The organism is Streptomyces sp. NPDC051218, assembly GCF_044455475.1.
Classification (GTDB): domain Bacteria; phylum Actinomycetota; class Actinomycetes; order Streptomycetales; family Streptomycetaceae; genus Streptomyces.
In genome coordinates this window covers 1-113,248 of record NZ_JBITEU010000017.1, presented here as the reverse complement: position 1 = coordinate 113,248, position 113,248 = coordinate 1, and the positions used below count along the sequence as shown (strand labels likewise).

The 113,248-nt window shown below is 67.6% G+C and carries 99 protein-coding genes and 17 pseudogenes (1 of these 116 cut by a window edge); 67 read left to right on the top strand and 49 right to left on the bottom strand.

Annotated features, from left to right (window positions below; translation table 11 throughout):
- Positions 1-928 carry the 3' portion of a CaiB/BaiF CoA transferase family protein gene (locus ACIBCK_RS37625; RefSeq protein WP_399397689.1) on the top strand. 188 nt of this gene lie to the left of the window's left edge, so the window shows 928 of its 1,116 coding nt (coding positions 189-1,116); its start codon lies beyond the left edge, outside the window; its stop codon occupies positions 926-928.
- A 6-nt stretch (positions 929-934) separates the two neighbouring features.
- Here the strand turns inward: ACIBCK_RS37625 and ACIBCK_RS37620 are convergent, their stop codons facing one another.
- From ACIBCK_RS37620 to ACIBCK_RS37610, 3 genes are all read right to left on the bottom strand, one after another.
- Positions 935-1,780: a lysophospholipase gene (locus ACIBCK_RS37620; protein WP_399397687.1), complete on the bottom strand. Its 846-nt coding sequence runs from the start codon at positions 1,778-1,780 to the stop codon at positions 935-937.
- A gap of 223 nt (positions 1,781-2,003) precedes the next feature.
- A complete protein-coding gene (locus ACIBCK_RS37615; protein ID WP_399397685.1) occupies positions 2,004-2,774 on the bottom strand; it encodes an enoyl-CoA hydratase-related protein in 771 nt (256 codons plus the stop codon).
- Between the two features lie 34 nt (positions 2,775-2,808).
- Positions 2,809-4,383, bottom strand: coding sequence for a class I adenylate-forming enzyme family protein (locus ACIBCK_RS37610; RefSeq protein ID WP_399397683.1), 1,575 nt, complete (start codon positions 4,381-4,383; stop codon positions 2,809-2,811).
- A gap of 81 nt (positions 4,384-4,464) precedes the next feature.
- Between ACIBCK_RS37610 and ACIBCK_RS37605 the strand changes: the two genes are divergently transcribed.
- The 5 genes and pseudogenes from ACIBCK_RS37605 to ACIBCK_RS37585 form a co-directional block, all read left to right on the top strand.
- Positions 4,465-5,658 (top strand): MaoC family dehydratase N-terminal domain-containing protein, encoded by a 1,194-nt coding sequence (locus ACIBCK_RS37605; protein WP_399397682.1) that lies wholly within the window; start codon positions 4,465-4,467, stop codon positions 5,656-5,658.
- Positions 5,655-6,863 (top strand): acyl-CoA dehydrogenase family protein, encoded by a 1,209-nt coding sequence (locus tag ACIBCK_RS37600; RefSeq protein WP_399397680.1) that lies wholly within the window; start codon positions 5,655-5,657, stop codon positions 6,861-6,863. The genes ACIBCK_RS37605 and ACIBCK_RS37600 overlap by 4 nt, the downstream gene beginning before the upstream one ends.
- A gap of 9 nt (positions 6,864-6,872) precedes the next feature.
- Positions 6,873-7,997 (top strand): acyl-CoA dehydrogenase family protein, encoded by a 1,125-nt coding sequence (locus ACIBCK_RS37595; RefSeq protein WP_399397678.1) that lies wholly within the window; start codon positions 6,873-6,875, stop codon positions 7,995-7,997.
- A gap of 5 nt (positions 7,998-8,002) precedes the next feature.
- A complete protein-coding gene (locus tag ACIBCK_RS37590) occupies positions 8,003-8,770 on the top strand; it encodes a PaaI family thioesterase (RefSeq protein WP_399397676.1) in 768 nt (255 codons plus the stop codon).
- A pseudogene (locus ACIBCK_RS37585) lies at positions 8,682-9,197 on the top strand (methylmalonyl-CoA mutase family protein); the annotation flags it as partial. The gene ACIBCK_RS37590 and the pseudogene ACIBCK_RS37585, both read left to right, overlap by 89 nt.
- A 69-nt stretch (positions 9,198-9,266) precedes the next feature.
- Here ACIBCK_RS37585 and ACIBCK_RS37580 read toward each other — a convergent pair.
- From ACIBCK_RS37580 to ACIBCK_RS37555, 6 genes are all read right to left on the bottom strand, one after another.
- The gene (locus ACIBCK_RS37580) at positions 9,267-10,883 is read right to left on the bottom strand and encodes a glycoside hydrolase family 13 protein (protein ID WP_399397675.1); all 1,617 of its coding nucleotides are present in this window, start codon (positions 10,881-10,883) and stop codon (positions 9,267-9,269) included.
- Positions 10,884-11,000: 117 nt separating this feature from the next.
- A complete protein-coding gene (locus ACIBCK_RS37575; protein ID WP_399397673.1) occupies positions 11,001-12,725 on the bottom strand; it encodes a right-handed parallel beta-helix repeat-containing protein in 1,725 nt (574 codons plus the stop codon).
- A gap of 53 nt (positions 12,726-12,778) precedes the next feature.
- Positions 12,779-13,648 (bottom strand): carbohydrate ABC transporter permease, encoded by an 870-nt coding sequence (locus ACIBCK_RS37570; protein WP_399397672.1) that lies wholly within the window; start codon positions 13,646-13,648, stop codon positions 12,779-12,781.
- A gap of 16 nt (positions 13,649-13,664) precedes the next feature.
- Complete coding sequence (locus ACIBCK_RS37565; RefSeq protein WP_399397670.1) at positions 13,665-14,624, bottom strand: carbohydrate ABC transporter permease; 960 nt, start codon at positions 14,622-14,624, stop codon at positions 13,665-13,667.
- Positions 14,625-14,644: 20 nt separating this feature from the next.
- Positions 14,645-16,003 carry an ABC transporter substrate-binding protein gene (locus ACIBCK_RS37560; protein WP_399397668.1) on the bottom strand — a complete coding sequence of 453 codons (1,359 nt, stop codon included), beginning with the start codon at positions 16,001-16,003 and terminating at the stop codon, positions 14,645-14,647.
- Positions 16,004-16,122: 119 nt separating this feature from the next.
- Positions 16,123-17,127, bottom strand: a complete 1,005-nt coding sequence (locus ACIBCK_RS37555; RefSeq protein WP_399397666.1) for a LacI family DNA-binding transcriptional regulator — start codon at positions 17,125-17,127, stop codon at positions 16,123-16,125.
- 238 nt (positions 17,128-17,365) lie between these two features.
- Between ACIBCK_RS37555 and ACIBCK_RS37550 the strand changes: the two are divergent.
- A pseudogene (locus ACIBCK_RS37550) lies at positions 17,366-17,485 on the top strand (alpha/beta hydrolase); the annotation flags it as partial.
- A 122-nt stretch (positions 17,486-17,607) separates the two neighbouring features.
- On the opposite strand, the pseudogene ACIBCK_RS37545 reads toward ACIBCK_RS37550, so the two are convergent.
- A pseudogene (locus ACIBCK_RS37545) lies at positions 17,608-18,356 on the bottom strand (NAD-dependent epimerase/dehydratase family protein); the annotation flags it as partial.
- Positions 18,357-18,635: 279 nt separating this feature from the next.
- Here ACIBCK_RS37545 and ACIBCK_RS37540 point away from each other — a divergent pair.
- Positions 18,636-18,815 (top strand): annotated as a pseudogene (locus ACIBCK_RS37540) (IS5/IS1182 family transposase); the annotation flags it as partial.
- Positions 18,816-18,933: 118 nt separating this feature from the next.
- Entirely contained in the window at positions 18,934-19,722 is a 789-nt protein-coding gene (locus tag ACIBCK_RS37535) for a HEAT repeat domain-containing protein (protein WP_399397664.1), read from the top strand.
- Here the strand turns inward: ACIBCK_RS37535 and ACIBCK_RS37530 are convergent.
- Together ACIBCK_RS37530 and ACIBCK_RS37525 are read right to left on the bottom strand one after the other, a co-directional pair.
- Complete coding sequence (locus tag ACIBCK_RS37530; protein WP_399397662.1) at positions 19,641-20,027, bottom strand: hypothetical protein; 387 nt, start codon at positions 20,025-20,027, stop codon at positions 19,641-19,643. The genes ACIBCK_RS37535 and ACIBCK_RS37530 overlap by 82 nt on opposite strands.
- Positions 19,987-20,451, bottom strand: coding sequence for an alpha/beta fold hydrolase (locus ACIBCK_RS37525; protein WP_399397758.1), 465 nt, complete (start codon positions 20,449-20,451; stop codon positions 19,987-19,989). Before ACIBCK_RS37525 ends, ACIBCK_RS37530 begins: the two co-directional genes overlap by 41 nt.
- On the opposite strand from ACIBCK_RS37525, the gene ACIBCK_RS37520 reads away from it, so the two are divergent.
- Entirely contained in the window at positions 20,397-21,146 is a 750-nt protein-coding gene (locus tag ACIBCK_RS37520; RefSeq protein ID WP_399397661.1) for an NADP-dependent oxidoreductase, read from the top strand. The two genes, ACIBCK_RS37525 and ACIBCK_RS37520, sit on opposite strands and share 55 nt — an antisense overlap.
- A 142-nt stretch (positions 21,147-21,288) precedes the next feature.
- Here the strand turns inward: ACIBCK_RS37520 and ACIBCK_RS37515 are convergent, their stop codons facing one another.
- Positions 21,289-21,753 (bottom strand): hypothetical protein, encoded by a 465-nt coding sequence (locus tag ACIBCK_RS37515; RefSeq protein ID WP_399397660.1) that lies wholly within the window; start codon positions 21,751-21,753, stop codon positions 21,289-21,291.
- A 585-nt stretch (positions 21,754-22,338) separates the two neighbouring features.
- Between ACIBCK_RS37515 and ACIBCK_RS37510 the strand changes: the two genes are divergently transcribed.
- Entirely contained in the window at positions 22,339-22,953 is a 615-nt protein-coding gene (locus tag ACIBCK_RS37510; RefSeq protein WP_399397658.1) for a dihydrofolate reductase family protein, read from the top strand.
- Between the two features lie 109 nt (positions 22,954-23,062).
- On the opposite strand, the gene ACIBCK_RS37505 is transcribed toward ACIBCK_RS37510, so the two are convergent.
- Positions 23,063-23,674 carry a TetR/AcrR family transcriptional regulator gene (locus tag ACIBCK_RS37505; protein ID WP_399397656.1) on the bottom strand — a complete coding sequence of 204 codons (612 nt, stop codon included), beginning with the start codon at positions 23,672-23,674 and terminating at the stop codon, positions 23,063-23,065.
- Positions 23,675-23,770: 96 nt separating this feature from the next.
- Here ACIBCK_RS37505 and ACIBCK_RS37500 point away from each other — a divergent pair, with 96 nt between their 5' ends.
- Positions 23,771-25,276 carry a carboxylesterase/lipase family protein gene (locus ACIBCK_RS37500; protein ID WP_399397654.1) on the top strand — a complete coding sequence of 502 codons (1,506 nt, stop codon included), beginning with the start codon at positions 23,771-23,773 and terminating at the stop codon, positions 25,274-25,276.
- 328 nt (positions 25,277-25,604) lie between these two features.
- On the top strand, positions 25,605-25,790 hold the full coding sequence (locus ACIBCK_RS37495) for a hypothetical protein (protein ID WP_399397652.1): 186 nt from the start codon (positions 25,605-25,607) through the stop codon (positions 25,788-25,790).
- A 55-nt stretch (positions 25,791-25,845) separates the two neighbouring features.
- Here ACIBCK_RS37495 and ACIBCK_RS37490 read toward each other — a convergent pair whose 3' ends face one another.
- Both ACIBCK_RS37490 and ACIBCK_RS37485 read right to left on the bottom strand, forming a co-directional pair.
- Complete coding sequence (locus ACIBCK_RS37490) at positions 25,846-26,706, bottom strand: SigB/SigF/SigG family RNA polymerase sigma factor (RefSeq protein ID WP_399397651.1); 861 nt, start codon at positions 26,704-26,706, stop codon at positions 25,846-25,848.
- An 886-nt stretch (positions 26,707-27,592) separates the two neighbouring features.
- Positions 27,593-28,489 carry a LysR family transcriptional regulator gene (locus ACIBCK_RS37485; protein WP_399397649.1) on the bottom strand — a complete coding sequence of 299 codons (897 nt, stop codon included), beginning with the start codon at positions 28,487-28,489 and terminating at the stop codon, positions 27,593-27,595.
- A 113-nt stretch (positions 28,490-28,602) separates the two neighbouring features.
- Between ACIBCK_RS37485 and ACIBCK_RS37480 the strand changes: the two genes are divergently transcribed.
- The 7 genes and pseudogenes from ACIBCK_RS37480 to ACIBCK_RS37450 all read left to right on the top strand — a co-directional run bounded on the left by ACIBCK_RS37480 (position 28,603) and on the right by ACIBCK_RS37450 (position 37,488).
- On the top strand, positions 28,603-29,478 hold the full coding sequence (locus ACIBCK_RS37480) for a polysaccharide deacetylase family protein (protein WP_399397647.1): 876 nt from the start codon (positions 28,603-28,605) through the stop codon (positions 29,476-29,478).
- On the top strand, positions 29,475-30,959 hold the full coding sequence (locus ACIBCK_RS37475; protein ID WP_399397646.1) for an MFS transporter: 1,485 nt from the start codon (positions 29,475-29,477) through the stop codon (positions 30,957-30,959). The genes ACIBCK_RS37480 and ACIBCK_RS37475 overlap by 4 nt, the downstream gene beginning before the upstream one ends.
- Positions 30,956-32,011: an NADP-dependent oxidoreductase gene (locus ACIBCK_RS37470; protein ID WP_399397644.1), complete on the top strand. Its 1,056-nt coding sequence runs from the start codon at positions 30,956-30,958 to the stop codon at positions 32,009-32,011. Before ACIBCK_RS37475 ends, ACIBCK_RS37470 begins: the two co-directional genes overlap by 4 nt.
- Positions 32,012-32,214: 203 nt before the next feature.
- A pseudogene (locus ACIBCK_RS37465) lies at positions 32,215-32,429 on the top strand (IS630 family transposase); the annotation flags it as partial.
- 548 nt (positions 32,430-32,977) lie between these two features.
- A complete protein-coding gene (locus ACIBCK_RS37460) occupies positions 32,978-34,141 on the top strand; it encodes a pentapeptide repeat-containing protein (RefSeq protein WP_399397642.1) in 1,164 nt (387 codons plus the stop codon).
- Positions 34,142-34,263: 122 nt separating this feature from the next.
- Positions 34,264-36,805, top strand: a pseudogene (locus tag ACIBCK_RS37455) (RHS repeat-associated core domain-containing protein); the annotation flags it as partial.
- 416 nt (positions 36,806-37,221) lie between these two features.
- Complete coding sequence (locus tag ACIBCK_RS37450) at positions 37,222-37,488, top strand: RHS repeat-associated core domain-containing protein (protein ID WP_399397640.1); 267 nt, start codon at positions 37,222-37,224, stop codon at positions 37,486-37,488.
- A gap of 526 nt (positions 37,489-38,014) precedes the next feature.
- Here the strand turns inward: ACIBCK_RS37450 and ACIBCK_RS37445 are convergent.
- From ACIBCK_RS37445 to ACIBCK_RS37435, 3 genes and pseudogenes are all read right to left on the bottom strand, one after another.
- On the bottom strand, positions 38,015-38,227 hold the full coding sequence (locus ACIBCK_RS37445; protein WP_399397638.1) for a hypothetical protein: 213 nt from the start codon (positions 38,225-38,227) through the stop codon (positions 38,015-38,017).
- Positions 38,228-38,388: 161 nt separating this feature from the next.
- A complete protein-coding gene (locus ACIBCK_RS37440) occupies positions 38,389-38,961 on the bottom strand; it encodes a GNAT family N-acetyltransferase (protein ID WP_399397635.1) in 573 nt (190 codons plus the stop codon).
- Between the two features lie 109 nt (positions 38,962-39,070).
- A pseudogene (locus ACIBCK_RS37435) lies at positions 39,071-39,896 on the bottom strand (IS5 family transposase).
- A gap of 126 nt (positions 39,897-40,022) precedes the next feature.
- Between ACIBCK_RS37435 and ACIBCK_RS37430 the strand changes: the two are divergent.
- Together ACIBCK_RS37430 and ACIBCK_RS37425 are read left to right on the top strand one after the other, a co-directional pair.
- Positions 40,023-40,826, top strand: coding sequence for a hypothetical protein (locus ACIBCK_RS37430; protein ID WP_399397633.1), 804 nt, complete (start codon positions 40,023-40,025; stop codon positions 40,824-40,826).
- 38 nt (positions 40,827-40,864) lie between these two features.
- Positions 40,865-41,242 (top strand): hypothetical protein, encoded by a 378-nt coding sequence (locus ACIBCK_RS37425; protein ID WP_399397631.1) that lies wholly within the window; start codon positions 40,865-40,867, stop codon positions 41,240-41,242.
- 20 nt (positions 41,243-41,262) lie between these two features.
- Here the strand turns inward: ACIBCK_RS37425 and ACIBCK_RS37420 are convergent, their stop codons facing one another.
- Entirely contained in the window at positions 41,263-42,228 is a 966-nt protein-coding gene (locus tag ACIBCK_RS37420) for an NAD(P)-dependent alcohol dehydrogenase (RefSeq protein WP_399397630.1), read from the bottom strand.
- A gap of 101 nt (positions 42,229-42,329) precedes the next feature.
- Between ACIBCK_RS37420 and ACIBCK_RS37415 the strand changes: the two genes are divergently transcribed.
- Positions 42,330-43,004, top strand: coding sequence for a TetR/AcrR family transcriptional regulator (locus tag ACIBCK_RS37415; protein ID WP_399397629.1), 675 nt, complete (start codon positions 42,330-42,332; stop codon positions 43,002-43,004).
- Positions 43,005-43,572: 568 nt separating this feature from the next.
- On the opposite strand, the gene ACIBCK_RS37410 is transcribed toward ACIBCK_RS37415, so the two are convergent.
- Positions 43,573-44,247, bottom strand: coding sequence for an O-methyltransferase (locus ACIBCK_RS37410; RefSeq protein WP_399397627.1), 675 nt, complete (start codon positions 44,245-44,247; stop codon positions 43,573-43,575).
- 70 nt (positions 44,248-44,317) lie between these two features.
- Between ACIBCK_RS37410 and ACIBCK_RS37405 the strand changes: the two genes are divergently transcribed.
- The 4 genes from ACIBCK_RS37405 to ACIBCK_RS37390 all read left to right on the top strand — a co-directional run bounded on the left by ACIBCK_RS37405 (position 44,318) and on the right by ACIBCK_RS37390 (position 47,959).
- The gene (locus ACIBCK_RS37405; RefSeq protein WP_399397625.1) at positions 44,318-44,983 is read left to right on the top strand and encodes a TetR/AcrR family transcriptional regulator; all 666 of its coding nucleotides are present in this window, start codon (positions 44,318-44,320) and stop codon (positions 44,981-44,983) included.
- Positions 44,980-45,351, top strand: coding sequence for a hypothetical protein (locus ACIBCK_RS37400; protein WP_399397624.1), 372 nt, complete (start codon positions 44,980-44,982; stop codon positions 45,349-45,351). Before ACIBCK_RS37405 ends, ACIBCK_RS37400 begins: the two co-directional genes overlap by 4 nt.
- 1,337 nt (positions 45,352-46,688) lie before the next feature.
- Positions 46,689-47,372, top strand: coding sequence for a hypothetical protein (locus tag ACIBCK_RS37395; RefSeq protein ID WP_399397622.1), 684 nt, complete (start codon positions 46,689-46,691; stop codon positions 47,370-47,372).
- Positions 47,369-47,959: a hypothetical protein gene (locus ACIBCK_RS37390; protein WP_399397620.1), complete on the top strand. Its 591-nt coding sequence runs from the start codon at positions 47,369-47,371 to the stop codon at positions 47,957-47,959. Before ACIBCK_RS37395 ends, ACIBCK_RS37390 begins: the two co-directional genes overlap by 4 nt.
- 1,018 nt (positions 47,960-48,977) lie before the next feature.
- Here the strand turns inward: ACIBCK_RS37390 and ACIBCK_RS37385 are convergent.
- Positions 48,978-49,776: pseudogene (locus tag ACIBCK_RS37385) on the bottom strand (FAD-dependent oxidoreductase); the annotation flags it as partial.
- A gap of 238 nt (positions 49,777-50,014) precedes the next feature.
- Between ACIBCK_RS37385 and ACIBCK_RS37380 the strand changes: the two are divergent.
- Together ACIBCK_RS37380 and ACIBCK_RS37375 are read left to right on the top strand one after the other, a co-directional pair.
- Entirely contained in the window at positions 50,015-50,587 is a 573-nt protein-coding gene (locus tag ACIBCK_RS37380) for an MFS transporter (protein WP_399397619.1), read from the top strand.
- A gap of 43 nt (positions 50,588-50,630) precedes the next feature.
- Positions 50,631-51,167 (top strand): hypothetical protein, encoded by a 537-nt coding sequence (locus ACIBCK_RS37375; RefSeq protein ID WP_399397617.1) that lies wholly within the window; start codon positions 50,631-50,633, stop codon positions 51,165-51,167.
- A gap of 290 nt (positions 51,168-51,457) precedes the next feature.
- Here ACIBCK_RS37375 and ACIBCK_RS37370 read toward each other — a convergent pair whose 3' ends face one another.
- Positions 51,458-51,847: a GNAT family N-acetyltransferase gene (locus ACIBCK_RS37370; RefSeq protein WP_399397615.1), complete on the bottom strand. Its 390-nt coding sequence runs from the start codon at positions 51,845-51,847 to the stop codon at positions 51,458-51,460.
- A 418-nt stretch (positions 51,848-52,265) separates the two neighbouring features.
- On the opposite strand from ACIBCK_RS37370, the pseudogene ACIBCK_RS37365 reads away from it, so the two are divergent.
- A pseudogene (locus ACIBCK_RS37365) lies at positions 52,266-52,667 on the top strand (erythromycin esterase family protein); the annotation flags it as partial.
- A 235-nt stretch (positions 52,668-52,902) separates the two neighbouring features.
- On the opposite strand, the gene ACIBCK_RS37360 reads toward ACIBCK_RS37365, so the two are convergent.
- Positions 52,903-53,457, bottom strand: a complete 555-nt coding sequence (locus ACIBCK_RS37360) for a CGNR zinc finger domain-containing protein (RefSeq protein WP_399397613.1) — start codon at positions 53,455-53,457, stop codon at positions 52,903-52,905.
- Positions 53,458-53,581: 124 nt separating this feature from the next.
- On the opposite strand from ACIBCK_RS37360, the gene ACIBCK_RS37355 reads away from it, so the two are divergent.
- Positions 53,582-54,220 (top strand): LysE family translocator, encoded by a 639-nt coding sequence (locus tag ACIBCK_RS37355; protein ID WP_399397611.1) that lies wholly within the window; start codon positions 53,582-53,584, stop codon positions 54,218-54,220.
- 120 nt (positions 54,221-54,340) lie between these two features.
- Here ACIBCK_RS37355 and ACIBCK_RS37350 read toward each other — a convergent pair whose 3' ends face one another.
- Positions 54,341-55,801, bottom strand: a complete 1,461-nt coding sequence (locus ACIBCK_RS37350) for an MFS transporter (protein ID WP_399397609.1) — start codon at positions 55,799-55,801, stop codon at positions 54,341-54,343.
- 124 nt (positions 55,802-55,925) lie between these two features.
- On the opposite strand from ACIBCK_RS37350, the gene ACIBCK_RS37345 reads away from it, so the two are divergent.
- A complete protein-coding gene (locus ACIBCK_RS37345) occupies positions 55,926-56,516 on the top strand; it encodes a TetR/AcrR family transcriptional regulator (protein WP_399397607.1) in 591 nt (196 codons plus the stop codon).
- Positions 56,517-56,804: 288 nt separating this feature from the next.
- Complete coding sequence (locus tag ACIBCK_RS37340) at positions 56,805-58,625, top strand: protein kinase (RefSeq protein WP_399397605.1); 1,821 nt, start codon at positions 56,805-56,807, stop codon at positions 58,623-58,625.
- A 124-nt stretch (positions 58,626-58,749) separates the two neighbouring features.
- On the opposite strand, the gene ACIBCK_RS37335 is transcribed toward ACIBCK_RS37340, so the two are convergent.
- The 6 genes from ACIBCK_RS37335 to ACIBCK_RS37310 form a co-directional block, all read right to left on the bottom strand.
- Positions 58,750-59,073, bottom strand: coding sequence for a hypothetical protein (locus ACIBCK_RS37335; protein ID WP_399397603.1), 324 nt, complete (start codon positions 59,071-59,073; stop codon positions 58,750-58,752).
- A 5-nt stretch (positions 59,074-59,078) separates the two neighbouring features.
- Positions 59,079-59,732: a transposase family protein gene (locus ACIBCK_RS37330; protein ID WP_399397601.1), complete on the bottom strand. Its 654-nt coding sequence runs from the start codon at positions 59,730-59,732 to the stop codon at positions 59,079-59,081.
- Positions 59,733-60,278: 546 nt separating this feature from the next.
- Positions 60,279-60,542 carry a hypothetical protein gene (locus tag ACIBCK_RS37325; RefSeq protein WP_399397600.1) on the bottom strand — a complete coding sequence of 88 codons (264 nt, stop codon included), beginning with the start codon at positions 60,540-60,542 and terminating at the stop codon, positions 60,279-60,281.
- Between the two features lie 10 nt (positions 60,543-60,552).
- Entirely contained in the window at positions 60,553-60,945 is a 393-nt protein-coding gene (locus ACIBCK_RS37320) for a hypothetical protein (RefSeq protein WP_399397599.1), read from the bottom strand.
- A 141-nt stretch (positions 60,946-61,086) separates the two neighbouring features.
- Positions 61,087-62,019, bottom strand: coding sequence for a GNAT family N-acetyltransferase (locus ACIBCK_RS37315; protein ID WP_399397597.1), 933 nt, complete (start codon positions 62,017-62,019; stop codon positions 61,087-61,089).
- A gap of 232 nt (positions 62,020-62,251) precedes the next feature.
- Positions 62,252-62,410, bottom strand: coding sequence for a hypothetical protein (locus tag ACIBCK_RS37310; protein ID WP_399397595.1), 159 nt, complete (start codon positions 62,408-62,410; stop codon positions 62,252-62,254).
- A 73-nt stretch (positions 62,411-62,483) separates the two neighbouring features.
- Here ACIBCK_RS37310 and ACIBCK_RS37305 point away from each other — a divergent pair.
- The 4 genes and pseudogenes from ACIBCK_RS37305 to ACIBCK_RS37290 all read left to right on the top strand — a co-directional run.
- Positions 62,484-63,277 (top strand): annotated as a pseudogene (locus ACIBCK_RS37305) (RHS repeat-associated core domain-containing protein); the annotation flags it as partial.
- A 957-nt stretch (positions 63,278-64,234) separates the two neighbouring features.
- Positions 64,235-64,363 carry a hypothetical protein gene (locus ACIBCK_RS37300; RefSeq protein ID WP_399397593.1) on the top strand — a complete coding sequence of 43 codons (129 nt, stop codon included), beginning with the start codon at positions 64,235-64,237 and terminating at the stop codon, positions 64,361-64,363.
- Between the two features lie 286 nt (positions 64,364-64,649).
- The gene (locus tag ACIBCK_RS37295) at positions 64,650-64,844 is read left to right on the top strand and encodes a hypothetical protein (protein WP_399397591.1); all 195 of its coding nucleotides are present in this window, start codon (positions 64,650-64,652) and stop codon (positions 64,842-64,844) included.
- A 46-nt stretch (positions 64,845-64,890) separates the two neighbouring features.
- Positions 64,891-66,405: a glutamate synthase-related protein gene (locus ACIBCK_RS37290; protein WP_399397589.1), complete on the top strand. Its 1,515-nt coding sequence runs from the start codon at positions 64,891-64,893 to the stop codon at positions 66,403-66,405.
- A gap of 182 nt (positions 66,406-66,587) precedes the next feature.
- On the opposite strand, the gene ACIBCK_RS37285 is transcribed toward ACIBCK_RS37290, so the two are convergent.
- Together ACIBCK_RS37285 and ACIBCK_RS37280 are read right to left on the bottom strand one after the other, a co-directional pair.
- Positions 66,588-68,273, bottom strand: a complete 1,686-nt coding sequence (locus ACIBCK_RS37285) for an acetolactate synthase large subunit (RefSeq protein WP_399397587.1) — start codon at positions 68,271-68,273, stop codon at positions 66,588-66,590.
- A gap of 271 nt (positions 68,274-68,544) precedes the next feature.
- On the bottom strand, positions 68,545-68,724 hold the full coding sequence (locus tag ACIBCK_RS37280; RefSeq protein ID WP_399397585.1) for a hypothetical protein: 180 nt from the start codon (positions 68,722-68,724) through the stop codon (positions 68,545-68,547).
- Positions 68,725-69,172: 448 nt separating this feature from the next.
- Between ACIBCK_RS37280 and ACIBCK_RS37275 the strand changes: the two genes are divergently transcribed.
- Positions 69,173-69,772 (top strand): GPP34 family phosphoprotein, encoded by a 600-nt coding sequence (locus ACIBCK_RS37275; RefSeq protein WP_399397584.1) that lies wholly within the window; start codon positions 69,173-69,175, stop codon positions 69,770-69,772.
- A 36-nt stretch (positions 69,773-69,808) separates the two neighbouring features.
- Here ACIBCK_RS37275 and ACIBCK_RS37270 read toward each other — a convergent pair whose 3' ends face one another.
- Together ACIBCK_RS37270 and ACIBCK_RS37265 are read right to left on the bottom strand one after the other, a co-directional pair.
- Positions 69,809-72,274 (bottom strand): caspase domain-containing protein, encoded by a 2,466-nt coding sequence (locus ACIBCK_RS37270; protein ID WP_399397582.1) that lies wholly within the window; start codon positions 72,272-72,274, stop codon positions 69,809-69,811.
- Positions 72,271-72,630 carry a hypothetical protein gene (locus tag ACIBCK_RS37265; protein WP_399397579.1) on the bottom strand — a complete coding sequence of 120 codons (360 nt, stop codon included), beginning with the start codon at positions 72,628-72,630 and terminating at the stop codon, positions 72,271-72,273. The genes ACIBCK_RS37270 and ACIBCK_RS37265 overlap by 4 nt, the downstream gene beginning before the upstream one ends.
- Positions 72,631-72,886: 256 nt before the next feature.
- On the opposite strand from ACIBCK_RS37265, the gene ACIBCK_RS37260 reads away from it, so the two are divergent.
- Positions 72,887-73,840, top strand: a complete 954-nt coding sequence (locus ACIBCK_RS37260; RefSeq protein WP_399397577.1) for a threonine/serine dehydratase — start codon at positions 72,887-72,889, stop codon at positions 73,838-73,840.
- A 93-nt stretch (positions 73,841-73,933) separates the two neighbouring features.
- Here ACIBCK_RS37260 and ACIBCK_RS37255 read toward each other — a convergent pair whose 3' ends face one another.
- Positions 73,934-74,125 carry a DUF4236 domain-containing protein gene (locus ACIBCK_RS37255; RefSeq protein ID WP_358713159.1) on the bottom strand — a complete coding sequence of 64 codons (192 nt, stop codon included), beginning with the start codon at positions 74,123-74,125 and terminating at the stop codon, positions 73,934-73,936.
- A gap of 81 nt (positions 74,126-74,206) precedes the next feature.
- Between ACIBCK_RS37255 and ACIBCK_RS37250 the strand changes: the two genes are divergently transcribed.
- Positions 74,207-74,455: a DUF6228 family protein gene (locus ACIBCK_RS37250; RefSeq protein ID WP_399397575.1), complete on the top strand. Its 249-nt coding sequence runs from the start codon at positions 74,207-74,209 to the stop codon at positions 74,453-74,455.
- Between the two features lie 81 nt (positions 74,456-74,536).
- Here ACIBCK_RS37250 and ACIBCK_RS37245 read toward each other — a convergent pair whose 3' ends face one another.
- A complete protein-coding gene (locus tag ACIBCK_RS37245) occupies positions 74,537-75,112 on the bottom strand; it encodes a helicase associated domain-containing protein (RefSeq protein ID WP_399397757.1) in 576 nt (191 codons plus the stop codon).
- A 350-nt stretch (positions 75,113-75,462) separates the two neighbouring features.
- On the opposite strand from ACIBCK_RS37245, the gene ACIBCK_RS37240 reads away from it, so the two are divergent.
- The gene (locus ACIBCK_RS37240) at positions 75,463-77,211 is read left to right on the top strand and encodes a hypothetical protein (protein ID WP_399397573.1); all 1,749 of its coding nucleotides are present in this window, start codon (positions 75,463-75,465) and stop codon (positions 77,209-77,211) included.
- A 30-nt stretch (positions 77,212-77,241) separates the two neighbouring features.
- On the opposite strand, the gene ACIBCK_RS37235 is transcribed toward ACIBCK_RS37240, so the two are convergent.
- Both ACIBCK_RS37235 and ACIBCK_RS37230 read right to left on the bottom strand, forming a co-directional pair.
- Positions 77,242-78,183, bottom strand: coding sequence for a carbohydrate kinase family protein (locus ACIBCK_RS37235; RefSeq protein WP_399397572.1), 942 nt, complete (start codon positions 78,181-78,183; stop codon positions 77,242-77,244).
- A 131-nt stretch (positions 78,184-78,314) separates the two neighbouring features.
- A pseudogene (locus ACIBCK_RS37230) lies at positions 78,315-79,112 on the bottom strand (pyridoxal-phosphate dependent enzyme); the annotation flags it as partial.
- A gap of 145 nt (positions 79,113-79,257) precedes the next feature.
- Between ACIBCK_RS37230 and ACIBCK_RS37225 the strand changes: the two are divergent.
- The 4 genes from ACIBCK_RS37225 (at position 79,258) to ACIBCK_RS37210 (ending at position 82,341) form a co-directional block, all read left to right on the top strand.
- Positions 79,258-80,085 carry an AzlC family ABC transporter permease gene (locus ACIBCK_RS37225; RefSeq protein ID WP_399397570.1) on the top strand — a complete coding sequence of 276 codons (828 nt, stop codon included), beginning with the start codon at positions 79,258-79,260 and terminating at the stop codon, positions 80,083-80,085.
- Positions 80,082-80,393, top strand: coding sequence for an AzlD domain-containing protein (locus ACIBCK_RS37220; RefSeq protein WP_399397568.1), 312 nt, complete (start codon positions 80,082-80,084; stop codon positions 80,391-80,393). Before ACIBCK_RS37225 ends, ACIBCK_RS37220 begins: the two co-directional genes overlap by 4 nt.
- Before the next feature lie 86 nt (positions 80,394-80,479).
- The gene (locus ACIBCK_RS37215) at positions 80,480-81,418 is read left to right on the top strand and encodes an ATP-grasp domain-containing protein (RefSeq protein WP_399397566.1); all 939 of its coding nucleotides are present in this window, start codon (positions 80,480-80,482) and stop codon (positions 81,416-81,418) included.
- Between the two features lie 2 nt (positions 81,419-81,420).
- Positions 81,421-82,341: a hypothetical protein gene (locus ACIBCK_RS37210; RefSeq protein ID WP_399397565.1), complete on the top strand. Its 921-nt coding sequence runs from the start codon at positions 81,421-81,423 to the stop codon at positions 82,339-82,341.
- Positions 82,342-82,530: 189 nt separating this feature from the next.
- Here the strand turns inward: ACIBCK_RS37210 and ACIBCK_RS37205 are convergent.
- Positions 82,531-83,267, bottom strand: a pseudogene (locus ACIBCK_RS37205) (IS5 family transposase); the annotation flags it as partial.
- 63 nt (positions 83,268-83,330) lie between these two features.
- Entirely contained in the window at positions 83,331-83,930 is a 600-nt protein-coding gene (locus ACIBCK_RS37200) for a hypothetical protein (protein ID WP_399397563.1), read from the bottom strand.
- A 942-nt stretch (positions 83,931-84,872) separates the two neighbouring features.
- Here ACIBCK_RS37200 and ACIBCK_RS37195 point away from each other — a divergent pair.
- The 6 genes and pseudogenes from ACIBCK_RS37195 (at position 84,873) to ACIBCK_RS37170 (ending at position 91,868) form a co-directional block, all read left to right on the top strand.
- A complete protein-coding gene (locus tag ACIBCK_RS37195) occupies positions 84,873-88,220 on the top strand; it encodes an RHS repeat-associated core domain-containing protein (RefSeq protein WP_399397561.1) in 3,348 nt (1,115 codons plus the stop codon).
- 770 nt (positions 88,221-88,990) lie between these two features.
- A complete protein-coding gene (locus ACIBCK_RS37190) occupies positions 88,991-89,551 on the top strand; it encodes a lantibiotic dehydratase (protein WP_399397559.1) in 561 nt (186 codons plus the stop codon).
- Positions 89,451-90,082: pseudogene (locus ACIBCK_RS37185) on the top strand (IS5 family transposase); the annotation flags it as partial. The gene ACIBCK_RS37190 and the pseudogene ACIBCK_RS37185, both read left to right, overlap by 101 nt.
- Positions 90,083-90,172: 90 nt before the next feature.
- A pseudogene (locus ACIBCK_RS37180) lies at positions 90,173-90,421 on the top strand (NAD(P)H-binding protein); the annotation flags it as partial.
- 201 nt (positions 90,422-90,622) lie between these two features.
- On the top strand, positions 90,623-91,066 hold the full coding sequence (locus tag ACIBCK_RS37175) for a hypothetical protein (RefSeq protein ID WP_399397557.1): 444 nt from the start codon (positions 90,623-90,625) through the stop codon (positions 91,064-91,066).
- A gap of 261 nt (positions 91,067-91,327) precedes the next feature.
- Positions 91,328-91,868, top strand: a pseudogene (locus ACIBCK_RS37170) (winged helix-turn-helix domain-containing protein).
- Positions 91,869-91,913: 45 nt separating this feature from the next.
- Here the strand turns inward: ACIBCK_RS37170 and ACIBCK_RS37165 are convergent.
- Positions 91,914-92,333 carry an Lrp/AsnC ligand binding domain-containing protein gene (locus ACIBCK_RS37165; RefSeq protein WP_399397556.1) on the bottom strand — a complete coding sequence of 140 codons (420 nt, stop codon included), beginning with the start codon at positions 92,331-92,333 and terminating at the stop codon, positions 91,914-91,916.
- A gap of 142 nt (positions 92,334-92,475) precedes the next feature.
- Between ACIBCK_RS37165 and ACIBCK_RS37160 the strand changes: the two genes are divergently transcribed.
- The 6 genes from ACIBCK_RS37160 (at position 92,476) to ACIBCK_RS37135 (ending at position 96,590) form a co-directional block, all read left to right on the top strand.
- A complete protein-coding gene (locus ACIBCK_RS37160) occupies positions 92,476-93,717 on the top strand; it encodes a serine hydrolase domain-containing protein (protein WP_399397554.1) in 1,242 nt (413 codons plus the stop codon).
- A gap of 133 nt (positions 93,718-93,850) precedes the next feature.
- Complete coding sequence (locus ACIBCK_RS37155) at positions 93,851-94,156, top strand: hypothetical protein (RefSeq protein WP_399397552.1); 306 nt, start codon at positions 93,851-93,853, stop codon at positions 94,154-94,156.
- A gap of 46 nt (positions 94,157-94,202) precedes the next feature.
- Positions 94,203-94,436 carry a hypothetical protein gene (locus tag ACIBCK_RS37150; RefSeq protein WP_399397551.1) on the top strand — a complete coding sequence of 78 codons (234 nt, stop codon included), beginning with the start codon at positions 94,203-94,205 and terminating at the stop codon, positions 94,434-94,436.
- A 749-nt stretch (positions 94,437-95,185) separates the two neighbouring features.
- Entirely contained in the window at positions 95,186-95,491 is a 306-nt protein-coding gene (locus tag ACIBCK_RS37145) for a DUF6247 family protein (RefSeq protein WP_399397756.1), read from the top strand.
- Positions 95,488-95,751, top strand: a complete 264-nt coding sequence (locus ACIBCK_RS37140; RefSeq protein ID WP_399397549.1) for a hypothetical protein — start codon at positions 95,488-95,490, stop codon at positions 95,749-95,751. Before ACIBCK_RS37145 ends, ACIBCK_RS37140 begins: the two co-directional genes overlap by 4 nt.
- Positions 95,752-95,918: 167 nt before the next feature.
- The gene (locus ACIBCK_RS37135) at positions 95,919-96,590 is read left to right on the top strand and encodes a hypothetical protein (protein WP_399397547.1); all 672 of its coding nucleotides are present in this window, start codon (positions 95,919-95,921) and stop codon (positions 96,588-96,590) included.
- Between the two features lie 44 nt (positions 96,591-96,634).
- On the opposite strand, the gene ACIBCK_RS37130 is transcribed toward ACIBCK_RS37135, so the two are convergent.
- Together ACIBCK_RS37130 and ACIBCK_RS37125 are read right to left on the bottom strand one after the other, a co-directional pair.
- Entirely contained in the window at positions 96,635-96,913 is a 279-nt protein-coding gene (locus ACIBCK_RS37130) for a hypothetical protein (RefSeq protein ID WP_399397545.1), read from the bottom strand.
- A 1,065-nt stretch (positions 96,914-97,978) separates the two neighbouring features.
- Entirely contained in the window at positions 97,979-98,224 is a 246-nt protein-coding gene (locus ACIBCK_RS37125; RefSeq protein ID WP_399397754.1) for a DUF6300 family protein, read from the bottom strand.
- A gap of 183 nt (positions 98,225-98,407) precedes the next feature.
- On the opposite strand from ACIBCK_RS37125, the gene ACIBCK_RS37120 reads away from it, so the two are divergent.
- The gene (locus ACIBCK_RS37120; protein ID WP_399397543.1) at positions 98,408-98,803 is read left to right on the top strand and encodes a hypothetical protein; all 396 of its coding nucleotides are present in this window, start codon (positions 98,408-98,410) and stop codon (positions 98,801-98,803) included.
- Positions 98,804-98,926: 123 nt separating this feature from the next.
- Here the strand turns inward: ACIBCK_RS37120 and ACIBCK_RS37115 are convergent, their stop codons facing one another.
- The gene (locus tag ACIBCK_RS37115) at positions 98,927-99,385 is read right to left on the bottom strand and encodes a hypothetical protein (RefSeq protein ID WP_399397542.1); all 459 of its coding nucleotides are present in this window, start codon (positions 99,383-99,385) and stop codon (positions 98,927-98,929) included.
- 92 nt (positions 99,386-99,477) lie between these two features.
- Here ACIBCK_RS37115 and ACIBCK_RS37110 point away from each other — a divergent pair, with 92 nt between their 5' ends.
- The 6 genes from ACIBCK_RS37110 to ACIBCK_RS37085 all read left to right on the top strand — a co-directional run bounded on the left by ACIBCK_RS37110 (position 99,478) and on the right by ACIBCK_RS37085 (position 106,024).
- On the top strand, positions 99,478-100,941 hold the full coding sequence (locus ACIBCK_RS37110; protein WP_399397540.1) for a tyrosine-type recombinase/integrase: 1,464 nt from the start codon (positions 99,478-99,480) through the stop codon (positions 100,939-100,941).
- A gap of 32 nt (positions 100,942-100,973) precedes the next feature.
- Complete coding sequence (locus ACIBCK_RS37105; protein WP_399397539.1) at positions 100,974-102,770, top strand: hypothetical protein; 1,797 nt, start codon at positions 100,974-100,976, stop codon at positions 102,768-102,770.
- Positions 102,771-102,856: 86 nt separating this feature from the next.
- The gene (locus tag ACIBCK_RS37100) at positions 102,857-103,672 is read left to right on the top strand and encodes a hypothetical protein (RefSeq protein WP_399397538.1); all 816 of its coding nucleotides are present in this window, start codon (positions 102,857-102,859) and stop codon (positions 103,670-103,672) included.
- Positions 103,669-104,958 carry a hypothetical protein gene (locus tag ACIBCK_RS37095; protein ID WP_399397536.1) on the top strand — a complete coding sequence of 430 codons (1,290 nt, stop codon included), beginning with the start codon at positions 103,669-103,671 and terminating at the stop codon, positions 104,956-104,958. Before ACIBCK_RS37100 ends, ACIBCK_RS37095 begins: the two co-directional genes overlap by 4 nt.
- On the top strand, positions 104,951-105,430 hold the full coding sequence (locus ACIBCK_RS37090; RefSeq protein ID WP_399397534.1) for a hypothetical protein: 480 nt from the start codon (positions 104,951-104,953) through the stop codon (positions 105,428-105,430). Before ACIBCK_RS37095 ends, ACIBCK_RS37090 begins: the two co-directional genes overlap by 8 nt.
- Before the next feature lie 108 nt (positions 105,431-105,538).
- On the top strand, positions 105,539-106,024 hold the full coding sequence (locus tag ACIBCK_RS37085; RefSeq protein WP_399397532.1) for a hypothetical protein: 486 nt from the start codon (positions 105,539-105,541) through the stop codon (positions 106,022-106,024).
- Between the two features lie 52 nt (positions 106,025-106,076).
- Here the strand turns inward: ACIBCK_RS37085 and ACIBCK_RS37080 are convergent, their stop codons facing one another.
- Positions 106,077-107,006 carry an ADP-ribosylglycohydrolase family protein gene (locus ACIBCK_RS37080; protein ID WP_399397530.1) on the bottom strand — a complete coding sequence of 310 codons (930 nt, stop codon included), beginning with the start codon at positions 107,004-107,006 and terminating at the stop codon, positions 106,077-106,079.
- Between the two features lie 139 nt (positions 107,007-107,145).
- The gene (locus tag ACIBCK_RS37075; RefSeq protein ID WP_399397753.1) at positions 107,146-107,370 is read right to left on the bottom strand and encodes a hypothetical protein; all 225 of its coding nucleotides are present in this window, start codon (positions 107,368-107,370) and stop codon (positions 107,146-107,148) included.
- Between the two features lie 520 nt (positions 107,371-107,890).
- Here ACIBCK_RS37075 and ACIBCK_RS37070 point away from each other — a divergent pair.
- On the top strand, positions 107,891-108,646 hold the full coding sequence (locus tag ACIBCK_RS37070; RefSeq protein ID WP_399397529.1) for a hypothetical protein: 756 nt from the start codon (positions 107,891-107,893) through the stop codon (positions 108,644-108,646).
- A gap of 573 nt (positions 108,647-109,219) precedes the next feature.
- Positions 109,220-110,037: pseudogene (locus ACIBCK_RS37065) on the top strand (IS5 family transposase).
- Positions 110,038-110,043: 6 nt separating this feature from the next.
- Here ACIBCK_RS37065 and ACIBCK_RS37060 read toward each other — a convergent pair.
- On the bottom strand, positions 110,044-110,631 hold the full coding sequence (locus ACIBCK_RS37060; protein WP_399397528.1) for an SMI1/KNR4 family protein: 588 nt from the start codon (positions 110,629-110,631) through the stop codon (positions 110,044-110,046).
- A 289-nt stretch (positions 110,632-110,920) separates the two neighbouring features.
- On the opposite strand from ACIBCK_RS37060, the gene ACIBCK_RS37055 reads away from it, so the two are divergent.
- The gene (locus ACIBCK_RS37055) at positions 110,921-111,820 is read left to right on the top strand and encodes a hypothetical protein (protein WP_399397527.1); all 900 of its coding nucleotides are present in this window, start codon (positions 110,921-110,923) and stop codon (positions 111,818-111,820) included.
- 858 nt (positions 111,821-112,678) lie between these two features.
- Here ACIBCK_RS37055 and ACIBCK_RS37050 read toward each other — a convergent pair.
- Positions 112,679-112,859 (bottom strand): annotated as a pseudogene (locus tag ACIBCK_RS37050) (transposase); the annotation flags it as partial.
- Positions 112,860-113,248: the final 389 nt, after the last annotated feature.

The window sequence follows — 113,248 nt, the reverse complement described above, 5'->3', positions numbered from 1 at the left end:
CCAACTCAACGCGGGCAAACGGTCGATCACGCTGGACCTGCGCACACAGGAGGGGGCCGACCGACTGCTCGACCTGTCCGCGGCCTGTGACGTCGTGGTCGAGAACTTCCGCCCCGGCGTGCTCGACCGGCTCGGCCTGGGCTGGGTGTCGCTGTCGGCCGTCAACCCCGCTCTCGTCCTGCTGTCCATCTCCGGCTTCGGGCAGAGCGGGCCGGATTCCGGGCGGCAGGCCTACGCGCCGATCATCCATGCCGAGTCCGGACTCATCGGCCGCCGGAGTGACCTCAGCGGCGACGCACCCGAAGACATCGCGCTCGCCCTGGCTGATTCACTCGCAGGCCTGCACGGGGTCATAGCCGTCCTGTCCGCCCTACGGCTGCGCGACACCACCGGCACCGGGCAGCACATCGACATCAGCATGCTCGACGCGATGCTCGCCACGGACGACTACACCCACTACGCCATCGACCGCCATCCCGTCGCCTCCGCTCGCGGCGAGAGCTGGCCGGCGCCCGGCGGGCCGATCCTCATCTCCTCGGACCGCCGTCATATCTGGCGTCGACTCACCGTCAGCTTCGGGCTCAGCGACCCGGACTCGTACGTATCTCTGCAGGACAAGCTGGCCACGCGGGCGAAGCTGATCGCCGAGTGGATTGCCCTGCACGCTGACCGGGAGTCGCTCAAGCGGGACCTGGAGTCGGCCAAGATCGCCTGGGCCGAGATCCGGTCCACGCAGGAGGTGCTGCGCTCTCCCGCGGTCGTCGACCGGGGGGTGGTGGCCACGGTCACCGACAGCGACGGCTGCGACCGGCAAGTGGTGCGGATGCCTTACCGGTTCAGCGCCGCGACGTCCGGCCCCGCGCGAGGTGTCCCTGCGTCGGGCGAGCACACGCAGGAGGTACTGGCCGAGTGGCCGGACGGCCCTTGAGCCGAGTCACCGTACGACGCGCTCGAGCCACTCGATGAGCTCGGCGACCACTTCGTCGCGGTTGATCTCGTTGAACAGCTCATGCCTCGCCCCGGGGTAGGTGCGGTAGGTGACATCGGTCAGACCGGCGTTGCGGTACCGCTCCACCAAGGTGTCGCTGAAGGCCAGCCCGCCGTTGACCGGGTCCCTGTCGCCGACCATGACGTAGAGCGGCAGTTCGGTCCGGATGCCCTGCGGATCGGCGAGGCGTCCGAACGCGGCGGCCCCCATCAGGCCCATCGACTCGGGTGCGAGCCCGAAGCCGGACAGCGGGTCAGCCATGTAGGCGTCGACCTGCGCGGTGTCCCGGCTGATCCAGTCGGCGGGAGTGCGGGCCGGCTCGAAGGGCTTGTTCAAGGTCACGAGCGCGTCCGGGCCACCCTCGGCGAGCTGAGTGAAGAGCTGGTCCAGCGCGGTCGTGCCGCAGAGCACGGCGGCGTCGATCAGCTCGGCGTGATCGAGGAGATAGCTCTGGGTGGCGAAGGAGCCCATGCTGTGGCCGAGCAGAATCAAGGGCAGCCCCGGGTGCCGCTCGCGGATGATCGTGGACAGCGCCACCAAGTCCTTGACCAGCAGGTTCCAACCGTCTTCGCCGAGGTTGCCGGGGCGGTCGTGGATGCTCAGGCCGTGGCCTCGGTGGTCGTCGGCATATACGGCGTACCCGCGTGCGGTGAGGGCCTCGGCGAGCGGTGCGTAGCGCAGGGCGTGTTCCCCCATGCCGTGGGCGAGCTGCACCACGGCCCGCGGGGCGGCCGCGGGCTGCCACTCATGGACGTGGATCTTGACGTTGTCTTCGCTCGCGAAGGTGAACATGGAGGGCTCCAGTACGGGTGAGGGAGGAACGCAGATCACGTTAAGTCGTTCGGCATTGCCGAACAATGGTCGACAGTCGTGAAGCCTTGTGGTGCTGGTCACCGCTGGCCGGGCATTTCGGAGGGCTGGACTGCCTGGAGATCACTCTTCCTGAACAGCGCTTCCGGCCGCGGTCCGGGCGGGCGCCCTGCCACCGCGCTTGTGCCCAGCCGCCAGGGACGGGTCAGGCGAAGCGTGGCGTCCGCTTCTCCACGAACGCCCTGATGCCCTCCTGCCCGTCATGCCGGTCGAAGAGTTCGTTCTCCCGGGCGGCCTCCCGCGCCAGCCCCTTGCGCATCGGGAGTTCGTCCGCGTCGTCCACACAGCGCAGTACCGCGGTGAGGGCCGCCGGTGAGCGGCTCGCGATGACTGTGGCCAAGTCCATCGCCGCCGCGACGGCCCGTTCGGCGAGCCTGTTCACCAGGCCGAAGTCCAGCGCTTCCTGGGCCCCGATCTCTCGCGCGGTGAGCATCAGATCAAGCGCGCGCCCGGCCCCGATCAGGCGCGGCAGGCGCTGCGTGCCGCCGGCCGCCGCGATCAGGCCGAGCTTCGGCTCGGGCAGTCCGAAGCGGGCCTCGGGGGATGCGACCCGGAGGGTGGCGGCCAAGGCGAGTTCGAGGCCGCCGCCAAGGGCCAGTCCCTCGACGACGGCGATGGAGGGGCGAGGCAGTGCGGCGAGCCGCTCAATGGGGGCGCGCAGCGCGGTCCCGTACGCCTCGAAGCCCGCTGTGTCGAGTTCGCGCATGTGCTTGATGTCGGCCCCGGCGGCGAAGAAGCCGGGCAGTGTCGAACGCAGCACCAGCACCCGTGCGTCGGACGCCTCGAAGGCGTCCAGAGCGGCGTGCAGCCCGTCGATGAGCGGCATCCCGAGGGCGTTGGCCGGGGGGCGGTTCAAGGTGACGACAGAGATCCGGTCGTGCTGGTCGTGGCGGACCAGGGAAGGGGCGTCGGTCATGGGCGGAGGCACTCCTCGGAAGGGCTGAACGGACTCAGTCGGTGGGCCAGATCGCGTCGATCGTGCGCTTGTCGGTCTTGCCCGCGTCGGTCATGGGGAGGGGCTCGGCACAGATCCACCAGTCGGCCGGCACCTCGAACTTCGCGAGCATCGGCGCGGCATGGGCCGCCAGCTCGGACGGGGCGAGTGACTCACCCTCCGCGAGCTGGACCATGGCGGCCACTCGCTCGCCGAGGTCCTCGTCGGGGCGGCCGATCACCGCGGCGTTGACCACGGCGGGGTGCTTGAGCAGGGCGGCCTCGACATGAGCGGGCGCGATGTTCTCGCCGCCGCGGATGATCAGGTCCTTGATGCGGCCGGTGACATACAGCAGCCCGTCCGCCAGGCGCCCCAGGTCGCCGGTGTGCACGAAGCCGTCGTCGTCGAGGATCTCCGGCCGGCCCTGGTCCCAGTAGCCGAGCAGCTGGCCGGGGGTGCGGACCACGATCTCGCCGTTGCCCTCGGCGTCCGGCTGGTCGATGCGCAGCTCGACGACGGGCAGCGGTTTGCCGGCGGTGGTGGGGTGGGCGGCCATGAGGGTGCCGGAGGCGGAGGCGAGGGTTCCGCCGGTCTCGGTCATGCCGTAGACGGTGGAAAGCCCGCGCTTGGCGTTGGGGAAGAACTGACGCAGCCGCGCGAGGAGTTGGGGCTGGACCGGGGTGCCGCCCATCGAGATCGAGCGGACGGTGGACAGGTCACGCCGGGGGAGGGAAGGATGATCCAGTACGCGGGCGGCCATCGTCGGGATGGCCCCCCAGACCGTGACTCCCTCACCTTCGATGAGGTCGAGCACTTCCCCGGGGTCGTACCGGCCCTTGAGGAAGACGACGGTGTTGCCGCCGAGCAGGGACAGCATGAGCGACTGGAGTCCGCCGATGTGGAACAGCGGACCGCTTTGCAGGCTGACCGCCGGTGATCGGTCGGCGTCGATCTGGTGCGGGAGGCGCCGCGAGACCGCCAGAAGGTTGTGCAGGTTGGCCAGGATCGAGCGATGGGCGAGGACCACGGCCTTGGGGTGACCGGTGGTGCCCGCCGTAAAGATGATCACCGCCGGGTCGTCTTCGTGGCCTGCCGGAGGTGCGGGCGGAGCCGGGGCGAGTGCGGGGGGTCCGGCCTCGCCCGGGGCGAGGCTCGCCACGTCGATGCCCCGAGCCCCGGCGGGGAGCAGGGCGAGCCGGTCTCGGTCGGCCACGATGACCGCCGGGCGCACGAGGTCCACGGCGTACGCGATGTCGGTGCTGCTCCACCAGCTGTTGCCGAGGGTGACCACGGCGCCCAGGCGGAAGCCGGCCCACAGGGCGACGACCCATTCGACCGAGTTCGGCGCGAGCAGCAGCAGCCGGTCGCCGGGGCGTAGGCCATGCGCGTGCAGGATGCCCGCCACCCGGTCCACCTCCCGGAACATCTCGGCGAACGTCAGCCTGCGCCCGCCTTGCACCAAGTGGGTGCGGCCGCCCCACTGCTCGGCGTCCTGGAGTAGCTGGGCGACCTGGGTCCGGCGCGGTGTGTAGACGAGGTACGGCACGCCGGACGTGCGGCGCTCAATCGTCTGTCCCCATTGGAATGCCATGGCCGCATCCTCTCGCGAGGCCCAGAAATAGTCTAGAGCTAAATACTCGACATCACGATTATTGCGTCCTAGGGTACTGACATGACGATCCAGGAACGCGAAGCCGCGATGCCGCAAGCGGTCATCGACGACGAGATGATCGCCGCGATGGAGGCCAAGGCCGGCGCTCAACTGCGTATCGACCACTCGGTCAACAACGAGTACGCCTCACGCATCGCGGTCACGAAGTTCGCCGGTGGCATCGGCGACATCAACCCGCTGTGGACCGACCAGGACCACGCCCGTGCGTCGCCGTACGGGGCCCCTGTGGCGCCGCCGTCGTTCGTCATCGGATGCTTCTCCGGCATCCAGTTCGGCTGGCCGGGGCTGGGCTCGTTCCACTCGCGGTCCCACCTCACCTTCCAACGCCCCGTCTACTGGGGCGACATGGTGAACGCCGGATGCGTGTACGAAGGCTTCGACGGCCCGTCCCCGAGCAGCTTCGCGGGCCGCACGGTCACGGACCGGTTCCGCAACACCTACACCAACCAGGACGGCACCCTGATCGCCACCATCGACTGGGAGGTCATCAACTTCGAGCGCGGATCCGCCTCTTCGCGCCGCAAGCAGGCCAAGGCCGAGCCCGTCCTCCCGCACCCATGGAGCGAGGACGAGCTGAAGGAGATAGAAGCCGGCATCCTCGCCGAGACGCCCCGCGGTGCGCAGCCGCGGTTCTGGGAAGACGTCACCGTGGGCGCGAGCCTGGACGTCGTCACCAAGGGCCCGATCGGGATGACCGACGAGATCGCCTTCGTCGCCGGCGGCGGCACCCCCATCCCGCGACTCAAGGCACACGCCGCCGCCCTGCACGACTACGCCGCCCACCCCGCCTGGTCCTTCCGCGACCCGGTCACCGCCGCCCAGGAGCCGATCTACTCGGTGCACTACAACCTGCAGGCGGCCCGCGCGATGAGCGTGGCCTTCCAATACGACGTCGGCTTCCAGCGCCAGTGCTGGCAGCTCCACCACCTCACCCACTGGGCCGGCGACCATGCCTGGATCAAGGAAGCCCGCGCTGAATACCGCAAGTTCGTCTACCTCTCCGACGTCGTGCGGCTGGGCGGCACCATCACGGGCAAGCGGGTGGACGAGGACGGCGAGCACGTCATCGACATCGCCACCGAGGCCGTCAACCAGCGGGACGAAGTCGTCATGCCCGGATCCGCCGTGATCGCCCTGCCCTCCCGCCATACCGAGGGCTCACCGGCCGCCCGCCGTGCCCGGGAGCGGACATGACAGCCCTGGCAGAGTTCCTCGCCCAGGCCGACGGCTGGCTCGCCGCCCGCTACCCCAAGGCCGCCGAGACCGGCAAGAGCCGGTTCGCCTGGGGAGAGGGCAGCGACGAGGTCCGCGTCTTCCAAGAGCCCGACCCGGTGGAGGAGGCCGACGCCCTTCCGGCCATCCGCAAGTGGCGCCAGGAGCTGTGGGACCACGGCTACGGATGGATCGCCGGGCCGGTGCAGTACGGGGGAGCCGGCCTGCCATCCGCGTACGAGCGCGCCTTCGAACAGCTCACCCGCCGCTATGAGGTGCCGGGCGACTCGGCCCTCACCGTCAGCCTCGGCATGATCGCGCCCACCCTCCTGCGGCACGGCAGCGAGAAGCAGAAACAACACTGGCTGCCCCGCCTGTACAACGGGGAGCAGATCGCCTGCCAGCTGTTCAGCGAGCCCGGCGCGGGCTCCGACCTGGCCTCCCTCAGCACCCGCGCCGTACGCGAGGGGGACACCTGGCGGATCAGCGGACAGAAGGTATGGACCTCCGGCGCGCACCTCGCCGACATCGGCGAGATCATCTGCCGGACCGCCGACGAACCTCGGCACCACAACCTGACCGCGTTTCTGATCGACATGCACGCCCCCGGCGTCGAGGTACGCCCCCTGCGGCAGATGACCGGAGGCGCCGCGTTCAACGAGGTCTTCCTCGACGACGTCGTCGTCCACGACTCGCGCCGACTGGACTCCGAGGGCAACGGCTGGCAAGTGGGCCTGACCACTCTTGGCTACGAACGCCGGGCCATGGGCCACAGCGCGTTCGGCGGCGCCGGAATCCTGTCGACCGAGCGGCTGATCAGCCTGGTGCGCGCCGCCGGACAGGACCAAGACCCAGTGATCTGCCAGGAGTTCGGCGAGCTCATCTCGCACCTGCGAGCCGCCAAATACACCCAGGCCGTCATGGCCGCCCAGGCCAAGGCCGGCCGCCCGCCCGGGCCGGAGATCGCCCTCAACAAGATCGCCCTGTCCGCGAACATGAAGCGGCTCGGTGAGTTCGTCGCCGAAGTCCTTGGGCCGGCCCTGGTGGCCGACACGGGGGAGTGGGGCACGTACGCCTGGACCTCGGTCGTTCTGGGCGCACCCGGCTACCGGCTCGGCGGCGGCACCGACGAGGTCCTGAAGAACACCATCGCGCAGCGGGTCCTCGGCCTGCCCCGCGCCACCTGAGGAGCACGCATGGCGATCCATGAGGGCCTGGCGCTCACCGACGAGCAACTCGACCTGCGCACCACCCTGCGCGACTTCCTCACGGACAAACTCACCTCGCAGGCACTGCGCGCACAGATCGACACCGAGGACGGCTTCGACCGCCCCCTGTGGTTCGGCCTCGCCAGTGAACTGGGCCTGGTCGGCCTGAGCGTCGCCGAGCGGCACGGCGGCCTCGGACTCGGTCCGGCCGAGGCGGCGATCGCCCACCAGGAACTCGGACGGTCGCTGTACCCGGGCCCCTTCCTTGCCACCAGCCTGGCCGCCACGGCTCTGGCGGCGGCGGACGACGCCGATGCCGCCGCCCGGTGGCTGCCGCCGATCGCGAGCGGAGAGCTGGTCGCCACCTGTGCCCTGTCGGACAGCCGCGGCTCCTGGCACGCCCCGCAGACGGTCGTACGGGCGTCGGGGGCAGGCGGAAGGTGGCAGTTGACCGGGAGCCGTACCTTCGTGCTCGCCGGGCACGTCGCCGACGTACTGCTGGTACCCGCCGCATCGGCGGCCGGCCTTTCACTCTTCCTGGTGGAGGCGGACGCCCAAGGTCTCACCACGGCAGCCGTGCCCGGACTCGACCTGACCCGCAAACTGGCCACCGTGAGCCTGGAGAACACTCCGGCCACGCTGGTGGGCGTGCAAGGCCAGGCCGACGATGTGCTGCGGTCTGTCGCCCACGCATTGCAGCTCGCGGCGTCAGCGGAGGCGGCGGGCGGCATCGACTGGTGCCTTGAGGCGGGGGTCGGCCATGCCAAGACCCGGGAGCAGTTCGGCCGGCCGATCGGCTCCTTCCAGGCCGTCGCGCACGCGGCCGTGGACATCCTCACCCACCGCGAGTTCACCTCGGCAGGAGTCCGCTACGCCGCGGTCGCCACTGCCCAGGGCGACCCCGAAGCCGAACTGGCCACCCGCGTGACCGTCCTGCGCGCGGGTGAGGCCTACCGCCAGGTCGCCGAGGCCACCATCCACCTCTTCGGAGGCACCGGCTTCACCTGGGAGCACGACGCCCACCTGTACTACCGCCGAGCCTGGTCGGACCGGCAACTGAGCGGCGGGGCACAGGACCACCGCGCGGCCGTCGCCGCCCTGGCGGGGCTGTGACCGGGATGGCGGACACCACAGCCCCACGGGCCGAGGCGGCAGACATCGCGGCCAGGCGGGCGCTCACCGCCGAACTCGGCGCCACACTGCGGCACTTGACCGACGAGGCGGTCTGCACCGAGGCGCCCGAACCCGCACTCGCTTCGGCGCTTGAGGCGGCGCGCCAGGTGGCGCGCGTGCTCCAGGGACACCGGCGCCCGCCCGACCGGCTCGCCTCGCTGGACAACGCCGTCCATGGCGCCCGGATCCACAATCCGGCCGCAGGTCCGGGCAACCCCATCGCCCCACCCCTGCGGGTCGATCGCGTGGACGGCGACGCGGTCGAAGCCGTCGTCGAACTCGGACGGGCCTACGAGGGACCGCCCGGCTTCGCGCACGGCGGAGTCACCGCACTCCTCCTGGACGAGGTCCTGGGACGTGCCGTGGTGGAGGCCGACCGGTTCGGCATGACGGCAGGCCTGACCGTGCACTACCGACGGCCCGTACCGCTGCGCACCCCGATCCTGCTGCGCGCCAGTGTCTCCGAGACCCGGGGCAGGACCACCACGGTGACGGGAACGGTGCGCACGCAGGATGCGCCCGGCACCGTCCTGGTGGAGGCCACCGGCCTGTTCGTCCAGCCGCCACCGGACAAGCGCGAGGCCTACTTCGGCGGCCTCGTGCACGCCGACGGCTCCTCCGCGGCCGACTACCGCATCCAGCCGTCGCCACAACCGCGAGTGGGGCCTGGCGATGAACGAGAATCCGCTGCAGGGCTCGTACATCATCGATGAACTCACCGAGCTCGTCGAGGAGGCGGTCCTGGCCGAATTCGAGCGGATCAGTGAACGCGGTGGCGTGCTCGGCGCTATGGAGACCGGCTATCAACGCGGCCGTATCCAGGACGAGTCCATGCTGTACGAGCAACGCAAGCACGACGGGAGTCTGCCGCTGATCGGCGTCAACACCTTCCGCAACCCCCGTGCCGATGCGCAGGAACCCATGGCGGTGGAGCTCGCCCGGGCCACTGAACGCGAGAAGCAGTCGCAACCCACCAGAGTCGAGGATTTCAAGGCCAGGCATCGTGAGGACGCCGAGGCGGCACTCTCCGGGCTCAAACGTGCCGCCACCAGCGGAAGCAATGTCTTCGCCGTCCTGATGGACGCTGCCCGGGTCTGCACTTTGGAGCAGATCACCGACGCCTTCTTCGAAGTCGCCGGTGCGGACCTCCGGCGGCCAATTTGTCCAGCGAGCAAGCCGAGGAACATGGCTTGCCGACCGTTCCCCGTCTCAGGGGGTGCGGAGCCAGACAGCCGTATCGGGCGGGAGTAGCTGCTCAGGCTCCAGTGGGAGGGAGGAGAGGATGAGCTCTCGATGCGGGGGCAGTTCTACCGGCGTGTCAGAGAGGTTGATCATGCAGTGGAAGGTGTCGCTGCGGCTGAAGCGGAGTACGCCGGTGGGGGCCTTGTGCCAGTGCAGGGTGCCGTCGCCGAGTGCGGGTTCGGTAGCGCGTAGGGAGAGGGCGGTTCGGTAGAGGTTGAGCATGGAGTGAGGGCTGCTCTCTTGTGCTGCGACACTCAGCTCGGCCCAAGCAGCGGGCTGGGGCAGCCACGGTGGTGCTGAGTCTTCGGGGCTGAAGCCGTAGGGCTCTTGCTGTCCCGACCAGGGGATGGGGACGCGGCACCCGTCGCGGCCGGGGTCGGCGCCACGGCTGCGGTGGTAGATGGGGTCGTCCCGCCGCTGGGCGGGTATGTTCTCGACCTCACTCAGACCGAGTTCTTCGCCTTGGTAGATGTAGACGGCTCCGGGCAGGGACAGGGTCAGCAGGGCCGCGGCGCGAGCGCGTCGGCGGCCGAGGTCGGTGTCGACGACGGGGTTGTACTGGCGGATGCCCGCTGCGGTGCTGGTGTCGGGGCGGCCGTAGCGGGTGACATGCCGGGTGACGTCGTGGTTGGAGAGGACCCAGGTGCTGGGGGCGCCGACGCCGGCATGGGCGGCGAGGGTTTCGTCGATGGTGGTGCGCAAGGCTGCGGCGTCCCAGGGACAGCCGAGGAAGTCGAAGTTGAAGGCAGCATGCAGCTCTTGTGGCCGCAGGTACTGTGCGAACCGGGCGGGGTCGGCGAGCCAGACCTCACCGATCAGCGCGCGCTTTCCGGGGTAGGAGTCGGCCACGGCGCGCCAGCCGCGGTAGATGTCGTGGTTGTCGTCGCGGTCGATGTACGGATGCGGGTCGGGCGGGGCCGAGGCGTCGAAGTCCGGCAGCGAGGGGTCCTTGCTGCACATGGCGGCGGAGTCGACGCGGATGCCGTCGACGCCGCGATCGAACCAGAACCGCAGAACGTCTTCGTACTCAGCCCGTACAGCGGGGTGCTGCCAGTTGAGGTCGGGCTGTTCGGGGGCGAAGAGGTGGAGATACCATTCTCCGTCGTCGACTCGGGTCCAGGCGGGGCCGCCGAATATCGACTCCCAGTCGTTGGGGGGCAGTTGACCGTTGTCACCGCGGCCGGTCCGGAACCAGAACAGTTCGCGGGCCGCAGAGCCGGGCCCTGTCCTCAGTGCTTCGCGGAACCACTGGTGCGCGTGGGAGACATGGTTGGGGACGACATCGACGATGACGCGGATGTCGTGCTGGTGGGCTTCCTCGATAAGTTTTTCTGCTTCGGCCAGGGTGCCGAAGCGTGGGTCGATCTCGCGGAAGTCGGTGACGTCGTAACCGGCATCCGCCATGGTGGAGAGGTACCAGGGGCTGAGCCAGACTGCCTCGATGCCCAGTTTCCGCAGGTAGTCGAGGCGTGAGCGGATGCCTGCGAGATCGCCGATGCCGTCGCCGTTGCCGTCGGCGAAGCTGCGCGGGTAGAGCTGGTAGATGGCGGCGCTGCGCCACCAGTCCGAGGTGCGGAGAGGCATGAAGCCTGCTTTCGACGATTCGGGGCTGCGGTGGTGGGCTGGGTGTTCGCGCCCGCCCCCGGTTACCGGGGGCGGGCACGCGCTTCTATCGCTTGGAGAGAGGGCGCAGGGTGCTGGTCACCAACCGGAGTTGCCTTCGCCCCTGGTGATCTCGAAGCCGCCTGCCTGACTGAGGCCGCCGTCGGCGGCGCCGGAGACGGTGACGCCGGAGAAGGCGCCCTTGCCGGCCGAGTTGATTTCGATGCCGTAGGCGCCGTTCGTGTCGAACTGCGTGTTCTTGACGGTGAGGTCGCTGACGGTCTTCTGGTAGGAGACCAGCAGACCGCTGTAGGTGGAGTCGCGGACGTCGTTGTTCTCGATGATCACCGGGGTGGTGATGTCGGAGCGCTCGGCGAACACCCAGATGGCGCCGAACTTGGCTTGCCAGTTGGGCTCGTAACCGCCGGTGCGGGTGAGTGTGTTGCCGGAGACGGTTGCGGGTCCGGTGAAGGGCAGCGGGCCGGGGCCGAAGTTGCGGGTGCTGATGGCGATGCCGGCGGAGGCGGTGACGGTGTCGGAGATGTCGTTGTTCTCGATGCTGTTGTCAGCTCCGCCGTAGATGGCGGCGCCGTTGGCGAGCATCGGCAGCTGGATGGTGTTGTCGCGGAACGAACTACCGGTGACGGCCTGCTCTTCGGAGTACATGGCCATGGCGTCGTCACCGGTGCCGCGGAAGGTGCTGTTGGACACGACGGCGTTCTTGGTGCCTTTGTGGAAGTTGACGCCGTCGGCGAAGGTGTTGCGTACGCGCAGGTTGGAGGCGTGCAGTCCGTCGGTCGGTGCGGCTGTCCACAGGCCGACCTTGGTGTGCTGGATCCAGACGTTCTTTATGACCGAGCCGGGGGCGAAGACGCCCTCGATGGCAGCGTCTCCGGCCTGGTCGTCGCGGATGGCGGTGTCGCCGTCGATCATGAGGTCCTGGATGCTGTTGGTGCCCCCGTGCGCGAACAGACCGCCCTTGATGCCGGTCCCGTGCAGGACGGTGTGCCACATCCCGGCGCCCCGCAGGTCGACGCCGTTCATCTGCACGCGGCCGGAAATGGTGTAGTCGCCGGCCGGCAGCCACAGGCCCTTGCCCTGGCTCTTGGCCGTGGCGAGCGCGTCGGTGAGGGAGGTGGTGACGTCACCGGCGCCGGGCGTGACGCCGAGATCGGCGGCGGAGAGATACCCGTCGGGCATGGCGGCCGCGTCCGGTGCCTGCTCGGCTTCCAGCAGGTCGATGGTGTAGGACTCGGCGTCGTTGCCCTGGTCCTTTTGCAGACGCAGTACGGTGCCGGCCGTGAGGGTCCGGTCCAGGAGGGTGCGGGTCTCGTCGAAGAAGCGGTGCGGGGACCCCTGGGAGGGGTCGTTGTTGTAGGGGTACGCCCCGTAGACCCAGGCGTAGCGGGACGTCAGGTTGAGATCTGTCAGCTTGGCGCCGTCGGCGTAGGCGCTGAGCTTGGCGTCCCGTCCTTTGCCGTCGGCGCTGTCGGGCAGGGAGTAGCGCAGGTTGAGGGCGTTGGTGTCCTGCGTGAGCTTGAACTCGACGTAGTCGCCGGTGTTCTTCAGCACCACAGCCTTACGGCCCGATGCTTCCGACGCGGGCTCGCCGAAGGTGCGGGAGGGGCCGATCGAGGAGGCATTGGTGTCGCCGGCCTCCGCCTCGTAGGTCGTGTAAGGCGCGTTTGCGCCACGGGACTCGGCGGCGCTTGCGCTCGTCGGGGTGGCGGCCTGGTGCCAGACGAGCAGGGCGGCCGTCAGGGTCAGGGCGCCCGCTGTCGCGGCGGCGCCCTTCTTCGGTGCTCGGTGCGTGTTGCGGCTCACGTGCATTCCTTCCTTGGTGGGGGGAGTTGGAACGAACGGTCGGCTCGCGGGGATCAGCCTTTGAGGCTGCCTGCGGTCAGTCCGGCGACGATGTGCCGTTGGAAGATCAGGAAAAGGACCAGCAGCGGGATCGAGGCCATGACCATGCCGGCCAGGAGCTGGTTGGCGGACATGAACTCCGACAGGCGCAGCAGCGCCACGGTGATGGGCTGGCGTGCGGAGTCGGGCAGGACGAGCAGCGGCCACAGGAAGTCCTTCCAGACCCCGACCACCGCGAAGATCGACACCACGGCCAGGACCGGCCGCGACAGCGGCAGCACCACCAGGAGGAGGGTGCGCAGCGGGCCGGCGCCGTCGATGCGCGCTGCTTCGATCAGTTCGGTGGGGATCTGGTCGAAGAAGCGTTTGAGGATGAAGACGTTGAAGGCGTTGGCGCTGGCCGGCAGCCAGATCGCCCACGGTGTGTTGATCAGGTTGAGGTGCAGCAGCGGGACGTCGGTGACGGTGAGATAGCTGGGCACCAGGAGCGCGGTGACCGGCAGCATCAAGGTGGCGAGCATCATGGCCAGGACGACGTTGCCAAGGACCGGGCGGAGCGCGGACAGTGCGTAGGCGGCGGATGTGGCGACGATCAGCTGGAGCAGCCAGGCGCCGGCGGCCAGGATGAGGGTGTTCAAAAAGTGGTGGCCGAGGCCGACGTTCGACCAGGCTTCGCTGTACGTCTCCGGGTGCCAGGACTCCGGCCACACAGTGGGGTTGGGGTCGGCCAGCTCGCGGGAGGACTTCAGCGCGCCGGTGGCCATCCAGTACAGCGGGAAGACGAAGGCCAGGGTGAAGCCGACCAGGGTGGAGACGAGGACGAAGCGGTAGATGAACCGGCCGGGCCGGCCGCTCATCTCGGTCGGAGCGATCAAAGTACGCATGGGGGGTGCTCCCTTTTCAGCCCTTGCCTCGGGTCAGCCGCAAGTAGACGGCGGCGAAGAGACCGAGGACGACGAAGAGAAGCGTGCTCATCGCGCTGGCCATGCCGAAGTCGTTGTTGATGAAGGCGTAGCGGTAGAGCAACAGCAGCACGGTGACTGTCGCATCGTCAGGGCCGCCGCCGGTGAGCACGTACGGCTCGATGAAGACCTGCATCGTGCCAAGGACTTGGAGGAGCAGCGTGACCATCAGGATGAAGCGCATCTGCGGCAGGGTCACGTGCCACAACCGCCGCCACACCGACGCCCCGTCCAGCTGGGCCGCCTCGTACAGTTCGCCCGCGATTCCGCCGAGCGCGGCCAGATAGATCAGGGTGGTGGTGCCCATGTTGGCCCACGTGGAGACGATGACCAGCGACACCATGGACAGGTGCTCGGACTCCAGCCATTGCTGCGGCGGGAGTTGGAACAGCTGCAGGGCGTTGTTCAGGAGACCGGAGCCCGGATCGTAGAACCAGCGCCACAGCAGCATCGTGACGATCGGCGGCAGCATCACCGGCAGATAGACGGCCATGCGCAGATACGCTCGCCCGTGCCGCAGCTCGTTGAGCACGACCGCGGTGGCGAAGGGGGCGGCGAAGCCGAAGACGAGTGCGAGCAGCGTGAAGTAGCCGGTGTTCTGCCAGGCCGTGATGAACAGCGGGTCGTCAAAGAGCCGACGGAAGTTGTCCAGGCCGACCCATTGGGCCGGCTGGGCAAAGGTGACTTGCTGAAAACCCAGCAGAACGCCGCGGACGATCGGGTACCAGGAGAAGACGCCGAAGCAGACGATTCCGGCGGCCAGGAATCCATAGGCGATGGCGTTGTCGCGCAGGCGGCGCAGGCCACCGCCACGACGGGCTCGCGGCCCGCCCGCCGGCCCCGCGGTGGCGCCGCGGGGCGTGATGGCGGGCGACGGCTTCGATGAAACCGGTTTCATCGTCCGGGTCGCGGCGCGCGTCACTTCGCGGCAGCCAGAATCGTGTTGATCTTCTTGTCGGCGGTGGCCAGCAGGCTGTCGATGTTCGCGTTCTTCTTGGTGAGGACCGCCTGCATGACCTTGTCGAGCTCGGCGTAGATCTGCTGCGCGTTCGGCGGCTCGACCTTCTGCTCCAGTTGGTCGTTGCCCTTGACGAAGGACGTGTAATTGCCCTGCGGCACGTTCGCGTACTTCTTCTCCGCCGCATCCCACGTGTCCGCTGCGGCGCCGCCGAAGAGGTGATCCAGAGGAAGGCCGATAGGAACATCGCTGTGCGAGGCCCGCTTGCTCTCGAACGCCTTGCGGTCGGGGTTGAGGTACTTCCACTGGACCCACTGGATCCCGGCCTTGATCTTCTGCGGGCTGGCCTTCGGGTTGAACATGAAGCCATTGCCGCCGCCGAGTGTGGCCTTGCCTCCGGGCATCGGCGCGACGCCGAAGTCCGCGTACTTCTGGTCGAATTGCTTGACGATGGTGGGGAGGTTGTCGGGCCCGGCCATGTACATCCCGAGCTTCCCGGCGCCCATCATCTTCTGCGCATCGGCGATCTCCAGGAGTTGCCGCGAGCCCATGGAGTCGTCCGTGAAGCGCATGTCGTGCAGCATCGTGAGCGCCTTGCGGGCCGCGGGCCCGTCGACGGCCGACGTCCACTTGTTTCCGTCCTTGACGGCGACATCGCCGCCCATGGAGTAGATCCAGGACGTCAGATGCCAGCCACCCTGGTTGTTCTTGCTGTAGTCGGCGTAACCGACGGTGCCGTCACCGAGCGCGGTGATCTTCTTGGCCGCCGCCCGGACCTCGCCCCAGGTGGCCGGCGGCTTGTCCGGGTCGAGCCCCGCCTTCTTGAACAGAGCCCGGTTGTAGACCAGTCCGAGGGAGTACTGCCCGTTCGGCAGCCCGTATACCTTCCGATCCGGACCGGTGAAGATCTTCCGGAACTCCGGCTTCACGTCTTTCACGTACGGCACACCTTCGAGGTGCGGGGTGATGTCAGCTGCCTGGCCGCGGGCTATGAGGACGGCTGGGTCGGTGAAGTAGACGTAGTACACGTCCTCGAGCTGGCCGCCGGCGAGCTTCGCGGAAAAGGTCTGAGGGTTCATCTGACCCTCATGGGCCTCGATGTTGATTTTCGGGTGGCTCTTCTCGAAGGCTTTCACGTCTTGCTCGAACCACTTGCGGTCCAGCGCCTGCGTCTTGGGCGGCATGCCGTTGACGGAGATGGTCACCACGCCGTCCTTGCCGACGCCGGAGGAGTCGGAACCGCTGCAGGCGGCAAGGCCGAGGGAGAGCAAGCCGGTAAGACCGCACACGGCGAACCGCCGGGACATCGAGCCATCCATGGTTCTGCGCCTTCCTGAGTGAAGGGTGCGCCGCATGTCTCAGCGCTGACGCAGACCATAGAAGTGAAGTCTGAAAAAGGTCAATCGTGTTACGCAAAAAATCAACAAGAAAGTGTTCGTCACCGGGGAGCTGCCGTAGACCCCCGGACGATCAGCTCCGTTTCGAACCACATCGGCCCCTCCGTCGGCAGATGGCCATCCACCTGGGACAACAGCGCCTCCACCGCGGCCGCGGCCATCAACGGCACCGGTTGCCGGGCCGTGGTCAGCGGCGGGTCGGTGCTCACCATGAACAAGGAATCGTCGAAGCCCGTCACCGACACGTCGCGAGGCACGTCAAGGCCGAGCCTGCGGGTCCCCCGGATCGCCCCCAGCGCCAACGCGTCACTCGCACAAACCACGGCGGTGACACCCGCCTTGATCAGCCGAGGCACCACGCCGGCGCCACCCGCCATGCTGAATATCGCGTGCGCGACCAGTGGCTGCCACACCTCGCGCCCCACTCCGCGTCGCTTCCAAAAGCTCGCGTATCCGGCCAGCTTGCGCGCCGAAGGCAGATGGCCGACGGGGCCGAGAATGAGCCCGATCCGCTCGTGTCCCAGCGCGCACAGATGCCCGAGCGCCTGCTCGGCGGCGTATGCGTCATCGGCACTGATCTGCGTCACACCCGGATTCTCATCAGCAGCGTTGACCAGCACCAACGGCACTCCACGCTCGCGTAGCGCACGCCCTTGCTCGGGCCCGACGTCCGCGTAGCTGGAGCCTACGAAGATGATCCCGCCGATGTTCTGGGCCAACAGCATGTCGACATAGTTCGCCTCGCTGACCCCGTCAGCAGTCCGGGTGCACAGCACCGGGATCAACCCGGCCTTGTTCAACCGCCCCGCGAGGGTCTCGACAAAGGCCGGAAAGACCGGATTCTGCAGGTCCGGCACCACAAGGCCCACCAGCGGGGCGCGTTCGCGCCGCATAGACGGCGGATGAGGGTAGCCGCACACGTCGAGAGCCGTGAGCACGGCGTCCCGGGTCGTGGCCGACACCTCGGAACTGCCGTTGAGGACTCGACGCACGGTCATTTCACTGACGCCTGCGAACGTGGCCACCTGAGTGAGTCTTTTCGTCACGCCCGAAGCCTACGAGAAGATACGCAAGAAATTAACAGTGTTGCGCAAATTGGCGTGCAAGCGCTTAGGGGGTGAGGCGACACGGAATCCTGGGGACCGGACACCGGCGGACGGAGCGCCCGCTCGCTTGCGCTCAGAGGGCTGAGGTGCGCCCGGTCGCCGAGCCGGGTGAGTAGGGCGCGACCTACGGAGTCGTCCAGAAGGCGGCCGCGATGCTGGTGGCGTCCAGGGCGGAAGCCACGAAGCCGCCTACATCGACTGGTTCCTGCGCACCGGCACACTCGGCGACGGAGCGCCCCCTATCGTCCGGGACGCCTTGGTCCGCGCATACACCGGCGGCCACGCGTTGATGGCTGCTCCCCGAGAGCGCGTCCCGCCCCGCGAGGGGGCCTCGACGTGAACGGCACGGGCAGAACGCCTTGTTCGCAGGCGGGTCACGAACTTCTCCAGCGTCGCCACCTCGTCGCTGCCGGGTGAGGTGCCGGCGGGGAAGTAGTGGCCGTTGTCCAGATCGGCGAGCAGGCCGGGTTGAGCAGGTTCCCAGCCGAGGGTCTGGCGGGTGATGAGGCTGGACGCCGGGTAGTTCTGCGTGGCTATGTTCGTGAAGGACCCGAAGTATCCCGGCACCATCAGTTCGTGTGCGGGAATGCTCACCGCGGGCAGGCCCAGGCGGCTGCCAATGGCCTCGGCGATCTCGCGGAAGGGGATCCCCCCGTCCTCAACCGCGTGCCAGTATCTGCCGGCCGGACCCCTCCAGCGCCAAGCGGAACAACGAGGCGACATCGCGGACGTGCACAGCGTTCCACAGGTTCGCGCCGTCTGCGGGGTAGCCGACGAAACCCTTCTCCTTCGCGAGCGCGATCAGCATGGGGAGGAAACCCCGCATCGGTCGTGCTGTGCATGATGTCGGCAATCCGCACAACCGAAGACCGCACTCCCCGTTCGGCGAGACTCGGGAGCTCCGCGGCGGCCACTGCGTCCATCCCGCCGGACGCAAGCATGTCTTGCCGGTGCGCGACGTGGACGACGCCGTCGGAGTTCGCAACCGCCTCCCTGAGCCAGTCGAGATCCTCGAGGTCGCCGCGGCGCACCTTCGCGCCGAGCGCGGACACCGCCGCCGCGGCCGTGTCCGAGCGGGCCAGGCCGGTGACCTCGTGCCCGGCGGCGATGAGCTCGGGGATGATGTACGAACCGGAATGGCCGGTCCCGCCAGTGACGAAAACGCGCATGCTACTGGTTCTTGTGATTGCTGTGGCGCGAGAAGTGGTAGTGCGGGCGAGCTCAGGCTGAAGTGTTGACGCTGAGGTGAAGTTGAAGCTCCCCGCTCCATAGCGGCCCAGGCCGATCATCACCAGGCCCGTTCCCTCCAGCCAGCGCGCCATTCCCAGCGGGCCGGTGTCCATCGACCGAGCAGGGAGCGGTCCAGTGGGCTGCCAGGAGATGAACCCCCAAGCCGGCGATCGTTCAGCCGCCATGGGGCTCCCGCTGCTCCTGGGGTCCCCAGAGGCTGGTCGAATTGCGCGATCGACTCGGTTAGCCTCCGGGCAGTCAAGGGGGGCTTTCGACCGGGCCGCCCGAACCCGACGGATCGCGGCAAGCTCGGGTCGAAGGTTCACGTCATCTGTGACTGCAACGGCCCGCCGATCTCGGTGGGCATTTCGGGTGCGAACCTCTACGACAGTCAGGCTCGCTCACGGACCGAGGTCGGGAGGGCGACGTCAGCTGGCCATGGCGTGCATGCGGGGTCTCACATTGCGGAAGCACACGGCACTTGGACTAGCGCTTGCATCTCGATACCGTCATGCGATGGTCACCGAGCCAGCGAACCTGACATGGCGCGAACGCCGGGCGGCTCGCCGCTGGATCCGTACCCTCCGCCGTCACCGGGACCCCGCCACAAGGCAGCGCGCCTCCTGGCAACTCGGGAAGACCGGCGTCCCCGGCGCGGCGGAGGCGCTCGCCGACGCTGCCGCGCACGATAAGAGCGAATACGTTCGGGCCTCCGCGCTGTCGGATCTGGCCCGACTCGACGGCAGGTCGTTTGCCGACGTGTTCAGCCACGCCCTCAACGACACGAGCAACGCTGTGGTGGTGGCCGCGATCAAAGGTCTGACCGCGGTCGGTGACCCGAGCCATGCCGTGGGCGTGGCGATGTACCTCGACCACGAGCTGCACACCGTGCGCCGCGTTGCAGCCGCTGCCCTGCATGACTGGGGCTGGGACACCGATGACGTCCGCCACGCTCGGGTTGCGATCGCCCGCGAGGCGTGGACCGAGGTTGCGTCGCTGGAAGCGGGTGCGGTCGCCGAAGTGGCCAGGCTGCTCGCCAACGACCACTACTGGTTTTCTTACAATTGGGACAGAGAGCGCCAAATGGGGATCCAAGCGCTTGAGCAGCTCATGGAACGGCACGCCGTGCAACTCTCCGATGCCGACCTGCTAGTCGTGGATCAGCTGGCGTCTCTCGAAGCCCCGGCATACAACTATACGGACGAATACGGGTTCGCCCTCTATTACCGGAACGTCAACCTGACCGGCTTGCGGCGGCTGTGTTCGGTGGAGTTGAAGCGCAGGGCGCCCGATGACCGCTCGTAGAGGCTCTGCTCGGCAATCTTCGCTGCCATCTGTGACGCCCACTCTTCCGGAGAACTGCCGGTCTTGGTCGGCAGGGTCTTGCCGTCAAGGGACTGGTTCAGCTGGGACAAGACGGCTTCTGCCTCTTTGGGGTCATCGCCCAGCGGGCAGGTGTCCGCGCCGCGTTGGACGCAGTCCTTGACGAAAGCGTCCAGCGCCGTGCCGAACGCCGCGGTCGACTGCACGGCCTCTTCCTCTGTGTCCCAGGCGGGGTTGATCACGCCGTCAAGGACCATGCGGCCCGCCTGCCGGGGGTGCTGGTGCATGTAGGTGGCGCCGAGCTGGGGTGCCGTAGGAGTAGCCGAGGTAGTTCAGCTTCTCGTCGCCCAGAGCCTGGCGCATGACGTCGAGGCCGCGTGCGACGTTGTTGGTGCCCACCCAGGGCAGCAGCTTGTCGGCGTTACGGCCGCACCGCTTGCTGCGCATGCTCTCACTGGCGGCGTACTCCTTGGCTTCCTGGGCGGTTTCCGGTGACGCGTCGAGGGAATTGTTGAGCTTGTCCTCACGTCGGTCGGACTCGCCGCAGTCCACGGGCTCGGTCAGGCCCACACCGCGCGGATCGAACGCGACTAGGTCGTAACGGCGGTTGAGCTGCGCCTGGTTCTGCGCGCTGCCCGCGAGCTTGGCGGTGCCCGTTGCCCTACACGCTCGGCTGGGACGTCGCCGGCATCGTGGCCGAGATCGGCGCAGGGGCGGAGAGGTTCGCCGTGGGCGATCGTGTCATCGGACGGCTCGACGGCGGCGGTGCGGCTGCCGAATACGTCCGGGCGCCCGCCGCCGTGCTGACCGCGGCACCGGAATCCATCCCGCTCGCTCACGCCGCAGCGCTTCCTATCGCCGGCCTGACGGCGTGGCAGGCGGTGTTCGAGCACGGGAAGGTGGCCACGGGCCGGCGGGTGCTGGTCAACGGTGCGGGTGGCGGCGTCGGAGGCTTCGTCACGCAGCTTGCCAAGTACGCGGGAGCCGAGGTGATCGCCACGGCCGGTCCTCGCAGTGCCGAGGCGGTCCTGAGGCAGGGGGCGGACCACATCATCGACTACACCGCTCGACCAGTGAGCGCCACCCTCGACGGCCCGGTGGACACCCTGATCAACCTGGTGCCGTTGAGCCCGCAAGACGCCGCGGCCCTGGTGCCCCTGGTGCGGCAGGGTGGGCGGATCGTGTCGATCGCAACCCCGATCGAGCCGCCTCTCGACGCCGGGGTGAGCGCGATGCACATGGTCGCCCGCAATGATGTCGCAGACCTCGGGGCGCTTGTGGATCTCGTCGACGCGGGCACGGTCAGCGTCGACATCAGCTCATCGCGCCCCCTGTCCGACCTCACCGACGTCCACCACCTCAGCCAAGCCGGCCGGACCCGGGGCAAGATCCTCATCATCCCGTGAGCCCAGGTGGCCGGACCCGGAATCCAGACTCGGCGTCTCGCGACCGCTGGGCACGTTCCCCCGTACCCGGCTGAGCACGTTCATGTGTACGCCGACAGCAATTAACGCTTGACCGGTGGAGAGGCAATATTCCAACCCTGCTCTATTCCGGTGGGTGATTGCGCCACACGCCCGGAGCTTGTAACTCTCCGCAGTCGACAATGGTAATCAGCGGGTCACCCACAAAGAAGGAGCCCCAATGCGCCTCCGTACTGCTTTCACTGCCGTCGCACCGGCTGCCACCGCCGTCCTCGGAATGGCGGGCGCCGCCGCCGCAGACGGAGACGACGACAACACTCAACTCAGCAAGCAGGCCTATGGCCCCGGCAATATGGTCGACACCTTTCAGCCGCGCCACCAACAACACCGCCAACATTGACTTCAGCTGAGCAGACACGAGCCGGTCTCTGAGCCGACACGTCGCTCCTGAACGCAGCGGGACGAACGACCTGGGCTCGGGCGCATCGACGATCAAGCCCAGATCCCGCAAGGACAGGTTCGAGGCGTGCGAATGCGGACCAAACGAGATGCGCAACCCATACTCACCGATCCGTTGCATCGGATGCATCAATGGTGAGTTTGGCTGTCACCGTGCAGGTCAGCGCATCGAGCGAATCCCAGGCTCGCCGAGGACGTACCCCCGGCGACCTGGGCAAATGCTGGTCCCGTCACTGTGTGGATGTTGCATCTGATGCAATTAGACCCGCTTGAGGCAGGTCGTCGGAATCTGACCGCCCCTCACGATCCGCTAGTCCTGGCCCCTCTTCCCGCACTTGAAATACGAGCTGCCACCGCGGTTGAACGTCGTCAGACTTCTCTGCACTTCACTCGGACGGTGGCGGATATATCAGGGGCAATGGGTCTCCGGGACTTGGTGGGTCGCAGGTCTGGGTTCAGTGGGTGCGTGGGGGCGTGGCACTCGGGCCCCAACCACCGTGTACGTACGGCCAGCATCGAGTACCTCCGGACTCTTATGTCGCTGCTTGATCTGTCGCTGCTTGATCACCACATTGGCGTTGTCGAGGAGACGAACCGCTAGTCGGCTAGTCGGCTTGGCGGATCTAGGTGACCGGACAGGAGCGCGGTAGCGCGGTGGCACACCGGCCCGGCGCCTCAGCCAATGAATTCGAACGACGACTGCGGTCTACCGGGTATGACTCGAATCATCGCTGACATCTCGGTCTCCCTCGACGGCTTCGTGACCGGCCCCGACGCCGGCCCGGAGAATGGCCTTGGCGCCGGTGGGGAGGCGCTGCACACCTGGGCGTTCTCCGACGACCCCGTGGACCGCCGCTTCCTGCAGGAGGGGACCGCCCGTTCGGGCGCCGTCATCCTCGGGCGCGGGCTCTTCGACGTGGTCGATGGGCCCGGCGGCTGGGACGACTCGGTGGGCTACGGCGCGGGTGAGGTCGGCAAGCCCGCCTTCGTCGTCGTGACGAGTGCGCCGCCGGAGTCGGTGCGCCTCGCCGACCTCGACTGGACCTTCGTCACCACTGGCTTGTCCGACGCCGTCGCTGTCGCTCGGGGACATGCCGAGGCGGCGTCGGCGGCCCGCGGGAGGGACCTTGACGTCGTCCTCATGGGCGGCGGCGCCACGGTCGGCTCGGCCGTCGAAGCCGGGCTGGTCGACGTGTTGTCGCTGCATCTGGCGCCCGTCGTACTCGGCGCCGGTACGCCCTTGTTCACCGGCAAGACCCCGCGCACGTTGACGCAGCGGAGTGTGACGGCGACCTCGACGGCGACGCACTTGCTCTACGACGTTCTCTGAGCGCCCTGGCGCCCTCTTGGGTTCCCCTCAGGCCGGCTCGGACGACGGTGGCCCGGCGGCAGGCTGGACGGCCCGACGAGCCGGTCGCTGGCGGCGGCGGGGGTGCAGGTCATGCACTCCGATCGTTGCCGCTGAACAGTCTGTCCAGGTGGAGATCGATCGCCGTGAGCGCGTCCCCGGGCCTGATCACGTCCAGTTCGATCAGAGGGGTGAAGCCGGTGAGGGCGAGGAGCAGGTTGGTCTCGGTCGCCGGGTCGCGGTCAGGATCGATCTGCCCGTCGGTGACCGCTTGGCGGATCAACTGTTCGACAAGATTCCGTCCTTGGAGGAGGCCGCGGCGGGCCTGCTCGTGAACGTCCTTGTCGTGCAGTGCCTCCAGGACGTAGGCGGCGCTCATCCGGCTGGTCGCGCGGGCGTCGGTGTGCAGGGGGAGCATTTCCGCGAGCGTCAGTCGCAGCACGTCACGGGGGTGCGGACGGTCACCGAGCTTCTTGAGGCCCCGGTCGATGCGCAGCGAGGTCTGCTCGGACGCGAGGTCCATGGCGAAGGAGAGCATGGCGGTCCGGGAGGCGAAGTAGTGCTGGAGTTGCCCGAGGGACATGCCTGCCTCCCGGGCCACCACGCGCGTCGTCAGGTGCGCGACGCCGCGCTGCTCCACCACCCGCCACAGGGCGCGGGCGATCTCTTCACGGCGTTTGTGGTGATCCACCTGTTTCGGCATCGCCGGCCTCTTCTCTCGTACTCGGAGCCGTTTCCATACGCTTGACATAATACAGTTGACCTACAACCCTGGAGCCCGCTCGAGGAAGGAAGTGTCATGCCCGAACGGCTGCCTGAAGAGCCAACAGTGCGGACCACCGAGGGTGTGGTGCAGGGGCGCCGGCGGCAGGGTCACGCGGTGTTCCGCGGGATCCCCTACGCCCGGCCCCCGGTGGGAGCACTTCGCTTCGCCGCGCCCGCCTCGCCGCAGCGCTGGGAGGGGACGCGGCAGGCGGCCCAGTTCGGCCCCGTGGTACCGCTGTCCCTGCCGATCGACGTGGGTCCGCCGCAGGGCACAGACTGGCTGACGCTCAACGTCGGCACTCCGGATCCGGGCGCGGCAGGACTGCCGGTGCTGGTGTGGATCCCCGTAGGCGGCTACATTTCGGCGGCGTCGAGCGACCCGATGTACGACCCGGCGGCGCTGGCCGAGGCGGGACTCGTCGTGGTGAGCATCAACTGCCGGGTGGGCGTGGAGAGTTACGCGTTCTTCGACGACGCGCCGCCCAACCGCGGATTCCTCGACCAGATCGCGGCGCTGGAGTGGGTGCAGCGCAACATCGCCGCCTTCGGAGGCGACCCCGACCAAGTCACCGTGGGCGGAGTGTCCGCCGGGGCAGGGTCGGTCGCCGCTCTCCTGACGATGCAGCCGGCGCGCGGCCTGTTCCGGCGGGCCATCGCCCACTCGGTGCCGGGGCTGCACAGCACCCCCGCGCTGGCACGGCAGGTCACCGCCGCGCTCGCGGACCGGCTCGGCGCGCCGGCCCCCACCGCTGCGGCCATGCGCGACATCGACCCCTGGCACCTGGCCGCGGAACTCACCTCCTTCAACGCCGACCTCCCTGCACACCGGGAGAGCTGGGGACGGCTCACGGAGACCGGCACCGCCCTGTGCCCCGTCGTCGACGGCGAGGTCTTGCCCGAAACGCCCTGGGCCGCGCTGAGCGGGGCGCGCGCGAGCGGGACCGAGCTGCTCGTGGGCCACACCCGCGACGAGTTCCGGCTGTTCAGCGTCATGAGCGGACGGCGGGGCACCTTCACCGAGCAGGACGCCCGTGCAGCCCTGGAGCTGCTTGCCCCGCAGCCGGGCGGCGCCGACGCGTACCGTGCCGGGTTTCCACAGGCCGGCCCGGAGGAGCTGTTGGAGACGGTGTACTCCGACGCCCTCTTCCGCATGCCGTCGCAGAAGCTGGCCGAGGCGAACGCCGCAGCCGGCGGCACCTCGTTCCTGTTCGAGCTGCGCTGGACCGCCCCGGCTCTGGGCGGCGCCCTGGGTGCCTGCCACAGCCTCGACGTCCCGCTGGCGTTCGGCACCCTGGACAGTCCTGTCGGCGCGCAACTCATCGGCGACGAGCCCACACCCGAGGCTCTCGGGCTCTCCCGTGAATTCAGGGAGGCATGGGTCCGCTTCGTCACCACCGGCGACGCGGGATGGGCCGCCTACCGACCCGACCAGCAGCTCACCCGCGTCCTGGACGCCGAGTCAGAGACTGTGCCCTACCCCGAACAGGTCTCCCGCCGGATCTGGGAAGGCCACACCCCCGCCCCCTTCGATCTCTCGTAGGGGGCGACCTCCCCGCGTCAGGAACGCCCTGAGGGACCGGAAAGGCAGCGCTCCGCACCGGTTCATTCTGCCGACGCGCGGCGAGGCGGGTGCGCTGAAGGGTCCGTATCCGCACTTCGACCGTCGGAGCCTACGTGGTGTTGCTCCGCAGGACCTGCATTGCACGCTCCTGTACGCGGTCGGGCTGGGCGGCACCGATACCGATGAGGTGCGCGCCCTGGCCGTCGACGTCGTCGGGTGCGCGGGCGGGGGGCCCTTCACGTTGACGTTCGACCGGCCTTCGCTTGCGCTGCGGCCGTGGAGATTGCCGGTCGGCCGGGGGCAGTTCATGGCGATCATCGACACGCTGACGACGCTAACGGAGAGACGGTTTCCGGGGCAGTTCACTACGGCGCCGATCCGCTACCCTCACGTGTCTCTCGCGTACAGCACGGTCGGTGCCGAGGATGTGTCTGCGGCGGGCCGGGAGCCGACGGTCGGTATGGGCTGGGCCCGGAGGATTTTTGCGGTGTGAGTGCCGAGATGCGTGGGGGAGGGGTGAGTCCCGGGCGCTGGTCTCCTGGGGTGGCCTAGTTGGTGGTCATCAGGCCGGTGCGGAGTTTCGCCACGACGCGGGTGATCAGGCGGGAGACGTGCATCTGGGAGCAGCCGAGGGCTTCGCCGATCTGGGTCTGGGTTTGTTCTTCGACGAAGCGCAGGTGGATCAGGGTGCGTTCGCGCTCGTCGAGACCGGCGATGAGCGGGGCCAGGGAGTTGAAGTTGTCGATGAGGTCGTAGGAGTCCTCTTCGAAGCCGATGAAGTCGGCCAGCGCGGTGTCGGACTCGTCGTTGCTGCTGGTCACGGAGGCGTCCAGGGAGGCGGCGTTGTAGCCGTTGGACGCCATCTGGGCCTGGGCGACCTCCGCCGGTTCCAGCTGCATCAGCTCGGCGAGCTCGGCCGTGGAGGGGATACGTCCGAGGCGGGTGCGCAACTCCTCGGTGGCCTTGGACAGTTCGATGCGGGCTTCCTGTAGGCGGCGCGGCACGTGGACGGCCCAGCTGGTGTCGCGGAAGAAGCGTTTGATCTCGCCGGTGATGTAGGGGACGGCGAAGGAGGTGAACTCGACCTCGCGGGTCAGTTCGAACCGGTCGATGGCCTTGATCAGGCCGATGGTGCCGACCTGGACGATGTCTTCCATCTCCTGCGGGCCGCGGTGCCTGAAGCGGGAGGCGGCGTACTTCACAAGGGAGAGGTTGATCTCGATCAGGCAGTTGCGCACGTACTGGTACTCGCGCGTTCCTTCCTCGAGCTCGGTGAGCTGGTCGAAGAAGCGCTTGGAGATGGTCCGCGCGTCGCGGGGGGTCACCGATGACGGATCCGTGTGCGCGCGCTGGGCGATTTCGTCCTCTGCCTGCGTCCGCGTCTGCTGGCTGTCCGTCACTGTGAGCATGCATCCCGCTTTCTGTCATGAACTGGGCGTGCTGCCCGTACCCGACCACCTGCCCAAGATGGAACAGCACACACGTAGTTGGGCCCAGACGGTATGGCCAGCCTGGTGAGGTGTGTGTCGCATCAACGCCGCGATCACCCACCCCGCCGGGAAACGGCGGCCGCCGCGCCTGGCTGAACCACGCCCGCCGCTGCCGGCCCCGGGGGACGGCAGGTGGACGAGCGAAGGCCCCCGGTCGGTTTCCTCCGGCCGGTGGCCTTCGCCTGGGCGCGGTGAAGACGGTGGTGGACATGGCGGCCACCGAGGACCCTGGCTGACCATGGATCTGGATCTGCCCAACCCGACGTGAGTCGCGCGCCGGTGACCTGGAACCTCTTCACCACATTGTTCTGTGCGTCCACACACGTCAGCACGATGTCTTTGGCATCTTCTTCGGTCCTGGTCGGGTCACGGGAGTCCAGGAGCCACTGAGTGAACTTCTCGCTCTTGTCCGTGCCGCGCGTGAGAGTGAAGTCTCCGGGCCCCCAAGAACTATGTCGGGGACCTTCTCGTCCTGCGAGTTCTGCAGCAGCTCGACATACTCCTGATCGATGTTGAGGCCTGTGACGCTCTTCAGCGTCTCCCCTGACGGTCTCCCAGCTCGACCTGCGGGGGTTGTTGCGGATCTGTTGGACGCGGTCATGGAGGCGGAAGGGGGCGCGCCTTCGCTGTATGTCTCCGGCTTGTCGTCGGCCGGCGGGCTGAGGCGTTCTTGCAGCCGGAGGCTGAGGTCGATCGTTCCGGTGACGTTCTTCTTCGCCGGGCACAGCACATTGCTGGCCCCGGGGGTGACCGGCGTGCTGGATGGCACCTCCCCGTGTCAGCCGACAAGATCCGAAAGGAGGCCCTACGGTCGCCCCGCGCGTATGCGGCACAGCGTGTCCGTGAACGCCTGCACCCGGGACGTGAAGCCGTCGCGGCGCCAGATCAGGCCGTAGTCGAGGGACGGAGCGTCGCAGAACGGGACGTAGGTGAGGCCGGGGCGGCCGTGGTAGCGGGCGGCGCGCAGCGACGCGACGGAGATGCCGCGGCCGGAGGCGACGAGCGGGGGGACTTCCAGCCAGTACACGAAGGTGGGGCCCCGGGGGATCGGCTTGCCCTGCGGCGTCTTGCTGGGCCAGATGTACTCGCGCCAGTACGGCGGGCTGTCGCCCTTGACGCCGATCAGCGGGGCGCGGGCCAAGTCCTCCACGGAGACCGACTCCTGCCGGGCGAACGGGTGGTCTGCGGGCACCATCATCGCCCGGGTATCCGAGAAGATCACCGAGCCGGCCACCAGGTCGGGCTCCTCCACCGGGAACTCGGTGAGCTGCAGATCCACCACGCCGGCGCGCAGCGGGCCGAAGGTGTCGTAAAGCGGGATCTCCTGGATCTCGACCAGGCAGCCGAGGTGGGTGCGGCGAAAGACCTCGGCGGTCCGCAGCACCATGTCACCCGCCCACGCCGAGGAGAAGCCCACGCGCAGCGTGCCGGTGATGCCCTTGCCGGTCGCCAGTGCCTGCGCGACCGCCTCCTGGATCTCCTGGTGGGCCGGGGCCAGGCCGTCGTACAGGCGCTGCCCCGCCGGGGTCAGGGCTACCTTGCGGCTCGTACGGGCGAAGAGCGCGACGCCCAGGCGGCGTTCGAGTCGGCCGACGATCTGGCTCACCCGGCCCTGGGCGAGCCCGAGCCGCTCGGTGGCGCGGCGGAAGTGCAGCTCCTCGGCTACGGCCAGAAAGGCCTCGATCTCATGCCGCTCCAGCATCGCTGATCACCACCCCGTGCCCCGCCCCGTGAAACCAACTGGTGAGCTTCGTGCACCGATCGTAGATCAGGTCGCTCTCGTTCCGGCAGGCGTCAGCAGACAGCATGCAAGCCATGGCTATGGACAACGAGCTCTACGACTACAGTCCGATCACCGAGCGGGAGCGCTTCAGATGGCCCGGCGGTGCCCGGGTGGCGTTCTACGTCGGGCTGAACATCGAACACTTCCAGCTCGGCACCCCCTCGACCAGTCTGAACGAGGCAACCGCCGCGCTCGTCCCGGACCCGCTGAACCACGGCTGGCGCGAATACGGCGTCCGGGTGGGTATCTGGCGCGTCATGCAGGCCCTCGACCGGCACGGCGTACGCGCCAGCGCGCTGCTCAACTCCGCCGTCTGTGAGCACTATCCGCAGATCGTCGAGGCCGGCCTGGCCCGTAACTGGGCGTGGCTCGCGCACGGCCGCGACAACTCCACCCTGCAGGCCGGGATGACGGAGGAGGACGAGCGCGGCTATCTCATCGGCGTCGTCGAGACGATCGAGAAGGCCACCGGGCAGCGGCCGCGCGGCTGGCTCGGCCCGGCGCTCACCGAGACCTTCCGGACGCCGACGCTGCTTGCCGAGCTCGGCCTCGGTTACGTGCTCGACTGGACCAATGACGATCAGCCGTACCCGCTGAACATCCCTGGCATGCTGAGCGTGCCGTACTCGGTCGAGCTCAACGACCTCGGACTCTTCACCATGCACGGCATGACCGGGCCCGATTTCGTGCAGCTGGTCAAGGACCAGGTCGACCAGCTGCACGACGATTCGGCCGCCGGCGGCCGGGTGATGGCGCTGGCACTGCATCCGTTCGTCATCGGTCAGGCGTTCAGGACCAAGTACCTCGACCAGGCGCTGGAATACATCGTGAACCACCCGGGCGTGTGGACGGCCACCAGCGACGAGATCGCCGAGCACTACGTCCGTACCTTCACGGGCAGACCGTGACCGGGCGGGCGGTCACCGCGAAGGCCGCGGCCGAGCGGCCGCGAGCCACATCGCCCTGGCTGACGATCACCGTGCTCTGCATCGGGCAAGTGATGATCGTCATCGACCAGAACATCGTCAATGTCGCCCTCCCGACCGTGCAGCGCGGCCTCGGCTTCTCCGCGGAGAACCTGGTCTGGGTGGTCAACGCCTACGTCGTCCCGTTCGGCGGGCTGCTGATGCTCGCTGGCCGACTCGGTGACCTGATCGGGCGCAAGCGGGTCTTCCTCGTCGGCGTCGCACTCTTCAGCGCGGCCTCGCTGCTGTGCGGATTCGCGACCAGCGAGGCCACGCTGATCGGCTTCCGGTTCCTGCAAGGCGTCGGCGGCGCGATCGCCTCGGCCTGCATTCTCGGCATGGTGGCGACCCAGTTCACCGACGCGCGCCGGCAAGCCCAGGCCATCGGCGCCTACAGCTTCGCCTCCGCGGGCGGCGGCACGGTCGGGCCACTGCTCGGCGGCGTCCTGACCGACCTGCTCAGCTGGCACTGGATCTTCTTCATCAACGCACCGATCGGCGCGGCGGTCATCGCCCTCGGCCATCGTGCGATCCGTAAGGACGAGTCGCAGGGCCTGGACAAGGGCACCGACTTCCTCGGTGCCGCCCTGGCCACGGCCGGCATGATGCTGCTCGTCTACACCATCGTCGACGCCGAGCAGGCCGGCTGGGCCTCCGCCCGGACCCTGCTGCTCGGCGTGCTCGCCCTCGCGCTGCTCGCCGGATTCGTCGTACGGCAGGCCCGCGCCGAGCGGCCGCTGCTGCCGCTGCGGCTGTTCCGCTCGCGGCGGCTGACCGCGGCGAACGCCGTGCAGTTCATGGTGATCGCAGGCATGTTCGGGCTGCTGTTCTTCGGGACGCTGTATCTGCAGCAGGTGCTTGGCTACAGCGCGCTCGCGGCGGGGCTCGGCTTCATGCCGGTCGCCGCTGTCATCGCGGTGATCTCGCTCGGCCTCTCGGCCCGCCTGATCATGAAGTTCGGGCAGCGGCCGCTCCTGTACCTGGGGCTCGTCCTGATCACGACGGCCTTCGTGCTGCTGTCGTTCAGCCGAACGGACGGAACGTACGCGGTGGACTTCCTGCCCGCGTCCCTGCTGATGGGCATCGGTTTCGGCCTGGCCGCGCCCGCCATGATGGGGCTCGGCATGGCCGCCGTCGCCCCCGAGGAGTCCGGCATCGCCTCCGGCCTGTTCAACACCACGCAGCAGATCGGCGGCGCCATCGGCCTCGCCGTGATGAGCGCGGTCGTTACCGCCCGTACGAGCGGCCTCGAAGCGGGCAGCGCGGACAGCTTCGGATCCGGCGGCGAGGCCGCCAGGTCCGCGCTGCTCGAGGGCTATCACGCGGCCTTCCTGACCGCCGCCGGTTTCGTGGCGGCGGCCCTTGTCCTCGCCTTCGTGCTGCTGCGGGGAACTCCCGGAACTACCTCAAGGAGCCACTCATGACCACCCCTACGCGCACCCTCGCCTCCATCCCCCGTACCAGCCGCGAGATCCGCCTGGCCTCGCGCCCCACCGGCGCCCCTAGCGCCGAGAACTTCGACCTGGTCCACGCCGACATACCGGCGGACCTGGCCGACGGCGAGATCCTGGTCCGCAACGACTGGATGTCGGTCGACCCGTACATGCGCGGCCGGATGACCGACGTCCCCTCCTACATCCCGCCGTTCCAGCTCGGCGTCGCACTCGAGGGCAGCGCGGTGGGCGAGGTCGTCGCCTCCCGGGCGCCGGCGGTCCCGGCCGGTGCCACGGTGTCGCACTTCGCCGGGTGGCGGGAGTACGCAACGCTGGACGCCGCCGCGGTCTCCGTGGTCGACACTGCGCTCGCCCCTGCCGAGGCGTACCTGGGCGCGCTGGGAACCACCGGTCTGACGGCGTACGCCGCCGTCACCGAGGTCGCGCCGGTGCAGGAGGGCGACGTGGTGTTCGTCTCCGCCGCGGCCGGCGCCGTCGGCAGCGTGGCCGGGCAGCTGGCCCGCCGCCTCGGCGCCGCGCGGGTGATCGGTTCGGCGGGCGGCCCGGCCAAGACGGCCAAGCTGCTTGACGACTTCGGCTTCGATGCGGCCCTGGACTACAAGGCCGCCCCCATCGCCGAGCAGCTGGCGAAGGCGGCTCCCGAAGGCATCGACATCTACCTCGACCACGTCGGCGGCGACCACCTGGAGGCGGCCATCGACGCCGCCCGCCCCGGCGCCCGATTCGCCTTGATCGGCGCGATCAGCGCGTACAACGCCACCGCCCCGGTGCCGGGCCCGACCAACCTTTTCCAGGCGTACACCAAGGAGCTCAGCCTGCGCGGCCTGCTGGTGAACTCGTACTTCCGCCTCTTCCCCGACTGGATCAAGCAGGGCGCCGCCTGGCTGGCCGATGGCACCCTGAAAACCGAGCAGACCGTGGTGCACGGCCTCGACCACGCCCCGGCCGCGTTCCTGGGCGTCCTCAGCGGCGCGAGCATGGGCAAGATGCTCGTCCGCCTGGACAGCGGCGGCGCCGAGTGAGCGGCCGTGTGTGGGGGTGAGGGAGGGGGAGGGGGAGGGGGAGGGGGAGGGGGAGAGCATGATCGGCATCGACGGCTGTCTAGGGCCTGTTCGAGATGTTGATCAAGGTCGTGAAACGATCTTCGGATGTCTCGTGGTGATCTGACGGATACGCAGTGGGCGCGGCTGGAAGCGGTGTTGCCCCCGCTGCCGAAAATGGGCGCAAGCGTGACGCCAAGCTCGGCCGGATCGAGAAACGCTGGACCGCTTCTCGGACCGGGGCTTCGCGTTCGACGAGTTTGGGCCACTCGGGAACCGGCCCGCCGCCGGGGCGTGTTGGGCCGAGCAGGGTCGGCCCGAGCGACATCCCGCGATCTACCACCGCACCTACGGGCTGCGCTACTTCCGCGGCTGCTATTCAGTCGGCGACGACACTCTGTAGGGCTAGCTCGCGGCAACTCCCGGCGCCGGAAGGTACTGGCGGCCAGGGTCAGCGGGCCGGTCAACAACACGAGCACGGCGACAGCGCCAAGCGCGACCGGCAGGCTGGTCAGCTCGGCGGCGCCGCCCACCATCGGAGCTCCGAGCAGGAACCCGCTGTAGGCAATGGTTGTCGCGAACGCTACCTCGCGTTCGCCGCCGCCCCCATCGGGTCGCCGCCCGGCAGCTCGGCTCAACTCGATGACGACGGGGGAGGCGTAGGCAAGACCGACACCAGCGACAGTAAAGCCGGCGAAGGTCAACGCCGGTGACGGCGCCATGACTGCGCCGGCCGTCCGAGTCCGCCGATCGCGGCACCCCCGATGAGCATTCGAGGTGCGCCCCAGCGACGCTGGATCGCCTCACCGCACAAGCGGGTGCACGCCATGGTGATCGAGAAGCACGAGTAGATCAGGGCGCCGGTGGTTTCGCTGAGACCGCGTTCCTGCCGCTCCGAAGATGGCCGTTCCCGGCGTACAACACCCAGTCCACGGCATCATGACCCGCATGAGCGACGACCAACCCGCCAAGAAGCCGTTCCGCTGGTGGCACTGGGCACTCGCAGCTGCCTGCACCCTTGCCTTCACTGCACTCCTCATCTGGGGCCCGTGGTGGATCGAAGGCCACCACCTCAAGGAAGACGGCAAACTCGTCTCCAGCGCCGGAATCATCGTCACCGGATTCCGCACCATGCTCGTCGCTATCGCCGCGGGCGGATTCACCGCTGCAGGGCTGTACTACACGCGGCAGAAGCACCAACTTGAGCGCGAACAGTTCCAGCACGCCCAGCAGCAGTTCACGGAGAGCCAGAAACAGTTCGAGACCACCCTCCAGGAAGCGCAGAAGCGTGACGCCGAGCAAGCCGAGCTCACTCGCGAGGGCCAAGTCACCGATCGCTACGTTGAGGCGATCAAGCTGCTGGGGTCAGGGAACCTCGCTGAACGGCTGGGTGGTATCTACTCCCTCAAGCGCATCATGCATGACAGCGCGAAGGATCACGACTCAGTAGTAGAGGTGCTGGCCGCATACGTGCGACAACACGCACCAGCTGTTACGGCAGAGTCTGATGGTGCCTCATCGGACAGGCCAACCATGGACGTGCAGGCTGCGCTGACCGCCGTAGCTCTCCGGCCGAATCGGGAGGAGAATCTTACGATCGATCTATCTGGAGTCGACTTGTCAGGTGCGGTACTCAAGGAAGCCGTATTGGACCTTGTCGACTTCCGTAATACTCGTCTCACCAAAGCAGACCTCGAGGGGGCCGTAATGCACGAAGCAGTCCTCGATGGAGCCCACCTGCTTCACGCGAACCTACACGGTGCCGTGTTGTGCGGCGCACGTCTGCGCGACGCCAAGGTTGACTGCGCCAACCTGATGGACGCCGACCTCAGCTTTGCAGTCGCCACCAGGGCCTCCTTCCATCGGGCCAGCCTGAACCTAGCGAAACTCGGCGAAGCCGACTTTGGCATGGTGGACCTGAGCGGGGCGAGCTTCCAGGCAACGGGCGTACAAATGACGAACCTGGGGGGCGCCGACCTTACCGGCGTATACGCCATGACCCAAGGCCAGTTCTACGAAGCGTTCCTGGACGACGAAACGAGATTCGACCCAGCGATCGCCGAGGATCCAGAAATCGTTGCACGCATCGAGGAATGCCGAGACATGTTCTAGATGCCGACAGAGTGCCGAGACCATACGCAGCACGACTCCAGCCGACGCTGAGCAGCAGAGAAGCCCCAGCCCACCTGTGCCGGGCATCCATCTGTAGAGCAATCAGTTCCCACAGCAGCGCGGACAGGAACAAAGGCGCCACCACCGTCGCCCAGCACGACGAGGGTGGGCAGAACAAGGGCTTCAAGCTGACCGAGGCACGCTCGAACCGGTGGGTCGACCTGGTGAAGACCGACGCCTCGCAGTGGCAAGCCAAGGACAACTCCGGCCGCACCGCGGTCTTCGACCTGGACCCCGCCGGCAACCTGCACAAGACCACGGACGCCGAGGGCAAGACCACCACCTTCGACTACGACTCCTCCCGCCGCCTGACAAAAATCACCACGCCCGAGAGCCGGGTCACCATCTTCACCTACGACAGCGCCAACCGCGTCACGTCCATGCTGCGGGCCACGGAGTTCAACGGATCGGGTCACACGGGTCCGACGTGGACGTATACGTACGACACGTCCACTCCGGCGGCCGCAGGGACAACGAAGGTCACCGACCCGGAAGAGCACGCCACCAGCTACAAGCACGACAAGGACGTCAGGTCGAGGAGGTCACCGACGCCCTCAAGCACAAGCGCTCCACGAAGTACGACGCGAACCGCAACATCGACACCGCGACCGATGCGATGGGTTCGGGCAGTACGCCGGGCAACGTATCGGACTACGGCTTAAGCGCTCGCAACAACTTGGAGAGCGTCACATCCCCGACGGGCGGCAAGTCGGTCAACAGCTGGCAGACGATCGCCGGCGGGGACGTGCCAAAGGACTCGACGAACGCTGACGGTGAGAAGACCAGCTTCACCTACGACATGGTGGGCAACACCAAGTCGGTGGCGCAGACCGGCACCGGGGGCGGCAGCGTCTCCTACACCTACAACCCGGCCACCCCCAACTGCGGTGGCTTCGAGGGCCAGCGGTGCGCGGCCGAGACGAAAATGTCGGCGTCCAAGACGGTGAAAACGTCCTTCACCTACGACGACAAGGGCAACCTGACCAAGGTGACCCCGCCGGGGCCGCTGGGCGAGACGACCTACACCTACGACACACTGGGCCGCACGGAGACCCTCACCGACGGCCGCGGCATCAAGAAGGTCTTCGCCTACGACCACCTCGACCGCATCAAGACCGTCTCCACCACCAACGACACGGTCCGCTACTTCTACGACGACGACGGCAACCTCCGACAGCGCGACGACAACACGGGCACGGTGAAGTACCAGCTCGACCCGTTGCAGCGCGAGACGGTGCGCACCCTGCAGAACGGCTCGGAAACCCTGCTGGCCTACACCCCGGCCGGCAACGCGGACTTCTACCAGGACCCGGCGGGGAAGGTCGACTACACCTGGAACGAGGTGAACAAGCTCAAGGAGCTCAAGGACCCGCAGGGCCGGGTGACGTCGTACAAGTACAACAACAGCGACGTCCGCACCGAGACCGCGTATCCCGGCGGCACGGTGCAGAAGGTCGACATCGACAAGTCCAGCCGCCCCCAGAAGATCAAGGCAACGTCCAGCAAGGGCACTCTGGTCGACCTCGCCTACACCTACGGCTACGGGACCGGCGCCACCACAGACGGCGACAAGATCCGCACCAGCACGGACGCCGTGGCGGGCACCAAGACCACCTACAGCTACGACGGGGCGGGCCGCTTCTCCTACGCGGCGGAGAACAAGGGATCCACGCTGAACGAGTCCTGGCAGTACTGCTACGACCTCGTCGGCAACCTCACCAGCCAGGGCACCGAGAAGGGCTGCCCGCGCGGCACCACCTACACGGTCAACGACGCCCAGCAGATCACCGCAAAGAACGGCTCCACCACGAACTGGTCCTACGACCAGGAGGGCCACGAAACCGCGGCGGCTTCGCCCCCCGGGGGGCACGCGCACGGGGGAGAAGTGGTCGGATCACAGCCAGCTCACCTCCCTCACTGTGGGTGGAAAGACCTACGCCGGGCAGTACGGCTCCACCGACCAGGGCGAGCGCATCAAGCTCGGCGACACCTACTTCCACAACGGTCCGGTCGGTCTGTCGGCGACCTCAACTGCGGGTGTGGGCACGGGCTTCAACCGGGAACCGGGGGCGCACTCAACTCCATGACCCGTGACGGAAGGCGTACTACTACCTCACCGACGCCCTCGGCTCGGTCGTAGCCGTCGCCGATGGGTCCGGGACCAAGGTCAACTCGTACTCCTACAGCCCCCACGGTGTCATCCGCTCCGCGAGCAGCGAAAAGGTCGCCCAGCCCTACCGTTTCGCCGGCGGCTACCAGGACCCGACGGGCCTGTACCACTTCGAGGCCCGCTACTACGACCCCAACATCGGCCGGTTCACCCAGCCTGACCCCTCCGGCCAGGAAAAGAACCCCTACCTCTACACCGAAGGCGACCCCGTCAACCGCATCGACCCCAGCGGACTCGCTTCGCAAGGAGTGAACATCGAGGTGTGTGCCTTTGGGGCGTGCCTAGGGGGTGGGGTCAGCGTCAATGATGACGGCGCGATTCACCCCAGCGTTTCCGCGGGGGCGGGCACCCCAGGAGTAAGCGGAGGGTACGAGACGAGCGCCAGTGATGCTTCGGCAGGCTGGGACTGGCGAGGCGGAGTGCTCTGCCGGTAACTACCGTGCGTCGGCGAGCACTCAAGGTGATACCTCGGCTGGTGTCAGCACTTCGTACAGTGCCAAGCCGGGTTGCTCGGCGAAGATATAGAAGACCTGGTAGTCGAGAGGAGCACTGAGCTGCATGCAGTAGGACTGGCTGCACCCGGCGGGGGACCCGACGGACCGCCGTGGCTTGGAATCGTATTCGGTGTGCTGGTGGTTGTCGGAATAGTGTTCTTTGCGGTCAGTCGCATGCGAGGCCGGGGCAAGTGAGAGACGGGTGACGCCGTTCGTGGGTGTCACCCGGACCATAGGCCCTCTTCCTGCGGGCGCCTGAACCCTTTCGGCAGGCCTACCAATTGGCGGTCTGCCGTAAGGGGTTCGGTCCAGATTGAAAGCTGCTCTCGGTAGCGGTCGCAGTCACGCTCTACTCCATGACCCGTGACGGCAAGGCGCACTACTGCCTCACCGACGCCCTGGGCTCGGTCGTCGCCACGGCCGACGAATCCGGCAACAAGGCGAATTCGTACTCCTACAGTCCCCGCGGCGTCACCCGCGCCGCAAGTTCGGAGAAGACGCCACAGCCCTACCAGTTTGCCGGGGGATATCAAGACCCCACTGGCTTGTACCACAATCAGGCTCGCTACTACGACCCCAACATCGGCCGCTTCAACAGTCCGCGTCGGGTCCGGTTCCGTTGAACCCAAATGACGCGGCCAGAGTGTCCGAGCTGCGGTAGCGGGTGCCGCCGCCGTACGGATTGGCACCCCCTACTTCCCTACCGATACATGGCCAGCGGCACGGAGCCGCTCGAGAAGGGCTGGCTGGTTGGCGGTGATGGACTCCTCGTCACTCTGGGGACTGGAGAGCGTGACTTCGACCGCCGCCCGCCTGCGGATCACTGGGGAACTGGTGCAGGTCACGGTGTGGGACTCCGAGCCGTTCCCCCCAAGGCCCGCAGCACGGATGCCGGACGCATCGGCCAGCACGGCTTGGAGATCGTGCAGGCAATCGCCCGGGAACTGTTGGTGGAGCGGCAAGTCTTTGGCAGGCGCATCACCGCGGGCCTCCGCCCTGGCCGACAGCCCCTGAGGGAGGCTCAGCACAGAGCGGAGTCCAGACGGATCCGCGGGCAGCCGGCGCGGATCCCGTTCCGGCGAGTCGAAGGCCGCGAGCAAGACCTCCAGGCGGGACGGGAACCCGTCTCGCAGCGGGGGCGGCGAGCACTCACACAGCGGATCGCGGGATCCGACGAAGGACCAGCCCGAACTGATCGAGCAGTTCACCACCGCCCTCGCCGAAACCGAGGTCCGCCTGGCCGAACTCATCGCCATACGCAAGGTCATCGACGGCCTCGGCCCGCCCGACCACGCACTGACCGTCGTGGATCCCGCCACCGCCACCGTCTACCAGCGCATCGTGACGGCGTTCAACGAGCACCCCAGAAAGGTGTTCCGCGTCCGCGATCTGCACAAGCAACTCGGCCTGCCCACCGACGAGCCGTCGATCAACGTCCGCTCCCGCTTGGGACGACTAGTCCGTCAGGGACTCCTCGCGCAAACTGGACGCGGCCAATACCAAAAACGGATGTAACGCCGCCTTTAGCGGGCTGGTATCGGCATGGTCGACGGCCGCCACTCTCGCCTGAGCAACCCGAATACCCATGAGTCGGATACCTCGCCGTTTACGACGCAATCTTCCTGCAACGTTCCTTCTCGCACGAATCCGACCTTTTCCAGAACCCGGCCAGATGCCGCGTTACGCGTATCCGCCTCGGCCTGAACTCGATTCAGATCCCATGTGTCGAATGCCCACTGCAGCAAGGCGTGCGCGGCTTCCGTCGCGTAGCCATGGCCCCACATCGCAGGGTCCAGGCAATAGCCCAGCGACGCGCTGCGGTTGTCCGGATCCCAATCGATCAGACCACACCAACCGACGAAGGCCCCGTCAGAAGCACGGTCGATGGCCACTCGCGCCCCAGTGCCTTCGTCGGCGATCCTTCCGCACACCGCGATGAAGCGTTCAGCGCGAGCCCGGTCGTTCCACGGCGCGGAGTCCCAGTAACGCATCACCTGGGTGCTGCTGTGCAGCGCGAAGAGAGGGTCCGCGTCGGCCTCGGTGAACGGCCGCAGCCGCAGGCGAGTGGTGCGCAGGATGGGAGTAGTCAAGGTCATGCGAACCATCCTGTGTCCTCATGGGGTGGGCAGGACACCGAATTCCCGTCCCGGACCGCTCCTGGCTCACCTGGACAAGTCCACTACCAGCAACGGACTTGACGCCCTCTTAGAGGTCCGAGCAAAGGCGTTGGACGTGTCGGTGGGTGATCAGGCGGGCGGCGAGGCCGAGGGAAGCCTCGTGGATGTCGTCGCGGCGCTCCCAACGGTTCCGCAGCCGTCGAGCCGTGCAGCCAGGCGATCGTGCGCTCTACCACCCAACGGAAGACGCCCAGGCCGGAGCCGTGTTCGACGCCTCGTTCGGCGATGACCGGGCGGATTCCGCGTTGCCAGAGCAGGCGACGGTACTTGTCGTGGTCGTAGGCGCGGTCGGCGAGCAGGGCATCGGGTCTGCGTCTGGATCGGCCGACGACGCCCGCCACCGGCTGGATCTTGTCCAGCAGAGGCAGCAACTGCGTGACGTCGTTGCGGTTTCCGGCCGGTCAGCGTGACCGCGAGCGGGATGCCCTGGCCGTCGGTGACGACGTGGTGCTTGCTGCCCGGCCGCGCGCGGTCGACCGGACTGGGCCCGCTTTTGGGCCTCGCCGGGCCGCCTTACGTGGGAGGAATCAATCACTGCCCGCGACAAGTCGAGCCTCTTCGCGGCCCGCAGCTTCTTCAGCAGCACCAGGTGCAGTTCGTCCCACACGCCGGGCCTCGTTCCACGCGGCAAGACGCCGCCAGCACGTCATCCCCGAGCCGAAGCCCAGCTCCTGAGGCAGGTACTCCCACTGGATGCCGGTATGCAGCACGAACAGGATCCCGCACAGGGCCTGCCGGTCCGGGACCCGCGGTCTGCCTTCCACCAGCTTCAGTCCTGGCTTGGGCAGCAACGGCTCGATGAGCGACCACAGTTCATCCGAGACGACCCATGGGCGCGAATCCCTCTCTCCCACGACAACAACAACGAGCGATCAAGCGGACAGTCACACAATCTTGGCTTCTGTTAGGACCTCTTAGGCTGGGGGACCTGGCCGGACATCGACCAGCACCGCGACTACATCAAGAGCCTGCTCGGGACGGTGACTGTCTCGACGATCCACCAGCGGCTCCGCGATGAGTACAAGCTGCAGGTGTCGATCTCCTCGTTCCGTCGATGGGTGCACGCGACACTTCCGGACGAGATAGCGAAGTCGCAGGTCACCGTGTTGCGTGACGACATCGAGCCCGGCTCGGAGGCCCAGATCGACTACGGGTTCCTGGGGCCGTGGACCGATCCACGGACCGGGAAGCGCCACCGGGTCTGGGCGTTCGTGATGGTTCTGCCGTGCTCGCGGCACCTATTCGTCCGGCCGGTGCTGCACCTGGACCAGCACGCGTGGACGGAAGCACACTTCGCGGCCTTCCGCTACTTCGGCGGCGTCCCACGTCGGCTCGTCCCGGACAACCTGAAGACGGGCGTATACAAGCCGACCTCTACGACCCGAAGATCAACAAAGCCTATGCCGAACTCGCCACGTACTACGGCGCGTTGGTCGATCCTGCCGGGCTGCGAAGCCGTGAGCGTCCACATGCGGGCTCATAGCAGTAGTGCCAGTCCGCAGCCGGGGGCGGCTGTGCTCCGTGCATGCGGAGCACTCCGCGACCGCTGGCGCGATCGCGATGTGGGTCTGAGACCGACCGCTCTTCGGCCGGCTGAGGACGTCACGCTCGCCTACGGTGCCGACGCGCAGGACATCGCCGACGGGCTGCTGCTCCACCAGGTCGAGGAGCGGGACGCGCGGGAGGGTACCGATAACCTCACCCGCGTGCTGGCCTTTGGGGAGGAGTACGGCTGGACTGGCTGGGCTACCACGACTTCGACCATGCCTTCTCGCGCTCCCTGAACCCGCTACCGGAGCAGCAGATCACGCTCCGCGCGACCATGGCCAAGGCCATCCACGACTTCGGCTACTTCGAGGACAGGGCGTACCAGAACCCCTTCCTGATCCAGGACGGTGCCAAAGACCGGCGGGACGTGTACGAACTCATCTCGTATACCCCGGGGGAGGCGCCGTTCGCCCCGGAAGCGCCGCTGTCCTTCCTCAACCTCCACCTCCGCATCGCGGAGAAGGCCGGCAACTGGACGGACAACATCGCGCTGTTCTTCGAGGCCTGGAAGGACGACTACAAACCACGGCATGCGGTCGAGTGCGGGATCAAACGCCTCAAGAGGCACTGCGCCGTCGCCACGCGATACGACAAGCTGGCGGTGCGCTACGAGGTGACCGTCCTCATCGCTGCCATCAACGAGTGGCTGTGATCAGCACCTCCACAGCCGTCCTACGCGACCCTGACCACGTACTTGCCCTGGACGCCGCCTGCTTCGAGCGCCTGGTGTGCCGCTGCTGTCTCCTCCAGGGGGAAGACCGTGTCCACCGCAGGGCTTAGCTTGCCCTCGACCACATGGCGGGCGAGGTCGTCGAAGTCCGCCCGCGTGGGGTTGCCGCTGAAGAAACGCACCCGGCCGTGTCCATGGATTGCGCTGGCCGCGAGGTAGCCGAGCGACGCCGCAGGCCGTTTCAGGTCGAAGGCGATGGTGACCATGCGACCGCCCGGATTCAGTACGCGCCGGAAGGCCCGCAGGTCGGTCCCCACGGTGTCCAGGACCACGTCGAAGCGGCCCAGTTCCGCCGGCCGCACGGTCCGGTGGTCGACGGCCTTGTGCGCGCCGAGCCCGCGGACGAAGTCGAGGTTGGCTGCACGGGCCAGTGCCGTGACCTCGGCGCCGTACGCCTGTCCGAGCTGGACGGCGGCGTTGCCGACACCGCCCGAAGCGCCCCGGACGAGGAGTCGTTCGCCAGGGCGCAGTCCGGCTTTGTCCCGCAGGGCGGTGATGGCCGTGGTGGCTACCGGCAGTGCGGCGGCGTCCACCAGGTCAAGGCCGTCGGGGAGCCGGCCGATCCGTTCAGCGGGTACGGTCACGTACTCGGCGGCGCTGCCGAACCCGGAGGTGCGGCCCAATACTCCCCATACGCGGTCGCCGGCCGCGAACCGGGTGACTCCGGCGCCCAGTGCGACGATCTCGCCGGTGAAGTCCAAGCCGACGCGCTTGGGGAATTTCCGGCCGGTCAGGAGACGGAGACGGCCGGCACGTGCTGCCAGTTCGCCGCCGTTGACGCTGAACGCGCGCACCTTCACAAGGGCCTCGCCGGGTGCCGGCTCAGGGCGTGGCACGCAGCCCGTGTAGAGCACATCGGGGCCGCCATAGCGGTCGTAGAGCACTGCCTTCATCATGGGGTCGTTCATCGTTCTGCCTTTGCCGCCGGGGGCCGTACACGGATCTGACATCGACCGTAAGCTCTTAAGTGGACGCAATCGTCCGCTTGGACCGGAAGCGAGAGATAGTGATGGCGGAATCCTCTCGGATCACAGCGCGGGACGGGGTACGGGCGGACGCCCGGCGCAACCGAGAGCGCGTCCTCGTCGCCGCCCGTGCGGTCTTTGCGGAGCACGGGATCGACGCCCCGATGGCGACCGTGGCCCGACGGGCAGGGGTCGGCGTGGCGACGCTGTACCGGCACTTCCCGACCCGCGACGCCCTGGTGAGAGGCGCATTCGCGCAGCAGATGGAGACCTGCGCGCGGGCGCTCACCGAGGCTCTGGCCGCCCCTGACCCGTGGCAGGGCTTCCAGCAGCTGGTCGAGACGGTCTGCGCTCTGCAACGGGAGGAACGCGGGTTCCCGGCCGCGTTCGTCGCGGCCTTCCCGGAAACCGCGTCGGAACACGCGCAATCCCGGCAGCGAGCCGAGCGGGACTTCACGACTCTGGTACGCAGGGCCCAGGCGTCGGGCGCGCTACGGTCCGATTTTCACCCTTCCGACCTCGCCGTGGCCCTATTGGCACACGGCGGTCTGGCGACCGCCCTACCGGATGACAGTGCAGCGTCCCGGCGCCTGGTGGCCTATCTGCTCCAGTCGTTCCGCACCGACCCCGCCAACAAACCGCTGCCCCCACCGGCCGCACTGACACTGCGCAGCCTCCCGATGGCAACAGACAGTCCCCAGGGGCAACGACCCTCCTGAGCCTGACAGGAAGCGGTACTTGCCCCAGAGCACATCTAGCCCGATAGCTCCGTTTCGCAACAGGCCCTAGTTGTATTAACCCGTGGCGTCGTTGAGGCGGCTGACCGGTGGGTGGCCGCCGAGCGCGGTGTGGCAGCGGTGGTGGTTGTCGCAAGGCGCCGGTCGAAGACCTCGGCGACGACGACCCGGAGCTCGGGGTTCTCCTGGGCTTAGGCCACCACGTTTCATCCCAGCGCGCGCAGGAGCAGGCTTGTCTGGCGCGCGATGGCCTGCTGGCACTTCGGGTTTTGTTTTTCGTCCGCCACTGTGACCCGCCCGGTCAACTGGGATACCAGGACTGCCTCATTCTTGCTGGTCAGTCCGCCCCGGGAGCTTTGTCGAGCAGGGCTTCACACAGGCGGAGCTCCCTCCGGCACCGGCGCTCGGCCTGTCCGTTCTGATCCTTGTGGCCGCGCTCCTTGTGGGGCTGGTTCCTGCTTCATGGCGCCTTCTTCCAGAGCGTCCATGAGGTGCTTGCTGCCGCTGCCCAGGGGCCGAACTCGGCGGGCATCTCCCGCCACTTACCGGCCTAGAGGCGGCAGCTGATCTCCATTCCGTCCTCCACGGGGAACGTGACGCTCTGGTAGCCGTTCCGGGGGTCACGGACGTAGCCGAGGTAGGGCGCGAGGTCCTCCAGGTCGACGTCGTCGGCGACGACGAGGGTGCCGGGCGCGAGGCGTGGTTCGAGGAGTTGCAGGACGGACAGGCACAGGTCCTTCCAGCCGTCGAGGAGGACGAAGTCCGCGGAGCCGGCGGCTGCGGCGAGGGTCTCGCGGGCATCTCCTTCGAGGACGGTGATCAGGTCGTCCATACCCGTCTCGGCGAACGTCCGGCGGGCGGCAGCGGCCTTGGTGGCACTCAGTTCCGTACTGATCACCCGCCCCGTCCCGTTGTCGCGCACCGCGGCGGCGAGATGGAGCGTGGAGATGCCGAAGGACGTGCCGAACTCGACGACGGTGGCGGGGCGGATGGCCCGAATCAGGTTGTAGAGGAGGCGGCCTCCCTGGGCGGAAATCGGCATGTACACCTCCGCGTTGGCGTCGGCCCGCTCCTGCGGGCCGAGTGGCGCGGAACCCTGGTGCCACTCCGCCTGGACCCGCCTGCTGGTCGCCTCGTCCTGTTCGGCATGCCGGAACATCCGGTCGAGGGCGGAGGCGATGCGGGGGTCTTCGAGGGTGTTGGTGGGGGTGTTGGTGGATGTCATGAACCTAGACTAGACGCACCGTTGCGTAGCGTCTAGAGGTTCTGGCCTACTCTGGCCCCAGGAGGCAGACATGGAACGAGGAAGTACGGCCGCCGCGGCGGCCGGGCCGGAACCGGCGGCACGCCACCACGGCAACAGGCATGGCCGCAGCGAACAGGCCCGGCAGGCAGTGCTGGAGGCAGCCGACGACCTCTTGGTCGAGAAGGGCTTCACGGGCGTCACCATCGAGGGCATCGCCGCCCGGGCGGGCGTCGCCAAGCAGACCGTCTACCGCTGGTGGAAGACCAAGACCGACGTCCTCCTGGACGCCTTTCTTCAGGACGCGGCCGAAGCCCTGATCCCGCCGGATCACGGCGACCTGGCCCCGGACTTGCGCGCCCACCTGCGCCAACTGGCCTTGTTCCTCACCCGGTCCGACGCGGGCGCCGTCTTCAAAGCCCTCATCGGGCATGCCCAGCACGATCCCGCGTTCGCCGCCGCCCTTCGGTCCGGGTACCTCGACGAACAGCGCCGACGCGACCGACTCCCGCTGGAACGCGCGGTGGAACGCGGCCAGCTCTCCGCCGGAATCGACATGGCGGCGGAGATCGACCAACTCGTGGGACCGGTCTACCACCGCGTCCTGGTGACGGCGGAAACCGTCGACCGGGCTTTCACCGACCGCCTCGTCGAGGCGTTCATGCACCGCGTGGACGTGGCGGACGTATCCGATGCGGGGGAGGTGGGGAGCAGATGACTCTGAAGGCAGGCCAGCGGGTGGTGCTGGCGGCGGATACCCGGCTGACCGATTCGGCGGAGGTGTCGGGGGCCGTCGTCGGATTCCTGTCCCTGGCGGCGGGCACCGGCGGGACCGTCGAGCAGGTGGTCGGCCACCAGGACGACAGCGACGATGTGCGCGAGTACGAGCGGCTCAAGTCGCTGCTCGACTCCTTCGGGTGCGAGATGCCCACGGAGAGCAGGAGGCAGCTCGAAGAGAAGGTCTGCTCTCTGGAACCCGCGTGGACCGCCTTCCAGGAACGCGCGCCTCGCGTGAGCGTGCGGGTCCGCTTCGACAACGGGTTCATCCTCGACGGGGCCCATGAGGACGTCTTCGTTCCTGCCTGAGGGCGCGTCCCGGGTCAGACCGACAGCTGCCGGCAGTGTTCGCGCCAGTGGCCCCACCGCTCGGCTGGGGGAATCTCCTTCAGAGGGTCGCCCCCGGCGGTCTTACCGCGAGGCAGACATGATCGAGGGACTCAAGAAGACCGCATCGTCGGGCCTATGAGCCCGCTCTCACCGAGCTGGGGATTTTCCTCGGCGCTGAGGCCAGCAAGCCGGTCGGCACTGGACGCTGCGATTTGACGTGGTGCTGGGGCAACCACCTGTGGGCCGACATCGAGGCCAAATCGGACCAGAAGCCCGAGGGCGTCATCCCGCACAAGGACGTCCGGCAGGTCGGAGACCAACTTCGCATTCTGAACCGTGACCGTTCGTCACCTCCGCCGACCAGGCCGGTCGCTGCACGGCGCCGACCTGGGCGCCGGTGTTGATCGAGTCGAGCGTCGACATTGGGGTACTGCCTTCTCGTGGGTGAGGTGGGTGAGGTGGGTGACGTGGGCGGCAGAGGATGCGGGATCCGTATGCCTTGTGTCCGGCGGTGAGGCTATGAACGTTGCTGTTCCTGGGCCGCCAGCCCGCGTGTGGACGGTGATGAGTGGTTCCGCGGGGTCGATAGGGCTGGGGATTCCCCTGCGACGAGCATCAGGCGGGCCGAACGTTTTGCTCCACTACTCCGTCATCAGGGGGAAGCGAGCGGGCTCCGTACAAGGAGGATCGACCAGTGATCCGGTGGCCATGAAGGGAGGAGATAAGTGAGGACCACCTGCAGCACCCCGCAACTGATCGTTCGAACGAGTTCGGGGAGTTCAAGCAGGCAACGCTGTCAACGAGTTGGAGGAGACCGGTGGGAGGTCTACGCATATTGGAACGGATGCGAATCGCACGACTGGTGAAGCCTATGGAAGATCAGTTGGGTGCGTTCGCACAGCCGTACAGTGAGATCACCAGACACCGGCAGATCTCACTGTCATTCCACCCAACTACTGCTCTCCACAACGATTTAGTCCGGAGTGATCAGCTTCTATGGGTGGAAATGGGCGGAACTGACGCTTCCTGTCGCGATCGGATCACCGAAACGGTTCGGATCGTAGGTTCGCTCCCTGGTCTAGTCGATGCTGTCCTCGTCAGATCAACACCACATCAACACGTAATGATCACAGGGGGGTTCCTTTACGGGAGCAGAAGGTCATACACAGACTGCGACGGGCAGTGGTCGCGTTGCTTACCGTCGTGGCGAGCATCTCCGTTACCTCTGCTGCGGCTGACGACCTGGGGCCACGCGCGACCTACGACAACCTTGTCCTCATATCGGGCGCGGGAGGCAGCTGCGGAAAAGGGGGCCCGTGCTGCGCACCATCGACAGTGGCCAATGCCAGACGGACAACGCCACCGTCACCGTGTACCGCGATGCAAACGGCGCCGACAAGCTCGAAGACGACAACCGCAAATCAGTCAACGACGCAATGAACGGGGAGTACGAACCCACCGACCTGACAATCGATATTGTGGAAACTTACGTGGGTTCCGGCGGCTCTGAGACCGACATCGTGTTCCAGGAGACCACTGTCGGCGGCGGTCCCGGTGGCACCATTGGCTACACCTGGTGCAATGACCCCAGCGATGTATTTGAGTGTGACCAGTTCTTCGTGCAGATGGAAGCACAGTACTTCGGTAAGGGCCTGGCTTGCCATGAGGGCGGACACGCAATCGGCCTTGCGCACGGCGCGGATGCTTCCAGCGGTCCAGGCATCGGCAACTCCGTGTGGGGATGCATGCGCACTCCCTTTAGCTCCTCCTACACGGACCTGGGTGCCAACCAGGTCGCCAACATCAACAGCGAGGACTGGTGGAGGTCATGGACAAGACCAGGAAGTGGATCGTTGGTGGAGCAGCTGCGACGGCTGTGTTGGCAGGAGGCCTCGGTCTCGCGGTCGCGGCGTGGGATGAAGGCAAGGGGGAGGACGCAACTACAGTCTTGGGTGAAGCCTCGGATCGCGCAGCCAGTAGGACGGCAAGTGACTGGGTGACCAACGCTGACCATGTTGTCGTGGTAACGCCCACGTCCATAGTCGAGGTGCCGCCCTCACCCGAAGAGGTCGAACGAGGCGAAGGCAAGATCGGCCGCACGGCCACGTTCACTGTGGATCAAGTCCTTTGGTCAGCTGACACTCCGGAGAAGGGCGCCCCGACGAACTTCAAGATGCCCGTTGCGGGCTGGCAGTTCACTGACGGGGATACCAACAAACGCACCGAGCTGGCCCTCCACGACCAGCCTCGGATCGAATCCGGCCACTCTTACATCGTGACCATTGACTGGGTTGAGCAATACTGCGAGCCGGGGGACAACGACTACATTGCCGCGCATTGGGATGGTCTAGGTTCCGACTCCGTCATTCCGTTCGACGGGGGCGTAATTGGGCAAGGCGAACTCGAGGGCGGCAAGCAGAGCGTGAAGCAGGCCCGTGGTGCGATCGCAGCAGACGATCCCGACTACAGCCTTGAAGACGAAATGGCTGGCAAGGGTAGTGATGCCTTGACGGCCGAACTGCTGGAGGCAAGCCCTGAGCCGGCCCGCGCCGCCCCTGAGTCGATGGAATCCACTGACTGCGGTTGAGGCTCACCATGGCCTGAAATCAGCGTTGCCCAGCGCACTACCTTCGGGCGCTGGGAACCACCGTCGCTCTCAACAGCCGCCATCTGCGGCACAGGTGCTCAAGGCCGCACCGATCCGGGGTCATGCTGGAGCGCAGAGCAGTAGCGGTCGAGCTATCTGTCTGGCGAGGCGAGTGCTCTCTTGTCGATTCGCGTGAGCGAACACGCTCCCACGATGACTCTGCGTCAGCCTCTCTCGGCTTCACGCCCGAGAGCTCGGTAAGCAGCCTCTCGCCTTTCAACATCGGCGACGATCTCGAGGGGCGGCTCCGGAGCAGGGCGGTGCAACGCGTCGCGGACCATGCTGCGCATGCCGTAGATGTATTCGACCGCGGCAGCCTTCCAGCGGCGCAACTGCCGCTGCTCCTCCTGCAGATGCTCGACGGGCGCTCCAGGTCGCTGTACTTCGCCTCCAGAGAAGCCATCCGTTCCTGCGTCTGGGGCGCGGCCGCGTGTTGCTGCTCCAAGAGACTGGTGAATCCATCAGTGACCGTCGTGATAGCTGCTGGTGTCAGCACTTCGTGCAGTGCCAAGCCGGGTTGCTCGGCGAAGATAAAGAAGACCTGGTAGTCGAGAGGAGCACTGAGATGCATGCAGTAGGACTGGCTGCACCCGGCGGGGGACCCGATGGACCGCCGTGGCTTGGAATGGTATTCGGTGTGCTGGTGGTTGTCGGAATTGTGTTCTTTGCGGTCAGTCGTATGCGAGGCCGGGGCAAGTGAGAGACGGGTGACGCCGTTCGTGGGTGTCACCCGGACCATTGGCCCTCTTCCTGCGGGCGCCTGAACCCTTTCGGCAGGCCTACCAATTGGCGGTCTGGCGAAAGGGTTCGGTCCAGATTGAAAGCTGCTGTCGGCAGCGGTCGCAGTCACGCTCTACTCCATGACCCGTGACGGCAAGGCGCACTACTACCTCACCGACGCCCTGGGCTCGGTCGTCGCCACGGCCGACGAATCTGGCAACAAGGCGAATTCGTACTCCTACAGTCCCCGCGGCGTCACGCGCGCCGCAAGTTTGGAGAAGACGCCACAGCCCCTACCAGTTTGCCGGGCCGGTGCGTCGGCGCGATGGGCGCGCAGCAGCTGCCGGCGGTTGGCGACACGTCCTCGCATACGGTGCATGGTGAACGAACCGGGCTTGTGCGCCTCTTCGGCCAGATGCTTGGAAATGCCCTTGCAGACCAACTCCTTGAACCGGGCGCTCAGGCCATTGTCGATGTGCAGCCACACCGCGACGTCGGACCTGTTGGCGAACTGATAGATGCCCGCGCTCCGGCGCAGGCTGATGCACTGGGCGTACATCGACTGGTGCAGGTTCTTCGGCTGCTCCTCGGCGAGGCGGCTGAGCGGTGTCGGCGGCCCGGGCGCCCAGCGGCGTCGCGTTCAAATAGCTCATCCGCAGCGGCAGGCCGGATGGCGCCGCCGCGTCCCCGGCCGCGAGAATCCGCACGTCGTCCACGCTCGTCAGCGTCTCGTCTGTGAGCAGACGGCCTACCGAGTCGGTGCTCAGCCCGCTGCGCCTGGCCAGGTCAGGAACGCCGAAACCCACGGTCCAGACCGTGACCCCGCTGGGCAGCTCACGACCGTCGGCGAGCCGCACGGCGTCGCAGGTCGCCCTCGTCACCTTCGCGTCGGAGCCGTCGATGACCTTCACACCGAGCTCGGTCAGCCGCTGCGCAACCGAGCGCCGGCCCCGGGCGTGCAGGTACGGGCCGAGAACGCCACCGCAGACCAGCGTCACCCGGCGGCCCAGCTTCGCCAACTCAGCGGCGCTCTCTATGCTCGGCGCAGGTGAGGAAGGTCTTCTGAACAGTTCAATGGTGTGGGATGCGGGAAACCCTGCCGCCACGCAGACAGACGGCGGAGCAGTGCCTCCTCCTCGCGTTCGCGGAAATGCCTGCCCGAGAGCGGCGATTCGGTGACACGATCGCCCGGTGACCGACGTTGAGGGAAGGCGCCCTTCTGCCAGGCGTCATCGCGACTTCCTGCTGCTGTGGGGCAGCCAGACGCTTAGCGAGATGGGTTCACAGATCACCGTTCTCGCACTGCCGTTGGTCGCCGTCGTGCTGCTGGACGCCTCCGCGTTCCAGGTTGGCCTGCTGGCGGCTGCGGAGACGAGCGCGTATCTGCTGGTGGCGCTGCCCGCCGGGGCCATCGTGGACCGGGTGGCCAAGCGCCGGCTGATGATCGGATGCGACCTCGCGCTGTTCCTGGTGATCGGCTCGGTGCCGCTGGCCCATGCCTTCGGGGAGCTGACCCTCGTCCAGCTCTTCACCGTCGCGCTTGTCTCCAGCGTGTTCTCGGTGTTCTTCTCGGTGGCCTACCAGAGCTATTTGCCGGTCCTGCTCGACCGTGACCAACTCATGGACGGCAACGGCAAACTCGCGGCTTCCCGGTCGGTCGCGCAGATCGCCGGGCCCAGTCTGGGCGGGGGGCTGGTGACGCTGATCGGCGCTGCGGGGGCGATGACTGCCGACGCGGTCTCCTTCGCGGCGTCGGCGGGCTCGCTGACGGCCCTCCGTAAGCGCGAGCCCCGCCCCGCCCGGCCCGGAACCCGGCCGACGGGCCACCCTGCGGTCACAGATCCGTGAGGGCCTCGCCTACGTCACCCGCGATCCCATACTGCGCAACTCCGTGGCGTTCAACGGCACTGCCAACTTCTTCGTGATCATGGTGGAGAGCCTTGGCCCGGTGTTCCTCATCCGGACGCTCCACCTGGAAGAGGGCCTGGTCGGGCTGCTGCTGGCCATGGGAGCTGTCGGTGGAGTGGCCGGTGGCGTGATGTCCCGGTATCTGGCCCGTAAGGTCGGCTCGGCGCGGATCAGCTGGATCGCCATGACCCTGCTCTCGCTGCCCGGCCTGCTCATTTCGCTGGCCAGGCCCGGCTGGTGGGTGCTGCTGTTCGGCTTCGGCTGGATCTCGTGGACGTTCGCCTCGACCGTCGCGGGCGTCTCGTTGACCCTACCGCCAGGCCGTCTGTCCGCCGGGCATGCTCGGCAGAGTCAGTGCTGTCGCCCGCTGGATCACCTGGGTCCCGCTTCCGCTGGGTGGTGTCGTCGGTGTAGCTCTCGCCTCCGGCCTCGGCGTGCAACGCACACTGTGGATCGCGGTGGCCGGCGGCTGCTGCGCAGGACTGTGGCTGTTCTTCTCACCTTTGCGCGGCCTGCGTGACATCCCGCTCGCAGAGCTCGGCCCCACACCTGTGGGCGCAAAGCCGTGACTGCACACGAGGGGGAGGAGGGTTATGGCCGCGCATCGCGTTGTCTGCGGGGGAGGTGAGCAGTGGCATGGCCCGGGGCTCCGAATGCAGGACGTGCCTTCGACGTCGGGATCTGCCACCGACCTGCCGTTAAGAGAACTATTCCTGCCTGGCCGCGACGGGGGGTGTAACAGGTCCGTGTTGGCGATATGTGAAGTGGTCGGCTCGTGTCGCTCCCAGCCAAGACTTTTTGTGGGCGATCCTATGCGCCCGTGTTCAGGAAGATCCAATGGTCGTCCGGCAGGTTGGCAGGGGCCGGAGGGGGAACTGGGTGGGTCTCCTCGCGCCAGGAGGAGCCCACGGCAGCCGTGGCGACTCCGCGCCAGAATCGTGCGGCCCCAGCGTTGGCCTCCTGGAAAGCGATCGCCCAGGCGCGGGGCCGGGAGTGCAGCAGATGGAGCGCGGCCTGCTGGCCGACTCCGCGCCTGCGCAGCGCCCTGACGACGAAGAACGCGGAGATCGAGGTCTCACCCTCGCGTGTCGGACGGGTCAGGATGAAACCGCCTGGCGCTGTCCCGTATTGGATCGGTAGGGCTTCCCTCTCCGGCTCATCGAAGAACAGCGGGCAGGTTGCTGAACCCGAACCTTCCATCGGCCGCCGGGAGGTGGCCGAGAAACTCCGACATGTCGTGGCGATACAACTGGGCCAACTGCTCGACGGAGGCCCGCAGTTCACCCTCCGCAGGGCACAGGGTGATTGGCGCAGAGTCAATGGTCGGGCTCATCCTGCGATTTTCGCATGCATGCGCTCAGTGGGCGGGGGCTCTGGGCGGTTGCCAGTATGTTCTCGATGAGGTCGGCGGCGCGCGGGTGCTGCCCTCGGCCTGCGCGGCGGTGTGCAACTGCTGGGATCGGGCGGTGCGTTCGGGATCTGTGATCAGGTCGTTCAGCGCCGCGCGGAGGGTCTTGGCGGTGGCGTCAGCGGTCCAGCGTTACAGCTCGCCAGGCTGTGACCGGACTTCGCGAGGCTGCGCTGTACCGGTCCTACAACCGGGGCGAGCCGGCCAGTGATGAGCTCATCTCCCTGTTCCCGGTGGGCGAGCAGTTCGACGTCACACCTGGAGCGGCTCGCTCCCGAGGACCGGGTCGTCCTGGTGGCCCACAACGCCCACTTCCAGAAGACGTCGATCGCCTTCCACGGCCAACTGACCGGACTGCCGATGGGAGAGCACCTGCGCAGGGCGCTCGGCGACGACTACTTCGCCATCGCCCTCGCCCTGACCAGCACCCGCGGCCACACCGCCGAGATGCGCCGGGACGAGAAGGCACTCTTCGGCTTCACGCTCGACGACACCGCGCTGGGCTCGCCCGAGCCCGGAAGCATCGAAGACTCCTTCGCCCGGACCGACCTCGGTGTGGCCCTTGCCGATCTGCGGGGGCCGCGCGACGAGCGCCCCGCCGGCAGCCCCGACCGTATCCTCCTGCAGAGCACCTACGTGCACACCTCGGTCCTCGACGCATTCGACGGCGTCCCCAACACCCCGACCGACCGCCACGCCCCTCGACGCTCTCCAGGCACTCTGAGGCACCCTCGACTCACCACGCCCGCTCCCGGAACCGGAAGCGGTAGCGGAGCCGCTCGTCCGGGGGTGGCTGATCGGGTAACAGTCGCCTCACGCAAGGTTTCCGGCTTCGTGCGAGAGGTGCTCAGTCGGAGGCCGCGGCCGCCCTGCGGCTGCGGAACGCCGCCACACGCGTACGGTTCTGGCAGGTCACCGAACAGAAGCGGCGGCGACCGCCGGGTGACTGGTCGATGTAGACGTCGGCACAGTGGCTCCCCGTACAGACGCCGATGCGTGCGAAGCCGTGGTCGGCGAGGAACGCGCGCAATGTGACGCCCGCCGCCGCGACGAGGGCGTGCTGTTTGGCGTCGACACGCCACGCGGCGCGAAGTGAGCCATCCGCCGCGGCGTCCACGGCAGGGCGGACGCCCGTGTCGGACAACAGGCTCGTCAGGCGGCGTGCGCACCCCTTGCCGTCCGGGGCGGAGAAGACCTCGTGAAGGCGGTCCGCCGTATCGGCCAGGGCCTGGGGGGTCAGCGTGGCGCTCACGCGCGCGGGCAGGCCGAGGCGCGGCGCGATGCCGGCGGCTTTCCAGTGCGGCTCGTCCCCCCTGCCGTCCTCTTGGCGCGGCAACGTTCCCCAGCCGTTGACCAGTTCCGTCAGAGCGGTGAGAGGCATTCCGGTGAGCATGACGGCCATATCCCCACCGTAACGCATTGAGGCGCTGTTATGCGTTGCCATACCTCTCCTGTCAGAGTAACGTGAATAAGCGTTCCTTACCGTTACAGCACACCGTTACAGCGCCGGCGGCGGGGAGGCCGACATGCTGGACTTGACCCTGCTGCCTGCCTATATGGCGGCGGTCGCGATCATCACCGTCGCCCCGGGGCCGGACGCCGCATACATCGTCGCCGTGGCCCTGGAGCGGGGTCCGCGTGCCGGACTGGTGTCCGCCGCCGGGATGGCCATCGGCATGCTCGTACATGTGACGGCCGCCGCGCTCGGGCTTGCCGTCCTGCTGCGTTCCACCCCCGCGGCGCTCATGCTCGTGGAACTGGCCGGCGGGCTCTATCTCGGCTGGCTGGCCGTGACGGCGATCCGGACCGCCGGGAAACCGACAGCATCGGTTGCCGAGGCACCGGCCGGGGGGCAGGTTCTGCGGCAGGCCGTTCTCACCAATCTCCTCAACCCGAAGACCGTGCTGTTCTTCGCCGCCTTCCTGCCTCGCTTCACCGATGCCGAACACGGCCCGCTCTGGCCCCAGTTGCTTGCCCTCGGGATGATCTTTCTGCTGATGGGGCTCATCTGGGACAGCGCGATCGGCCTGTGCGCGGGGCGACTTGGCCAGGGCCTGATGCGGGGCCGGCGTGCGGTCGTGACGGTGAACCTTGTTGCCGGAGCGACCTTTTCCGTCCTCTCGGCGATCCTGCTCAAGGAAGTGGTGACCACGGTCGTCTCATGAGGTCGGGGCGGGCGAACTCCCCTGCCATGGGGCCCGCAGTGGAATGCCTCTGCCCCCGGCACGCTGTGGCGGGGGCAGTGGCATTAGGGGGGCGAGGGGGATCGGTGTGATCGGTCCGCGTCAGTGGCCGTGCTGTCCCTCCGGGGCCCGGTGCGGCAGCAGCCGCAGGACAGGCAGGCAGAGCACGGTCACCGCCAGGACCACTACCAGGGAGACGGTCATGGCGTGGGCGGGAGCGCCCGAGTGGAAGTAGACCGTGGTGACCAGCGCGGACCCGATGCCGTTGGCTAGTTGCTGCATCGCGGTGAGGGAGCCGGACGCGCTGCCCGCCTCCTCGGCGCTGACGTCACCGAGGGCGAACTCGAAGACCGTACCGAAGCAGCAGCCCATGCCGAGCCCGGCCAGGAACACCGCCGGGGCCATCCCCCACAGCGAGACCCCGGTGCCCTGCGCGGTCACCAGAGCGAGCAGCCAGCCACCGCCCGCGAGGGTGAGGAGCAGGCCGAGCAGGACCACACCGCGGCCCAGCTTCTTCGTCAAGCCGCCCATGGTGGCGAACGCGGCGGCGATGATGCCGAGGGTCAGCGGGAGCAATCCGAGTGCTGCGTCGGCGGGGGCGGCACCCAGGCCCTGCTGCATGAAGAGCGAGATCACGTAGATCAGGCCGGAGGTGACCGCGAAGAAGAACAGTCCGAGGATCAGGGCCGAAGTGAAGCCCTTGTTCCGCAGCAGGGACGGCTTGATCAGGGGTTCGGCGGCCGTCCGCTGGCGGCGGGCGAACAGGGCGAGGAAGACGAGGCCTCCCGCGAGCGAGCCGATGGCCAGGGCGTTCCACCCCGCGGTCGATCCTTCGACCAGGCCCAGCATCAGGCCGAACATCGTCGCTGCCAGCAACCCCGCCCCGCGCGCGTCGACGGTGATCGATCGGTCGCCCGTGTCCCGGGGCAGCAGCCGAACGGCGGCGAGCACGCCGACGGTGCCCAGGACCAAGTTGATCAGGAAGATCGGGCGCCACGAGAGGTTCGCGATGTCGACGTCGATGAGGAAGCCGGCGAGGATCGGGCCGCCCACCGAGGAGATTCCCAGCAGCGGTCCGAAGAGACCGAACGCCTTGCCGAGCTGCTCCCGCGAGAAGTTCCGCGTCATGATCGACATGCCCTGCGGGATCAAAAGCGCGCCGAAGGCCCCTTGCAGGACGCGGGCCACGACCAGCAGCGCCGGGTCCGGGGAGAGACCGCAGACGGCGGAGGCGAGCGTGAAGCCCGTCATGCCGATGAGGAAGAGGCGGCGCTGGCCGTACTTGTCGCCGAGCCGTCCGCCGATCACGAGCAGCACGCCCATCGCGAGGGCGTAGGCGGAGCCGAGCCACTTGATCAGGGATTCGCCGCCACCGATGTCGGCGACGATCGTCGGTGCCGCGATGTTGGTGACCGTCGAGTCGATCATGTCCAGCGCGTCGGCCAGCAGGACGAGCGCGAGGATCACCCAGAACGCGGCCTTGGAGAGGGTGACTGCGGGACCTGAGGTGCCGGAGGAGCCGGCCTCCGTCCCGGTGGTGGTGGTTGTCGTCGTGGACGTCATGGCGGGCTCCTTCCGGTGAGTGAGGTGGGGGCTGCTGGGCCCTTCTACAGAAAACCATAGTCACTATGAACTCGCAATCGCTACGATTTCGCAGTGGGTAGGATATCTCCGCTATGCTGAGGGCATGACGCAGACGAAGCCGGAAGCCGGGCGACGCGAACGTAAGAAAGCCGCTACGCGCAAGGCGCTGTCCGAGGCGGCCCTGCGGCTCTTCCTGGAGCGCGGTTACGACAACGTCAAGGTGGCCGAGGTCGCGGCGGCCGCCGACACCGCCCTGACCACGCTGTTCGCGCACTTTCCCGGCGGCAAGGAGGCGCTCATCCTGGGGGACAGCGAGGAGCGCGAGGCCTCTCTGACCACGGCGGTGCGCGAGCGCGGCAGCGAGGTCGCGGTGCTGGACGCGCTGCAGGAGTTCCTCGCCGGGCGCGGCATGTTCTCCGACGACGTCGACAACGAGTTCCGCCGCAGGCTCGACCTGGTCGTCACCACTCCGGCCCTGCGCCGTTACGCCCGCACTCTCTGGGTGAACTGCGAGCATGCTCTCGCCCAGGTCATCGCCGAGGAGACGGACCGCGACGCCGACGAGGTCGCGCTGCGGCTGCTGGCCCGCTACGTCCTGGAGCTGCCGGACCTCGTCGCCACCGACCCCGAACCTCGCGCATCACTCGCCGCCGCGTTCGACCACTTCAGGAAGGGCTGGCCGGAGCTCACGTGACGTCGGCGGGGGGCGTCCGGGGGCCGGGTGCGGGGCTGTATGCCTGTCCTCGCCATCTCGGTGTGGGCGCCTGGCCTTCGTCGGCTCGGGAGTCCGGCGGACCTTGCTCCGGGCAGACATACAGCCCCGCCCCCTCAGGTCTCACTCCCGGGTAACGGGCGGTGTGTGGGAAAGCACTGGACGGGCCGCGGCTCCGACGCGGCGGGCAGAGCAGAAACCACCGGCGCACGGCAGCACGCCCCGTGGCCCGGTTATGGGCGTGCCGGGGGTGATCAGTAGGTTGGTGGGATGAGCAGTACGGGTGGACAGCGTCTGGTGGCCGGTCGATATCTTCTGGTCGAGCCCTTGGGACGGGGCGGCATGGGGACGGTCTGGCGCGCGAACGACCAGCTTTTGGAGCGGGTCGTCGCCGTCAAAGAGATGCACGTCCAGCCGGTCGCAGAGGCGGCCGAGCAGCGCTGGGAGCGGGCCCGCCGCGAGGCGCTCGCCGTGGCGCGGATCACCCACCCGCAGGTGATCGGCATCTACGACCTGGCCCATGAGGACGATCGCGTATGGATGGTCACGGAGTACGTCGACGGGCCCTCGCTCGCGGACCACGTCGCGCAGGCCGGCCCGCTGGACGTCCCCCGCGTGGCCGAGATCGCCGCCCAGCTGCTCGACGCGTTGGACGCGGTGCACGCGGTCGGCGCCCTGCATCGTGACGTGAAGCCGGCGAATGTGCTGCTGCGGCCCGACGGCCGAGTGGTCCTGTGCGACTTCGGGATAGCCACGCTGGCCGGCGCCGAGTCGCTCACCATGCCCGGCGGTGTCGTGGGCTCGGTGGAGTACATCGCACCGGAGCGGCTGACCGGGCAGGACGTCGGGGCGGCGAGTGACCTGTTCTCGTTGGGCTGCACCCTCTCGGCACTGCTCAGCGGCAATTCTCCGTTCGCGCGACCCGTGCCCGCCGCCACTTTGCACGCCGTGGCGAGCGAGGAGCCGGACATCCCAGCCACCGCCGGCCCGCTGCGCGAGCTGCTGGAAGGCCTGCTGCGCAAGGACCCGGCCGAGCGTCTCACCTCGGCGGAGGCCGCGCGGCTGCTGCGGTCGCAGACCGGGCCGGCGGCGTCCCGGCGCGGTGACACCCGGGTGTGGACCGCGCCACCGCCGGAGACGGGGCGCAGGCGTCGTCGGCGCCGGATGCGCCGGCCCGTCCTGATCGTCACCGCGCTGGCCCTGGTGGGAGGCGGTGCGACCACCGCGGCCCTTCTCTCGGGGAAACTTCCGCCGGGCGGTGGCGCCACGGCGGGCAAGGCGGCGGCCGCGCCCGCGCCGAAGAAGCTGCGGGTGATGACCCTGAACACGTGGGACGCCGGGGAGCACGTCGAGCACGGCGCCGAGGCGATGGCCCGGGTGATCAAGCTGTCGGGTGCGGACGTGGTGGCGCTGCAAGAGTCCTCGGGCGAGCTAACGGCGGACATCGCGAAGCGGCTCGGCTGGAAGCACCACACGGACAGCGGCACCGACGTCGATCTCCTCAGCCGCAAGCCCGTCCAGGACCGCGACACCTTCTCCGACGACGACAGCGGCGCCGAGGCTGCCGCGGTGCGGGTCGAGGGAGTGTGGGTGTATTCGGTGCGTCTCGATCCGGAGAACTACGGCCCGTACAACGCCTGTTTCGACGAGGACAGTTACGTGGACATCTACGAGGACGAGGAGAGCCGCAAGGCGCAGGCCGAGGCCGTGGCGCGCTGGACGGGGTCTTCGCCGGCGATCGTGGCCGGCGACTTCAACGGGCCGTCCCACCTTGACTGGACCGAGGACACGAAGGACCACCACTGCAACTCGGTGATCGAGTGGCCAGCGACAAAGGCGTTCGCCGAAGGCGGCTTCGAGGACTCCTTCCGCGAGGTGCACCCGGATCCGGCCGCGGACCGCGGTGACACGTGGTCGACCGTATGGAAGCGCAACACCGACTACGACGACTATCCCGAACCGCAGGACCGGATCGATTTTGTGTTGCACAAGGGGGGCGGGACGAAGGCCGCGGCCTCCCGGACCATCGGCGGGGGGCAGAGCTGGCCGTCGGATCATCGGGCGGTGCTCACGACGTTCCGGCTGAAGTGACGTCGTTGCGGCCGGTGTTGGGCCTGCACGGGCCCTACTGGAGGAAGCACACAGCCTTTGGCCACGGAGCCCTCGAACCAGGCGAACTGCATCACCCGGGTTTAGCAGCCGGCGCCTCGCACCATCAGAAATCCAAGAATCCGAGCGTTTCCTTGGCCTCGCGTTGGAACGCCTTGAACGCCTCCTGCCGTTCTTCTACGTGCATCCGGTAGTCAGCGAGGCGTGGCTCAAGGAGCAGTCCCTCTCCCGAAAGAAGCGCGCTGCGCATGTTGAAGAGGGCGTTGGTGAGTTCGTGGGCAGTCTCCTCGACCAGGCGGGAGCCGGTGATCTCGATGCGATTCAGCGCCCGATGCACGGTCCGTTCGACCTCGGAGGCCTGAACCAATGCGTCGTCGATGCCACGACAATGCTCCACTTCCGCCCCCAGCCTCTCCATCTGCAGCGTCAAGGCATCTACGGATTCCAGAAACGAGACGTAGGCCTCCTGACGCTGGGGCGCGGGAGCCTTGCGGCGGCGTGGTGGTAGCCCTCGCTTGGGTCGGGTGGGGTCCAGCGGAGAATCTTGTAGTTCTTCATCCGGCCGATCACATGCTCCACCCGGGCACGCACCTTGCGATGAGCCACGTTGTCGGCCTCCTCACCTGGCAGCAGCTCGCGTCGGGGGCGTTTGCGGTGTGGCACGGCCATCCCGCAGTTGAGGTAGGCGCCATCGCCCAGGACGGTCGCGCCCTGGCAGTGCTCGGTAAGGCCGGAGGCCCGCCAGGCATGGGCGTCCGCGGTAGTGCCCGGCACCGGCCGGGCGGCGGCGATCACCAGGCGGGTGTCGGCATCCACGATGACCTGCACGTTCGCTGAGAAACGGTAGTTGCGTGAAGACGAGCCGACGCGCCGGTCACGGACCGGGGTCAGAGTGCCGTCCACGATCCACAACCGGTCTTCCCCATCAGCCGGACGGACCACGGGCTCCAGAGCGAGCAGCGGACCCAGCTTCTGAACCACCCGGCACACCGTCGACGAGGAGACACCAAATAGCGGCCCGAGTTGCCGCATCGTCAGGTTCGTCCGGTAGTACACGGCCACGACCAGCACCCGCTCGGCCAGCGCCAACGTCCCCTGCGCTGGCTGAGCGTTTCGCCCTATGCGTGGTGTAGAGCTCGGACCGTGTTCGGCGCCTGGCTACCTTCGCAACGCCGCACGCTGGCACCGAATCACGCCGGAAACCTCGACACAGTGCGCGCCGGTCTCGGCCCGAGGAACGTAGTGTGGGCCGCCACCCGGTCGGGGTGGTGGCCCACACCCACGGTCTGTCCGGTTAGCTGCTCCCGTCGCGCTTCTTCCGCGGCAGCGTCGGGCCATCTGGCCGCTCCTGCTCCTCGGTATCGGGCGAGTCACTCCCAACGCCGCTCTCGGAGCTGCTCGGGGAGCTGCCCCCACCACCGCTGTTGGAGTCGGGGGCTGGGCCTCTCGCGTACGTGACCGGGGTCTTCGCCTTACGCGGCAGCGCCGGGCCGGCCGCATGCCCGGGCGAGGCACCGCCCTGGTCAGGTTCCGGTTTCTCCTCGGCCATGGTGGCCTCCTTTCATAGAGGTGGGTAAAGCGATCAAGTTTTCCCGCGTTCCACGCGTCCTCAACCGCAATACCGCCAGTCCTCACTCACGGGCACGGGCACGGGCGCGGGGACGCGGTGTCGCGGCCCGGATATCGGGCGAGTTGCACTCTGATCGGGGTGTCGGGGCAGCGGGTGGAGTTCTCAGAGAGGGCGGCTTCCTCGCTGGGGTCGATGGCGAGTTTCCAGCGGGTCTTGATGGCGACCCACTGCGCCACGTACTCACAGCGGTTGCCTTCGGTCAGCGGCATCCAGGTCGAGGGGCCCTGGTCGGACTTGCTGCGGTTGGACTTCGCGGTGACGGCGATCAACGCCCGCTCGTCACCGAGGTCGTTGGCGTAGGCCTGGGGTCCAGCCCTTGGCGCCTGAATCCCAGGCCTCGGCGAGGGGGATGCGGTGGTCGATGTCGAGGCCGGAGGGCCCTTCGACGTACTGGTCGTCGTACTCGGAGCACCAACGTCCCCCGGTCAGCTTGCACTTCGCGCCGCCCGCGGGCTCGGTGAGCGCTTCCTCCATCAGGACTTCGTTGCGTGTCGAGCAGCCGTCCTTGTCCTGATCCACCCAGTGCTTGAAGCTCTCACGCTCGTAGCCGGTGCGGTCCTCGTCTGTGATGGTCAGGGCTTTGAGGGCGGCCTGGAGCGGCTGGGAGACGGTTTCCCCGGCCTCGGCGGGGGTGACTGGTGCTTGGCGGGGCGGCGCCGGTGATGAGGTCACCGTGGCACTGTTCGAGGAGCCGCTCGTGGGCTGGGGTGAAGTAGGTGCGCCAGGCCCCCACCGAGAACGTGTCGGGCCCGGCCGGTGATCCTGCGCGTTGCGCCGGAGAGCTACCGGCAGTTCCTTAGCGAGCGTCCCCGCTCACAGTCGGCGGGTGAACTCCTGGCGGTCGGCGAAGTTCTCGTAACCTGCCCGTTCGAAAGCCATGATCATGGCAGTGTTGGCGGCGTCGCAGTCGCCGCGGATCTCCTCGGCGCCCGCTTCGACCAGCAGCCGCGTGCCGCGGGCAACCACCGCCGTCGCGTAGCCGTTGCCGCGACAGGAGGGTGATACGGCCACCAGGCCGATCACCGCGGTCGAGGGGTTTCGGGCGGGGAGGCTGATGGCGGCCGGCGTGCCGTCCGGGGCGTAGCCGACCTCCCACGACTGGTGTTCGTAGGAGAACTCCTCCATGTCCGTGAAGAGGCTCTCCGCGGCGCGCCGGGCGCCGTACCGGGCGACCCGGGCGGTGAGGTGGGCGTCGGCGCTGGTCGGCAGCGCCTCGGCGAGGAGGGCGATGAACGGCTCACGGCCCAGACCGGGCAGGGAACGCCAGTTCAGCCGGTCGTCATGCGACGTGAGTTCTCCCCCGGAGCGGCGGAAGCGGCGGCCGTCCCGGGCGCGCTCGAAGCCCGCCAGACGGAGAAGCTCGGTGCGCCGTTCCGGTTCCGCCTGGAACTCCGGCGGCTGCGTCGGCGAGTCGATGACGTGCTCCAGCTCCCTGGCGCCGAGCGAGCCGGCCAGGGCGACGGCCTCGGCCAGCAGCGCCCGGCCGGTGGCCAGGCCGGGTTCGTCCCACGGTGCCTCAAGGAGCACCAGAGCCCTCGGGACGTCGTTCCCGGGGATGGTCCACAGTGCGGTGGCCGCGGTGAGCCGACCGGCCTCGTCCTCCGCGACCAGGCACCACTCGGGACGGGTGCATTTCTTGGCAAGCAGGTCGGTGAGGTATGCGGTCGTCCCGGCGTTGCGCTCGGGCTGCTCGGAGTGCTGGACGAGGGCGGGCAGTTCGTCTGGGCGCGCGATACGTATCGGCATGTACCGGGATCATCCATCTCTCGATGGCGTAGGTTTCGGCTTCATCCGTGGTCACCGGCGTACTCGCCGACGAGCGGGGAGGTTACGCGAGGTTGCGGCGGGACACGTCCACCCATGGGTGTCGATAGCGGGTAACCCTGGACGTTAGCCGGGTACGGAGTAGACCACTGCGGCAGTGGGCGCCCCGCGCGAGGCGGGACGCCCACCTCTCATGGCTCACACCTTCAGGCTCTCATGCACGTGCGGGTTCCCCGACGAAGTACAGGTAGCCGAAGGAGGCGATCGCGAACTCGGCCGCCGCGATGAGCTTCCGCACCGTGCTGTTCTTCTCCCGCTCCGAGAGTGCATTCAACTCTGCTACGAAGAGCCTGAGTTGAAGCTCGTTGAACATGGTGTCGCCGTGGCGGTTGACGGCGCGCAGGATACTGTCCTCCGGCGCCGACTCGCACAAGGCCAGGAACGTCTCCTGGTCCTACGACAAGGAGGGGCACGAGACGGCGGCAGCCCCGACGCCGGGCGGAACCCGCACGGCAGAGAAGTGGTCGGATCACAGCCAGCTGACCTCGCTGACGGTGGGCGGCAGACGTATGAGGGCCAGTACGGCTCGACCGACCAGAGCGAGCGCATCAAGCTGGGCGACACGTACTTCCACAACGGTCCGATCGGCCTCTCCGGTACCTCAACTGCGGGTGTGGATACGGGCTGCAACCGCGAACCCGAGGGCACACTCAACTCCATGACCCGGGACGGCAAGGCGTACTACTACCTCACCGACGCCCTCGGCTCCGTCGTCGCCACAGCCGACGAAACCGGCACCAAGGTGAACTCCTACTCCTACAGCCCCCGCGGCGTCACCCGCTCTGCCAGCACAGAGAAGGTCATCCAGCCCTACCGGTTCGCCGGCGGCTACCAAGGCCCCACCGAGCTCTACCACTTCGCGGCCCGCTACTACGACCCCAACATCGGCCGCTTCACCCAGCCCGACCCCTCCGGGCAGGAGAAGAACCCCTACCTTTACGCCGAAGGCGACCCCGTCAACCGCATCGACCCCAGCGGGCTCTTCAGCTTCTCCGATGCCCTCGACATAGGCAGCAAGGTCCTCGGAGCAGTGACAGGTTGTATAGCGGGTGCCACCGCGGCATCACAGTCTGGGATTACCACGATCGCCGCTGGATTTGGAGGGCCGGCATCGCTGCTATGTCAGTACAATTTTGCAGGAGATCCGGATGGGCGACAGAGTAAAACTGCAAGTATTTAGCGTCATCGTTGGCGCTATATGCCTACTTTCTGCAATTTACGGTTTTCGTGAGCCGGGGCCCGTTGGGGTCATGTTCGTCATCATTGGCATCCGGGGAATGGCATGCGCCCTCATGTTGACGTTCCTAGTAATTCGTGGAACTAGGCGTGGGGGAAAGTCTTGACCTGAAGGCGGGCGGGCCTCTCACTCCGAGTTGCTAGGGCAGACCCACGAGCCGCCCGCCGCGGCGGGCGGCTCGTGGTCACGTCGCCCCACCCACGCAGCAGCGCGGTGAAGTTCTCGAAGGTGTCGCGGCGACCTCCCCAGCCCTCGCATCGCAATCGGCGACGAACGGCCCGCGCAGCTCCTCGATGTGGCACGTCACGCTCCCCGGAACGCGCCTTGCCAGGGAACTTCTCGGACAGTTGGCGACCGGCGACTACAAAGCAGCCGCTGGAAGGGCAATCAGCTTCGCGGCGGACAAAGCTTTCACCGCGGGCTGTACCTACCTGACCGGCGGAGCAGGAGCCATCCCCTGTGCTTTCGGCGGCAAGGCCGTCGGCGAGGCCACAGACGCGGCGTACGAAGACGCCACCAACTGAACCCCGAGACACTCGAACCGACCAAGGAGAAATTATGCTGTCTTCCGCCAATTCGTCCGAGCTGGCGTATAAGGGGCTGGACGGTATTCCTCTCTGGCTGTTGGTAGGGGGCGCCGTAGCGGCCTTCATCATCTTCGGGATCACGCAGGCTCGCAAGAAAAGGTAAACCCTGACACCAGGGCCAGCGGCCCGACAACGGGCGCTCGGTGCGCAAACGTACCCCAGCGCCCAACGACACCGGTACAACGCTCGCCCGTCAGCAGGCCCTGCGCCGCATCTCCGACCGACACCGAACGGATGCGGCACAGGGTCTGCGCCGCACCCTCAGTCTCATGCAACGCAGGGGCACGGGGCGTTCGTTGAGGCGGTGGCGGGAGTGCCGGAGCAGATGAGGGTGCGGTGGGTGCCCGCCCGCGGGCTGCGTGAACGCGTGGCGGCCGCGGTCCTCGCCGGCACGGTCGGCGACCCCGTCGTGGCGCTCTACGGTCGGGTGCGGCGAGACTAGCGCGAGTCGGCGTCAACGCCACCCCATCCGGCCAAGGACACCAGCCCGGGGCGAGGTTGTCCGCGCGCCGCTCGACCGGTGTGCGAACGGACGCGCTATCCAAGGGCCATGAGCCCTTCAAGCCAGCTACCACGGGGACTCCTTCCGACCGGACTACCGGTACAACGAGGCGCTCCGATTCAAGGGCACCATCTGTACGACGGGTGGTGTCCGGCCCGCCCTCTGCGTGGGGGACTTCAACTCGACCTGGATCAGGGCCCCCTCCCGACACCGTTGGGAAGTCGACTTGAGCGAATCTATCGACAAGCGGAGCTTCTCCGTGATCGCCGGTAAGGACGACTACCAACTGACGGTCAGCTGGGACGCCACCCTCACGAAGGTCTCCGGCCTCGGCCTCAGCCCCTGCGCCCGCTTCCCCGACCGCGCGCGCAAGAGGAGAGCCTTCGCCGCCCTCACGTGGCATTTCGCTGGCGTGGGGTAGCCGGTCGTGGTGAGGTTCGGCCAGTCGAAGAGAGGAACCGTCTTTCATGCGTGCTCGGAACATAGGCGCGTCAGCCGCCACGGCGTTGGCGCTGGTGGCCGCCCGCGACCTCGTGCAGAAGAAGCACGCACTACTGAGGAACTTCCCCGTGCTGGGGCACGCCAGGTACTTGCTGGAGAAGATCGGCCCCGAGCTGCGGCAGTACGTCGTGACGTCCAATGACGAGGAACGGCCCTTCAGCCGTGACCAGCGCAGCTGGATCTATGCGTCGGCGAAGGAGGAGAACAACTACTTCGGGTTCGGCACCGACAACGACGTCGAGCATGAGCAGGGTCACGCGTACGTGAAGCAGCGCACATTCGCCGGTCGGCTGCCCGATCTGCGCGACCCGCAGGCGCCGTTGCCCTCGGCAAAGGTGCTCGGCGGACCACGAGGCCGCGCGAAAGCGTTCCGTCCGGCGAGTGTCGTCAACATCTCGGCGATGAGCTTCGGCTCGCTGTCCGGCGCGGCCGTCACGGCACTCAACAAGGGCGCGGCGCTGGCCGGGACGATGCACAACACCGGCGAGGGCGGCCTGTCGCCTTACCATCTCAACGGTGGGGAACTCGTCCTCCAGATCGGTACGTCGTACTTCGGCTGCCGCAACGAGGACGGGACGTTCAACCTCGACAAGCTCAAGTCCGTGGTCGCGAGAGGAACCGTGAAGGCGATCGAGATCAAGCTCTCGCAGGGTGCGAAGCCGGGGCTCGGCGGCATGCTGCCGGGTGCGAAGGTGACCGACGAGATCGCCGGGATCCGCGACATCCCCGCGGGCAAGGACTGCGCGTCGCCGTCGCGGCACACCGCGTTCCACGACGTGGACTCGATGCTTGACTTCGTGGAACTGCTCGCCACGGAGACCGGATTGCCCGTCGGGATCAAGAGCGCCATCGGGGAAATGGGCTTCTGGGAGGAACTCGCCACCCTGATGGAGCGAGGTGATCGAGGGGTCGACTTCGTGACCGTCGACGGAGGCGAGGGCGGCACCGGGGCTGCTCCCCTGATCTTCGCCGACTCGGTGTCCCTGCCGTTCCGCATGGGCTTCTCCCGCGTCTACAGCGTGTTCGCCGAGCGCGGGCTGACCGACGACATCACCTTCATCGGCTCCGGCAAGCTCGGCCTGCCCGAGAACGCCGTCGTCGCGTTCGCCCTCGGCGTCGACATGGTCAACGTGGGCCGTGAGGCGATGCTGTCCATCGGCTGCATCCAGGCGCAGAAGTGCCACACCGACGCATGCCCCACCGGCGTCGCCACCCAGAACCCGTGGCTGACGCGCGGCATCGACGCACCCTCGAAGGCCATCCGGGCCGCGGGCTACCTGCGCACCCTGCGCAGGGAGTTGCTGAGGGTCTCGGGCGCCGTCGGCGTCGCCCATCCCTCGCTCATCACCCCCACCGACATCGACATCCTCAACGGCGACTACGACGCCCGCACCCTGGCGAGCGTCTACGGCTACAAGGACGGCTGGGGCTCGCTCGGCCCCGAGCTCGCCGATGAGATCACCCGGCTGCTCACTGCCTGAGCACGTCCTTGCCCCCTCGTCGGGTATGCGGAGATACGACTGCGGCCTGATCAGCACGCGACGTCACGCGTTTGCGCAGTCCTGTCCGGGGCGGTCCTCGGGGCGGGACGCTGCGCGCGAGGCGTGACAGCGGCCCGGGCAGCGCGGCCCGTACGGGGGTCGGGCCGCGCCGCGCGGGCGGGTCAGAGCGCCGAGTCGAGGTGCCCGAGGTGCTCGATGAGGTTCATGTTCTCGGCGTAGTCCACCGGGCAGTTGATGATCGACACGCCCGGGTCCGTCAGTGCCTCACGGAGCGTCGGCAGCAGGTCCCCGGCGGACTCGATGTGGTAGCCCTTCGCGCCGAAGCTGCGGGCGTACTGGACGATGTCCGGGTTGCCGAAGTCGGTGTTGGAGTTCTCCCCGACCTCCAGGTCCATCTTCCACTTGATGAGCCCGTAGCCGTTGTCCTGCCAGATCAGCACGGTCAGCGGGATGTTCTCGCGGACAGCCGTCTCGATCTCCTGGGAGTGCATGAGGAACGAGCCGTCGCCGACCGCCGCCAGCACCTTCGTCTGCGGCCTGGCGAGCTGGACCGCGAGCGCGCCGGGCAGCGAGAAGCCCATGGTGGACAAGCCGTTGGAGATGAGGCAGGTGTTCGGCGCGTACGTCGGGTAGAGCCGGGCCATCCACATCTTCAGCGCGCCGGTGTCGACCAGCACGATGTCGTCGCGACCGAGCGCGGCGCGGGTGTCGGCGATGACGCGCTGCGGGGCGAGCGGGTAGCGCTCGTCCGCGGCGCCCTGCTCGAGTTCCTTGGCCAGCAGCGCGCGGGTGGCCGTGGTGTCCTTGTCGTCGATGGTCCACCGCAGGCCGTCGAGTGCGGTGGTAAGGGCGTCGAGGGAGGCGGCGATGTCGCCGACGATGCCGACATCGACCGAGTAGCTGTCGTCCACCTCCGCCGGGAAGCGGTGGATGTGGACGATCTTCTTGTCACCATCCGGGTTGATCCGGGACGGGTCGAACTCCTGCAGCTCGTAGCCGACGGCGATGACGACGTCGGCCTCCTCGAACCCGAAGTTGGTGTAGTCGCGCCGCATGAAGCCGAACGTGCCGGTCGCGCACGGGTGGTCGTCGGGCAGGACGCCCTTGCCGTGGAAGGTGGTCGCCGTCGACACGTCCAGTGCGGTAACGAACGCCGTCAGCGACTCCTCGGCGCCGCCGCGCGCCGCGCCGTGTCCGGCCAGGATCACCGGCCGGCGGGCCTCCCGCAGCAGCTCCACCGCTCGCTTGATCTGCTTCGGGGACGGCGCCTCGGGCTGCACGACGTCCCTGCGCAGCGGGCGCAGGTCCGAGCCGTCCGTCGCCTCGTCGACGTCCTCGGGCACGGCGAGGTAGACGGCTCCGGGCCGCTCGGACTCCGCGGTCTTGAACGCGCGCCGCACCATCTCTGGAATGGCCTGGGTGGCCGGGACGTCCGCCGACCACTTCGTGACCGGGGCGAACATGCTCACCAGGTCCACGAACTGGTGGGACTCCTTGTAGTTGCGCTCCTTGCCAACCTGCGCGCTGATCGCGACGACGGGCGTGCTGTTCGTCATAGCGTCGGCGACGCCCAGCATCAGGTTGATCGCGCCGGGCCCCAGCGTCGCGGACATCACACCCGCCGAGCCGGTGAGCCGGCCGTGCATCTCCGCCATGAAGGACGCGGCCTGCTCGTGCCGGGTGAGGATATAGCGGATCTTCTCCGAGCGGGCGAGGGCGTTGGTGAAACGGATGTTCTCCTCGCCGGGCACGCCGAACACCACCTCGACGCCCTCGTTCTCCAGGCAGCGCACCAGGAGTTCGGCCGCTCCGTCGGGGGTCTGCTTCCGGTGCTCGGCGTCGCTCACGCTGATCGTGTCCTCTCCCGGGTTTCGGCCGCGCCGATGCGCGGACCGGTCAGTCGTCTACCCCCGGCCCACCGCTCGGACGCCTGCGGACCGGGTCTTACGAGCCGGACCCTCGGATTCTTGATCGCCGCCCAGCGTTCCTCGTCGTCAGAGACCGCAGCCAGGGTCTGGCGAGTGCTGGACGCCATTCCAGAGCGTCGGTGCTGCTCAGGCCACCGGCTGGCCGCCCACCGATACGACTTCAGGGTGGGCTGTTGCGTGTGCGCAGGATCTAGGGCTGGGCGGGATAGCTCTCACGGTGGGTGAGGAGCTGGTGTGGTTCAGCGATGAGAGCAGTGCGCGGCTGGAGGATGCGCAGTTCCTCCTCGGTCAGGATCGGGAGGCTGAGTTTCCGGCCGGTCGTGTCGAACGACTCCCAGACCTCTCCCATCCTGCGGAAGAACCGCCTCATGCCGTCATACCCACGCCACGTGCCGCCATAGGGCAGAGCGTTGGCCTGATGCAGCTCGACAGTCGGCGCGAAGAACGGGGCGAGCAGGTCGAACGAAGCCTCGCCGGAGCCCGCGGCCGCGAGGTACGTCGCCTCAGCCGCGTACTGCCGGTGAGGACGGCCAGTGAGTCATGAGCATGAGTGGATGTGAGCGTCATACCGCCAGCATGGCGGGCAGAGGCAGCCCCTGCTGGCGGCAATCGGACCTCGTTGTGCGACGCGGTCATCGACTCTCGTGACAGGCCCTGGCACTCCTGCGTACGGATGGTGGCATCGGGTGGTCTTCGTACGCTGCTGGACGGGAGCAAGCTGCTCTGGCTCGGCCGGCCAAGGTGGACGGGGACGGCTCCGGACGCGGGCCCGGTCGGCGGGCCCGCACCGTTGTTGATGTCGTTGACGGGAGCCGATCATGACCACGGCGGAAGACCTGTTCATCATCGCCATGGACCCGAAGCATTCCGTGGGCCAGGGCGATCTCTCCCTCGCACTCGCGGGAGCTGAGCTGTTCGACCTCATGGGTGCAGGCGCGGCCTCCGTGGACGGCGACCGCATCGTGCCGGCCGGGCAGCCGAGGCTGGGCGACCGGTTCATGGCCGAGGCCGCGGCCGGGCTTTCCCGGCAGGCGCCCTACGAGGCGGTCGAGGACTGGCTGTGGCGCCGAGGCCGCGACCTCGCAGCCGTGTACCAGGCCGCGCTGGAGGCGAGCGGCGAGCTGAAGCCGCGGCGGGGCGGCCGGTCACCCTTCGGCCCCGAACACGTCGAACCTGTCGATACGCCCGCACGCCACCGTGCTGAGGCCCGCTGGGAGGACAGAGAACCCGTGCTGGTTGCTCTCGCCTCGGCTGTGGGCATCCACGACGAACCATCCGACGACGAGTCCGGCCCCGAGGACCAGGAGGTGACGGCCGTGTTGGCCGCCGTCCATGACGCGGTGATGGAACTGGAGGCCGTCCGCCAACGGCGCACGATCGAGAACACGGCCTTCGCCAACCTCTGGCGCGGACCGTGACCGGTCCCTGGGAGACGGCCGCCTGCCCCGGGGGCTCTACTTCTTCTTCGCCGGGGTTTGCCGCAGCATCGTCATCCGTGTGTGCCGTCGCCCCGCGTACCGGGCCAGCGCCTGGTCCACCTGTTCGGCGCTCGCCTCGAAGCGGTACGTCTCCAATGTCAGTACGCGTAGTCCGCCGTGGAGCTGTTTGAGTGGCAGCCACCACGGTCGTGGCAGGTGCGTGCCCGCACTCGGCCAGAGAAGGAGAGCGTGTTCTGCCGGGTCGGGGCGGGCCACGAAACCGATGCGCTCTACGTCCGACCAGGAGATGTGCAGACGGCGGGTGCCGAAAGCGCGCAGTGTCAGACCCAAGGGGCTCAGGTGCAGGCGGACGTGGTGTCTGCCGGTGAGGAAGTAGGTGGCCAGGGCGATGAAGAAGAAGGGGCTCAGCAGCACGTCGTTGAGAACGGGGAGCCACGGGGGAGCCAGTGGCTGGTCCATCAGGCCTACACAGGTAGCGGAGGGGGCTGCCAAGACCAGTCCGGTCAGGAAGGACACGCTGGTGGGCTGCTGGGCTTGGAATGTCACGCCGGTACTGACCGCCGCCGGTGCATTGGCATTGGGCCGCAGCCATGCCTCGCCTGGCAGCTCCAGGTGTTCCTTGTCCGCGAACCGTGCCAGCGCGGCCTTCAGCGGGCGTTGGTCGTAGGTCACCTCGGGGAGCATGCACAGGGTCACGGCGCCGGGTGCCAGTTTGGGAAGTAGCCGGTTGGTACGGTCGATGCGCCCCTCCGCGCTCCCAAGGGGCCGCACCGCCAGTAGCCCAAGGTTGCGGGCGCCGCGAGGCCAGGTCACCACGGCGATCCGCTCGACCTCCGTCCAGGCGTAGGTGATCTCCAACTCGCCCCGGGTCAGTGTCAGTCCCGCCGCGCCGATCACCAGCCGCACGGGCCTGAGGCAGCGCGAGAAAGCGAACCAGGCGACACCGAGACACACCGCGAAGGTGATCAGGGGCACCAGCGTCCGCAGGATCCGCGCAGGCTCGACGAATACGCTGAAGGGGAAGGCATATAGGCCAAGGACGGTGCAGACAACCGCCACCGTGGCCAGGATCCGACGGTCGGGGGTGAAGACTTCTTCCCCCGGAACAACCGGTGCCCTCGACACGTCGAGGTCATCGCTTTGTGTCCAGGCGTCTCCGGCGTAACGGGCGAGGGCGGCTTCCACGGCCTGCGGTGTCGTCGAGAGCCGTCCCAGTTCCGCGAAGCGGAGATTGCCCTCGGTACCGTCGTGGTGGGGCCCGGGGGTGTGACGGCCCGCGGTCTGCGGGAAGCCGCCGTCCATGGGCTGGATCATCAACTCATAGCGGGGGTGGCGCAATCGAGTTCCTGCTCGCCGCCGTATCCAGCATCGGTTGACCCGATGCCAGGGGTAGGCGAAATGTTGGCTGCCGCTGTACTGCACCTCAAGTCCGTCCGGGCTCAGTACCAGCGAGTAGTCGCCGGGGTAGCGCTTTCCCATGAAATGGGACAAGCCCAAGAAGCCGGTAAAGGCCAGGATCGCGATTACATGGCGAGGGTCGGTGACCTCTAGGGTCGTCTCCTTCCCGGTGGGCGCGTTCATGCCCGCGACCGCCAACAGTCCTATGGCGATGGGCCCACCGATGCCCCAGTTGCGGATCCGGTGGAAGGTGCGGTTGGGGTTGAACCGGATTTCGCCCTCCATGGGCGCCTCCGGCACCAGGCCCGATGCGGCTGCGGCCGCGGCGACGGGGCCCGCGACCACCGCACGGTTCTTGACCAGTGCCAGCCACGCATGCCCGTCGGAGCTTTGTTGCCGAGGCTGCGGATAGCCCTGCTCCCTCAGCGCCTTGGCCAATGGGCCATAGAGCTCACTGAGCGTCAGCAACTCCGACCCGTCCGGCAATCCGCGTTGCAGCAGCTTGATGAGCGCACCACTGAACGCGGTGTGCCGTGCCTTTACGGGCGCGTACGAAGGAAGGTCACGGGAGGAGGACGTGAGGATGTACGTCCCGCGGATGTTCAAAGTGTCATGGGCCGCGACCTGTGCGCCCATCAGCGAGTCCAGCACCTGCCCGCTGTTGCAGCAGTCCAGGATCAGCACCTTGTTGGGACAGGGGGACGCCTCGAATATTTCCCGTATCGCCTCGAACGGTATGGATGTCCACCGCAGGTCGTTCTCGTCCGTGCCGCTCAGCGCGAGGTGCAAAGACAGGTCATCGCCCAGCACTCCGTGCCCTGAGAAGTACACGAGCAGGGTGTCCGTGGCGGTCATCGCAGCCGCACGAACAGTGGCGCAGACCGCGCGCGGGTCCGATGCGTCCCGTACGACAGTGCACCGTTGGACGGGAAACCCGCCGTAGGAGTCGGAGGCCAGCACTCCTTGCAGGACCTCCAGGTTGTTGCGCACGGCAAGGAGGTTCGGCAGGGTTGCGCTGTCGTATTGAGAGGTGCCGATGAGAACCGCGCGGGATCCCCGCGGATCCGGCAGCCGCAGGGTCACGGTTGCTGCTGATCCTGGAGCGCACTGGTCAGGAGGGTGTGAGCGTCGTCCGCGGAGTCGGCAGTGATCTTGACGCTACGGCCGTCGGGAAGGGTGACCTCCACGGTCGCCGCCGCTCTGCTGGCTTTGAGCAGCGCTGGAAGCGCCCGGACGAATGCGGTGACGGCGCCACCGCCCGCAAGGGAGATGGTGAGCAGGCTGACGAGGCCCGCGCTCATCTGGCCCTCTTCCGGAGCCTGCCTCAACAGGCCTACTCGGCCGCGCAGTTCGGGTTCGCTGCTCAGTCCGCGACGCAGCGTGGCCAATTCCTCGGCCCCCGCATCTTCATCGAGCACACTCAACGTCACATCCAGCATGTCGTCTCCCCCGGCGGTCGCCCCCGATGATGTGGAGGCCAGTGTGAGGCATGAAGGGTCCCGGGCCCATCTCTTTGCCGACGTTGGCCAAGGCGACCGCCAGCTTGTGCTACGCCGTCCCCTTGACCCTGTCGGGCATCCGTTGCGTCGTGCGGCGTTGCGTTGAGGAGAGGTGGGCCGAACGACTGCCTCTGCCAGGGATCATCCACGTATCGTGCAGGTCAATGCGGCGTGCGAGACATCCTGGAGGGGCGCGATGATCGGCATTGAGGACTTGGAGAGCGCGGCGGCGCGGCTCGCTGGGCACGTGGTACGCACTCCCACGCTGCCCAGCCCGGGGCTGAGCGCGCTCATAGGGGTGCCGGTCACGGTCAAGCTCGAGTTGTTGCAGCGCACTGGTTCGTTCAAGGTGCGGGGAGCCGTCGTCAAACTGCTGGCGATGAGCGAGGAACAGCGCTCGGCGGGCGTGGTCGCCGTCTCCGGCGGCAACCATGGCGTCGCGGTGGCGGAGATGTCGTCAGCGCTGGGTGTGCGCGCCACAGTGGTGATGCCGCGCACCGCGCCGGCGCGATCGGTGCAGGCTGCCCGAGCCGCGGGAGCCGACGTACGGTTGACCGCCACCATGGCCGATGCCTTCGCGCTGATGGACCAGCTGGAGGCGGAGGGGCTCACGCTGCTGCACCCGTTCTCCGACCCGGTGGTCATCGCAGGGCAGGGCACTGTGGGGCTCGAACTGGCGGCCGACGCGGGTGAGTTGACGGATGTCCTGGTTTCCATCGGCGGAGGTGGCCTGATCGCCGGAGTGGCGGCGGCGCTGCGGGCGCTGCGCCCGGGCGTGCGCGTGTGGGGTGTGGAGACCACTGGTGCCGACGCGATGTCCCAGGCGTTGGCCTGTGGGGGGCCGGTCGAGGTGGATGTGGACTCACGCATCACCACACTGAGCGCGCCCACCGTATCCCCGCTGACGTACTCCATGGTGCGTGACCTGGTCGACGAAGTGCTGGTCGTGCCCGAGGCGGAGGCCTACGCAGGCGTGCTCGAGCTGGCCGAGCACGCCAAGGTATGGGCCGAGCCCGCGGCGGGCTGCCTCTTGCCGGCCGCCCGCCGTGTCGTGGCCAAGTTCGGCGGCGAGACTCGGCTCGGCCTGGTGATCTGCGGTGGCAACGCCTCGGTGGAGGATGTGACGACATACGCGGGAACGGCCCCCTGAGGAGCCGCAGCGGGTTCAGCCATCGGTCAGCGCACCGGGATACGTAAACCGTCCTGGCGGCCACGGCGGAAGGTCGGCTCTTCCGCTGTCCTCTTACCGTCGTTTCGTCGTGCGGCGCCAGCCGAACGGGCCCGGCAGGTCCATCGACGTCGTGCGCCTACCGGTGCTGCTGTGGGTGCGGCGGGGGCCGTTGCGGCCGCCTGTGGTGAGGGACCACGAGCGCTTGTTGATGTTCAGCCGTACACCGGGAAGTATTCGGAAGCTCTTGCGAAACGTGAGCGGCATGAAGTCCTCCTAAGATCCGTCTCCGGGTACCCGGAACGGGCCGCCTCTCACGTATGAGAGGGTCCTGCGCCCCGCCCACACGTGACCGCACGGGCTACCCCCGTGGGCAAGGGCTACGACCTGACCATCTCAGCGGAACAGCACCCTGGTGGCCACGTCCAACTGACCTGGGGCATCCGCGACGGGGCGCCCTCCGAAGAATGGCAGTTCGAGACCAACACGGTGTACGCGGCGGGCGAGGACATGTGCAACCTCTCTGCCGAGGTCCGCGCGTTCATTGCGAGCGTCGCGGGAGTAGTTGGACGAGCCGCTCTGCGATGCAGCAGGTGAGCAGGGGTGCAGCGAATGGGCCCACCCTCTGAGTGCGGACGGCGCAGCCTAGGTCTGCTCCCAGGCACCCGACTCACGTGGCTATGTCCATCGCATACCGATGGCGGAGAGCTGTTCGATCCGTTGCGGCGACAGTGTCGCGGCTCTGGATCTCTGATTTCCGATCCATGACCCGAGCTTGTTTTCTCGTTCTCGGTGGCGGGCGTGATCGACTTCGCCCGCTTCGGTGGGCAGCGCCTCACCGGCGATGTCCTCCAGTTGCTCACGCCGCTCGTCCGCCAGTGCGCCGGCTGATGACTTCACCGGTAGCCCTTCCGCACGACGCTGCTCGATTTCCGCGGCCTTGCGGGCGGCGGCCCGGGCGTTCTTCAGGAAGATGCCTACCCGGTAGCCCTGGTAGGTGGCATCCAGCGGGGCCAACAGGTGCCCGTTTTCCTTGGCCCACCCGCGCGCCGCGGCGAGGCCTTCCTCCCAGGCGACGTCGAAGTGCGACCACACCATGCCCAGCTTCTCCAGCTGCTGGATGCGGTCATCGTCCATCTCCCCGCGGGCGTAGAAGCGGCGCGCGTCGGCGATCCATTGCCCCAGTGGAAATGCGGCGAGCGCGGCTGGCCACCCCGTGTTTTCTCTCCATGGGAGAACGTCCTCTCGTGGGATTTATACAAGGTTGCTGCTAAATGACCTGGTTGAGGTTCGCAATGGCCTCCGTTGAACGGGATTGAGTGCGGCGCCACGGTGCGGTCATTGTCATCAGACTTGTCTAAGATGACATCAAGAATGCGGCAAAGTGTCATGGTGGGCGGTGCCCGAGAAACACTCACGCAAGGTGGGTCGCTTCGAGGCCAGTGCCAGGTCACTGCCAGCGGCGAAGGATGTGTCCTGGAGCCAGTCGGCGTGGCCCCACTCCGGAACGCGCCGGACGATCGTCACCGATCTGGCGAAGAGCATGGGAACCCGGCAGTCGGACGCTACCGCGTACGGGCGACGCGACGGATAGGACAGCGGAGATGAGCAGCGTTATCGAGCGCTATCAGGCACTTGAGGAGCACGTCGCGGGCGGGCGCCAGGTTGTCACGACGGACGTCCTTGACGTGCCCTCGGCCGAGCTGCGGCAGGCCAATGAGCACGACGTCGCTGTGCTGTTGCTGCTCGGTGAGTTGTGCGCCCGCATTCAGTACGGGAACTCAGCCGCGCCCACGTTGCTCGCGACAGCCGATAAATACGTCAACACCTCCTTCTTCTACACCGGCCGGATTCTGCCGCGGACCAGGGAGCTGATCGAACTCCTCGATCGCGCGGTGCGTGAGCGGTCGTTCGACCTGCTGATGGAGACGGCCGACCACGTCAGCCAGGGCTGGGCGGGATACGCGGACTCCATGTTGCCCACGGCGTTCGCCCGGCTCGCCGAGGAGGTCGGACTCGAAGGAAAGCCCGAGGCCTTCTCCCGAGTCTCCTTCGTGCTGTGGCGCGAGGGTCTGGAGGCCGCTGCCGAGAACGATCCGGAGCGGGCGCTGCCGCTCTTTACGGGCTCGCTCGAGCGCTACCGGAAGTACGGCTATTACGCGGACGCGTCCTGGCTGCACACGGACCTCGTCATCGCCCATCTGCTCGCCGGGCAGAAGGAAGAGGCCTATGCCGTGCTCGAGACGCAACGGGAGTACGTCGAGAAGGTGCTCGAGGCGCACCCCGTGGTCGCCTCCCGGGCCGGCCGTTCGTTCGCCTTCCACTTGGGCGACGTACAGAGCGGCAACTACAGCACGTTCGTGGAGTCCTCGGTCCTGCGCCCCACCGAGCTGACCGAACGCGACCGTGAACTGCTCATGCGCTACGTCCGCACCAGCGAGTTCCTCATCTCCGCCTGCCGATACGGTGTACAGCGCGACTTCGACGCGGCGCTCGACACCTTCTCCTTCGGTTGGGGCACCTACCAGCAGTCGCCCTATCCGCGGATGTTCCGGCACCTCGCCGACCGCTATCTGGAGGCCCCGGAGAAATGGAACGTTCATCTCACGGCGTATGAACAGTGGCACCGGATGCTGCGCACCTACCGGGTCCGGGTGCGGCCCAACGTACTCATCGAAACGGCCGTGACGCTGCACGACCGTTTGCGGTACACCGAGTTGGACACCTGTGCGTCCCTCGTCCTCCTCGACACCGCCGTGCTGCACTCCCGGCTGCACGGCAGGGACGAGTCGGTGGACTGGATCACGCGCTATCTGAGGGATCTGCGGCCGACCCTGCCGGAGACGCTGAGCGCTGTGGCCGACTATTTGCAGGCGCCGCGCAATGCGGAGCGCCGCCAACTGCTCAGCCGGTACATCGGCCTGAGGGCCGGCTACCTCGTACCGGAGTTCCTCTCTCTCGACCTGGGTGACGAGCAGCTGCCGCAGCCGAACCGGCTCGAGGTGACGCTCTACGGCCGACTCCTCTCGGTGGAAGGCGTCACCGTGCATGAGAACGCGCCGCAACCGCTCATCGACACCCTCCGCGTCCTCGGGCAAGAGTTTTCACGCAGCATCGCGGAAGGGACCACCGTCCCGTTCCTCTCCGCTGCCGATCTGTCGGACCGTACGAACCGGACCTCCGCGGCTCTGGCGCAGACGGTGCGTCGCTTCCGTGCCGCCTGCCAGGAGCGGTTCAGCGAAGTGGCGGACTACAGCCTGGTCCAGGACGCCGTGATCCAAGGGCGCCCCGGCTACCGGTTGAACCCGCAGAGCATCTACCGTTTCACCGAGTACTCGACTGAGCCCATCTGAACCAGTCCGACTCGTCCGGGGCGGCAGCGGTCACGGGGCGGTCGCCAACCGCGACGCGATGTCCTCGGCCGGCTGCTGGCCGTAAGCCTTGTTGATCCTGGCCAGCAGATCCGAGGGGAGCAGCTTGTACTCCTGGGTGCCCACGGATTCGATGACCACCGTGGCCAGTGCGCAGCCGAGTTGGGCCGCGCGCTGGTAGGGCAGCTGCCAGGCGATGCCCGCGAGGAAACCCGCGCGGAACGCGTCGCCCACCCCCGTCGGGTCGACCACATCGTTCGTCGGCACCGCCGGGATGTCCCGCTGCTCTGTCCCCGTTGCCGCGATGGACACCCCGTCGGCGCCGCGGGTGATGACCCAGGTTCCCACCTTGGCGAGAACCTCATCGTGGCTCCAGCCGGTGCGGTCGAGGAGCAGCGCAGCCTCGTACTCGTTGGTGAACAGCAGATGGGCACCGTCCACCAGACGCCGGGTCTGTTCGGTATCCAGGCGGGCCAGCTGTTGGGAGGGGTCGGCGGCGAGCGGAATGCCCAGCGCGTGCGCGGTGGCCGTGTGGCGCAGCATCGCTTCGGGGTCGTCGGCGCCGACGATGACGAGGTCGAGCGGCTGCGCATGTCGGTGTACTGCGCGGAGGTCGATCCGGCCGGCCTCGGCCATGGCCCCCGCGTAGAACGTGGCGATCTGGTTCTGTTCGACGTCTGTGGTGCACACGAAGCGGGCGGTGTGCAGCGTTTCGCTGACCCGGACCGACGAGGTGTCCACTCCGTGCTCGCTGAGCCAGGCGTCGTACTCGGGGAAGTCGACGCCCGCGGCGCCGACCAGCACGGGGCGCAGGCCGAGCCTGCCGAGTCCCAGGGCGATGTTCGCCGCGACGCCTCCCCGGCGTACGTCGAGGCGGTCGGCGAGGAAGGACAGCGACACCCGGTCGAGCTGTTGCCGGTCGGCCGGGGTGACGCCCCGATCGATTCCATCCACCTGTCGGAGTAGATGGTGCTCTCGTATTTCTCTGCGCTGTCCGCGCAGATGCACAGGGCGTCGCGGACATCGGGGTTCTCCCGCAGATAGCGCGCGCAGGCCGCGACGACCGCGCCGGACGAAGCGCTGAGGTGAACTCCCGTCTCCGCGAGCACTGTTCGGCAGTAGTAGGCTGCCTCGCTGACGTCCACGTAGGCGTAGTGGTCGATCAGGGACCCCTCGAGGAAGGAGGAGGGCCGGCTCGCGCCGATGCCGAACAGATAGCGCCGGCCGGGCGTTCCGTCGTAGGCGACCGAGCCGTTGACGTCCACGGCCACCATGCGGGTGGCCACGCCCCGCTCGCGGAAGCACTGGATGATCCCGGCGAACGTGCCGCCGGTGGAGACCGCGGTGAACAGCGCGTCCGGAGGGGTCGCCAACTGGTCGAGGATCTCCGGGCCGGTCATCCTGCGGTGTATCTCCGGGTTCTCCGGGCTGTTGTACTGGTCGACCCATACGTAGCTGTCATCGGTCTTGAGCATTTCCTGGACTTTGGCGAGCCGTGACAGCAGGTAGCCGCCCGCTTCGTCGACGTTGTCGACCATCACGATGTAGGCGGGGAGGTCCCTCAGCCGGCTGCGGACCTCGGTCGTGCTCATGGGGTCGAGTACGGCGGTGAAACCGATGTCCAGGTAGCGGGCCATGCCGGCCAGGGCCACGCCGAGGTTGCCCGACGTGGACTCGAGCAGCTGCATACCTGGCTTGATCTTGCCGTCCTGTACGAGGCCGCGTACCAGGCCGTAGGCGGTACGGGCCTTGATCGAGCCGGAGATGTTGTACCCCTCGAGCTTCAGCTGGATCGTTCGTGGCTCCCCTTGAACATCGATCGTCACGGGTTTGATCGGGGTAAGCGCCAGCAGGGCCTCGAAGCGGTCCAAGTAGTGCTTCATCTTCCCTCCATGTCTTGCGGCCGACGGCCATCTGCGCAACTGCGTGTCATATTCGATCGCCGTGATGACAAGGCTCAGTCATACTGAGTAAGATCCATGACGCAAAGGGGGTGTCTCAGGATCTGGGCTGCTCCATCGACAATCCGTGGAAAGGCTCCTCGTGGTGATCCATGAGCAAGATCAACTGCCGCGCAAGGAGAAGGCGAGGCTTGTGCGCGACGCCCTGGGGGTCGGCCTGGCCGTCGGCGCCTACGGCCTGTCCTATGGGGCGTTGGCTGTTTCCAGTGGTCTGAGCGTCGCGCAGACCCAGTTTCTGTCGCTTCTCCTTTACGGAGGTTCGGCTCAACTGGCCCTGGTGGGCACGCTCGCGGCGGGCGGTGGCGGAGCTGCCGCATCCGCGACAGCGACGCTGCTCGGAGTGCGCAGTCTCTTCTACGGGGTGAGCCTCAGGCCGGTGCTGAAGCTGCGCGGCGGTTCGCTGCTGCCGGCGGCTCATCTGCTGAGCGACGAGAGTACGGCCATGGCGATAGGCAAACCGACACTGTCGGCAAGTCGCTTCGCCTACTGGGTCTCCGGCTCCACGGTGTTCCTGTTCTGGAACGTGACCACCCTGATCGGGTCCCTCGCCGGCTCGATGCTGGCGGATCCCAAGGTGCTTGGGCTCGATATGGCCTCTTCCGCCGCCTTCCTGGCGCTGGTGGCGCCGCGACTGCGCGAGCGCGCCGGCCAGTTCGTCTTCGTCCTCGCCGGCCTGGTGGCGATCGTCGTGTCCCCGTTCGCGGGATCGGGCCTGCCCGTGGTGGTCGCCGGGCTCACGGCACTCGGCGTTCTGCTGCTGCCGACTGCCAAGGTCCCGCAGCAAGATGGCCGGAACGTGAATGACGGGGCGTCGAAGAGCGCGTCCGTGGACGGTGTTCCTGTGGACGAGCGGGGCGCAGAGGGAAGTGCGACAGGCCGCGGAGGTGCCTCATGAGCTGGACCTGGATTCTCCTCGCGACAGCCGCGTGTTTCGCGCTCAAGCTGGCGGGGCTGTTGATCCCCGAGAAGGCGCTCGGCAACCCGGCCGTCGCGCGGGTCGCGGGCGTGGTGCCCGTGGCGTTGCTCGCGGCGCTCATCGCTACGCAGACCTTCGTCGATCAGCAGCAACTGGCCGTCGATGAACGGGCCGTGGGGCTCGCCGTCGCAGGTCTGGCGGTTTGGCGGCGCGCGCCGTTCCTGGTTGTGGTGGTGGCGGCGGCCGCCACCACCGCGGGTCTGAGGTGGCTCGACCTGGCCGACTGAGGGAGCCGTTCAGATCTTGAGACGCCCCTTTACGGGTCATCACTGATCAATAAGGTGACCTGTATGCGTCATCCCAAGGAGTCGGTATGACAAGCAAGGCTGAGTTGCGGACCATACGGGCCGGCCTCGCCCACACCCGCGGCGGAGTCGTACGCACCGAGGAGGAGCTGACCGATCTACTCGCCTCCTGGGCGTCGTACCCCCTGGTCGTCAAGCCGTTCAACAGCGCGGGCAGTGACGGCTGCCGGATCTGCGCCACCCCCGAGGAAGCCCGCACCGCCTTTTGGGCCATCGCGGGACAGCGCAACCTCATGGGTGAGATCAACGAAGGTGTCCTCGTCCAGGAGTTCCTGGCCGGGTCGCAGTACATCGTCAACACCGTGAGCATGGACGGCCGCCATCTGCTCGCCGAGCTGTACGCCGAGCGCATCGACCGTGTCGAGGGCAGTCCGGTGCTGCGGCACATCACCAGCCGCACCACTCCCGACGAGCACGAGCAGGAACTCGTCGACTACACCATGAGCTGCCTCGACGCACTCGGCTTCCGGGACGGCGCGGCCCACACCGAGGTGATGCTCACCGCCGACGGGCCCCGGCTCGTCGAGGTCAACTCACGCCTCATGGGCCCCTATCTGTCACCCGATGCCTACCACTGCGGCTTCGGCTACAGCAGCCCGCACCTGGTCGCCGAACGGCTGTTGCGCCCCGAGGACTTCCGCAACCGCTTCGATTTGCCCTACGGCCCGGCCCACACTCTGGCCAAGGTCTTCCTGCGCGCCCACCGGCCGGGCGTCCTGAGCTCCGCCGACGGTCTGCGCGAACTGCGCCGGCTGCCCGGCTTCCACAGCGTGGCCCGGTTACCGCAGGTCAACGACGTGCTGCGGGACACACAGCTGACCACGGGCTCCTGCGGCACGGCCTTCTTCGTGCACGAGGACGCCGAACTCATCGAGCACAGCCTCGCGGTGCTGCACGAGATTGAGGACTCCGGAACCCTGTTCCAGGTCTGTGAAGTCGGGGGCTGACCATGGCCGTTCTGTGCATCGTCGCCTCCGTACTGTTGCAGGCTGGTGTGTACGGCTTCGTGTCGGGCACCTTGGACTCCAGCGGCAGCCTCGCGCTCTCCTGCGCCGGGTTCGGCGCCGCCGCGGTGCTGTTCAACACGGTGCTCCTGGCCCGCCGCCTGCGTCGGGGGCCGACGGCCGTCGCGCCAGGGACCCGCGGTCTGCTCGTGGCGATGAACGTCGTCACAGCCGTCACGTTCCTCAGCTTCTACGCCTCCTTGACCTGGGTGCCCGCGACGCTGGCCACCGGTGTCGAGACGGCGATGGGCCCGATCGTGATCGCGCTGCTCGGCCTCGCCGGGCGGGGGCGTCGAGTGTCCCGGCAGGGCTGGCTCGCCGCGGTCGTCCTGGTGCTGCTCGGCGTCGCGCTCGGACAGCGGTTCGCCGCGGACAGCGCGTTCGGGCCCGGCGTCGCGGCAGGCCTCGTCCTGGTGGTCGCCGCAGGGGTCGGAGCTCCCGTACTCGCCCTGCTCTCCGCAGAGTTGGGACGGCGAGGCGTCGACCCCGTGTATGTCACGGCACACCGGTTCCACCTCACCTATCTGTGCGGCGGAGTGCTCCTGTTCCTCGTCGGCGGACCCGGCGGCGACTGGACCACGAAGCTGCCGACGATGCTGTTCACCGGTGTGCTCGCGGTGACCCTGCCGCTGTTCGCACTACAGGCGGGGCTCCAACGTATCGACCCCATGGTGGCGATGGTTCTCCTTACCACCCTGCCCGGCGTCACCTACCTGGCGGAGACCGCTTTCCACGGCTCCTTCGACGCCGTCTCGCTCGCCCAGATCTGTGCGCTGATCCTGGTCGCGGTCTGGTACTTGCGGGTGTCCGGCGAAGACGAGCCGACACCGGCCGCGGCAGAGCCGCCCCTTATCTCCAAGGCTTAAGAGCAGGGTTGTTCTCTCCTGGGGGCCGGAATACGGCAGCGCGGGCGTTACTGAACTTGAACTCGTGATGTCGGGCCTGCCGCGAGGCGGTGGGGCCCGGCTGGCGGCTTTCCTAGTACGCGGGAGTACGAGGATGATGTCCGCGTGATTCGAGACCTGCCGCGTCGGCCACCGTCTGCGGCGAGGCCGCGTCGGCGGCCGACCGCCCGCCTTCGACACCCAGGCATACAAGCAGCGCAACACCGTCGAGAGGTGCCTCAACCGCTTGAAGTGGTCGGAGGGCTGGGGAATGACGGCACGGATACCGCGTCGGCGGAGGTGGTTCCGGATCGCCCGGGATGAATACGCGCGGTCCCCAAGGACTGCGTCCGGTCGAGTTCTCGGCCTTCCAGGCCCGGTTCGTGGAACGCGAATGCTGGCCATGACGGCCTCGAATGCTGGTGCGTCGCCCGCTTGCCCTGCAGTGACGTGGAGGGCAAGCGGCCTTGCGCGGCTGTCGCTGACGAGGTGAACTTTCGTGCTCAGGCCGCCTCGGGAGCGTCCGAGACCGTGATCGGCGGGCTCAGCCCTGCCCGGGGCCCCCTTTTCCTGGCCCCGGCGGCATGCTGGTGAGCCCGGCAGACGGTTGAGTCCACCGACACAGTCCAGCCGATGTCATCACTGTCATCCGCCGCTGACAAAACTGCGGCGAGGATCCGTTCCCAGGTTCCGTCCGCGGCCCAACTGATCAACCGTTTGTGAGCGGTCTGGAACGAGCCGAGCTCGCTCGGCAGAGCCCGCCAGGGCGAGCAAGTTCGGTACTTCCACGCGATGGCCTCAAGGGTTCGGCGGTGATCGGCCCACCGTCGCCCGCGGACCGGATCGGCCGGCATCAACGGCTCGATTCGGCCCCACATCACATCAGTGATCACCAACCGGACACACACATCCGACCAACTGACCAACCGACCAAAGAGACACGCTCTAAAAGCGTGGCCCGAGACGGGTCCTCAGGGGGTCTTGAATTTCCAGACGTACGCCATGCCGTTCTTCCTGGGTTTCCAGTGCACGGCCAGGTCCTTGGTCCCCTTGGGAACCATGAACGTCTGACAGAGCACGTAGCTCCGTCCCTGGTCCCACTGCGCGATATCGCGGTCCGAGACGCAGCCTGGTTCCTCGTGCGCGCGCTCGAGGAGCTGGATGCCGCGACGGCCGTCAGCGTAGATCTCGACGATGTCGCCGACGTCCGGGTAAGGGTTGAGGACGACTCCGCCCTTGCTCGTGTATTTGACATGTGCGACGGCGGGGACCAGGCCCTTGATCTTCACGTCCGTCACAAGGCTGCCCCCGACGGCCGCAAGCTCCTTAGCCTCTGCTTCAGTGCCGAGGTCGACCTTCTGCGCCACAGCGGTATAGGTGATGTCTCCTTCGGCCTCCCGGAAGGACGCGGTGATGCTCTGGCCTGCTTTCAGCCGGTGCATGTCCACACCCTTGCTGGCGCTGGGTTTGTCGCCGGAACCGTCTTCAGAGCCGGAACAGGCGGTCAGCGCCAAGGCCAAGAGGGTCAGACAGGCGGCCATGCAGGGCCGCAGGGTCTTCCGGCTGCGCACTGGGGTCTTGTCTCCTTGAAGGACTCTGGGCCGGTTGCGTCACACCGGCTGCCGGGCGTTGCCACTGATTGTCGCCCCGCGCCGGTGTATCGAGCTGGTGATCAGTGAGGGCGGCCGGCTTCGGAGCCGGGAGTCGTGGAGTTTGAAGCCGGCCTGCGGGCCGGGGCGGCGACACGGTGACCCGTACGAAGAGGGGAGTGGCTGGTGTGTCAGGGGGCGCCGACCTAATACTCCAGCCGTCGTAGATCGTGATCTTCGTTGACCTGCCGCAGCGGAGTTCGAGCATTCTCATCAGCAGTTCACTCCGGCACCGAGCCGCTACCCTCACGTGTCTCTCGCGCACACCACGGTCGGTGGCAGGACGTTCCAGCGGTGGAGCTCCGGGCGGCCGCCGGGGGTCGCCGATGACGGATCCGTGTGCGCGCTGGGCGATCTCGTCCTCTGCCTGCGTCCACGTCTGCTGGCTGCTCGTCACTGTGAGCTGTGCATGCCGCTTCCTGTCATGAACTGGGTGCGCTGCCCGTACCCGGCCGTGGTGCCTACCCGCGAACGACCGCAGGCCCCGTTGTAGTCGCCGGAGGTCGGAGGCCGGTTTCTCGAGCGGTCCCCGGGGGTGGGCGGCGATGCAATGCGGTCGGGTGCTGGTGAGTCGGGAGCTGGGGACCGGCAGGGCTAGTGCGTCAGATGGTGCTGGGGTCCGGTTGTTTTCGGTCACTTTCCGGCGGCAAGGGTTTCGCAGGGTGCAACACGAGTGTGGCGGGGGAGTGGTTCAGACCTATCCGTGGGTATTTGTCTATGGCGAGGGGAGGGGCTTGTTCCGCGACGTGTGGTGCGGGTGTTTGGGGGAACGTTCGGTGGCTTGTGGTGATGGTGTGTCAGGTTGTGTGCTTCTCGTGACCGTTGGGGTCTGCGGGATGTGACTTCCTGTGGGGGGAAGCCTTGATGCATCGCACTTGGGGTGCGCGTCTTTCGCGCGCCCGGAAGAGATCAACTCTGGCGTCGGCGGCCATACTTGCCTCCGGCGCTCTGACGCTGTCCCTGCTGCCGGCTGCGGGGATTGCTTCCGCGGCCGACGAGCCCGAATCGGCGTGGGGCAAGGACGCACCCTCGTTCACCATGCCGCCGGTGAAGGTCGGTTCGAACGACCCGGTCCCACCACAGGCCGAGCGCACGCCCTCAGATGAGGTGGCCGCATGGCGGGCCGAGCAGAAGAAGCGCGTCCAGGGCGATAGCAGCACCGGCCGTTCGGGTCGCGCGGCGCCCAGCGATTACGTGCCGGAGGGGCAGGGTGACGTGCCCTGGCACAAGATCAGCAACTTCGCGATCACCGACGCATTGACTGCCCGGGTCGACTACTCGACCGGCAACCTCATGCTGACCGCCACCGATTTCGAGATCGCCGGGGTGGGTCAAACCCTGAGCCTCTCGCGCACCTACAACTCCCTGGACGCCCCGTGGGGCAAGGTCTCCCAGCGCTGGTGGCAGCAGTACGAGCGCTACCTCCAAATCCTGGACGACGAGGTGGTGTTGTACGACGCCTCGGGCGACAGCCTGCGCTTCACAAAGAAGGCTGACGGCACCTTCACCACGCCCAAGGGCTACTCGAAGGAACTGAAGAAGAACGCGGACGGCACCTACACGGTTACCAACTGGAAGTCCTCCTCCAAGGACACCTACAACGCTGATGGCACGCTGACCAAGGTCACGGACAAGAACAAGGGCGCCATCACGATCGCCCAGCACGACGAGGGCGGCGAGCACAAGGGCTTCAAACTGACCGAGACCCGCTCCGGCCGGTGGATCGACCTGGTCAAGACCGACGCCTCGCAGTGGCAGGCCAAGGACAACTCCGGACGCACCGCGGTCTTCGACCTCGACCCGGCCGGCAACCTGCGCAAGACCACGAACGCCGAGGGCAAGACCACCACCTTCGACTACGACTCCTCCCGCCGCCTGACAAAGATCACCACACCCGAGGGCCGGGTCACCGTCTTCACCTACGACAGCGCCAACCGCATCACCTCTATGCTGCGGGCAACGGAGTTCAACGGATTGGGTCACACGGGTCCGACGTGGACGTATACGTACGACACGTCCACTCCGGCGGCCGCAGGCACGACGAAGGTCACCGACCCGGAAGAGCACGCCACCAGTTACAAGCACGACAAGGACGGCCAGGTCGAGGAGGTCACCGACGCCCTCAAGCACAAACGCTCCACGAAGTACGACGCGAACCGCAACATCGACACCGCGACCGATGCGATGGGTTCGGGCAGTACGCCGGGCAACGTATCGGACTACGGCTTCAGCGCTCGCAACAACTTGGAGAGCGTCACATCCCCGACGGGCGGCAAGTCGGTCAACAGCTGGCAGACGATCGCCGGCGGGGACGTGCCAAAGGACTCGACGAACGCTGACGGTGAGAAGACCAGCTTCACCTACGACACGGCGGGCAACACCAAGTCGGTGGCGCAGACCGGCACCGGGGGCGGCAGCGTCTCCTACACCTATAACCCGGCCAGCCCCAACTGCGGTGGTTTCGAGGGTCAGCGGTGTGCGGCCGAGACGAAGATGTCGACGTCCAAGACGGTCAAGACGTCCTTCACCTACGACGGCAAGGGCAACCTGACCAAGGTGACCCCGCCAGGGCCGCTGGGCGAGACGACCTACACCTACGACACACTGGGCCGCACGGAGACCCTGACCGACGGCCGCGGCATCAAGAAGGTCTTCACCTACGACCACCTCGACCGCATCAAGACCGTCTCCACCACCAACGACACGGTCCGCTACTACTACGACGCCGACGGCAACCTCCGCCAGCGCGACGACAACACCGGCACGATCAAGTACCAGTTCGACCCGCTCCAGCGCGAAACCGTCCGCACCCTGCAGGACGGCTCACAGACCCTGCTGGCCTACACCCCGGCCGGCAACGTCGACTTCTACCAGGACCCGGCCGGGAAGGTCGACTACACCTGGAACGAGGTCAACAAGCTCAAGGAGCTCAAGGACCCGCAGGGCCGGGTGACGTCATACAAGTACAACAACAACGACGTCCGCACGGAGACCGCCTACCCCGGCGGCACCGTGCACAAGGTCGACGTAGACAAGTCCAGCCGCCCCGAGAAGATCAAGGCCACATCCCCGAAGGGCACGCTGGTCGACCTCGCCTACACCTACGGCTACGGGACCGGCGCAAAGACCGACGGCGACAAGATCCGCACGAGCACGGACGCCGTGGCGGGCACCAAGACCAACTACAGCTATGACGGGGCGGGCCGTTTCTCCTACGCGGCGGAGAATAAGGGTTCCACGCTGAACGAGTCCTGGCAGTACTGCTATGACCTGGCCGGGAACCTCACCAGCCAGGGCACCGAGAAGGGCTGCCCCCGCGGTACGACCTACACGGTCAACGACGCCCAGCAGATCACCGCGAAGAACGGATCGTCCACGAACTGGTCCTATGACAAGGAGGGCCACGAGACGGCCGGGGCGTCGACCCCGGAGGGGACACGCACCGGGGAGAAGTGGTCGGATCACAGCCAGCTCACCTCACTGACGGTTGGCGGCAAGACCTATGCCGGCCAGTACGGCTCGACCGACCAGAGCGAGCGGATCAAGCTCGGCGACACGTACTTCCACAACGGCCCCATCGGCCTCTCCGCGACCTCAACTGCGGGTGTGGACACGGGCTTTAATCGGGAGCCCGGGGGCACACTCAACTCCATGACCCGTGACGGCAAGGCGTACTACTACCTCACCGACGCCCTGGGCTCCGTGGTCGCCACAGCCGACGAATCCGGCGCGAAGGTGAACACGTATTCCTACAGCCCCCGGGGCGTGACGCGAGCGGCGAGCAGCGAGAAGGTCACCCAGCCCTACCGATTCGCCGGCGGCTACCAAGACCCGACGGGCATGTACCACTTCGCGGCCCGCTACTACGACCCCAACATCGGTCGCTTCACTCAGCCTGACCCCTCCGGCCAGGAGCAAAACCCGTACCTGTACGCCGAAGGCGACCCCGTCAACCGCATCGACCCCACCGGGCTCTTCAGCTTCAAGGATCTCACTGAGGGGATCGGGTCGTCGTTGGGGACGGCTCTAGGCGTGGCGGCCACTGCGGCTGTTTGTACCGCAGCCACCGTCGCTTGTATCGCCGGTGGAGCCGTGATGGCGGGCTTGGGTGGAGCATCTGGAGGCGCCATTGGATCGGCTCTCGGAGGTGGAAGCCCAGCCGATCGAAAGGATGCCTTCTATGGAGGCTTCCTTGGGGGAATTCTTCCCTAGCCCAGGCCCCTCCTGCGGCTAGCGGAGGAGCTGACAGGTGCTGTGCGGTGGGCGCCCACCGCACAGCACCACTCGCCCGAAAGGAGTGTGCGGACGATGAGAGGGTCTGCAGGTTGGAGGAACCGTCGACGCAGCGCTGCCATCACCGCTGTAATAGCCGCGGCAGGCGGTGCACTGGCACGCGTAGGCAACTCCGGCGTCGACTGGACAATCCTGTTATTCGCCCTGATGGGGGCTGCAGCAGGTGCAGTCATGGGTTTCCTCTGGCCCCAGCTCTGGAGCTCCTCGCGACGTGAGTAATACCGATCCGGAGGCCAGCAACGTGGCGAGGAAGGCGGTGCGCCTAGCCGGAGCGTGGGATCGGGGCTGGGCGCCGTCGCCGCCGGGGCTGCGGCAGTGACTACTGCCCCCGCGTGCGTGACCGTAGCAGGCTGTCTACCCACCGTCGCTGAAGCGGGAGTGTCAATCGGTGCGGCGGGAGCATCCTGGCAATTCTTCAAGGACGCCTTCTGATGTCTACCTCAACCAGGGCGAGAGCCATTGCTGTCGCCGCGCTCTTCGCATTGGCCGGTATCGGCTTTGCGATCGCCGCTGTCAGCGGTGCCAGTGTCGGAGTTGTTTGGATGGCTGAGGGGGCCGTGCTGATAGTGGCTTGTCTCGCCTTTGTGGCTGTCCGGCGGTTCAGGGGCTAGCTCTTCCATGCTCCATGGCGCAGGTGGTGGTCAGGGTTCTACTGACCACCACTGCGTCTTGGCGCATCCACAGCGGCCTTGGCTGCTCCCGACCAAACCCACCGGCTACGGGCTGCGGCCGAGGAGCGGATGCGGGATGTCCCGGCCGAGTGCCGGAGCCGGATCAGCCTTGATCTGCGCCTCGACGCCGAGGTGCGCGTGCCCCATCAGGTCCTGCACGAGGCAGAGCGAGCCGCGCACGCCCTGGCACGGTTGACGTGCACACAGGGGGAATCGCCGCAGTGGGCCACGTACCAGATGCGTTTTTGGGAGCGCTACGGTGCTGGCGTCCTGGTGCCGGTCCGGGATGCGACCGATCTCGCCGCGGGCATCGGATTCCCTGCCGGTTACCCGATGTCGGTGTGGACCGAGACGCCGCTCAAGGTTCTGCCGCGGGACGTGCAACGGGCGGCCATGGCCATGCAAGCGGTCGTGACCGGCGCCCGCGAGATGGTTCTTGCAGACAGGGACATCGATGATCTCGTCGCCATCGAGCCGGATGGGCCTGTCGCTCCGCACGTGGAGATGGCGTTCAGGATCCGAGCGATCAGCCAGGAAGGTGGGCCGGGCCTTGGACTTCGGACGCCCACCTCGGCATGACCAGCGCGAGATCATGGATGCGATCCTGTATGTGGACCGCACCGGCTGTCAGTGGGCGTATCTCCCGCACGATTTCCCGCCCTGGCAGTCGGTCTACGGCTACTTCGCCCACTGGCAGAAGGACGGCATTTTCGCCCAGCTCAACGGGCTACTGCGGGAGTTGGTACGCCAGCAGGAAGGGCGCGACAAGCACCCGTCGGCCTGCGTGATCGACGCGCAGAGCATCAAGACCTCCACCAGCGTCCCCGCCGCCAGCCAGGGCATCGACGCGGGCAAGAAGATAGTGGGCCGCAAGCGCAGCATCATCACCGACACGCTCTCGGCCTGCTTCTGGCAGTCCTGGTCACCGCTGCCGGCGTCCAGGATTCCGCCGCAGGCCGCACCCTGTTGGAACAGGCCGCTGCCGACCACCCCGGCCTGCGCAAGGTGTGGGTCGACGGCGGCTACCGCAAGCACTTCATCGGCCACGCCGCCACCCTCGGCATCGACCTCGAAATCGTTCAACGCAACCCCGGGACCAAGGGGTTCACTCCGCCCCGCCTGCTCCGGCCTACGGATGATTCCCACGACCTCGTCCCCACGCCCGGCGAGCAGCCTCTCCAGCCGGAGCGCGATCTGACGGCCGACGCGGATGTGCGAAGCAGGCCCGGACTCGATTGGACCATCCTGCGGCCGGGCCAGCTGACCGACGAACCGAGCAGCAACCTCGTGACGCTCGCCGAGTCCACCGGGCGTGGGGACGTCACGCGCGACGATGTGGCTTCCGTGCTGGTCGCCCTGCTCGACGAACCGAGGTCAGCTGGTCGCACTCCGGAGCTGATCGGTGGCGACGCGCCGGTAGGCAAGGCTGTTGAGGCAGCCGTTAGCTGAACGCGTGCAACAGGTGCGGGCCAAGCTGTTAAGCGACTCTCTGCGTGAGTACGTGGGTGGGGGTCGCCGACAGTCGCGGTGGACATGAGCGTCGATCTTGCTGGTCGGCCTGAGTCTGCTTCGTGTACGACGACAGCATGAGCATGAGGGCCCATGGGGAACTTGGTTGTCGGCTGGCCCGGGTATTGGCATGATCGCGAAATGAGTGGAAGCACGGACTGGCTGGCCCAGTGGGGGCGTTCGCTTTTCGAACGGCAGCGGGTACCGGTCGAGTGGGCGGGCAAGGTTGTGGAGGCCGCCGCGGGGCATCTGGGCAAGCCCGTCGAGATCGAGGCCGCGGTGGCACTCGCGGCAGACCGCACGCTATGGCCGACGGGCGGTGCCGTATTCGACGAGATCCGTCGGCGTGGACTCGCGCCGAATGAGCCCTTCACGGCCGCGGAAAGCCTGTACTTCCGGCTCGCGGAGCTGGTGGCAAAGCTTGCTCACAACGCGGCTGGGCCGCCGCCGCCCTTCGACTATCACGCAGGGTGGCAGGTGGGGCCGATCGCCTACCGGCTGGCGGCCGAGGTCGGCGATCCGGCGCTGCGTGACCACTTGGCTGCTGCCCTAGACGACTGGCCGGATCGTCCCGATCCCACATGATCCTTTAGGGGTCCGGGCAGGCTGGAGGCTTCCCGGCGGGCAGCAGGTCCACCGGGCGTCGGGTTTCGACGTCGACCAGGACGGTCCCGTAGTGGCGGCCTTTGCGGGTGGCGTACTCATCAACGCCGACAACACGCGGGGCGGGAACTTCCGGGTCGGGTAAGGATTCGACCAGCCGCAGCACCGTGCTGCGGCTACTGAGTCAGAACTCATGGTGTCGTAGCTGCTGGCAGTCCTTGATCCTCGCCGTACGCCGTTGTCATGAGGTATGCGCAGGGTGGCGGGCTGACGGATGAGCGACGGGAGTTTCGCGAGGGCATCCGGCAGGCGGCGGCCGAGCGGTTCGGCTGCAATGAGCCGAGCTCGGCGATCGCCAAGGATCTGCGGGTCAGTGTCTGGTCGGTGCAACGCTGGCGGAAGTCCTGGGCCAAGGGCGGGCTGCGGGCCTTGCGCTCGACCGGCTCGGCCTCCCCGCCGCGCCTGAGCGAGACCCAATTCGCGCAGTTGGAAGCGGAGCTGGCCAAGGGGCCCATGGCTCATGGCTGGCCGGATCAGCGGTGGACCCTGACCCGGGTCAAGGCTGTGATCGGCCGTCGCTTCCCTTAAGAGCTACACCATCCAGGGCGTGCGCAAGCTGCTGATCCGGCACGGCTTCTCCTGCCAGATCCCGGCCAGACGGGCCCTCGAGCGAGACGATGCGGCGATCACCGGCTGGGTGAAGGAGACCTGGCCGCTGGTGGAAGCACTGCGGCGGCGCTCGGTGCCTGGATCTTCTTCGAGGACGAGTCCGGGTTCTCGATGACGCCGTCGATCGCCCGCACCTGGGCCCGACGCGGGCAGACGCCCGTCATCCGGGTTCGCGGCCGCTCCCGCCGACGGGTCTCGATCGCCGTCCTGACCTCATCGTCAGACGGGACTCCAGGCGCTGTACGGCGGGATGCCCGGTGAGCTTGTCCATGACGAAGGCTTCGTAGGCGACGTTGTCGGCGACCGCGATCCGGGCGAAGTAGTGAGGGCTGCGGTACATTCGCCGGAACTCGATCATCTCCTCGTAGGAGGCCACGGTCGCCTCGAACTCCTCGATGGTCGTGCGGTCTTGGGCGTAGATCTCGATGACATTGCATGCATGGCAACACCTCCTGTCGTGGTGGCCGAGCAGCTTCGTCCTGCCCGCGCACCCCACCGGCCGCGCCCGCGCCCCGCGCAGGGGCGTCGATCTCGCGTCGGGAGTCGGCGGCACGGAGCTGCTGCTGGCCGCGCGACGCAAAGGGGCAACCGTACGCGGTGAAACCTGATTGCCGATGACTTCTGTGGGGGCGGATTGCCGGAGCCTTCCAGAGAGCGGCCCGGGGAGCCCCGACCTAGCATGGTGATGTTGCCCGCGTCCCTGAACGACAGGAGGGCGAGCCATGAATTCCCACCGGCTACGGCTGCCCAGGGCCTGCGTGATCGTCGCAGCGGCGAGTGTCCTCCTCGTACCGGCAGCGGCAGGCTCCGCGTCCGCGACGGCTTCGACGGCGCCCCAGTCCGCCCCCGCTCCCGCCCCCGTCCCACACGCCGACGAGGGCGAGTTCCCCGAGCTGACACCGGCCGTTGCCGCGAAGATCGACAAGGCTGTACGGGGCACCATGCGCGAGACCCAGGTGCCCGGCGCCATCGTGAGTCTGTCGGCCCCCGGCAAGGGCAGCTATGTGAAGGCATTCGGCGTCGCCGACAAACAGACAGGCGCGCCCATGACCCCGAACCTCAACATGCGCATCGGCAGCGTGACCAAGACATTCACCGTCACCGCGCTCCTGCGCCTGGTCGACCAGGGGAACCTGGGCCTGGACGACACCATCGACCGGTACGTCTCCGGCGTTCCGAACGGCGAGCGCATCACCCTGCGACAACTGGCCGGTATGCGCAGCGGCCTCTACAATTACGCCAACGATCCGGACTTCAACAAGCAGCTCGACACGCTCCCCACGAAGCCCTTCACGCATCAGGAGCTGCTCGACTACTCCTTCAAGCACGGCATTCAGTTCGCGCCCGGCTCGCGGTTCGAGTATTCCAACACCAACCTGATTCTCCTCGGCCTGGCGATCGAGAAGGTCACCGGCCGGCCTCTCCAGGACGTCATGAAGGACCAGGTCCTGGAACCCGCCGGGCTGAGCAGCACGATCTTCCCGACCGGCCCGGAGCTCCCGGAACCGCACGCTCACGGCTACACCGACCAGACGACCTCCGGCAAGATCGAGGACGCCACCGACCTGAACCCGTCCTGGGGCTGGGCCGCCGGCGCGATGATCTCCGACCTCGACGACTTGAGCAGCTGGGCCCGGACACTCGCCACGGGCACGGTCCTGACGCCCGATGCCCAGGCGGAACGCATGGACATGCAGCCCATCGGCATCCCCAACGCTTCGTACGGCCTCGGCATCTTCGACGTCAACGGCTGGATCGGCCACGACGGCTCCACCCTCGGGTACGAGAGCCTGGTCGTCTACCTCCCCGAGGCACAGGCGACTTTGGTCATCCTCCTCAACACCGACGTCCTGACCGAAGGCAAGGAGCCGAGCGCCTTCCTCGGCCAGGCGGTCACCCGCGTCGTGACCCCTGACCACATCTACCCGGGCCCCCAGCCGGTCGCCCCCCTCCGACGCGGCTGACTCAGGCACCACACACGTCGAAGGGCCCCACCGCGAACGGTGGGGCCCTTCGACAGGAGCGCTGCACGCCGTCCAGTGTCAGCGGATGCCAAGCGATCGCGATGGGGCGCTCAGCCAGCGGGAACCGCTCGCAATGGATCCCGTTCCACTGCTCGTGGACTTCTTCCTCGCCACCGACCACGGGAACGACTTCGCCGGGCACGCCGCCGTCGGCATGCTCGCCGGGGCCATCTCCCAACTCGCTTTCGCCCTCGCCTACCGCGGCCTCGCGCACCGCGGTATCCCTGCCGCCTTCACCACCGGCTGCATCGCCTTCGCAGTGGCCACCGCCGTCTTGTCTTTGTTGAACTGGCCCGCCGTCCCCACGTTCCTGCTGGGCCTGGCCGCACTGGTCGTCGGGTTCGCGCTCAGCCGCGCGTACCGGCCCCGCCGCCGATAAGCTCCTCGACGCGGCGAGCCCGCCCGGCTGGGATCTCCCACTGCGCATGACCGTGGCCACCGGCGTGGTGATGGGCATCATCGCTCTCGCTCCGGTCATCGGCCCGCACCTGGCCGGACTCCTCTCCCCTTTCCCGGTGTTCGGCGTTGTGATGGCCGTCTTCACCCACCGCACCCACGGCCCGCACGCCGCCGCCGTCCTCGACGGCCTCATCATGGGCCTGGCCGCACCCGCGTCTTCTTCCTCGCCTTGGCCCTCGCCCCGCCGCCCCTTGGGCTAGCGGCCTTCGCCGTGGCAGCTGCCGCCGCCCTCGCGACTCAAACGGCGACCATGTTCGCCATCCCCAATGAGGGCACCCATCGCACCGCTACCGCTGTACCCAGGTAGAAGGTCCTGGGGCGGGAGCCCTTGAATACCGCGCATTACGAATTCGTGATGGGTACCAGCTCTCCGTGAGGATCTGCAGCCGATCGACGTGCCCCGCTTCGAAAGGCCATGAGCGTCACCGCGCAGCTGAGACACATCTGAGTGTCTGGAGAACCGTCCCACTTCGGCTCGCCTGCCCAGCCCGGCCGAAGGGCAGGGCTGGGCACCGGCCCGGCGAGTATCGGAGACCCTCCGTGGCAAGTCCTACCCGGACGGAGGGTGACAGGGATCTCAACTGGCGCCAGGCCGTGCGCCCCGACGGTCGTCGTTGAATCCGTGCAAGGCTGACGTTGACCATCAAGAAGCCTGGAACCATGGGCGATGCGCGGACATGAAATCCAGCGAGGCACGACAGGTTCCGCTCTATGCGTTGATCCGGGAGAAGGTGGCCCACCTGAAGGTTGGCACCAGGGACTGGGCCGACTCGGCTGCGGCGAGTCTGGAGGAGCCGCTCCCGTGAGGCTCCACGGGGCGGGCGTTTCGTCCCCCTGGGGACACGTCGCCTGCCCCGCGCCGCCCGAAGGCACTAGGGATTTGCCCATGCCCGCATCCACCACCGCCCGGCGCGCGTACCGTGAGGTGACGACCCGCCGGGAGGACCAGATGAGCGCGCAGCCCGACCACGCACCCGTCACGCCGTACGCCCCCGCGCCCGGGGCTCCGGCCGAACTCCTCGCCCAGCTGCGCGCCGACAAGCGCGCGAGCACGTGGGTGCCGGCCTTCGAGCGGGACTGGGCGGCCGCCCTCGAGGAATCACGGCGCACGTTCTCCCTCGCCGCCTTGTACGAGGCCGTCCAGGAGTGGCAGGGCCGCATCGCCTCCGCCCCGGCGGTCGACGCGTTCGTCGCTTCCGGCTACGACGACAGCGAGTTCATCGACGTGGCGGAGCTGCGGGGCAGGCGGCGGTGACCGGACATCAGCCGTACGCGGTCCGCTTCTCCGCTCCGGCCGCCAAGGTCCTCGACACCCTGCCCGAGCACGCCGAAGACACCGTGTGGAACGTCCTGGACGCCGCCGCAGCCGACCCCTGGGGCTTTCGCCAGTGGAACGCTGACGACTCCGAGGGCGAGGACGTGCGCTACGCGTCCGTCGGCCAACTGTCCCTCACCTACTGGGTCAACCAGCCCCTGCGCCGCCTGTCCGTCCTGACCATCACCTGGCTCGGGTAGTTGCGCAAGCGACAACGGCCCGTCCCCGGTACTGGAATTGCCGGGGACGGGCCGTTTCGCATCGTAAGCCTGTACGGCTCGGGCCACCGTCGTAGAGTCGCACCCATGGCGACGAAAGATCTCCACCAGTCGCTGGCAGCAGTGAGCGAAGACCTGGCCACCGGCTAGTGTGGACCCCGCACCTCACCGAGTGCGAGCTTGCCTCCTACGTCGCCGTCGGCCTGCAGACCGTCGCCGGCGGACAGCGCGACGACAGCCAACGCGCTGCCACCCGCGTGCTCCCCGAAATCATCCGCTCCGCCATGCGTGCGGTGGGCCCCGACGTCGCCACGCCTGCGATGACCGACGGCCGCTGGGCGGCCACCGTGCTGCGCTGCGCGGCCCTGATCGAGCCGACCCGGGTCGCCGACAGTGAGGAAGGCCGCCGCCTGGCCGTGCAGCTGCTCAACGCGTGCGTCGACGTGGCCTCCACGCTCCAGGAGACGCCGTGCACGACCTGCTTCCGCTTCGCGCTGGGCTGGCACGCCGTCCCCGCCACCGACCCGGTCAGCACGACCAGCCGGGAATCGGCCAGCGCCCTGTACGGCCTGCACGTCCAGACCGCGCACCCCAATGTCCCGGCGCCCAACCCGGACTACGAGTGCGCGGACTGCCTCCACTTCGTCAGCTACGTCGAGCGCTCCGGCGACGACGTCGAAGTGCTGGTCGGCCTGGCGCCGACATCGACAACACCAGGCCCGCACCAGCCACTACAAACGACGCGGACACAGCCCCTGACCTGGCCAGCAGTCACGGCAAGCACCGTTGCAGTACTAAAACACGACACAGCCGCAACGTGACCTACTTGCTCGCCGAACGGATGGAAGCGAGCAAGCAACGCATCTCAGAGCAGGTCGCGTTCCATGAAGTCATCCGCTTCGTCCCACGAGATGAACATGCACTTCCCCGTTTCCATCTCGACGGCTACAGGCAGGTTCCCAGCAAGCTGCATGTCTTCCTTGCCGCGGTCCAGATAGTCGCAGTGGTCGTATGGTGCGATGAGGCGCCCCTGCTCGACAAAGCAGTATTCGGGGATGATGCGGACGTCTGAAGAAATCCAGTCCTTGCTGCGGTCCGCCAGGAATGCGGCGGCGCGCTCTCCGGCTTCTTCGCGAGTGAGCATCTCAGTTGTTCCTCATGATGTAGTAGTCGCGATAGCTCGGTCTCGCCGGTTGGGCCTTTCCTGACTGGAAGTCCAGGAAACGATCTTTCCGTCAAGGTTGGCCACATCCTGGCGAGCCTTTCGTATTGCTTTGCGCGTTCCGTCGCTTCTTCGTGTGCGGTCATACAACCCCCACCCAGATTGATCCCTCTCACCGTTGTAGCGACCGCGCCGGACAGTTGGGGCGATTGCGGGCTTTCTGGCCGCGATGTTCTCCTGTGACCACGCAGCCTTGTTGGCAGATAGCGGCGCAGGCTGTCGCTGGGTGTGACGGATGTGTCGCTGCGTAGTTGGCAAGAGGCAGCAGGTTAGTTGGCAAGCCGTGGTCACCGAATGTGATCGGCAGACGTCCGACTCGTAAAGCACGTCGAGGCTGAGGATTTCGGCGTCTCCCGGGAGAGGCCGATGCCGACCTGGGCCACCCATGGACGCTGCGGTGGCGGGCAGTTGCCAAAAGCGGTAGTGGACGAGGCGGGCGATTGCCATCCTGACGAACGGGCTGCCCGGTGTCACCTACTGCCGCGACATCGCCGACATCCACGACCAACTCATCGAGCTCGGCATGGAAGGCCGCAAGCGGGTGCGCCTCGCCGACGAACTCGGCATCAACGCCCGGACGCCATCGGCCCGCGGCTGCTGATCCTCCTCGAAGAGGTCAACGCCACCATGAAGCAGCTGGCACGCTACTGGGAGCGGACCCGCGAGTCGGGCGATCCCAAGGTCTCCCCGGCCGTCGACGCCCTGAACGAGATCCTCTACATGGGCCGCCAGGTCCGCATGCACGTCCTCCTGGTCGCCCAGTCCGCGACCGCCCGCGCCCTCGGAGGCCCAGAGGTCCGCGAGCAGTTCGCCACCCGCATCCTCGCCCGCTACAGCGTCAACGCCTGGCGGATGCTCGCCCCGGAGATCCACCCGGCACCGAAGTCCACCAAGCACATCGGCTGTCACTCATCGGTGCAGCACTCCGGATCGCCTCCCTCGATTGGGATCGGCCATCACCTTGCCGCCACGGCCGACAGACGGCGTTCAGGGCTGATCGGGCGGGGCGTCCTGCAAGTACCAACCGTGGGCAGCCATGTGCTCCTTCGTCCACTCCACCAGCAGGCGCGCGCCCTCCTGGACGCGGCTTTCGTCATGGCCGCCGCCGTCGGCGAACCACTGGACGAACAGGCCAGCCGCCGGACGGTCGGCGTCGCCGGTGTCGCAGGCCGGGCACAACTCAAGGTGGATCGGCCGCCCGGCTACGTCGTTCTGCGGCGCCACTCCGCTCATGATGAGGTTGCCTCGGCAGCGTGAACACTGCGGCAGCCGGTCGGCGACCTTGAGCAGTTCCATGGCCAGCCCCCCCTGCTCTGGACGTGGCCCCAACCCAAGACCCGCCGCCCTGCGGCGTCAAGCCCTTCGACGGGCGACGGAGACCGCCTGACCGTCGGTCTCTGCCAGGGGCCCGCTCCAGTGGGGTGGCAAGCGGCAACAGCACCCGTGCAAACTTCGATCTCGCTCGTCCTCTATAGCGATCTCACCTCGAAAGAGACCGCCTGCTCGCGCAGCAGCCTTGAGTCCTACCGGCGGGGGCAATGCACCGACAGAACAGGAGCACAGCGACGTCATGGACCACTACTTCGGCGGCATGCAGCAGTGGCGGTGCCGTGGACCGACCGAGTCGATGTGGTCCGCACCTCTCAGGTATCGGTGTCGGGGTACGTCGTCGACGCGCTCCTCGTACGACCTGACGGCTACATATGCTGGGCCCGCACGGCCCAGGACGCCGCACTCCCCACAACAGACGCGCCGACCCCGGCGGAGCTGGTCGACTCTCTGATCCAGTGGTTCGGACAGCCGGAGCGCTGACGCCTTAGCCCGTACACGATGTCGGGTGGGTCTTCTTGAGGCGCCGGTAGAACATCCTGCTGCCAGCCTTCGAAGGCCCACAGGCCGCGCCGGATTCGAGTGCTTAGCGCAGGGGGCGTGCCCCTAGCTTGGTAGGACGAACGCGCTCGTACACCGAGGACGCTGATCTGTTCCGAGCGGGCGTCGACCTCTTCGCCCTTGGTGGCCGTAGTGTCTGAACGGCGTGGTCAAATGGTCAGCCTTAAACCCTGGCCACACCAGGCCTTCCATCCCGACCTCCGCCCACGTAAGCCACTCCCGCACGGTGGCCGGGTCGGTCGTCGAGAGACACAGCGCCCACGGCGCCGCCAGCTGCCGTTCGGCGAATAGTTGCTCCAACGCAGCGCGCCGACGACTGTAGGGCCACGCGGTCGTGTCGGTGCCGGACAGACGTGTCACATCGAAGGCGACGAAGTGTGCCGGCCACTGGACGGCGGCCTGCGCCGCCCCGGCACCACGCCGGTGCAGCCGATTTTGCAGCCGCTCGAAGGCTAGTCGGCCTGCATCCCACACGATCAGCTCGCCGTTTATGTGAGCTACCACATGTGTCTCATCAACAGCCTCTTGTCCGTCGGCAGATCACCAGCGTGAGTGGTTCCTGAGCGGAGATAAGGCGCCTGTGCTTCGGCTTCGGGATGGTGGACGGGTTCGACGTCAACGAGCGGGATGGGGGCGGTGCCGTGATCGCGGATCTGTGCACGACGAGCCGGGCTCGTTCGGAGAGCTGCCTGGGTCCTGCCGGCGCGGTGGCTGTGCTGGACCGTGTAGGTGTCCGCGAGGGTCATCCGTTCATTTTGGCAGGGGACGGGTCGTATGACCTGCAACTGAACCGCTTTTTGCGGGAGTTGCCGAGTTGGGGTGTGCGTGCAGAGAACAGTGTTCTGGGATACGCCCGGGACGTGATGCTCTTCGTCCGGTTCCTGGAGAACTCGCGACATGGCAAGCCGATCTGGGCGTGCGACGGCGATGATCTGCGGGCTTACAAGCGAGTGCGGTTGTGGTGTGACGGGCCGGGTGCTGTGTCGGTGGGGACGTGGAACCGGTCGGTGGCGGCGTTGGACAAGTGGGTGGCGTGGTCACTGGATGCCGGATTGCTGAAGCGGGCGCCGTTCCGGTACGTCGACAAGACGGTGATGACGCCTGCCGGCCCCCGTCGTGTCCACGTGAACGCGGAGATGGAGCAAGATCCGGAGGACGAGCCGTTGCGGTTCGTCTCCTTCGAGGACTACCTGTTGTTTCGGGACGTGGGACTGCGCGGGGAACTGCCGGAAGGCGGCGCTGATCCAGCGTGGCGAGGGCGGCACGGCGAGCGTAACGCCCTGTTCGCCGACGGTCTTGTGCACAGCGGGATGCGGCTGGGTGAGGCGTCATGTCTGCTGGTGCCTGAGGTGCCACCGCCGGGCAAGCTGGGGGAGTTCAGGGTGGCGGGCGCGGTGGCGAAACGGCGCAAGGGGCGCCGGGTGTTCCTTCCGCCGCGCAAGGTGCGCCAGTTCCACCACTTCATAGCTGTCGAGCGGGATGCGATCGTGGCCCGCTGTATGGCACAGGGCCGCTTCCCGTCCGCGTCTGCGGACTGGACGGTGATCCGCACAGGCCGGTATGCGCTGGTGCTGGACGGCGGTGCCCGGAGCTGGCCGTACGGGCGTATCGGTCCGGCGGAGCGGCGACGTCTGGTGAGGCGCACTGGGGAACCGCTGTGGTTGTGGCTGGCCGATGACGGGCGGCCGCTGGCGCCGGCCGCGTGGCAGGCGGTGTTCCGGCGGGCGAACGCGCGGTGCGCTTCGTTCGGGATCGATGTCGAGGTGCACCCGCACACCCTGCGTCACACCTATGCCGTGTACATGCTGGGGCTGTTGCTGCGCCAGACGGTCCGGGCTCTGGGCCGTCGGCTGGACGGGCCGCTCGCCCACGCGGAGCTGCGGCGGCTTCTGATCGGTAATCCGATGCGGACCCTGCAGTTGCTCCTCGGACATGCCCGCGAGGCCACCGTCTACGTGTATCTCGACGTGCTGGATGAGGCGCAGGAGATCGTGCTGGCCGCGTTGGCCGAGTGGGACGCGCAGAGCGAGGCGCTGGAGCGGGCCGGGGAGGCATCGTGAGTCGGCGGGTGCGGTTCCCCTCGCCGGAGGAGATGCCTCTGGAGCCGGAGGTGGTCCCGGCGGTGGGTCCGGTGATGTTCACCGCGAGGTTCTCCGGCGGGGTCGAGCGGTGCTACGACTTCTCTGCGCTGGCGTGCCCTCGGCTGGTGCGGCACCTGGCCCGGGCGCTGGCGGGACTGGCCGGAGTGGAGAGCCGCCAGAAGTACGTGGGTACGACGGACAGCTACGCGTCCACGCTGACCGAGTTCGTCACCTACCTGGCCAAGACCGGGGACACGCACAGCGAGTTGGATTTGGAGGATCTGCGCCCGGAGTTTCTGGATTCCTTCGAGACGAGCCTGGTCGCCCGGTACGGGGATTCCAGCACAACGCCGTACCTGCGGATGCAGCAGCTGGTGAAGTTGCTGCGGCTCGTCCAGGAGGAACACGCGGACAGGCTTGGCACGGCGATGCAGGCCCGGCTGGGTTTCACGACGGTCCAGGTCGGTCAAGGCCGCGGCCGGCCGCTGGACGCATACCCGGATGCGCTGTTCGAGGCGATTCAGGCTGCGGCCCTGGCCGACGTGCGGGCAACCCGTGACCGGATGCTGGCCGGTGAGCGGCTGGCCGCGGTCGGACGGGACCCGGCCGGCGGGGGCTGGCACGGCTGGACCCAGGAGAACGCGGCGTGGTACGTCGCCCACCGCGGACCGCTGACGGGAGCACTGCGCGCGGAGCACGGCGCCATGGACAAGATCACGGATCTGGGCGGGATCGGCAGACTCAACAGCCACTTCTTCCTCACGGCGTACGACGTGCTGGCGTTCGTGGTGCTGCTGATGTGCCAGACCGGCCTGGAGCCGGAAGCCGCGTGTCGGCTGTCGGCCGACTGCCTGATCAACCCGGCCCGCGGGTATGTGAGTATCGCCTACGTCAAGAACCGGGCCCACGGCCAGTCCCGCAAAACCCTGCGGGTGACCGACGGCGGCGCCGTGCACCAGCCGGGCGGGCTGATCCGCCTTGCGGTGCGGCTGACGGCGAACGGCCGCCGCCTGACCGGAACGGATCTGCTGTGGACACACGCGCTGCGCGACGGGCGGGTGATTGCCACCTTCGGTCGTCACCGGGCCACCACCCTCGCCACGGTCAAGCAGGCGTTCGTTGAACGCCACCAGCTCACCTCGCTGTTCGAGGCATCCGGCGAGGACGCGGTCTTGAACCTGCGGCGGCTGCGCAAGAGCTACAAATCGCGCCGCTACCGGCAGACCGGCGGATTGCTGGAGGACTTCGCCGAAGGCCACAGTCCCCGGGTCGCGGCCAAGCACTACGCCGACATCGACGCGCACCGTCCGCTGCATGAGGAGGCTGTCGAGAAGGGCCTGCGCGAGGCGTTGGACGCCGCGCTGGAAGCGCCTGTCGTTCTCGACGACCAGGGCCGCAGGCTGGACACCTCGGCGGCCGAGGTGCCTCCCGATGAGGTTGCGGTGGCCTTGTCCGGGGACAGCGACGTGTGGTTGGCGTCCTGCCGTGACTTTTACACCTCACCGTTCGCCCGCCGCCCGGGCTCCGGCTGCCCGGTGGCGGTGTGGGGCTGTCTGGAGTGCCCGAACGCGGTGTTCACCACCCGGCACCTGCCCGCGATTCTCAACTTCGCCGGATTCCTGAGCACCCAGCGCGAGGAGATGACGGTGCTGGAGTGGAACGCCCGCTATGCACTGGCGTGGGAGCGGATCACCACCGGCATCCTGCCGCAGTTCACCGGCGAGCAGCAGGCCACCGCCCGGCTCATCGCGGAAAGCCACGACGCGGCCCTGCACCTGCCGGGCCAGATCCTTCAGGGACTGACATGACTCCCACGACCCCCTCTTCCGCCTCCGTCGAGCAGCCCGGTCCGGATCGGCCGGCAGGACCTGCGCCGGTCCCGGGTGACGCGCCTGTGCTGCCCGACCATGTGCTGGCCGCCGCGGGTCATCCAGGGCCGGGGTCCCGCTTCGCCGACCCTGTCTGGGACATGGGCCCGTTCCTGCCGCGCAGCACCAGCGAGCGCACGATCGTGTTCCCATCGATTGCCGACCCGGTCACTGCCCTGGTGCTGCGGGAATATCTCTACTCCCGTCTGCGGCGCGGCAATTCCTCCCTGGTCCGGCGAGGCCCAATGAAACTCACCGGTATCTTCGGGGCCTTCCAGAAGGCCCGGACCGTCATCGCCACCTTTCAGGCGGTTGGTGCCCGCCGCCTGAGTGACGTGACGCCGGATCACCTGCATGCCGCGTTGGAGCGGTGGCAGACCGTCTCGGCGGAGGAGGCGGCACTGCGAGTGACCGCCGTGAAGCACCTGTTCGCTCATGGGCCGTTCCTGACCGCTGACCGGCTGCTGGTCAACCCCTGGCCCGGCCGCTCCGGACACGCGGTGGCCGGAGTGATCCGCGACGCGGAGAACACCACCGAGCGCATCCCCGAGGAGATCATCGCTCCGCTCGTGAAAGGCGCCGTCTTCTACGTCACCACCGCCGGCCCCGACATCCTGGCCGCGCAGCGCGAACTCGCCGAACTGACCGCCGCTCACCAGACACCGCGGCCCTTCCGCGGCAACGGCTCAGCCCGGGCCCGGATCGATGCGTTTGTTGCCGAGCTGCGGGCCACCGGTCGCGGCATTCCCGCCCTGCCCCGCCGCCAGGCCCCCCGCCGCCCGAGTATCCCCGTGATCGACGGAGTTCCGCAGCGCCCAACACCGCGCTCGTCGCCCGCATGACCGGAGTGTCCGTCTCCGCCGAGGTCCGCCGGTACCTCACCGAGGCAGCCGCCGAGCTCGGCTACCAGGCCGGCGGCCTGCGGACCGCGCTGTCGATCTGGCCCGGCAGCGGACGCCCCTGGCGGCCGGGCCTTGGCCCGATGGAACTGGCCACCGAACTGGTCCAGCTGCGCACGGCCTGCTGGATCGTGATCGCTTACCTCTCTGGAATAAGGGACGCCGAAGTCCGGGAGCTCGCCCCCGACTGCGCGTTCACCGAGAACGGTCCGGACGGCCGTGTCCGTCACAAGCTGCGCGGCAGGGTCCTCAAGGGCCGCAAGCTCACCGGTGAGGAGGCCGAATGGGTCGTGCTCGACATCGTCCACCAGGCCGTCGCGCTGCTCACGGCCGTCAACGACGACCCGACCCACCTGTTCGGCCACAAGGGCATGACCAGCAACAGCCTCGTCCTGTTCGGCTCGGTCAACAAGCGCCTGAACGACTTCCGTGACCACCTCAACGAGCTGTTCAGCACCCCGGACGCCCCCTACGTGCCGCTTCACACGGCAGTACCGGCGCCGGATAACGACACGCCCGCTCACGATGAACCGGAGGGTGAGGAAGGGGAGGAGGAACCCGTGCCGTGGCGGCTGAGCACCCGGCAGTTCCGCCGCACCCTCGCCTGGCACATCGCCCACCAGCCGTTCGGCGTAGTCGCGGGCGCCCGGCAGTACCAGCACGCCGAACTCGCTCTGTTCGAAGGCTACGCGGGTACCTCCGCCTCCGGCTTTGCCGCCGAGGTCGCCGCCGAACGCGCCATCGCCCAGCTGGACTACGTCGAGGACCTCTACCGCGACTGGAACGACGGCCATCGCACCAGCGGAGGCGCCGCCGGCCGCGTGAACGCCGAGTTCGCCCGGATCCGCCGGGAGCTGGGCGATCTGCCGGGCATCGTCGCCAGCCCCGCCCGGCTGCGCACCATGCTCCAGCACCTGACGAAGACCCTACACCCCGGCATCCTCAACGACTGCTTCTACCAGCCCTCCTCCGCCCTCTGCGCGAAGCGGGCCCAGCACACGGGCCGGCCCCTGCCGCTACTGACCATGTGCCTGACCTGCCCTAATGCCCGCCGCTCCAGCGTCCACCTGCCCCGCCTGACCACCGCCCGCGCCCAGGCCCAGCGCCCGCTCGACGCCCCGACCGGACTGTCCCGCCTCCAGACCGCCGCGCTGACCACTCACATCGCCGAACTCGACCACGCCATCGCAGAACTCCGCGCCGCACCGGAAACCTCGACGCATGGATGACTCCGCCGCGCTGCGGCTGCGGCACGCCCTGGAACACGCCGGCGTGCCCATCCGACCGGGTACGGACCAGGCCGTCCTCCACGCCTTCGAGCGAATCGTCACCGGAACCCCCGAACACACCAGCGGCGCCCTGACCGTCTCCATGCTGTGCACGGAAGCGGGCATCTCGCGCGCCACCTACTACCGCTCACCCCTGGCGAAGATCATCACCGGACTGCTCCGGACACCGGACGCGCCCCGACCACAGACCGACACCCTGACCGCGGACATCGCACGCCTTAAGAAGGCGGACCGCACGCTGCGCTCCCAACACGCTGCCGAGCAGAGGGAGGCACGCGCCACCATCGCCGCCTACGCCAACTACATCCAGGCGCTCAGCCTGCGGAACGCCGAACTCGAAGCGGAGAACGCCACCCTGCGCGAAGCTCTCCGCCAGGGCGGCACCGTCGCCTCCCTCCCTGTGACGCGTTGAATGCTGCCGCCGGAATGACTGCCGTGCCTCTACTCCTGCGGTGGCTTCTATGCCCTTGATCAGCGGAACAGGGCTGCTTTCAGCCCGGGCGCCGGGCAGTATGACGGTGTGGCTGATCTGCTGTGGGACGACGTGAAGTGTTTCTTCGATCCGGACCTGATGGGATCGCTACCGGACGTGAGTGTCCCTGACGCCTCGGGGCACAACTGGCAGGACGTGCTGGACCTCGTCGTGGAGAGGGGCAGGAAGTGCCAGTACTCCGAAGGAGAGAGGGTGCTTCCTCTGCCTCGGGCGGAGGCTGCGCTGTCTCGACCGGCGGATGCTGAGTGCCCGAACCTGCGTGTCTGGCTGAGAGCTGAAGTGCTGGCGATCTTCCGCTTCTACTCAGACGAGGAGATCGATTTCGACGTTGACCTGCGCGAGTTGCAGGGGCAGGAGCGACTTGATGTGTTCTGCGGCTTCTTGCGGGAGATCGGGCGGCGGTTGGGCAAGCCGGTGCTGATGCATCCGGAAGGTGCCCATGGTCATCCAGTGCTCGGATTCGATGTCGAAGCCGATCGAGTCGTCCTCCTTGCGGAGCCACTGGTCAGGTGACTGCTGCTGAGGGCTGGAGTTTGGAGAGTGCCGTCGCAGAGCAGCACCCGGTTCAGCCTCCGAGGCGGTGTGCGAGGTGGAGCAGATCTGCTAGGTGCAGTACCCGTCCGTCGAAGCCTGGGAGGGGGACATGGAGTGGCTGGGTCCAGCGGGCGGGGATTGCGTCCAGCCCGTAGTACGCCCCCGCGAGGCCTCCGGTGACCGCGGCGACGGTGTCCGTGTCGCCGCCGAGGTCGATTGCCGCGCGTATCGCGTCTTCGAAGCTGGTGGTGGTGCGCAGGGCCCAGACGGCGGAGCCCAGGCAGGGCCAGACGGCACCGTTGAACTCGGTTGCCTGATCGGGGTGCCAGTCGGGCGAGAGGACGGTGGCGTAGCGGCTGCGGTGGTCGGGGTGGACATGAGCCAGGATGTCCGGGAGCGCGGTGAGGGGGTCGGTGTCCTCGAACGTGACGCGGATGAGTTCGTGGAAGATCGCGGTTCCTTCCCAGGCCGCGCGGTCACCGTGGGTGAGAGCAGCGATGCGGCGCGCGGCGTCCATGGTGGCTTCTTGGCCGGCGGCCGTGAAGTGGACTGCGGAGGTCGATGCACGCATCAAGGAGCCGTTTCCGGCCGCTCGTTGATTGACCTGGAAATGGATCGCGGCGGCGAGGTCCCAGGGCATGCCGTTGGTCAGGACGTCTTCGGTCTGCAGGCCGATGTCCTTGGGGTCTGATGTTGCCCACCGCTGGAAGCGGGCGAAGATGTCCGGAAGATCCAGTCCGCCCTGCTCCAGCAGCGACTCCGCGACCAGCACGGCCATCTGCGTGTCGTCAGTGGCCTCGCCGGGGTCCCAGCCACCGCCTCCGCACATCTCGCCACCGGCACCAGGCGCGGGAAACCGCGCGGAGAACGCTCCCTGGGGACCGAACTCGAAGGGGCCGCCCAGGGCGTCACCCACCGCTGAGCCGACGACCGCGCCAGCGGCCCGCTGAATCCGCTTCATTCGCGCAGGTTATCTGTGCCGCGCTGACGGCCGCACGGCCCTGTTCCTTCTTCGGCTCCCTGAACCATCGGCGGCGAACGCCTCTCGTCTACAGAGGTGCGCCACCTGAGACACCCTGGGGCTGAGACACCCGCACAGGTCACATAACCCCATCCAATGCCGTCGCATCAGGCAGCTGATCGGCGCCGGCCACCACCTCCGGGAACGCGGCCGCCATCGAAGTGCCGCGCCGGGAGCGCAGCACGGCGCGGCCACTGTCGAGGGAGATTCCTGCCCGGAAGCCGTCCCATTTCGGCTCGGCTGCCCAGCCCGGCCGCAGCACAGGGCTGGCCACCGGCTCGGCGAGCATCGGCTCCGGCAGCATCCACGTCACACATCTATGCCTTCCGCCCGCCTCTCGATGGCGATCGCGAATCGGCCGGATCGGAGACCATCCGTGGCAAGTCGCACCCGGACGGGTCCGGCCGTGGGTTTAGTTAGCGACTCGTCTCGGGGTTTCCCGCGCTCGATCCGGGCTGCCGCGCCGCGCCGCCGTCAGCCCGGAGGCGGAGGCCGGGTCGGAGATCGCCGGCGTCGGCGGTGTCCACCTCCTGCGGCTTCGGAGGCCTGAACGCGGTTCTCGTGCTTTCTGCCGCCTGAGAGGCTGCGGCTGGCCGAGGAGTACCGCGCCGGGGTGCGAGGCGTATTGAGGGCGCGGGGTTCCCGGAGATCGGGAGCTTTTACCCTACTTTGACCCAACTGGGCCTGGAACCTCACGCTTTGCTCAACAATGCAGGCTGTGACCTGTATTCATGATTGTGTGATCACTACACGCGCCGCTGCGGCCCGGGGGCAACCGAGCCGCAGCAGCTTAGGCGCGTGCCAACCCCCGCTACGGAGGAAGCATGCACCAGAACCTGACTATAGGCCGCCGCGCGGGAACGGCGCTGACGGCGGCGATAGCCGTCGCAGCCGTACTCGCACCGGTCGCATCGGCCACCGCAGACTCGCCCCAGCCTGGCACGGCGACGGTCGACGCCCAGGCCTCCAAGCTGACGCCGGCCAAGTACACCGCCTACCTGAAGCAACAGGATGGTCCCGAGGCCAAGAAGGTCCTGGGCACGTTCGACCGCATGTCGAAGGCCAAGCAGACCAAGTTCGTCAACTACCTGCAAGACGAGAAGGTCTTCAAGGCGTTCCTCAACAGCGGCCAGGACAGCGCCCGTAGTGGCCTCCGCAGCAGGGCCGAGGGACGCACGGTGACGCGCTACAACGAGGACGTCGAGTTCATCAACGAAACGACGGTCGCCCGCAGCGGGTCACCGCGGATCGTTCACTGGCGCGAGAGCGTTAAGAACAGCGTAAAGTCGAAGATCATGGGCGTAACCATCACGAAGTTCACGGTCTGGGTGAAATACCGGGCCACCCGTCAACGCGTGGACAAGGTCTACAGCAGTGGTTCGGGTCTGAAGAACTACAATGCCGCTGTGGCGATCGACGAAAAGGACGCCCGCCCGTGGGTGTCGGGTGGCAAGGCCCATGCCCAAACCATCTGGAAGGGCAGCATGGTCTACCGCGGGTTCGGGGTCAGGATCGACAAGAAGCATTCGCTGACCGGTGACTGGGAAGGCAAGGGCCGCGCAAGCCTCAAGAATATCTGAGGTCGAGCCACCATTGTCGGGCCAGCCCGCGGCTCGACTAACGTGCTGTTCAGACCGCGCTTGTTGCATTCCTGCTGCGATCCAAGCCGTCTGTGTCGGCCTCGGGCCCTCTGCGGGATCCTGACCTAGCAGTTTGTGAGCGTGTCTGTCGGCCCGCCAGGCCGACGGACACCACACCACCCTCCACCCCCTCTTGGAAGGAAGCCGCAGATATGTCTTCCACTGTCCTCCCGCCCGTGAGCCTATGGGGGCGGCGTACTGTTGCCGCGGTTGTACTCGGCATGTTCGCGGCCATGGCTCTCGTGCTACAACTCCTGGCCCACGATCCGACAGCCACGCCCCTAGTCATCGGCGCTCTGTCCGTCGTCGTGGCCCGGCTTGCAGCCAAGACCGACCCGGGCTCCGCTGGTGTTCACCGTCTAGTGATCGGCGCTTGCGTCGTCCTCATGGTCACCAGCGGCCTAGTTTCTTTGATCATGCTGGGTACTACGACAGAGAGCTCGATCAGCTAACTGGTTCTAACAAGAGCGGTTGATCATGTGACTGTTGGCGTGTCGGCTCGTTGGTCTGGTTGTGGCGAAATGTCAGTCGCGGCCGTGGATCGTGTCGGATGAACTGTGGTCGCTCATCGAGCCGTTGCTGCCTGAACCGGGACCGAAGCTGGTGGAGGGCAGACCTCGGGTGCCGGACCGGCAGGCGCTGTGCGGGATCTTGTTCGTGCTGCATACCGGCATCCAGTGGGAGTACCTGCCCCAGGAGCTGGGTTTCGGCTCGGGGATGACCTGCTGGCGGCGCCTGGCCGCCTGGAATGAGGCCGGCGTCTGGGACCAACTGCACGTCGTCCTGCTGGAGAAGCTGCGCTCGAAGAACCAGCTGGACTGGTCGCGGGCGGTGATCGACTCCTCGCACGTCCGGGCCGCTCGACGGGGCCCAAAAGCGGGCCCAGTCCGGTCGACCGGGCACGGCCGGGCAGCAAGCACGACGTCATCACCGACGGTCAGGGCATCCCGCTCGCGGTGTCGCTGACCGGCGGCAACCGCCACGATGTCACGCAGCTGTTGCCACTGGTGGACAAGATCCCGGCTGTCGCCGGGCGCGTCGGCCGGCCCCGGCGAAGGCCGGACGCGCTGCTGGCTGATCGCGGCTACGACTACGACCTGTACCGCCGTCTGCTCTGGCACCGCGGTATCCGCCCAGTCATTGCCGAACGAGGCCAGCCACACGGCTCTGGCCTGGGCATCTTCCGTTACGTCGTCGAGCGCACGATCGCCTGGCTGCATGGCTTCCGCCGTCTCCGCATCCGCTGGGAACGGCGCGATGACATCCACGAAGCCTTCCTCAGCCTCGCTGCCTGCCTGATTACTCATCGCCACGTCCAACGGCTTTGTTAGCGACTTTTAGATAATCTCCCAGTCCAGTTCGGTCTCGTCGACCGCGACAGGCAGGTAGCCGTCGACCGCCTCTCCGGTCTCCAGCGCGGTAGCTGTCGCATCCAGGAGGGCCGGGAGCGATGCCCACATGGGATGGGGGCTGAAGTGGGTGCCCTGTTCGTGGTCGGCCTCTCCGATGCGTCCGTGGCGGTGGTATGGACGCTGATCGACGATGAGGGTGTCACCACCGCCGTCCGTGGCGAAGGGGATCCAGTGGGAGTGCCACCACGGCCCGAAGTCGTCGTCAGGGTCGCCCTCCTCCTCAGCGCTCTCGAGTTCATCGCGGTAGATCTGCATGCCCAGCTGCCAGTCGCTTCCGATGAGGTGCACGTTGAGGAGACGCCAGAACGGGGGCAGCAGGACGTCGTCACCCGTGCCGTTGTGCCGCAGCAGCGACTCCACCAGCGCCGCGGGAAGCGGCTGGCCGATAATCTCCTCGGCCGCTGCGATGTCCAAGTGCTGTGCCGGCAGTTCCAGTGCTGCGAACGTGCGGGGCGCCTCTCGTGCGAGCCAGGTCTCGATGCGTGCCCGGGACTCGGATACCGATGAGGTCATCCGGCGATCATTCCAGCCCAGTCCACTGCGCAACGGAGGGTTTCAAGACGGGTTCTGAGAGGTCGTTTTCCTCCTGAGTGCAGTGTTCTGAGTTAGTTTGGTCTGCCGCTCGATGTGCTGTTGCTGAGGCTGGAGGGGCTGCTTCTTCTGGCGAGGTGGGTGGTGTGACGAATGAGGGGCAGAGCTGCTTACATCTGTCTCATTCCAGGACGCCCCGGTCTGTTCCGTGCTTCGCTTCCCCAGGACGCACGCCTGGGCGCACGCCCCCGGGCGGCGGTATGCCGAGGTCATGAGGGAACGCCGTGCGTATCCGAGTGATCTGTCCGATGCCCGCTGGGAGCTGATCGAGCCGGTACTGTCCGCCTGGCGCTTCAAGCGCCGCGGCCGGGCCCTGGACTTCGGACGCCCCTTGCTGTTCATCGAGGTCGACAACTGCACCGAGGAACCACCCCTCATCGCCGCGAAATTCGACAAGTACATGCGGTTCTTCCAACGGAAGGAGAAGGACACCGACGGCATCGAGAAGCCGATGTGGCGCACCCGCTGGTCCGCCCCCGAATGGGAGGGATACGAGCGAGTGCACCCACCAGTCCTGCTCGTCTTCCACCAGATCGGCAAGCGCCCCGCCAAGAGCCAGATGGCGAAGGTCGCCGATCTCACCCGCCCCCGCTGGCAAGGCAGATGGCACCGCGCGGTGGGCTTCCATTCCTACGACGGCTGCATCCCCATCGTGGCGACCACGCTGGAGCTGATGCGCGAACACGGCCCGGCCGGGCCCGCCTTCTGGCGCTTCGGCCGCGACCACCGCGAGCCGCTCCTGGAGGCGATCGGCAACCCCCGCCGGGATGCCGCCCTCGCCCGCCGCCGCGCAGAAGCCCGAGAAGAGCAACGCCGCCGCACAGCACGGGAATCGGCTGTGCGGGAAGCCCGGCGGCCGGTGTGTACGGAGTGCGGGCGCCGGTTTACTGACGACCAGTGGGCTGCGGTCGACGTACGGGACTGGAGCCGGTCGCGCGAATCGCACCCGCAGATGTGTGAGCACTGTCAGAGCCGGGCCGTCGCAGCCCAGCAGCAGACCCCAGCTCACGAACGCGAGCGCCAGGAGGAGGAGCACCGGTGCCGGGAGCTGGAAGGCGAGCTGGACACACCGAGGGCGCCCGGCGGTTGGCTGTCACGCATCCGTATCTGACCCTGGCGAGGGTTGAAGCCCACGGGTGAGCGGGACTTCCCAATTTTGGGCAGTCCCCCAATTCTTGGCACCTGCAGCCGCCTGCCCCAGCCAGTGCATCCAGCTGTCCGGCCCTCAGCCTGGCCAGTCGATCGGCGGTTACGGGACGATGCTCGGCCAGCAGCCGCGTCGGCGGTGCGGGTGACAAGCTCTCCCGGAGGCGAGATCCAGCGGGCAGGGGTGTGGGTGTGGAGAGCTCTTTCGAGAGGGGCGGGCGGGTGTGGCCGGCGGGATCGAGGCTTCGCGGTCAATCACGATGTGTTGCCATCCCGCTGAAGGGCGGATGAGGCGGTCGGGGGTGGACGACGCCGTTCCTTCGCCGTAAGAGGCTCGTTGCGTCGGCCATGAAGCAGTGCGAGAAGGGCGACGGCGTTTTGGATCCTGCTGTTCCGGCCGGCCTTCTGGGTGCGTACTGGCTGATGGTCGACTCTTTTGCCAGGTTTCCCCCCAGTCAGCGTCGGCTGGAGCAGGCAAGGAACACCGCGTCATGCGCAACAAGAGACCGCGCCGGTTGCGAGGAGTGCGGCTGTGCCCCCGGGTGGGCGGTGTCGCGCCGGTTGCCGGCGATGCGGACAGCAATACTGGTCATTGCCGCGGGCTCCGTCATCGCCGCGGTGTGGGTGACGGCCGTGGCCGGGGGCTGAACTCCCAGCCGCTCTTGGGTGCGGTTCGCGATGCCTTGCGGGACGGCTTCTCTCTCGCCGCATCCTGCAAGGCGCCGTCACCGTGTCATGTCGGGCCAGGCGGGCGGCGAGCGCGTCTTCGAAGGCGAAGCCGACGGTCCGGGGACACGGACCGCGCAGCAGCGGGCCACAACCCCGTCCAGGAGCACGGCACGTACAGTTCCCGGTCGAATGCCGCGTGTCCGAACGGGGTCGAGTAGGCGAAGGTAAACGGCGACCCGGCAGTTCTCGACGCGTCCGGCGGTTCCGGTGTACGGGTGCTCGCCGCCCACCGTGGCGGTGCCTTTCTTCAGGTCGTCCCCGGTCTCGTCCACGACCTCTAACAGCTGACTTTCATCGAGCAGGTAGTGGGTGCTGGCACAGATCACGGTCTTGATCGTCAGGTGGAGGAAGAACTTGGCCCGGGAGATCCGGGTGCCCGCGCAGCCAGGTCGGCCCAGTCGGTGGTGCTGTTCATGGAGAACGCCCGGTCTGTGATCGGTCGCGCCTCTGGTGTCGTGCCACCCCACCTGCCCGTTCGGCGGCCCTCACACGCTCGGGGGCGTGCTTCGCTGCAACTGGTGAGCATTGTGGATGCCAGGGCTTCACTGTCAGTGCGCACAGGAAATCTGTCGTGGCGGAGGTAGACATGTGGGGGTTGCTGGGGTTAGTGTCTTGTCCGTAGCCAAGAGGTCGAGCAGGCCCGGCAGGGATGAACTGCCGGGGG

Bases quoted from the DNA above. Each gene is read 5' to 3' on its own strand.
- ACIBCK_RS37620 (WP_399397687.1), bottom strand. From the start codon at position 1,780: ATGTTCACCTTCGCGAGCGAAGACAACGTCAAGATCCACGTCCATGAG.
- ACIBCK_RS37615 (WP_399397685.1), bottom strand. From the start codon at position 2,774: ATGACCGACGCCCCTTCCCTGGTCCGCCACGACCAGCACGACCGGATC.
- ACIBCK_RS37610 (WP_399397683.1), bottom strand. From the start codon at position 4,383: ATGGCATTCCAATGGGGACAGACGATTGAGCGCCGCACGTCCGGCGTG.
- ACIBCK_RS37605 (WP_399397682.1), top strand. From the start codon at position 4,465: ATGACGATCCAGGAACGCGAAGCCGCGATGCCGCAAGCGGTCATCGAC.
- ACIBCK_RS37600 (WP_399397680.1), top strand. From the start codon at position 5,655: ATGACAGCCCTGGCAGAGTTCCTCGCCCAGGCCGACGGCTGGCTCGCC.
- ACIBCK_RS37595 (WP_399397678.1), top strand. From the start codon at position 6,873: ATGGCGATCCATGAGGGCCTGGCGCTCACCGACGAGCAACTCGACCTG.
- ACIBCK_RS37590 (WP_399397676.1), top strand. From the start codon at position 8,003: ATGGCGGACACCACAGCCCCACGGGCCGAGGCGGCAGACATCGCGGCC.
- ACIBCK_RS37580 (WP_399397675.1), bottom strand. From the start codon at position 10,883: ATGCCTCTCCGCACCTCGGACTGGTGGCGCAGCGCCGCCATCTACCAG.
- ACIBCK_RS37570 (WP_399397672.1), bottom strand. From the start codon at position 13,648: ATGCGTACTTTGATCGCTCCGACCGAGATGAGCGGCCGGCCCGGCCGG.
- ACIBCK_RS37565 (WP_399397670.1), bottom strand. From the start codon at position 14,624: ATGAAACCGGTTTCATCGAAGCCGTCGCCCGCCATCACGCCCCGCGGC.
- ACIBCK_RS37560 (WP_399397668.1), bottom strand. From the start codon at position 16,003: ATGGATGGCTCGATGTCCCGGCGGTTCGCCGTGTGCGGTCTTACCGGC.
- ACIBCK_RS37535 (WP_399397664.1), top strand. From the start codon at position 18,934: ATGGTCACCGAGCCAGCGAACCTGACATGGCGCGAACGCCGGGCGGCT.
- ACIBCK_RS37530 (WP_399397662.1), bottom strand. From the start codon at position 20,027: ATGCACCAGCACCCCCGGCAGGCGGGCCGCATGGTCCTTGACGGCGTG.
- ACIBCK_RS37515 (WP_399397660.1), bottom strand. From the start codon at position 21,753: ATGCATCCGATGCAACGGATCGGTGAGTATGGGTTGCGCATCTCGTTT.
- ACIBCK_RS37510 (WP_399397658.1), top strand. From the start codon at position 22,339: ATGACTCGAATCATCGCTGACATCTCGGTCTCCCTCGACGGCTTCGTG.
- ACIBCK_RS37505 (WP_399397656.1), bottom strand. From the start codon at position 23,674: ATGCCGAAACAGGTGGATCACCACAAACGCCGTGAAGAGATCGCCCGC.
- ACIBCK_RS37500 (WP_399397654.1), top strand. From the start codon at position 23,771: ATGCCCGAACGGCTGCCTGAAGAGCCAACAGTGCGGACCACCGAGGGT.
- ACIBCK_RS37495 (WP_399397652.1), top strand. From the start codon at position 25,605: ATGGCGATCATCGACACGCTGACGACGCTAACGGAGAGACGGTTTCCG.
- ACIBCK_RS37490 (WP_399397651.1), bottom strand. From the start codon at position 26,706: ATGCTCACAGTGACGGACAGCCAGCAGACGCGGACGCAGGCAGAGGAC.
- ACIBCK_RS37485 (WP_399397649.1), bottom strand. From the start codon at position 28,489: ATGCTGGAGCGGCATGAGATCGAGGCCTTTCTGGCCGTAGCCGAGGAG.
- ACIBCK_RS37480 (WP_399397647.1), top strand. From the start codon at position 28,603: ATGGCTATGGACAACGAGCTCTACGACTACAGTCCGATCACCGAGCGG.
- ACIBCK_RS37470 (WP_399397644.1), top strand. From the start codon at position 30,956: ATGACCACCCCTACGCGCACCCTCGCCTCCATCCCCCGTACCAGCCGC.
- ACIBCK_RS37460 (WP_399397642.1), top strand. From the start codon at position 32,978: ATGAGCGACGACCAACCCGCCAAGAAGCCGTTCCGCTGGTGGCACTGG.
- ACIBCK_RS37450 (WP_399397640.1), top strand. From the start codon at position 37,222: ATGACCCGTGACGGCAAGGCGCACTACTGCCTCACCGACGCCCTGGGC.
- ACIBCK_RS37440 (WP_399397635.1), bottom strand. From the start codon at position 38,961: ATGACCTTGACTACTCCCATCCTGCGCACCACTCGCCTGCGGCTGCGG.
- ACIBCK_RS37425 (WP_399397631.1), top strand. From the start codon at position 40,865: ATGGCCAAGGCCATCCACGACTTCGGCTACTTCGAGGACAGGGCGTAC.
- ACIBCK_RS37420 (WP_399397630.1), bottom strand. From the start codon at position 42,228: ATGAACGACCCCATGATGAAGGCAGTGCTCTACGACCGCTATGGCGGC.
- ACIBCK_RS37415 (WP_399397629.1), top strand. From the start codon at position 42,330: ATGGCGGAATCCTCTCGGATCACAGCGCGGGACGGGGTACGGGCGGAC.
- ACIBCK_RS37410 (WP_399397627.1), bottom strand. From the start codon at position 44,247: ATGACATCCACCAACACCCCCACCAACACCCTCGAAGACCCCCGCATC.
- ACIBCK_RS37405 (WP_399397625.1), top strand. From the start codon at position 44,318: ATGGAACGAGGAAGTACGGCCGCCGCGGCGGCCGGGCCGGAACCGGCG.
- ACIBCK_RS37400 (WP_399397624.1), top strand. From the start codon at position 44,980: ATGACTCTGAAGGCAGGCCAGCGGGTGGTGCTGGCGGCGGATACCCGG.
- ACIBCK_RS37380 (WP_399397619.1), top strand. From the start codon at position 50,015: ATGGGTTCACAGATCACCGTTCTCGCACTGCCGTTGGTCGCCGTCGTG.
- ACIBCK_RS37370 (WP_399397615.1), bottom strand. From the start codon at position 51,847: ATGGAAGGTTCGGGTTCAGCAACCTGCCCGCTGTTCTTCGATGAGCCG.
- ACIBCK_RS37360 (WP_399397613.1), bottom strand. From the start codon at position 53,457: ATGGCCGTCATGCTCACCGGAATGCCTCTCACCGCTCTGACGGAACTG.
- ACIBCK_RS37355 (WP_399397611.1), top strand. From the start codon at position 53,582: ATGCTGGACTTGACCCTGCTGCCTGCCTATATGGCGGCGGTCGCGATC.
- ACIBCK_RS37350 (WP_399397609.1), bottom strand. From the start codon at position 55,801: ATGACGTCCACGACGACAACCACCACCACCGGGACGGAGGCCGGCTCC.
- ACIBCK_RS37345 (WP_399397607.1), top strand. From the start codon at position 55,926: ATGACGCAGACGAAGCCGGAAGCCGGGCGACGCGAACGTAAGAAAGCC.
- ACIBCK_RS37340 (WP_399397605.1), top strand. From the start codon at position 56,805: ATGAGCAGTACGGGTGGACAGCGTCTGGTGGCCGGTCGATATCTTCTG.
- ACIBCK_RS37315 (WP_399397597.1), bottom strand. From the start codon at position 62,019: ATGCCGATACGTATCGCGCGCCCAGACGAACTGCCCGCCCTCGTCCAG.
- ACIBCK_RS37310 (WP_399397595.1), bottom strand. From the start codon at position 62,410: ATGTTCAACGAGCTTCAACTCAGGCTCTTCGTAGCAGAGTTGAATGCA.
- ACIBCK_RS37290 (WP_399397589.1), top strand. From the start codon at position 64,891: ATGCGTGCTCGGAACATAGGCGCGTCAGCCGCCACGGCGTTGGCGCTG.
- ACIBCK_RS37280 (WP_399397585.1), bottom strand. From the start codon at position 68,724: ATGAGGCGGTTCTTCCGCAGGATGGGAGAGGTCTGGGAGTCGTTCGAC.
- ACIBCK_RS37275 (WP_399397584.1), top strand. From the start codon at position 69,173: ATGACCACGGCGGAAGACCTGTTCATCATCGCCATGGACCCGAAGCAT.
- ACIBCK_RS37265 (WP_399397579.1), bottom strand. From the start codon at position 72,630: ATGCTGGATGTGACGTTGAGTGTGCTCGATGAAGATGCGGGGGCCGAG.
- ACIBCK_RS37260 (WP_399397577.1), top strand. From the start codon at position 72,887: ATGATCGGCATTGAGGACTTGGAGAGCGCGGCGGCGCGGCTCGCTGGG.
- ACIBCK_RS37255 (WP_358713159.1), bottom strand. From the start codon at position 74,125: ATGCCGCTCACGTTTCGCAAGAGCTTCCGAATACTTCCCGGTGTACGG.
- ACIBCK_RS37240 (WP_399397573.1), top strand. From the start codon at position 75,463: ATGAGCAGCGTTATCGAGCGCTATCAGGCACTTGAGGAGCACGTCGCG.
- ACIBCK_RS37220 (WP_399397568.1), top strand. From the start codon at position 80,082: ATGAGCTGGACCTGGATTCTCCTCGCGACAGCCGCGTGTTTCGCGCTC.
- ACIBCK_RS37215 (WP_399397566.1), top strand. From the start codon at position 80,480: ATGACAAGCAAGGCTGAGTTGCGGACCATACGGGCCGGCCTCGCCCAC.
- ACIBCK_RS37210 (WP_399397565.1), top strand. From the start codon at position 81,421: ATGGCCGTTCTGTGCATCGTCGCCTCCGTACTGTTGCAGGCTGGTGTG.
- ACIBCK_RS37195 (WP_399397561.1), top strand. From the start codon at position 84,873: ATGCATCGCACTTGGGGTGCGCGTCTTTCGCGCGCCCGGAAGAGATCA.
- ACIBCK_RS37175 (WP_399397557.1), top strand. From the start codon at position 90,623: ATGAGTGGAAGCACGGACTGGCTGGCCCAGTGGGGGCGTTCGCTTTTC.
- ACIBCK_RS37160 (WP_399397554.1), top strand. From the start codon at position 92,476: ATGAATTCCCACCGGCTACGGCTGCCCAGGGCCTGCGTGATCGTCGCA.
- ACIBCK_RS37155 (WP_399397552.1), top strand. From the start codon at position 93,851: ATGGATCCCGTTCCACTGCTCGTGGACTTCTTCCTCGCCACCGACCAC.
- ACIBCK_RS37150 (WP_399397551.1), top strand. From the start codon at position 94,203: ATGACCGTGGCCACCGGCGTGGTGATGGGCATCATCGCTCTCGCTCCG.
- ACIBCK_RS37145 (WP_399397756.1), top strand. From the start codon at position 95,186: ATGAGCGCGCAGCCCGACCACGCACCCGTCACGCCGTACGCCCCCGCG.
- ACIBCK_RS37130 (WP_399397545.1), bottom strand. From the start codon at position 96,913: ATGCTCACTCGCGAAGAAGCCGGAGAGCGCGCCGCCGCATTCCTGGCG.
- ACIBCK_RS37125 (WP_399397754.1), bottom strand. From the start codon at position 98,224: ATGAGCGGAGTGGCGCCGCAGAACGACGTAGCCGGGCGGCCGATCCAC.
- ACIBCK_RS37110 (WP_399397540.1), top strand. From the start codon at position 99,478: ATGGTGGACGGGTTCGACGTCAACGAGCGGGATGGGGGCGGTGCCGTG.
- ACIBCK_RS37105 (WP_399397539.1), top strand. From the start codon at position 100,974: ATGCCTCTGGAGCCGGAGGTGGTCCCGGCGGTGGGTCCGGTGATGTTC.
- ACIBCK_RS37095 (WP_399397536.1), top strand. From the start codon at position 103,669: ATGACCGGAGTGTCCGTCTCCGCCGAGGTCCGCCGGTACCTCACCGAG.
- ACIBCK_RS37090 (WP_399397534.1), top strand. From the start codon at position 104,951: ATGGATGACTCCGCCGCGCTGCGGCTGCGGCACGCCCTGGAACACGCC.
- ACIBCK_RS37080 (WP_399397530.1), bottom strand. From the start codon at position 107,006: ATGAAGCGGATTCAGCGGGCCGCTGGCGCGGTCGTCGGCTCAGCGGTG.
- ACIBCK_RS37075 (WP_399397753.1), bottom strand. From the start codon at position 107,370: ATGCTGCCGGAGCCGATGCTCGCCGAGCCGGTGGCCAGCCCTGTGCTG.
- ACIBCK_RS37070 (WP_399397529.1), top strand. From the start codon at position 107,891: ATGCACCAGAACCTGACTATAGGCCGCCGCGCGGGAACGGCGCTGACG.
- ACIBCK_RS37060 (WP_399397528.1), bottom strand. From the start codon at position 110,631: ATGACCTCATCGGTATCCGAGTCCCGGGCACGCATCGAGACCTGGCTC.
- ACIBCK_RS37055 (WP_399397527.1), top strand. From the start codon at position 110,921: ATGAGGGAACGCCGTGCGTATCCGAGTGATCTGTCCGATGCCCGCTGG.